92 protein-coding genes and 2 tRNA genes (2 of these 94 only partly in view) are annotated in these 115343 nt (G+C 44.4%); 28 read left to right on the top strand and 66 right to left on the bottom strand.

What is annotated here, in order from left to right; genetic code table 11:
- The 5 genes from A3CY_RS0114105 to A3CY_RS0114085 all read left to right on the top strand — a co-directional run.
- Positions 1 to 37 carry the 3' end of a fumarate reductase/succinate dehydrogenase flavoprotein subunit gene (locus tag A3CY_RS0114105; protein WP_018338577.1) on the top strand. It extends 1904 nt beyond the left edge of the window, so the window shows 37 of its 1941 coding nt (coding positions 1905-1941); its start codon lies beyond the left edge, outside the window; it ends in the stop codon at positions 35 to 37.
- 19 nt (positions 38 to 56) lie between these two features.
- On the top strand, positions 57 to 818 hold the full coding sequence (locus tag A3CY_RS0114100) for a succinate dehydrogenase/fumarate reductase iron-sulfur subunit (protein WP_018338576.1): 762 nt from the start codon (positions 57 to 59) through the stop codon (positions 816 to 818).
- A gap of 124 nt (positions 819 to 942) precedes the next feature.
- A complete protein-coding gene (locus A3CY_RS0114095; RefSeq protein WP_026207684.1) occupies positions 943 to 1431 on the top strand; it encodes an RNA polymerase sigma factor in 489 nt (162 codons plus the stop codon).
- Between the two features lie 11 nt (positions 1432 to 1442).
- On the top strand, positions 1443 to 2027 hold the full coding sequence (locus tag A3CY_RS0114090; protein ID WP_018338574.1) for a hypothetical protein: 585 nt from the start codon (positions 1443 to 1445) through the stop codon (positions 2025 to 2027).
- Between the two features lie 63 nt (positions 2028 to 2090).
- Complete coding sequence (locus tag A3CY_RS0114085) at positions 2091 to 2870, top strand: alpha/beta fold hydrolase (RefSeq protein ID WP_018338573.1); 780 nt, start codon at positions 2091 to 2093, stop codon at positions 2868 to 2870.
- Between the two features lie 205 nt (positions 2871 to 3075).
- On the opposite strand, the gene A3CY_RS0114080 is transcribed toward A3CY_RS0114085, so the two are convergent.
- On the bottom strand, positions 3076 to 4122 hold the full coding sequence (locus A3CY_RS0114080; RefSeq protein ID WP_018338572.1) for a hypothetical protein: 1047 nt from the start codon (positions 4120 to 4122) through the stop codon (positions 3076 to 3078).
- A 127-nt stretch (positions 4123 to 4249) separates the two neighbouring features.
- Here A3CY_RS0114080 and A3CY_RS0114075 point away from each other — a divergent pair, with 127 nt between their 5' ends.
- Together A3CY_RS0114075 and tpx are read left to right on the top strand one after the other, a co-directional pair.
- A complete protein-coding gene (locus A3CY_RS0114075) occupies positions 4250 to 5221 on the top strand; it encodes a type I phosphomannose isomerase catalytic subunit (RefSeq protein WP_018338571.1) in 972 nt (323 codons plus the stop codon).
- A 33-nt stretch (positions 5222 to 5254) separates the two neighbouring features.
- Entirely contained in the window at positions 5255 to 5791 is a 537-nt protein-coding gene (gene tpx, locus A3CY_RS0114070; RefSeq protein ID WP_018338570.1) for a thiol peroxidase, read from the top strand.
- Between the two features lie 32 nt (positions 5792 to 5823).
- Here the strand turns inward: tpx and kdsA are convergent, their stop codons facing one another.
- The 3 genes from kdsA to A3CY_RS0114055 all read right to left on the bottom strand — a co-directional run bounded on the left by kdsA (position 5824) and on the right by A3CY_RS0114055 (position 8326).
- Positions 5824 to 6618: a 3-deoxy-8-phosphooctulonate synthase gene (kdsA, locus tag A3CY_RS0114065; RefSeq protein ID WP_026207682.1), complete on the bottom strand. Its 795-nt coding sequence runs from the start codon at positions 6616 to 6618 to the stop codon at positions 5824 to 5826.
- Positions 6619 to 6635: 17 nt separating this feature from the next.
- Positions 6636 to 7913 (bottom strand): replication-associated recombination protein A, encoded by a 1278-nt coding sequence (locus tag A3CY_RS0114060; RefSeq protein WP_018338568.1) that lies wholly within the window; start codon positions 7911 to 7913, stop codon positions 6636 to 6638.
- Between the two features lie 113 nt (positions 7914 to 8026).
- Positions 8027 to 8326 carry a DUF3276 family protein gene (locus A3CY_RS0114055; protein WP_018338567.1) on the bottom strand — a complete coding sequence of 100 codons (300 nt, stop codon included), beginning with the start codon at positions 8324 to 8326 and terminating at the stop codon, positions 8027 to 8029.
- 237 nt (positions 8327 to 8563) lie between these two features.
- On the opposite strand from A3CY_RS0114055, the gene A3CY_RS0114050 reads away from it, so the two are divergent.
- Complete coding sequence (locus tag A3CY_RS0114050) at positions 8564 to 8782, top strand: hypothetical protein (protein WP_018338566.1); 219 nt, start codon at positions 8564 to 8566, stop codon at positions 8780 to 8782.
- A gap of 103 nt (positions 8783 to 8885) precedes the next feature.
- Here the strand turns inward: A3CY_RS0114050 and A3CY_RS0114045 are convergent, their stop codons facing one another.
- The 7 genes from A3CY_RS0114045 to A3CY_RS0114015 form a co-directional block, all read right to left on the bottom strand.
- Positions 8886 to 10082: an OmpA family protein gene (locus A3CY_RS0114045; RefSeq protein ID WP_018338565.1), complete on the bottom strand. Its 1197-nt coding sequence runs from the start codon at positions 10080 to 10082 to the stop codon at positions 8886 to 8888.
- 33 nt (positions 10083 to 10115) lie between these two features.
- Positions 10116 to 10859, bottom strand: a complete 744-nt coding sequence (locus A3CY_RS0114040; protein WP_026207681.1) for a YjbH domain-containing protein — start codon at positions 10857 to 10859, stop codon at positions 10116 to 10118.
- Between the two features lie 59 nt (positions 10860 to 10918).
- A complete protein-coding gene (locus A3CY_RS0114035; protein WP_169503666.1) occupies positions 10919 to 12235 on the bottom strand; it encodes a peptidase associated/transthyretin-like domain-containing protein in 1317 nt (438 codons plus the stop codon).
- A gap of 121 nt (positions 12236 to 12356) precedes the next feature.
- On the bottom strand, positions 12357 to 13565 hold the full coding sequence (locus A3CY_RS21115; RefSeq protein WP_051082731.1) for a YjbH domain-containing protein: 1209 nt from the start codon (positions 13563 to 13565) through the stop codon (positions 12357 to 12359).
- 268 nt (positions 13566 to 13833) lie between these two features.
- Positions 13834 to 15540, bottom strand: coding sequence for an acyl-CoA dehydrogenase family protein (locus tag A3CY_RS0114025; RefSeq protein ID WP_018338561.1), 1707 nt, complete (start codon positions 15538 to 15540; stop codon positions 13834 to 13836).
- A 101-nt stretch (positions 15541 to 15641) separates the two neighbouring features.
- Positions 15642 to 16661 (bottom strand): electron transfer flavoprotein subunit alpha/FixB family protein, encoded by a 1020-nt coding sequence (locus A3CY_RS0114020; RefSeq protein ID WP_018338560.1) that lies wholly within the window; start codon positions 16659 to 16661, stop codon positions 15642 to 15644.
- 95 nt (positions 16662 to 16756) lie between these two features.
- Positions 16757 to 17629 (bottom strand): electron transfer flavoprotein subunit beta/FixA family protein, encoded by an 873-nt coding sequence (locus tag A3CY_RS0114015; protein ID WP_018338559.1) that lies wholly within the window; start codon positions 17627 to 17629, stop codon positions 16757 to 16759.
- Between the two features lie 480 nt (positions 17630 to 18109).
- On the opposite strand from A3CY_RS0114015, the gene lpdA reads away from it, so the two are divergent.
- From lpdA to A3CY_RS0114000, 3 genes are all read left to right on the top strand, one after another.
- Positions 18110 to 19501 (top strand): dihydrolipoyl dehydrogenase, encoded by a 1392-nt coding sequence (gene lpdA / locus A3CY_RS0114010; RefSeq protein WP_018338558.1) that lies wholly within the window; start codon positions 18110 to 18112, stop codon positions 19499 to 19501.
- 88 nt (positions 19502 to 19589) lie between these two features.
- Positions 19590 to 20969: a C1 family peptidase gene (locus A3CY_RS0114005; RefSeq protein ID WP_026207678.1), complete on the top strand. Its 1380-nt coding sequence runs from the start codon at positions 19590 to 19592 to the stop codon at positions 20967 to 20969.
- A gap of 349 nt (positions 20970 to 21318) precedes the next feature.
- On the top strand, positions 21319 to 22704 hold the full coding sequence (locus A3CY_RS0114000) for a BACON domain-containing protein (RefSeq protein WP_018338556.1): 1386 nt from the start codon (positions 21319 to 21321) through the stop codon (positions 22702 to 22704).
- A gap of 52 nt (positions 22705 to 22756) precedes the next feature.
- Here the strand turns inward: A3CY_RS0114000 and ispF are convergent, their stop codons facing one another.
- Both ispF and A3CY_RS0113990 read right to left on the bottom strand, forming a co-directional pair.
- Positions 22757 to 23236, bottom strand: coding sequence for a 2-C-methyl-D-erythritol 2,4-cyclodiphosphate synthase (gene ispF / locus A3CY_RS0113995; protein ID WP_026207677.1), 480 nt, complete (start codon positions 23234 to 23236; stop codon positions 22757 to 22759).
- 223 nt (positions 23237 to 23459) lie between these two features.
- Positions 23460 to 24485 (bottom strand): helix-turn-helix transcriptional regulator, encoded by a 1026-nt coding sequence (locus A3CY_RS0113990; RefSeq protein ID WP_018338554.1) that lies wholly within the window; start codon positions 24483 to 24485, stop codon positions 23460 to 23462.
- 110 nt (positions 24486 to 24595) lie between these two features.
- On the opposite strand from A3CY_RS0113990, the gene A3CY_RS0113985 reads away from it, so the two are divergent.
- Together A3CY_RS0113985 and A3CY_RS0113980 are read left to right on the top strand one after the other, a co-directional pair.
- Positions 24596 to 26179, top strand: a complete 1584-nt coding sequence (locus tag A3CY_RS0113985; protein WP_169503665.1) for a TROVE domain-containing protein — start codon at positions 24596 to 24598, stop codon at positions 26177 to 26179.
- A gap of 509 nt (positions 26180 to 26688) precedes the next feature.
- Positions 26689 to 28002 carry an RNA-splicing ligase RtcB gene (locus tag A3CY_RS0113980; protein WP_018338552.1) on the top strand — a complete coding sequence of 438 codons (1314 nt, stop codon included), beginning with the start codon at positions 26689 to 26691 and terminating at the stop codon, positions 28000 to 28002.
- Between the two features lie 186 nt (positions 28003 to 28188).
- Here A3CY_RS0113980 and A3CY_RS0113975 read toward each other — a convergent pair.
- The 5 genes from A3CY_RS0113975 to A3CY_RS0113950 form a co-directional block, all read right to left on the bottom strand.
- Positions 28189 to 28261 (bottom strand) — tRNA-Lys (locus A3CY_RS0113975).
- Positions 28262 to 28615: 354 nt separating this feature from the next.
- Positions 28616 to 29215, bottom strand: a complete 600-nt coding sequence (locus A3CY_RS0113965) for an IMPACT family protein (protein WP_018338550.1) — start codon at positions 29213 to 29215, stop codon at positions 28616 to 28618.
- 4 nt (positions 29216 to 29219) lie between these two features.
- On the bottom strand, positions 29220 to 30647 hold the full coding sequence (gene dnaA / locus A3CY_RS0113960; RefSeq protein ID WP_026207675.1) for a chromosomal replication initiator protein DnaA: 1428 nt from the start codon (positions 30645 to 30647) through the stop codon (positions 29220 to 29222).
- Between the two features lie 372 nt (positions 30648 to 31019).
- Positions 31020 to 32207: an MlaD family protein gene (locus A3CY_RS0113955; protein ID WP_018338548.1), complete on the bottom strand. Its 1188-nt coding sequence runs from the start codon at positions 32205 to 32207 to the stop codon at positions 31020 to 31022.
- 17 nt (positions 32208 to 32224) lie between these two features.
- The gene (locus A3CY_RS0113950; RefSeq protein ID WP_018338547.1) at positions 32225 to 33418 is read right to left on the bottom strand and encodes an N-acetylmuramoyl-L-alanine amidase family protein; all 1194 of its coding nucleotides are present in this window, start codon (positions 33416 to 33418) and stop codon (positions 32225 to 32227) included.
- A 116-nt stretch (positions 33419 to 33534) separates the two neighbouring features.
- On the opposite strand from A3CY_RS0113950, the gene A3CY_RS0113945 reads away from it, so the two are divergent.
- Positions 33535 to 36237, top strand: a complete 2703-nt coding sequence (locus tag A3CY_RS0113945) for a putative LPS assembly protein LptD (RefSeq protein WP_155828342.1) — start codon at positions 33535 to 33537, stop codon at positions 36235 to 36237.
- Between the two features lie 8 nt (positions 36238 to 36245).
- Here the strand turns inward: A3CY_RS0113945 and rlmB are convergent, their stop codons facing one another.
- Complete coding sequence (gene rlmB, locus A3CY_RS0113940; protein ID WP_018338545.1) at positions 36246 to 36986, bottom strand: 23S rRNA (guanosine(2251)-2'-O)-methyltransferase RlmB; 741 nt, start codon at positions 36984 to 36986, stop codon at positions 36246 to 36248.
- Between the two features lie 9 nt (positions 36987 to 36995).
- On the bottom strand, positions 36996 to 38936 hold the full coding sequence (locus A3CY_RS0113935) for an ABC-F family ATP-binding cassette domain-containing protein (RefSeq protein ID WP_026207674.1): 1941 nt from the start codon (positions 38934 to 38936) through the stop codon (positions 36996 to 36998).
- A gap of 187 nt (positions 38937 to 39123) precedes the next feature.
- On the opposite strand from A3CY_RS0113935, the gene pruA reads away from it, so the two are divergent.
- The gene (pruA, locus tag A3CY_RS0113930) at positions 39124 to 40755 is read left to right on the top strand and encodes an L-glutamate gamma-semialdehyde dehydrogenase (protein ID WP_018338543.1); all 1632 of its coding nucleotides are present in this window, start codon (positions 39124 to 39126) and stop codon (positions 40753 to 40755) included.
- A 59-nt stretch (positions 40756 to 40814) separates the two neighbouring features.
- Here the strand turns inward: pruA and A3CY_RS0113925 are convergent, their stop codons facing one another.
- Positions 40815 to 41411 (bottom strand): master DNA invertase Mpi family serine-type recombinase, encoded by a 597-nt coding sequence (locus tag A3CY_RS0113925; RefSeq protein WP_040371852.1) that lies wholly within the window; start codon positions 41409 to 41411, stop codon positions 40815 to 40817.
- A gap of 341 nt (positions 41412 to 41752) precedes the next feature.
- On the opposite strand from A3CY_RS0113925, the gene A3CY_RS21110 reads away from it, so the two are divergent.
- Positions 41753 to 42046 carry an HU family DNA-binding protein gene (locus A3CY_RS21110; RefSeq protein ID WP_018338541.1) on the top strand — a complete coding sequence of 98 codons (294 nt, stop codon included), beginning with the start codon at positions 41753 to 41755 and terminating at the stop codon, positions 42044 to 42046.
- A 59-nt stretch (positions 42047 to 42105) separates the two neighbouring features.
- On the opposite strand, the gene pyrI is transcribed toward A3CY_RS21110, so the two are convergent.
- The 5 genes from pyrI to A3CY_RS0113895 form a co-directional block, all read right to left on the bottom strand.
- Positions 42106 to 42564 carry an aspartate carbamoyltransferase regulatory subunit gene (pyrI, locus tag A3CY_RS0113915; RefSeq protein ID WP_026207673.1) on the bottom strand — a complete coding sequence of 153 codons (459 nt, stop codon included), beginning with the start codon at positions 42562 to 42564 and terminating at the stop codon, positions 42106 to 42108.
- Positions 42565 to 42581: 17 nt separating this feature from the next.
- Positions 42582 to 43493 carry an aspartate carbamoyltransferase gene (gene pyrB, locus A3CY_RS0113910; RefSeq protein ID WP_026207672.1) on the bottom strand — a complete coding sequence of 304 codons (912 nt, stop codon included), beginning with the start codon at positions 43491 to 43493 and terminating at the stop codon, positions 42582 to 42584.
- Between the two features lie 249 nt (positions 43494 to 43742).
- Positions 43743 to 44945: a bifunctional phosphopantothenoylcysteine decarboxylase/phosphopantothenate--cysteine ligase CoaBC gene (gene coaBC, locus A3CY_RS0113905; RefSeq protein WP_018338538.1), complete on the bottom strand. Its 1203-nt coding sequence runs from the start codon at positions 44943 to 44945 to the stop codon at positions 43743 to 43745.
- 67 nt (positions 44946 to 45012) lie between these two features.
- Entirely contained in the window at positions 45013 to 45363 is a 351-nt protein-coding gene (locus A3CY_RS0113900) for a DNA-directed RNA polymerase subunit omega (RefSeq protein ID WP_018338537.1), read from the bottom strand.
- A gap of 30 nt (positions 45364 to 45393) precedes the next feature.
- Positions 45394 to 46206, bottom strand: a complete 813-nt coding sequence (locus tag A3CY_RS0113895; RefSeq protein ID WP_018338536.1) for an outer membrane protein assembly factor BamD — start codon at positions 46204 to 46206, stop codon at positions 45394 to 45396.
- A 296-nt stretch (positions 46207 to 46502) separates the two neighbouring features.
- Between A3CY_RS0113895 and A3CY_RS0113890 the strand changes: the two genes are divergently transcribed.
- Positions 46503 to 47753: an aminotransferase class I/II-fold pyridoxal phosphate-dependent enzyme gene (locus tag A3CY_RS0113890; RefSeq protein ID WP_018338535.1), complete on the top strand. Its 1251-nt coding sequence runs from the start codon at positions 46503 to 46505 to the stop codon at positions 47751 to 47753.
- Positions 47754 to 48029: 276 nt separating this feature from the next.
- The gene (locus A3CY_RS0113885) at positions 48030 to 48914 is read left to right on the top strand and encodes an Rpn family recombination-promoting nuclease/putative transposase (protein WP_018338534.1); all 885 of its coding nucleotides are present in this window, start codon (positions 48030 to 48032) and stop codon (positions 48912 to 48914) included.
- 62 nt (positions 48915 to 48976) lie between these two features.
- On the opposite strand, the gene A3CY_RS21105 is transcribed toward A3CY_RS0113885, so the two are convergent.
- From A3CY_RS21105 to A3CY_RS0113790, 19 genes are all read right to left on the bottom strand, one after another.
- Positions 48977 to 49420 carry a LytR/AlgR family response regulator transcription factor gene (locus A3CY_RS21105; RefSeq protein WP_018338533.1) on the bottom strand — a complete coding sequence of 148 codons (444 nt, stop codon included), beginning with the start codon at positions 49418 to 49420 and terminating at the stop codon, positions 48977 to 48979.
- A gap of 178 nt (positions 49421 to 49598) precedes the next feature.
- Positions 49599 to 50720: a TlpA family protein disulfide reductase gene (locus tag A3CY_RS0113875; RefSeq protein WP_169503663.1), complete on the bottom strand. Its 1122-nt coding sequence runs from the start codon at positions 50718 to 50720 to the stop codon at positions 49599 to 49601.
- 18 nt (positions 50721 to 50738) lie between these two features.
- Positions 50739 to 51800 carry a TlpA disulfide reductase family protein gene (locus A3CY_RS23455; protein WP_018338531.1) on the bottom strand — a complete coding sequence of 354 codons (1062 nt, stop codon included), beginning with the start codon at positions 51798 to 51800 and terminating at the stop codon, positions 50739 to 50741.
- Between the two features lie 19 nt (positions 51801 to 51819).
- Positions 51820 to 53790, bottom strand: coding sequence for an FG-GAP repeat domain-containing protein (locus A3CY_RS0113865; RefSeq protein ID WP_018338530.1), 1971 nt, complete (start codon positions 53788 to 53790; stop codon positions 51820 to 51822).
- Positions 53791 to 53795: 5 nt separating this feature from the next.
- Entirely contained in the window at positions 53796 to 55676 is a 1881-nt protein-coding gene (locus tag A3CY_RS0113860; protein ID WP_020518689.1) for an FG-GAP-like repeat-containing protein, read from the bottom strand.
- Positions 55677 to 55701: 25 nt separating this feature from the next.
- Positions 55702 to 56736 (bottom strand): TlpA disulfide reductase family protein, encoded by a 1035-nt coding sequence (locus tag A3CY_RS22130; protein ID WP_018338529.1) that lies wholly within the window; start codon positions 56734 to 56736, stop codon positions 55702 to 55704.
- A gap of 99 nt (positions 56737 to 56835) precedes the next feature.
- Positions 56836 to 58422, bottom strand: coding sequence for a PKD-like family lipoprotein (locus A3CY_RS0113850; RefSeq protein ID WP_018338528.1), 1587 nt, complete (start codon positions 58420 to 58422; stop codon positions 56836 to 56838).
- 12 nt (positions 58423 to 58434) lie between these two features.
- Entirely contained in the window at positions 58435 to 59124 is a 690-nt protein-coding gene (locus A3CY_RS0113845) for a DUF4843 domain-containing protein (protein ID WP_081619469.1), read from the bottom strand.
- A 19-nt stretch (positions 59125 to 59143) separates the two neighbouring features.
- Entirely contained in the window at positions 59144 to 60658 is a 1515-nt protein-coding gene (locus A3CY_RS0113840) for a RagB/SusD family nutrient uptake outer membrane protein (RefSeq protein ID WP_169503660.1), read from the bottom strand.
- Positions 60659 to 60676: 18 nt separating this feature from the next.
- Entirely contained in the window at positions 60677 to 64057 is a 3381-nt protein-coding gene (locus A3CY_RS0113835) for a SusC/RagA family TonB-linked outer membrane protein (protein ID WP_051082730.1), read from the bottom strand.
- Positions 64058 to 64224: 167 nt separating this feature from the next.
- Positions 64225 to 65361, bottom strand: a complete 1137-nt coding sequence (locus A3CY_RS0113830; protein ID WP_018338524.1) for a FecR family protein — start codon at positions 65359 to 65361, stop codon at positions 64225 to 64227.
- A gap of 59 nt (positions 65362 to 65420) precedes the next feature.
- Positions 65421 to 65996, bottom strand: a complete 576-nt coding sequence (locus tag A3CY_RS0113825; RefSeq protein ID WP_018338523.1) for an RNA polymerase sigma factor — start codon at positions 65994 to 65996, stop codon at positions 65421 to 65423.
- A gap of 218 nt (positions 65997 to 66214) precedes the next feature.
- Positions 66215 to 67702, bottom strand: coding sequence for a DUF4998 domain-containing protein (locus A3CY_RS0113820; protein WP_018338522.1), 1488 nt, complete (start codon positions 67700 to 67702; stop codon positions 66215 to 66217).
- A 9-nt stretch (positions 67703 to 67711) separates the two neighbouring features.
- On the bottom strand, positions 67712 to 69058 hold the full coding sequence (locus A3CY_RS0113815; RefSeq protein WP_018338521.1) for a DUF4959 domain-containing protein: 1347 nt from the start codon (positions 69056 to 69058) through the stop codon (positions 67712 to 67714).
- Between the two features lie 20 nt (positions 69059 to 69078).
- Positions 69079 to 71031 (bottom strand): RagB/SusD family nutrient uptake outer membrane protein, encoded by a 1953-nt coding sequence (locus A3CY_RS0113810; RefSeq protein ID WP_026207669.1) that lies wholly within the window; start codon positions 71029 to 71031, stop codon positions 69079 to 69081.
- A gap of 19 nt (positions 71032 to 71050) precedes the next feature.
- Positions 71051 to 74467, bottom strand: coding sequence for a TonB-dependent receptor (locus A3CY_RS0113805; RefSeq protein ID WP_018338519.1), 3417 nt, complete (start codon positions 74465 to 74467; stop codon positions 71051 to 71053).
- A gap of 133 nt (positions 74468 to 74600) precedes the next feature.
- Positions 74601 to 75767: a FecR family protein gene (locus A3CY_RS21090; RefSeq protein ID WP_018338518.1), complete on the bottom strand. Its 1167-nt coding sequence runs from the start codon at positions 75765 to 75767 to the stop codon at positions 74601 to 74603.
- Positions 75768 to 75832: 65 nt separating this feature from the next.
- Positions 75833 to 76366 carry an RNA polymerase sigma factor gene (locus A3CY_RS0113795; RefSeq protein WP_169503658.1) on the bottom strand — a complete coding sequence of 178 codons (534 nt, stop codon included), beginning with the start codon at positions 76364 to 76366 and terminating at the stop codon, positions 75833 to 75835.
- A gap of 43 nt (positions 76367 to 76409) precedes the next feature.
- A complete protein-coding gene (locus A3CY_RS0113790; RefSeq protein ID WP_018338516.1) occupies positions 76410 to 79112 on the bottom strand; it encodes a hypothetical protein in 2703 nt (900 codons plus the stop codon).
- A 98-nt stretch (positions 79113 to 79210) separates the two neighbouring features.
- Here A3CY_RS0113790 and hydE point away from each other — a divergent pair, with 98 nt between their 5' ends.
- Entirely contained in the window at positions 79211 to 80302 is a 1092-nt protein-coding gene (gene hydE / locus A3CY_RS0113785) for a [FeFe] hydrogenase H-cluster radical SAM maturase HydE (RefSeq protein WP_018338515.1), read from the top strand.
- 162 nt (positions 80303 to 80464) lie between these two features.
- Here hydE and A3CY_RS0113780 read toward each other — a convergent pair whose 3' ends face one another.
- The 4 genes from A3CY_RS0113780 to recF form a co-directional block, all read right to left on the bottom strand.
- Positions 80465 to 81124 (bottom strand): LysE family translocator, encoded by a 660-nt coding sequence (locus tag A3CY_RS0113780; protein WP_018338514.1) that lies wholly within the window; start codon positions 81122 to 81124, stop codon positions 80465 to 80467.
- 54 nt (positions 81125 to 81178) lie between these two features.
- Complete coding sequence (locus A3CY_RS0113775; RefSeq protein WP_018338513.1) at positions 81179 to 82972, bottom strand: lysophospholipid acyltransferase family protein; 1794 nt, start codon at positions 82970 to 82972, stop codon at positions 81179 to 81181.
- 25 nt (positions 82973 to 82997) lie between these two features.
- Positions 82998 to 83288, bottom strand: a complete 291-nt coding sequence (locus A3CY_RS0113770; protein WP_155828340.1) for a DUF721 domain-containing protein — start codon at positions 83286 to 83288, stop codon at positions 82998 to 83000.
- 63 nt (positions 83289 to 83351) lie between these two features.
- Positions 83352 to 84458, bottom strand: a complete 1107-nt coding sequence (recF, locus tag A3CY_RS0113765) for a DNA replication/repair protein RecF (RefSeq protein WP_018338511.1) — start codon at positions 84456 to 84458, stop codon at positions 83352 to 83354.
- A gap of 211 nt (positions 84459 to 84669) precedes the next feature.
- Between recF and A3CY_RS0113760 the strand changes: the two genes are divergently transcribed.
- Positions 84670 to 85356 carry a tetratricopeptide repeat protein gene (locus A3CY_RS0113760; RefSeq protein WP_018338510.1) on the top strand — a complete coding sequence of 229 codons (687 nt, stop codon included), beginning with the start codon at positions 84670 to 84672 and terminating at the stop codon, positions 85354 to 85356.
- 20 nt (positions 85357 to 85376) lie between these two features.
- Here the strand turns inward: A3CY_RS0113760 and A3CY_RS0113755 are convergent, their stop codons facing one another.
- The 6 genes from A3CY_RS0113755 to A3CY_RS0113730 form a co-directional block, all read right to left on the bottom strand.
- Positions 85377 to 85565, bottom strand: a complete 189-nt coding sequence (locus tag A3CY_RS0113755; RefSeq protein ID WP_018338509.1) for a hypothetical protein — start codon at positions 85563 to 85565, stop codon at positions 85377 to 85379.
- Positions 85566 to 85652: 87 nt separating this feature from the next.
- Positions 85653 to 87008, bottom strand: a complete 1356-nt coding sequence (tig, locus tag A3CY_RS0113750; protein ID WP_018338508.1) for a trigger factor — start codon at positions 87006 to 87008, stop codon at positions 85653 to 85655.
- A gap of 82 nt (positions 87009 to 87090) precedes the next feature.
- Positions 87091 to 87172 (bottom strand) — tRNA-Leu (locus A3CY_RS0113745).
- 64 nt (positions 87173 to 87236) lie between these two features.
- A complete protein-coding gene (lptB, locus tag A3CY_RS0113740; RefSeq protein ID WP_018338507.1) occupies positions 87237 to 87968 on the bottom strand; it encodes an LPS export ABC transporter ATP-binding protein in 732 nt (243 codons plus the stop codon).
- 69 nt (positions 87969 to 88037) lie between these two features.
- Positions 88038 to 90530 (bottom strand): DUF5686 and carboxypeptidase-like regulatory domain-containing protein, encoded by a 2493-nt coding sequence (locus A3CY_RS0113735; RefSeq protein WP_018338506.1) that lies wholly within the window; start codon positions 90528 to 90530, stop codon positions 88038 to 88040.
- A gap of 98 nt (positions 90531 to 90628) precedes the next feature.
- Positions 90629 to 91594, bottom strand: a complete 966-nt coding sequence (locus tag A3CY_RS0113730) for a KpsF/GutQ family sugar-phosphate isomerase (RefSeq protein ID WP_018338505.1) — start codon at positions 91592 to 91594, stop codon at positions 90629 to 90631.
- A gap of 236 nt (positions 91595 to 91830) precedes the next feature.
- Here A3CY_RS0113730 and recQ point away from each other — a divergent pair, with 236 nt between their 5' ends.
- Entirely contained in the window at positions 91831 to 94005 is a 2175-nt protein-coding gene (gene recQ, locus A3CY_RS0113725) for a DNA helicase RecQ (RefSeq protein ID WP_018338504.1), read from the top strand.
- Positions 94006 to 94035: 30 nt separating this feature from the next.
- On the opposite strand, the gene A3CY_RS0113720 is transcribed toward recQ, so the two are convergent.
- Positions 94036 to 94698 carry an MgtC/SapB family protein gene (locus A3CY_RS0113720; RefSeq protein ID WP_026207666.1) on the bottom strand — a complete coding sequence of 221 codons (663 nt, stop codon included), beginning with the start codon at positions 94696 to 94698 and terminating at the stop codon, positions 94036 to 94038.
- Positions 94699 to 94767: 69 nt separating this feature from the next.
- Here A3CY_RS0113720 and nhaD point away from each other — a divergent pair, with 69 nt between their 5' ends.
- A complete protein-coding gene (gene nhaD / locus A3CY_RS21085; protein ID WP_316928937.1) occupies positions 94768 to 96036 on the top strand; it encodes a sodium:proton antiporter NhaD in 1269 nt (422 codons plus the stop codon).
- Between the two features lie 95 nt (positions 96037 to 96131).
- Here the strand turns inward: nhaD and A3CY_RS0113710 are convergent, their stop codons facing one another.
- The 9 genes from A3CY_RS0113710 to A3CY_RS0113670 form a co-directional block, all read right to left on the bottom strand.
- Positions 96132 to 97403 (bottom strand): adenylosuccinate synthase, encoded by a 1272-nt coding sequence (locus A3CY_RS0113710; RefSeq protein ID WP_018338502.1) that lies wholly within the window; start codon positions 97401 to 97403, stop codon positions 96132 to 96134.
- Positions 97404 to 97494: 91 nt separating this feature from the next.
- The gene (locus tag A3CY_RS0113705; protein ID WP_018338501.1) at positions 97495 to 97947 is read right to left on the bottom strand and encodes a Fur family transcriptional regulator; all 453 of its coding nucleotides are present in this window, start codon (positions 97945 to 97947) and stop codon (positions 97495 to 97497) included.
- Between the two features lie 83 nt (positions 97948 to 98030).
- Complete coding sequence (locus A3CY_RS0113700) at positions 98031 to 100226, bottom strand: RelA/SpoT family protein (RefSeq protein WP_018338500.1); 2196 nt, start codon at positions 100224 to 100226, stop codon at positions 98031 to 98033.
- Between the two features lie 83 nt (positions 100227 to 100309).
- Positions 100310 to 101134, bottom strand: a complete 825-nt coding sequence (gene murI / locus A3CY_RS0113695; RefSeq protein WP_018338499.1) for a glutamate racemase — start codon at positions 101132 to 101134, stop codon at positions 100310 to 100312.
- A 106-nt stretch (positions 101135 to 101240) separates the two neighbouring features.
- The gene (locus tag A3CY_RS0113690; protein ID WP_018338498.1) at positions 101241 to 101759 is read right to left on the bottom strand and encodes an OmpH family outer membrane protein; all 519 of its coding nucleotides are present in this window, start codon (positions 101757 to 101759) and stop codon (positions 101241 to 101243) included.
- A gap of 171 nt (positions 101760 to 101930) precedes the next feature.
- Positions 101931 to 104474 carry a BamA/OMP85 family outer membrane protein gene (locus A3CY_RS0113685; RefSeq protein ID WP_018338497.1) on the bottom strand — a complete coding sequence of 848 codons (2544 nt, stop codon included), beginning with the start codon at positions 104472 to 104474 and terminating at the stop codon, positions 101931 to 101933.
- A 5-nt stretch (positions 104475 to 104479) separates the two neighbouring features.
- The gene (locus A3CY_RS0113680; protein WP_026207665.1) at positions 104480 to 105208 is read right to left on the bottom strand and encodes an isoprenyl transferase; all 729 of its coding nucleotides are present in this window, start codon (positions 105206 to 105208) and stop codon (positions 104480 to 104482) included.
- 148 nt (positions 105209 to 105356) lie between these two features.
- A complete protein-coding gene (locus A3CY_RS0113675; RefSeq protein WP_018338495.1) occupies positions 105357 to 106253 on the bottom strand; it encodes an NAD kinase in 897 nt (298 codons plus the stop codon).
- Between the two features lie 48 nt (positions 106254 to 106301).
- Entirely contained in the window at positions 106302 to 106967 is a 666-nt protein-coding gene (locus tag A3CY_RS0113670) for a CBS domain-containing protein (protein WP_018338494.1), read from the bottom strand.
- Positions 106968 to 107148: 181 nt separating this feature from the next.
- On the opposite strand from A3CY_RS0113670, the gene A3CY_RS0113665 reads away from it, so the two are divergent.
- The 4 genes from A3CY_RS0113665 to A3CY_RS0113650 all read left to right on the top strand — a co-directional run bounded on the left by A3CY_RS0113665 (position 107149) and on the right by A3CY_RS0113650 (position 111031).
- Positions 107149 to 107403, top strand: coding sequence for a hypothetical protein (locus tag A3CY_RS0113665; protein WP_018338493.1), 255 nt, complete (start codon positions 107149 to 107151; stop codon positions 107401 to 107403).
- 174 nt (positions 107404 to 107577) lie between these two features.
- A complete protein-coding gene (locus A3CY_RS0113660) occupies positions 107578 to 109143 on the top strand; it encodes a DUF4301 family protein (RefSeq protein ID WP_018338492.1) in 1566 nt (521 codons plus the stop codon).
- Between the two features lie 120 nt (positions 109144 to 109263).
- The gene (locus A3CY_RS0113655) at positions 109264 to 110193 is read left to right on the top strand and encodes a DUF368 domain-containing protein (protein WP_040371791.1); all 930 of its coding nucleotides are present in this window, start codon (positions 109264 to 109266) and stop codon (positions 110191 to 110193) included.
- A gap of 100 nt (positions 110194 to 110293) precedes the next feature.
- Complete coding sequence (locus tag A3CY_RS0113650) at positions 110294 to 111031, top strand: shikimate dehydrogenase family protein (RefSeq protein WP_018338490.1); 738 nt, start codon at positions 110294 to 110296, stop codon at positions 111029 to 111031.
- A 208-nt stretch (positions 111032 to 111239) separates the two neighbouring features.
- On the opposite strand, the gene A3CY_RS0113645 is transcribed toward A3CY_RS0113650, so the two are convergent.
- Entirely contained in the window at positions 111240 to 113081 is a 1842-nt protein-coding gene (locus A3CY_RS0113645) for a SpoIIE family protein phosphatase (protein ID WP_169503656.1), read from the bottom strand.
- 469 nt (positions 113082 to 113550) lie between these two features.
- Between A3CY_RS0113645 and A3CY_RS0113640 the strand changes: the two genes are divergently transcribed.
- Both A3CY_RS0113640 and A3CY_RS0113635 read left to right on the top strand, forming a co-directional pair.
- Positions 113551 to 115143 (top strand): thiamine pyrophosphate-dependent enzyme, encoded by a 1593-nt coding sequence (locus A3CY_RS0113640; protein WP_018338488.1) that lies wholly within the window; start codon positions 113551 to 113553, stop codon positions 115141 to 115143.
- Positions 115144 to 115261: 118 nt separating this feature from the next.
- Positions 115262 to 115343: the start of an indolepyruvate oxidoreductase subunit beta gene (locus A3CY_RS0113635; RefSeq protein WP_026207664.1), read on the top strand. Its footprint extends 506 nt past the window's final position; only the first 82 of its 588 coding nucleotides appear in the window; it begins with the start codon at positions 115262 to 115264; the stop codon falls past the right edge of the window.

Raw genomic sequence — 115343 nt, 5'->3', positions numbered from 1 at the left:
CGAGAACATTCAGGTAGCTCAACGTTCTTATAAATAATCTTAAATGAAAAATCGTTATGGCAGATAAAATATTAAAAGAACTAACCCTAAAGATCTGGCGTCAAAAAGACGCAAAGTCGAAAGGCGGTTTTGAAACCTACAAGATTCATAATATTTCAACCGGTAGTTCATTCCTCGAAATGTTGGACATTCTGAATGAACAACTGGTAAGCGAGAACAAAGAACCGGTGGCATTCGACCACGATTGCCGCGAAGGTATTTGCGGTACATGTAGTTTGTTTATCGACGGACGTGCACACGGACCGGACGATGACGTGACTACTTGCCAATTACATATGCGTCGTTTCAACGAAGGCGCAACAATCACGATCGAGCCGTGGCGTTGTGGGGCATTCCCGGTAATCAAAGACTTGATCGTAGACCGAGGCGCTTACGAGAAAATTCTGCAAGCCGGAGGTTACGTGTCCGTGAACACGGGTGGTGTACCTGACGGTAACGCAATTCCAATCGCCAAGCCGGCTGCCGACGAGGCTATGGATGCAGCCGCTTGTATCGGTTGTGGAGCTTGTGCCGCTACTTGTAAGAACTCTTCAGCCATGTTGTTTGTGGCAGCAAAAGTATCCCAATTAGCTCTTCTCCCGCAAGGAAAGATCGAGGCAGCCCGCCGTGCAAAAGCAATGGTTGCCAAGATGGACGAATTGGGATTCGGTAACTGCACCAACACGGGAGCCTGCGAATCAGAGTGTCCGAAGAGCATCTCTATCGAGCACATCGCCCGCTTGAACAGAGAGTTCTTGAAAGCTAAATTGAAAGACTAATTCTACTTAGTTCTATATGGAAAGACCGCCCGGAAAGGCGGTCTTTTTTTATTCTACAATTTTTCCGACCTTACCTGTGATTTTCTGTTATACATGGCGACTAATAAGACAAAGAATCCTAAATATGAAAAACATAGAACTAGAAAACGAATTCATAGCACTTATTGAAAATTATCAACGAGTCATCTATAAAGTTTGCTACCTCTATTCGAAAGATAAGGACAATTTGAATGATTTGTACCAAGAGAGCATATTAAATCTATGGCGCAGTTATCCCCGATTTCGCAATGAATGTAAAGCATCGACTTGGATATACAAAATTACACTGAACACCTGCATCTCATTTTTCAGGCGATTTTCGAAATCTCCAAAATTTGTACCTCTATCAGCAACACTAGAAACCATTATTGATAATAACAATGAAATTGCATTAATTCATGAGTTATATAACCTTATCAATCGCCTAGGAAATTTGGAAAAGGCTCTTATCCTTCTCTACCTAGAAGAAAAATCATATCAAGAAATAGCGAATATCACGGGTTTGTCGCTAACTAACGTGGCAACTCGACTCTGTCGAATAAAAGAAAAATTAAAAAGAATGTCTAACGAATAATCTATAATGTTATGGAACTCGAAGAATTAAAACTCAATTGGCAATTATTGAATAAACAACTGGAGAAAAATGAGATATTAAACAGAAAGATTATTCAAGATATGCTTCAAAAACGTACAATCTCGTCATACAATAAACTTTTTTACGTGGAAATCATTTCTCTTGCCATAGGATTCGCCATTATCCCGACTTTCCTAATTCTAATACAACTTGTAAAATATCCGCCATCACTTCCTTGGATTATAACACTTATGGTTCTTTTTTGCTGTATTATTCTTTGGACAAGCATTAAAATTTGGTGGTTAAGAAAATTCAATATGGAAAATAAAAACATCTTTCAATTGTCTAAAATCATATATACTTATCGGTATTGGACACAAAAAGAATATATCGTGAGTATCTTTTTACTAATAATTTTACTTACAACTCGCTTTATTACCGCTCATGCGCAGAATTATCCTTGGTTTGCAATTCTTCTTATATCTATAACTATTTTAATTCCTATTTATATGATAACATTTTATAAACTTTTCTACAAAAAACATTGCAACAACATCCAAAAAAGCCTGGATGAACTCAAAGAATTCAAAGAATAATTTCAAATTAGCATTATTCATTCCCTCTTTGTAAATTTGCAGAAATAAACAGCGTCAACCACCATGAAATTATTTTTTCGCACAACCGGAGAAGGAACTCCTTTATTGATTCTACATGGATTATGGGGAGCCTCTGAAAACTGGCTTCCCATAGCCCATTCGTTAGAAGACCGTTTTCAAGTTATCTTACCGGATATTCGGAATCACGGGCAGTCCCCTCATGCCGACGAAATGAATTACGAGGTCATGAGCGACGATATTATCGAACTAATCGAGGATTTACGCCTTCCCGAGCCTCCGCGTATCGTGGGGCATTCGATGGGTGGCAAAATCGTGATGGCGTTATTGCTAAAAAGACCAGATATCGTGGACAAAGCTATTATCGTGGATATCGCACCCGTATCCTACTCGCAACGGGATGGAGGAAGCCACAATCGGATCATTGATTTTATGGCAAATTTCGATTTTACCCACTTTACCACACGGGAAGAAGTGCGAGAAGCCATACAACAACACTTTAAGACAGAGCGTTCACAACAATTATTCTTGAAAAATATCAAGAAGACTCCTTCCGGCTTTGAATGGAAAATCAACCACCGGGTACTCAGCCAACATTTTGACGAGATCAGCGGTTGCCCCGGGCAACTCACTCATGATAAGTACGAGAAAGAGATTCTATTTATCAAAGGCGAGCAATCCAACCTGATAACAGGTATCGATTGCCTGCAAGAACAATTCCCGGCAGCCCGTATAAAAGAAATCCCGGGATGCGGACATTGGATTCATAGCGAACAACCTGAAAGACTGGCACAAACGATACTGGATTTCTTTTCACTTCCTTAACGAGAGAAACAAGGTGGAAAAAAGCAGAGAAGAGGGAGAGAATAGGCTACAACTCCAGAGTAACACTTACATAACACCGGAATAACAACCGACTCGTGAAGTGTAGATGAATTGTAATTACAACTGTACAAGAAATACAAAGCCTATTCTTTTCCCCTTCTCAGCAAATACACTACGCAAATTCAACAATTACGTAATCGTGTCACTACTTCGTATCAAAGTTTCCCGTAATGTATATAACGGCTTGAACCCTATTTTCTGCTATTGTACTGTTATAGGCGACTCCCGATTCTAACATAATCGCAGTCAAACGAACCTCGTAATCTTTTTTAGCATTAATTTCCTTCAATCTATTGAGCTTTCCATTTGTGTTTTCATCAAGAGGATATTTTCCATCATAAGCAAATAAATAACTCTCGAAATAAATATCAGACACATTATTTTTCGAGTATACTTCTATTTTGTAGTACACATTTTCATCGTTGAGTTTATTCCAAGTATACTCCCATTTATTAGATACCCCCACGGGCTTGGAACATTTAAAATCAATATCCGAACGTCTTACCGGGGCAAAATTCTCATTCGTGATTCGTTCGTCAAACTTCACGTAATTTTTTGACCCAACTCTACAAGAAAAACGTACTCGACGATTCTCGACAGAATTTGCAACCTCTCCCCTCCAAATATTACTATTGTTATTCACTAATTCGATTTGCCCGGACTTGTCATCAGACAACAAAGCGTAAACGTATCCCGCACGCAAACTCGTGTTGCCGGATACCTGGAAACCTAACTTCGTTTTGATTGCCTCTCCTTCAAAATAATTCAACCAAAATGCATCTCCTGTTAAATTCTGGAGGTAAGAGGGTTTGGATTCATATTCTCTCTTCCCCCATTTATTTGTTACGATAAAATCTCTGGAATTACATTCAAGTACCGTCCATTTATCCGTGGTTCCATCCTTCCATTCCACGGCGAGCGTGTTCAGCCCCTCGTCCCTCCAAACTCCGGCAACCGTATCGGCTTGTCCTCGTATATCAAGCCCCCTAATTTCGCCATTTTTATCAAAACGGTTTATATCCAATACATTTTCATCCGTGAACGAAAGACGATTACCACTCGTTCCCCCGTTATAATACCAATCGACACCTGTCATCCGGTTGGTATCCAATTGAAACTCTTTGTCATCATCGCTACACCCACCCAGGAACATTCCTGCCGCGATGATACTTAACATACCTAATTTCTTCATTTCATTCCGTTTTTATAATATTAGCGTAATTCTAACCACAAAATTACATCATAAATCACAAACCCCAACTACAAAATTTCTATCTTTGTTTTCTGTACAATAATTATGCCTAATAAAGAAATAAATCATGTTATACCCGTTAAAATTCCATCCTATTCTCAAAAAAAAGATATGGGGAGGAGAAAGATTAAGTTACAAGAGTGAACAACACGAGGAATCCATCGGTGAAAGCTGGGAAATTTCAGCAGTGCAAGATAACATATCAGTCGTTTCGAACGGAATTCTTGCCGACAACGATTTGCAGGAATTGATAGAGGTGTACATGGGCGATCTTGTCGGTGACAGCGTGTACGAGAAATTCGGTATAGAATTCCCGTTATTAATCAAGTACATCGACGCCAACGATAATCTCTCGATCCAAGTGCATCCAGACGACGAAACCGCCAAGGAACGCCATAACGCCTACGGGAAAACTGAAATGTGGTACATGGTAGATGCAGAGAAAGACGCCTCACTCGTCATGGGATTCAACAAGGAAACCGATAAGGCGGAATACCTGCAAGCCTTACGCTCCAACGAACTGATGAAACTATTAAACACGGAAAAAGTAAAGAAAGGGGATAGTTTCTTCATTCCTGCCGGGCTGGTTCACGCCATCAACAAGGGATGCTTTATCGCCGAGATACAACAAACTTCCGACATTACTTACCGGATATACGATTACGACCGGAAAGACGCCGACGGCAATTTAAGGGAATTGCATACCGACTTGGCAACGGACGTAATCGACTATCATTATCACCCCAAGCATAAAGTGGATTACACGCCACAAGACAATACATCCGTGCAGCTGGTGAAATGCCCTTATTTCACGACCAACCTGCTCGTTTTCGACCGGGATATAGAGAAAGAATACGTGCGATTAGACTCGTTCGTGATTTACATGTGCCTGCAAGGAAAATTCACGATCACCACCGGAGAATGTGAACCCGTGGTAGTGAATAAAGGCGAAACGGTGCTTGTACCCGCTTGCTTTAAAAACCTCACGTTATACCCGGATGATGTAACACAATTACTGGAGATTTACGTAGAAGAATAAACTACAATTAAAAACAATCTCAAACAAAGAATTATGGTATTTACAAATTTTCTAATAAAAGTAATTCTCATCACCACGGTCACGTTAGGTGGTGCCAAAATAACATTGGACGGCACCTTCCCGAAAGTCGGTGATAAAGCTCCGGATTTCACTCTCGTGAACGGGGAATTGAAAGACATCTCGTTAAGCGATTTTAAAGGTAAACGAGTATTATTGAATATCTTTCCCAGCCTTGACACGAAGACCTGTGCCATGTCCGTGAGAGAATTTAACGAAAAGGCTGCCGACATGGAGAACACGGTCGTTCTGGCAATATCCAAAGACCTTCCGTTTGCCCAATCCCGGTTCTGCTCGACAGAGGGAATTAAAAATCTCACCAGCCTATCGGCATTCAGAAACGCTACTTTCGGGAAAGACTACGGGGTTGCCATAAAAGACAGTCCGATGGCAGGATTACTAGCCAGAGCTGTCATTATCATTGACGAGAACGGGAAAATCATTTACACCGAACTTGTACCCGAGCTCAAGCATGAACCAAATTACAAAGCGGCTTTAGCTGCCTTGAAATAAAAGAAAGGGGATCGATTAAATCCCCTTTTCTTTTATAATGCCTTTCTGATTCTCACGAGTTTTTCCAACAACCCGTCAATCAAATCTAATCGTAACATATTTGCCCCGTCGGATTTGGCACAGCGAGGATCGGCATGAGTTTCAATGAAAATACCATCCGCCCCGACAGCAATACCAGCCTTGGCAATGCTCTCGATCAATTCCGGTTGTCCCCCGGTTACCCCGGAAGACTGGTTCGGTTGTTGCAGGGAATGGGTCACGTCCACCACCACGGGGCATTGACAAGCTTGTTGCATCACACGGATACCCCGGAAGTCCACCACTAAATCCTGATAACCGAACGTGGTTCCTCTTTCCGTAACCATCACGTTATTATTCTCGGATTCCCGAACCTTATCGACAGCAAACTTCATGGACTCGGGTGAAAGGAATTGACCTTTCTTGATGTTCACGATCTTTCCGGTCTTGGCGGCAGCGACTAACAAATCCGTCTGACGGCATAGGAACGCCGGGATCTGCAATACATCCACGTACTCGGCTGCCATTTCAGCATCCCGTTCGGTATGAATATCCGTTACCACGGGAATATGCAATTCCTCTCTCACTTTAGCCAGTATCTTCAACGCTTTCTCGTCCCCAATCCCCGTGAAGGAATCCAACCGAGAACGATTCGCCTTTTTAAACGACCCCTTGAACACGTATGGAATCCCCAATCTATCAGTAACTTTCTTCACGTGTTCCGCAATATTCAAAGCCATCTCCTCCCCCTCGATCACACAAGGTCCGGCTAACAAAAAAAACATCTCTTGATTTATCAACTTATCCATATTACAATTTTGCATTTTCAATTATTCCTGTATTTCTTCCACCACGCTTTCAAGCGTTCCAATATCTTTACTTCCTGTGCGTTCTGCTGTGGATGATAGAATTTCTTATTCTTCAACTCTTCCGGTAAATACGGTTGTTCCACGAAATTACCAGGATAGTCATGCGGGTACTTGTAATCCTGCCCGTAGTTCAAATCCTTCATCAATTTCGTTGGGGCATTGCGTAAATGCAAGGGCACGGGCGAATTACCCGTCTGTTTTACCGTAGCCATAGCAGCATCAATAGCTAAATATGCCGAATTACTTTTCGGGGAAGTGGCAAGATAAATGACACATTCGGACAGAGGGATACGAGCCTCCGGCATCCCGATCTTGTGCACGACCTCGAAGCAAGTATTCGCTATCAAGATAGCATTCGGGTTCGCCAATCCGATGTCCTCGGCGGCAGAAATAATCAGACGCCTGGCGATAAACTTCGGATCTTCCCCACCTAACAACATTCGAGCCATCCAGTAAACGGCAGCGTTCGGGTCACCACCCCGGACAGATTTAATCATCGCCGACACCATATCATAATGCTGTTCCCCATCCTTGTCATACATCAGCGGGTTCTCGTGCAATTCCCGGTGTACTGCTTCGTTATCGATAACAATATCTCCTTCTCCCAAGCCATTCACCACGAGTTCCAGAATATTCAACAATTTCCGGGCATCCCCGCCACTGTATGAGATCATTGCCTCTTTCTCCTTCACCGTGATATTCCGTTTGCTGAGATAATAATCCTTAGCCAAAGCACGATCAATCAAATCTTCCAGATCCTTTTTCTCCTGCGATTTCAGCACATACACTTGGCAACGGGAGAGCAAAGGCGATATAACCTCGAAAGAAGGATTCTCGGTAGTTGCACCAATAAGCGTCACAGTCCCTTTCTCTACAGCCGCCAACAACGAATCCTGCTGCGCTTTCGAGAAACGATGAATCTCGTCAATAAACAAGATCGGGTTCGGCGAATTGAAAAAACGCTGGCTTTCCGCTTTCTGAATTACTTCCCTAACATCTTTCACCCCGGAACTCACGGCACTCAGCACGTAAAACGGACGATTCAGTTGTTCGGCAATAATCATCGCCAAAGTGGTCTTCCCCACTCCCGGGGGACCCCACAAGATAAAAGACGATACCACCCCGGAATCTATCATTTTCCGAAGTACCTTTCCCGGTCCTACCAAATGTTGCTGCCCGATATAGTCTTCTAAAGACTTGGGACGCATTCGTTCTGCTAAAGGCTTATTCTCCATTTCTCTCCTTATTCTATCCCCACAAAGATAGGAAAAGTTTAGAAGAAGTCTAAAGTTAAAAAATAAAAGCGGAACGTTATCACGTTCCGCTCCATATGCTAGTTGCAGTTTAGTTACAGATCAGAATTTTTCTCAGGAAGTTCGCCATTGATTGCAGCTTTTACCACTCCAATAGCCTCTTCTAAGCCCTCGACAAACTTGTCAAAGTCTTCTTTATACAAGAACACTTTGTGTTTCTCGTAGCTCGCATTCCCGTCATTGTCAAATTTTTTCTTGCTCTCGGTGATCGTCAAATAATAGTCATTATTGCGTGTCGCCTTCACATCAAAAAAATAAGTTCTTTTCCCTGCTTTCACTGCATTGGAATAGATTTCATCCCGATCCATTCCGTCATTTTGTTCGTATCCTTCCATTGTTATCTCGATTTTATTTGACTTTGCACCCCAAAGGTAGAAAAAACAAAGTAATAAATAGACTTTTTTAATCTTTTTTTTCCTCATGGCACTTTCCCCCACGACAATAAAGTACTTTTAGAACAATCTAAAATTATCCCCGTATACCCATTCATAAAAATAAAGACAAAACCGAACCAGACGCTTGGGGAGTCGAAGTAATAATCGTATTTTTGTTTAAACTAAACGAATAATATTATGCTAGGAACCTATTTTATTATCATACTGGTATTGGTCGGGATAGCTTTCATCGGCTTGGGAATAACAACATTCTTCAGTAAGAAGAAAAAATTCCCGGATACACATATAGGTAAAAACAAAGCTATGCGGGAAAGGGGCATCAGTTGTGCCGCCACTACCGACCGCAAGGAAAGAGAAAACTATAAACCCATCGAGGTTGGTAAACAAGAAAAATAAATAAAGGGGTTGGTAAACCACCCCCTTTATTTATAGCCCACGAGCTTTAGTTTATTTGTATTATTGAATTCACGGACATTTTAAATCTCGCAGACCTTCAATATTATTTTTCTCCAAGAATCATAACTAAACGATTGTAGTTATTCACCTTGAAGGGTTGATCCTGGTCACCCAATCCAATGTAAGACAAACGGTCTGACGAAACCCCGAATTTCTTAACCAACAGATCGTAAACGCTCTTTGCGCGTCTTTCGCTAAGTTTCTGGTTAAAATACTTGCTTCCGGTCTGCTTGTCAGCATATCCCACAACCTTCATCTTTACACTCGGATTTGCAGCCATATAATTAGCAACGGCTTGCAGAACCACCATTTGTTCCGCTTTCACGGCACTCTTGTTGATCGTGAAACCAACGTATTGAGTGAAATCTTGTCTGGCAGCGGCAGCAATAGCTTCAGCTTTCTCAGCCTCGGTCAAGGCAAGTTCCTTTTGAGCCACTTGCTCGGCAACCCTGGCAGCCTCCAGCTGAGATTGCGTGTTTCGCAATTCTGATTCCAGAGCGTTGATCTTGTCGTTCAACTGTTGGCGAACACGCTCGGCTCCACTCTCGTAACGGGTAAACTTTTTGCCCCCGAAGGTGTAAGTCGCACCGATAGATAACGAAAGCAACCCGTCCTGATAGGAACGTCCGGCAATTTCTTCCGAACCCGTATATTTATTGGTATAGAAGAACGTCGGCAACAAATGCGTGCGAGCCTCCAGATCAATAGCCCAATATTTGTTGATATTGTACTTTCCACCCAACCCGAGCGAACCGTTTACAAGGACATCCACTTGCTTGTTGTGGAATTTACCGAAACTCAAGCCCGGACCTATAAAGAAATTCATATCCCATTTGTTCTCAGGGTCATATTGACGCCACAAGTTCGTCAAGTTCAACATGAAGTCCAGGTTCAAATTGATGTACTTACGCTCAAATTTATTGAACACGCCACCATTATTCAAACGGTTGACATCAGTGTACATCTTGGATTGCCATCCGGACACCTGTCCGCGAAGCCCCCAGTAGGGATCCATCCATTTACCCACGGACAGATTCACCAACGGTTCGATTACTTTCCCGAAACCGTGGTCAAAATTATCCTGCGTCAGGTAACCTTGCGCTCCCACACCAATACTGATAAAAATATTATCCTTAAATCTAGGAGACATATATTTTACATCCGTATCGATCGTCTGGGCACTTACCGAATAGGAAGCCCCCACAACGAGCGCAGAGAGTAATAAAGTCTTTATTTTCATTCTATTTTTATTTACAGTTTATCAAATTCCTCGTTATTTACCTTTTAAATAAATCTTGTATGCCAGCCCTCCCGAAAAATATTGCCCGTCCTGCAAAACAACTTGCATAAAAAGATGTTTGAAGAGCAGGTAGTTGGCACCAACAAAGAGACTTTTCGAATCATGCTGTACGATCAGATTCAAGTTCGGAGCAAACGAGGGCTTATAACTAATTCCCCCGGAAAACCCATTCAGGCGATTGGAAGCCCGTCTGTTATACTGATATGCCAAATGTACCCCGATCTGTTCGGTCTTGCTGACGTTCACGTGTTTCGTTACCGCCAGGTAAAACTTGTTGAAGTACTGGTTATTGGACTCTTCTGTCATGAGCCCGCCCCCGTTACTTTGCGTATACAAGTCGTTTGACCCGAAAACCACTGCCGGACGGTATTTCCTTTCCGTCAGCGCCCGTAAACGAACAGAAAAAGCACGATCCTGGTTGACAAACCTTCCTTTCTTCTCCGGCACAAACTTATCGGTAGCCTTGAACAAGGTACACGTGTAAGCGACCTCGAGGAAAGGCAAAAACGTGATATTCAGGAAATAATTGTACGTGTTATACGGAAACCCGTTAGGAGTTATCCGGTCGTGTAAAAAATTACCACCGAGCATCACCATCTTGTCAGGCTGCATATCAGCAGACGGACTGTTCAACAATCCGGTCGTACCCAACGTTAATTGCGCCGAAAGCATGAAAGTGCTCAAGATAAATATACCAGTAAGTAATATCTTTTTCATATTCATATCCATGATATTTTGCTTTCGGCTTCCACTTAACGTTCGATTCGTTTTCTAAATTAATCTCCAATAACCATACCACCGCCGGCACCACCGTGATACACGTGACCACAGCTTCCGTGAGAATGATGAGCTCCACAATAGTCGATTTCCACGAATATAGACACCTTACCAGCTACTTTCACGTTAGCTTTCAACTCTACGGCAGCATTACCCGCTTTTTTGTACACTTTGAACGTGAACACGTAGTAATCCATAGATTGCTCGCCCTTAGACAAAAGATGGTAATCATAAGGTAACGTAATAGGATCTCTCAACGTGAACACCGCGTCAACTGCAGCACCGATAGATGATTTGAATTCCGCCACATTTACTTTTGCCATGATTGCACTTTTCACCAAATCCTCGATTTGTTGCTTATCGGAAGCATTCGTGATGCTATTCCATTCGTTGCCAAAAGTCAACTCGGCACCCTCGAATTTCTTGTAAGGAATTTGAGTAATAGAAGCCGGAGAAACATTATTATTCGTGATAGCCGCAATAGCCGGAAGAGTTTCCGTAACAGCATCCAAAGTCATGTCACTTGCCATATATACCATACGGTATTGAGAGAAGTGAGTCAACGACACGTTATATTTATCATTGTCATAAACGATACCATCCGTCAAAACAGTCCAGTCACCCGCGTTGTTGTTCGCACGGTATTGCAATTGAGTATTCGCCAAATAATAATCAGCCAAAGCATCGTATGCCACGCTCCATTGCACGGGATTCAAGAATTTCGTTCCACTAGGACCGAACTCTCCCAACAAGAATTGAGCGGCAGCTTCTTGCGTTCCGTTTACTTCAACAGCTTGTTTTACATCGTCAAGAACGGTCATCGTGATCTGCGTGTTGGCAGTCAAAGCCCCGGCAGGGATAGACAATTCACCACCGCCATTTGCAACAACTCCTCCTTCAACACCTACTTCACCCGTTCCCGGATTCGAGGTATTCTCGCGATACATCGTCAATTGTACGTTCACGGCAATCAATTGTCCCGTGATCTTATCCCCGGCACTGGGTACAACCACTTTGTAAGAAATAGGATCATATCCCGTCTTACTCAACGATAAAGTGTATGTGTCCGGACTAGCCACCGTAACAATAAAGTTTGCGTCACCCGCAGCAACAACACCATTCTTGTCGCTCGTCACGGTAACCCCTTTCAGAGTTTCCAGATTTCCATTATTATTGGCAACAATCGTCCCTTCGATAATGTACTTGTTAGGAACCTCTTCCGGAATCTGAACAACCGGAATATCTTCCTTCGTGTAACAGCTACTGAAAAGCGTACCGAAGACAACCATTACCATTAGTATAGCTTTTGCGCTCATACCAAAATGTTTTACTTCTTTTCTCATCATTCTTTCATTTATAAAGGTTTACACTTGTTTAACTTATTCTTTCCTGTTTTTGTTTACTATTTTCTTTAATGTTCTCTTTTAAATTAAGTTATTAGTTACTTTGTAATTGTGATTTTATGTAATATGGATTAAAGTTCTCCTCTGCTTTATTCTGCCCGGGTTTCGTTTTATAAGACTTCCCGTTGAAGAATAATCCGGCAGCTTTATATTCAAGATTAAAGTACCTAGCCGGGGTCACTCTCACTCGGTTTCTTTTATATCTCATCGGGGGAATCAATATTGAGAAATGAAACCCTCCGTCCAGGTTATCATAGTCATTTTTCATAACATAAAATCCAATAGAAGCCCGCTTGAAATGACGGGTCATATCAGCCCGAACTCCAATATCCCCGGCAAGAAACTTCTCCACCCTCACCTCACAAAGCACGTTATATTGCGGGTTGTAATAACTCCCGCCGACATTCCAGGTAAACAATTTTGTAGGTCCGTAATGCCAATTCCAATCCACAAAATAAGACGATCCCGTCAACCCGACTCCCCCTTTTACCGCGAAATATTGCAACCAGCCCTTCGTGAAAGGACGGAAAAAACTTAAATCCATACCCCAGCGATTCTGGTTGAAATTCCCCACGGTCGCTTGCAGGAACACGTTTTCAATTCTAAAATCCTGTTGAACGGTAATATAACCGGGACGAACATCATCGTACAATGCCCCGAACTCGTTGAAGACCGGGATAATGACCTGCCCCACGATCTTCGTCCCCCGGAACGGCGTGATCTCCAAAGCCGGTGCGATATTAAACAACACATCGTATATCTTGTGAAATTTCTGGTTCCGCAAAGAGAATTGCGGGTAAAACACCAAATCTGCTTTCCAGCGGGAATTATTAGCGAACTCCCGGTCATGTATCTTTTTCCAAGAATCGCCCAGCTCATAACTAACATTCCACCTCGTACCCGCCGTGCCGTCCGGATGAAGCAATAAAGAAACCTGGGGAATTTTATTCCTCAGGACAACTACCCGCCGTCCCTTGCCCGGGATCAACGGGAATGTTTCTATAATCTTAATGGCTTCACTTATCCCTTCCCCGTTTACCCGCCACAATGAATTCTCGAACAGGATAACTTCTTCCGTTTCCCCCATCTCCCGGCTGACATTCTCGTATCCCGCGTTAACCAGCGCATCCACCACACCGCCCTTCTCTTGGGCACATAAAAAGTCAATCGTGCAGAAAAGTATAAAACATACTCCTGACGTTTTATAAAAAACATTATAAATAGACTTTTTTATCCCATTCATACAATTACAAAATTGATGACCCTGCCCTCTCAGAGCCTTTTTTAACCGAATCAATATATTATAAATCAATGATTTACAAAAACAAAGATAGTGTTTTAATCATATCACCGTGAAAAAAAGAGATATTTTTTTTAGAAAAGGAAACAGTTGTAAAAACTAATTTAAAAAAATAGCCTCCCGAAGGGCGAAGTGGAAGAATGAGAATAAAAAAAGAGATTGCCCCTGTTGGGACAACCTCTTAGACGTATTTTTACAATTCAGGCTAGTACTATTTCTTGTACATTCCCAAATCTTTCAACTCGAAATCATTGATGAAAGCAGCATACCCGGCAACCTTAGCTTGCCCGTATTTCACGAAAATCTCTGCTGATTTCGCGAATCGATCATCACGTTGAGAATCGATCAACAACAAGTAACCGATGATGATATAACCAGCCATTTCCACCAGGCGGCGTGCATGGAAGTCCACGTACTCCGTTTCCCCGACACTGGTTACCTTGGTCACAGCAGCCTCGTAAGCGGCGGTCATGCCTTTCAATATCTCACGCACGAAGTCCTGTTCCGGACAAATCGGAGTCTTCTCGTACTCCTCTCGGATTTGTTTCGCGTATTGCCCCGTGGTCACACCGCGAATGGCAGCCACAACCTGCAACTGAGAAGTTCCCTCATAAATATTCGTGATACGGGCATCACGCACCAGGCGCTCGATGGGGTAGTCTTTCATAAACCCTGAACCGCCGTGGATCTGCAATGCGTCGTAAGCAATCTCGTTAGCGTACTCGCTGGAGAACAATTTCAACAACGGGGTGAACACATCCGCCAACTTTTGATATTTTTTCATCTCCTCGCGTTCCTCTTTATTCAAGGTGCGTTCGTTAGAGATATGCGTGTAAGCCTTGTACATATCCACGAAACGGCTGGTTTCGTACAATATGGAGCGAGCCCCGTGCAATTTGGCTTCCATGTTAGTCAACATCTCGTACACGGCGGGGAACTCGATAATCGCTTTCCCGAACTGCCGTCTTTCGCCCGCGTATTTCAAACCTTCACGATAAGCCGCTTCCGCGATACCTACCGATTGGGCACCGACACCCAAACGGGCACCGTTCATCAACGACATCACGTATTTAATCAACCCGAGTTTACGTTCTCCCACCAATACAGCCGGGGCATCCTTGAATACCAACTCGCAAGTCGGCGATCCCTTGATACCTAATTTATTTTCAATACGACGAACGGTCATTCCCCCGTTTGCCTTGTCATAGATAAACATGGACAAACCGCGTCCGTCATGCGTTCCCTCTTCTGAACGAGCCAGAACCAAAGAGATTTGGGCATCCCCGTTTGTGATAAAACGCTTTACTCCATTCAGGAACCATTTGCCAGACTTATCACAATAGGTCGCTTTCAACTGCACGGATTGCAAATCCGACCCGGCATCCGGTTCGGTCAAGTCCATGGCGTAAGTGTCACCTTTCGCCGCACGAGGCAGATATTCACGTTTCTGCTCTTCACTGGCAAACTCGTGAATCGTTTCGGCGCAGTCCTGCAATCCCCAAATGTTAGCGAACCCGCCATCACCACGTGATACCAACTCGGCAGCCATCACGTAAGGAACCATCGGGAAGTTCAACCCGTCATACTCGCGCGGGAGTGACATCCCGTACAATCCGGCTTGTGTCAACACATCGTGATTCTCTTGTGTCCCGCGGGCGTATTTCACGCGACCGTTTATCACTTCCGGTCCCTCGTGGTCTACCTCCTCGGCATTTTCTGCAATCACGTTACCACAAATATCACCCACGATCTCCAACACTCTGTCATAATTATCCATTGCATCCTCGAAATCACGGGGAGCGATATCACATTTCCCGGCATCCTCGAAATTCCGCTCTTTCAATGCAACGATCTTTTTCATCAAAGGATGTCCCAAGTGGAACTTCAAATCCTCGTTATCTGTATAGAAATTTGCCATACCTTTTAAATTTTAGATTTAGTGATTCATAATTTTAGATACTCTTCCCCAATCCTATTTTTCTCCTATCGTAAATCTTCAATCATAAATCGTAAATAATTTTACTTGCTGTTCTTTTTGTAATACTGGATCATCTTCGGGATTACCACGTTCAAGTCACCCGTGATCACGTAATCAGCAAACTTATTAATCGGGGCATTCGCATCCGTGTTGATAGCGATTACCATGGAAGACTCCTCCATACCGGCAGTATGCTGGATTTGCCCGGAGATACCGCAAGCGATATACAACTTGGGACGAACCGTCGTTCCTGTCTGCCCGATCTGACGTTCATGTTCACAAAAACCGGCATCCACAGCCGCACGAGAAGCACCCACTTCTCCACCCAAAACGGCAGCCAATTCATACAACAAGGCAAAATTCTCTTTGGAACCCACGCCGTATCCACCAGCAACGATGATCGGGGCACCCTTGATGTTCACCTTGGATTTCTCCATGTGGCGTTCGATCACTTTTACCACCATATCCGTGTCGTCCAGGTACTCGTCGACATTCAATTTCTTAATCTCACCTTTATATTGCGGGTCAACAATCTCTTTTTTCATCACACCCTCGCGGACGGTAGCCATCTGCGGACGACATTCCGGGTTCACGATAGTAGCCACGATGTTCCCCCCGAAAGCCGGACGAATCTGGTACAACAAATTCTCGTACTTCTTGCCGCTCTTGGCATCCGTGTATTCCCCGATCTCAAGGCTCGTGCAGTCCGCCGTCAAACCGCTATGCAAAGCGGAAGACACGCGAGGACCCAAATCACGTCCCACGCTGGTAGCACCCATCAAAGCCACCTGAGGCTTCTCGGCTTCAAACAAACGAACCAACATCTTCGTGTGAGGCAACGTCGTGTAAGGAGCCAGACGGGCATCATCACCAATCCATACAACATCCGTCCCGTAAGGAAATACTTGTTTCTCTATATCTTTCAAGTTATGTCCGAGTGCAATAGCTTCCAGTTTCACACCCAATTTTGTTGCAAGGGCACGTCCTTTCGTCAGCAGCTCAAGGCTCACGTCGGCAACTGCACCTTCCTCTATCTCGCAATATACAAATACACTGTTCATATCATTTTAAATTTTAGATTTCAGATTTTAGATTCTGTAAACTCAAATCACATGATCAAAAGATCAATTCAAAATTTACAATTTAAAATCTAAAATTATCCGATTGTATGGTTCGTTATCAACTCTTTCATCATGTCATCGATCTCGCAATCCGTGCAAGAAAGCACTTTTGCCTCTTTTGCCTGGAACACCACGCTCTCGATATTCTTCACCTTGGTAGGCGACCCGCTCAATCCAAGATCTTCCGGGTTACTCTTGATGTCGTTCACGCTCCATTCCGTCAATTTCAAATACGGACGTTCGTTCACGAGCGCAAAATAATCCTCGTTGGCATCCTGAGCCTCCTGGGTTCCTTTCGCGTTCTTGTATTTCATCACGAAACGGGCGTTTCTCGGGCGGCAAACAGCAGCCGATCCGTTCACGGTCACCACGCAGGGAAGCGGACTGGTCACTACCTCGATACCTCTTTCCAAACGACGTTTGATCGTGATCGTCTTCCCGTCACATTTTTGTATTTCCTCTGCATAAGTTACCTGCGGCAATCCCAATTTCTCTGCCACCTGCGGACCTACCTGCGCGGTATCCCCGTCGATAGCCTGGCGACCGCAAATAATCACGTCATATTCCAAATTGCGCAAAGCACAAGATAAGGCATAAGAAGTCGCTAACGTGTCAGAACCGGCAAAAGCCCGATCCGACAACAAATAACCGCCATCGGCACCCCTGTACATCGCTTCCCGGATAATCTCGGCGGCACGCCCCGGTCCCATCGTCAACACGTGGACAGTAGTTCCTTTAATTGTATCTTTTAATCTTAAAGCTTGCTCTAAAGCATTTAAATCCTCCGGATTGAAGATGGCAGGTAAAGCTGCCCTGTTTACAGTTCCGTCCGCTTTCATCGCATCTTTTCCCACATTTCTCGTATCGGGAACCTGCTTAGCAAGAACAACAATTTTTAGTCCTTTCATATTAATATCCAATTTTATGTTTTAAGCGACATGAAATATTCTTTTGATTTTACAACCGGTAGCGCAAATCACGTGATACGGAATACTTCATATACAAGTTATTTTCAATACCATAAAAATTTCAAGCGTGTAAAGATACTATTTCAACTCAGAAATACAAAATTTTAACACTAACTCTTCTTCCTCTACTCTCCGTTCGTTCCGGCAGACAACAATCGGTTACCGATGCCGCAAATACCGATCACCTATCCATCTCGGTAATAAATGATCGATAGATGGCGAATAGGTGATCAATAGATGATTGCCGGAACGGACGGAGATATGTACTAGAATTAACGGACAACGGATTTCCCTGGAAAATTTAAAATCTAAAATTTAAAATCTAAAAATCACTTTTAGTTTTCTATTCTAAACAAATACCCTAATTTTGTCTCCCGATGATTCAGCTAATAATTATTCACATTATAAATGACAAATAAAATGAAATACGACTTAATCGTGATAGGTAGTGGTCCCGGGGGATACGTGGCTGCTATTCGTGCTTCACAACTAGGAATGAACGTGGCTGTAGTAGAACGTGCGGAACTCGGGGGTATCTGCCTGAACTGGGGATGTATCCCGACCAAATCTTTGCTTAAATCGGCACAGGTGTTGGAATACGCCAAACACGCCGCTGATTACGGGGTGAAAATCGAGAACGCCGAACCGGATTTCGAGGCAATCATCGCCCGCAGCCGGGGAGTAGCCGACAAGATGAGCAAAGGTATCCAATACCTTTTCAAGAAAAACAACATCGCCGTGATCGAGGGACACGGCAAACTGACCGCAGACAAGAAAGTCGAGGTGACGAACGCGGCAGGCGAGAAAACGGTTTACGAGGCACAACACATCGTGTTGGCAACAGGGGCACGCTCCCGCCAACTTCCGAACATCCCGCAGGACGGGAAACGCATCATCGGATACCGCCAAGCCCTGACGCTCGACCACAAACCTGAATCCATGATCGTGGTAGGCTCCGGCGCCATCGGTTCCGAATTGGCATTCTTCTACAACGCCATGGGCACCAAAGTATTGCTGGTTGAATTCATGCCGACCATTCTTCCGGTAGAAGACGAGGAAGTTTCCAAACAAGTGGGACGCTCCTTCAAGAAAGCAGGCATCGATGTGATGGTAAAATCATCCGTGGAAAGCGTGGAAGCCGGAGAGAAACTGTTGAAGGTAAACATCAAAAATAAAAAGGGAGAGATAGAAGTACACGAGGCTGAAATCGTGCTTTCTGCCGTGGGCATCTCCCCGAACGTGGAAAACATCGGGTTGGAAGATCTGAACATCGAGATGGAAAAAGGTCGGGTTAAAGTAGACGATTACTACCGCACGAACGTGGAAGGCGTTTACGCGATCGGCGACATCGTGCACGGTCCGGCTCTGGCTCACGTGGCATCGGCAGAAGCCATCTGCTGCGTGGAACACATTGCGGGCGTCCACACGGAAACGATTGATTACACCAACATCCCGGGTTGCACGTACACCACTCCCGAGGTAGCATCCGTGGGTTTGAACGAGGCAAAAGCACTCGAGGCAGGCTATGAACTCAAGATCGGCAAATTCCCCTTCACGGCATCCGGGAAAGCCAGTGCCGCGGGAGCTAACGACGGTTTCATCAAATTGATCTTCAACGCCGCCGACAACACGCTACTGGGAGCGCACATGGTAGGCATGAACGTGACCGAAATGATCGCCGAGATGGTTCTTGCACGCAAGATGAAAGCTACCGGGCACGACCTTATCAAAACGGTACACCCGCACCCGACCATGAGCGAAGCTATCATGGAAGCAGCAGCAGCCGCCTACGACGAAGTGATACACCTGTAAATAATTGAAAATGGAGAATTGAAAATTGAAAATGAATAATCGATTTTCAATTCTTCAATTTAAAATCAAAAAACTAAAATTTAAAACCATGAAATTTTACTCGACACTCGCTTCTTTACTCCTCGTCGGGGGATCGCTATGCGCCCAAACAATCGGGGAAAAAGAACTGAACGACATCAAGGGGAGCTTCCAGAAAGACGCTGCCACCAAAGCCATTCAGAACGTGCTGACAAACGATAAGGACATTCGCTCGAACGCCCTCAACCGGGAAGTTCAGGGCAAAATAGACCACTATTTCAAATACCGGGTAAACGTGAAAGGCATTACCGACCAGAAAAGTTCCGGTCGTTGCTGGATGTTCACGTCCATGAACGTGCTGCGCCCGAGCGTTATGAAAAAATACAATCTCACGGATTTCGACTTCTCGCATAACTACCTTTATTTCTGGGATATATTCGAGAAATCCAACCTCTTCCTCGAAAACATGATTGCCTCCGCCAACAAACCGATGGACGACCGCGACGTGACTTTCATGTTCCAGGCTCCCGTAGGTGACGGAGGAGTGTGGAACCTTTACTACAATATCGGGGAAAAGTACGGGGTTGTGCCGAAGTCTGTCATGCCTGAAACCGCCCACTCGAACAACACGAACGCCATGAGTGCGTTGATTAACGAACGCCTGCGCAAGGGGGGATTCGCTATCCGCGAAATGGCAGCCCAAGGCAAAAAAGCCAAAGACCTGCGTGCAGAGAAAGTCGCAATATTGAAAGACATTTACCGCATTCTGGCACTTTGCCTCGGCGAACCGCCTACCACGTTCACGTGGAGATACAAAGACAAAAACGGGGATATCAAGGAGTTGGCAAACTACACGCCGCAACAATTCTACAAGGAAATCACGCCTGCCGATTACAACCCGAAGAATTACATCATGATCATGAACGATCCCACCCGGGAGTACTACAAGTTATACGATATCCAAAACTACCGCAACACCGTGGAGGGCATCAACTGGGTGTACCTGAACCTGCCCAACGAGGACATCAAGGCTGCCGCCATCGCCTCCATCAAGGGCAATGAAGCCATGTACACCTCTAGTGACGTGGGCAAATATTTCAACCGCGAAACCGGAATTCTCGACCCGGACGGGTACGACTACAACTCGCTCATGGGCGTGGATTTTTCGATGGACAAGAAAACACGCATCCTGACCCGCCAAAGCGGCTCGGCACACGCGATGGCTCTCGTGGCCGTGGACGTGGACGAAAATGGAAACCCCACGAAATGGGAATTCGAGAACAGTTGGGGACCACAAGCAGGACATAACGGTTATCTTACTTTCACGGACAAATGGTTTGACGAATATATCTTCCGGGTAGTGATCCACAAAAAATACCTGGGAGAAAAAGCCTTAAAAGCACTGGATCAGAAACCGATCCTATTACCGATGTGGGATTACATGTTCTAAATTACCGGAAAAGGATGCCCGGCGGCGATAGTGTAATTAATATTACATGAATCCATGACGTGACATCCGATTTTTTTGCATAATTTTGTACACGAATGGGGCTGATCCCCGTTCAAGGCATATTGGATTTTGAAGAAGCGTTATGCTTATCTTTTAGATGAAAACCTGAGAAATTTTCAAATGAGTAAAGATAGCATAGTGGTTCTCACGCATAGGCGTGGACTGCTATTATTACATCTACTCATTAGGTTTTCTCAGGACCTTCATCTAAGATGTGCACTGCAGTTCCACGCTTCCGTGTTTAATAAAGAAAGGTCTTCTAGGAACTGGGAAAACCCAACAGAAACCAATGAAACTAAAATTTTTAACGGTTTGCCTGGCGGCAGTGGTATTCGCCGCCTGCGAAAAAGACAATGACGACCGGGACGATGCCATCATCCTGGCAAACGGGACCTCCACGGAACAAACGGTGTATGCCGACGAAACCTGCAACGAAGGCATTAAATTCACGGCTACCACCTCGTGGACAGCAACCGTGGAAGACGCCACCACCGCACGTGCCGGGAGCAGTAGCGTGTATTGGCTTACCCTGAGCCAATACAGCGGAGAAGCCGGGGAATACACGCTGCCCCTCACGCTGCAAGCGAATCTGACGGGAAGCAATCGCTCGGCAAAAATCATCATCCGGAGTGGCGAAACCGTCATCACTATTCTCGTGGAGCAAAAAGCCACCAAAGAGGACGGCAGCGTGGTGAAGCAAATCAAGCAAGTTGTCTACGAGGAAACATGTAATGCCCGGCTTTACGACACCTATTCAGAAAGCGCAAATTACGACAATTGCACGCGGACATTCAGTTATGACGAGCAAGGACGGGTGGTGCGCATCGAAACGGTATACCCCAATCACGGTCAAAATTGGGAAAAGAGTTCCGAGACATTGACTGCCGATTACCACATCGCCGGGGAAATCACGATAAAGGAAGCCACACGTTATGCGGCAGGCTCTGGCACGGGAGATGACGAGTACGTTGTCAAACTCAACGAACAAGGTTTCGCGAAGAACGTACAATACTATGATGAATGGGAAAATGGTTTCGTGGATTGCGTGCGCTACAAGTACACTCCGGAAAATTACCTGGAACAAGAAGAAAATATCGAAGAGGAATTCAAAAACGACTTCTACTACGAGAACGGCGTTTGGGTAAAATACATATATACGGACGTGTACGACCATGATTCCCATAACTTCGTTTTGGACCCGGCAAAATGTTACCCAAACCGCTACCCCAACAACGGGCAAATCGACATCATGGGCTATATTGGCTGGGACGATAACGACGAAACAAGCACTCTCTTTCATTTAGGTCGACTAGGCCACATGGGGAAATATATGCCGGAAATAATTCCCTACGAAGCAGGATATGACATACCAGCTGAAAGGGTACCCGAATACACCACCCCGGGCGAAATTATCCATAAAACGTATAAATACGTGGTCTACCCGGAGAATCCGGAATGCCCGGTAACGTACAAGTTCGACAAGGATAATTATTTGACGGAAATCACGTTAGAGCAAGAATTTTCGGCTTGGCAATCCGAGTACGACATCGTGGTAAGCAACAAATTGATAGACCCCGAACGCCCGGAAATGGGTTATGAATATACAACCAAAAATCACACCGAGAAGAAAATCAAAGACGATAAAAATACCATGACCTGGAAAATCTCGTATTAAACGATTTCCCGCACAGGATTAACCAAAGGAGGATGTGTTTTGCCACATCCTTCTACAACTTAATAATCAACACCGAGGCATAAGCCGAAACGCCTTCTTCCCTCCCCTCGAATCCGAGTTGTTCCGTGGTCGTTGCCTTTATCGTGAGATCGTCGACATCTATCCCGATGATTTCAGCCAAACACTCCCTCATCTCCAGTGTCCGTAGTTTAATTTTCGGGCGTTGAAGACAAATGACACAATCGATATTCCCAACCGAGAACCCTTTCCGTTCCAGCATATCGACCACCTTTTTCAGTAATATTTTGCTATCGATTCCCTTGTAAGCAGGATCGGTATCCGGGAAATACGTCCCGATATCATCCAACCCGGAAGCCCCCAACAAGGCGTCGCATATCGCGTGTATCAACACGTCACCGTCCGAGTGCGCCACGCAACCTTTCTCGTGTTGCAACTTGATTCCTCCAAGCCAAAAGTCCAGTCCCGGAGCCAACCGATGGACATCTATTCCTAATCCTGTTTTAATTTTCATTTTCTCCTGCATTTAATTATTACGCGATATTAACAAAAAACCGGCATCCCCGACCACTCCCAAACCCTATTTAACATCCCGAAGAATCATTACTCCACCTATACTGCCGTATTCCTCCAAGGGAAGGTATCGATTGGCACGTGAGCACGTGCACAATGACAAGAAACCTCAAGCAAAGGTTATCCACACGATAAGGTCTATTCAAGCCGAACAAATCCTCCCGTCACGAGTTTACCCCGTCATACAATTGGTTTGCCCGCCGAAACCGGGAGGCTATCAGGTCGGCCAAAGAAGGCGGGGACAAAACCTTTATCCCGTCCGCGAAACCGATGATTTCCCGTTGCAGCTCCAGATTGATTATCACGTTTATTTCAAAGACAACACTCCCGTCCTCCCGTCTTTCCACGATCTTTTGCGACTTGTGCAATGGTTTTGTTTCCACGTAGGGAGCGTTTGGAGGGTTTACCATGAAACGGACGTTCTGAACCCTTGAACCGATATTCTTGGTCACACCCACCAAATCGTCAAAGAAAGTCGTGGGGTCAAATACCGTATTTTCACGGTACGACTCCCCCGGGGCGATTTCGAGATGATGAATACGATCGAGCGCCAGATTCACGAGCGGGGAACTCCCCTCGCGTACCCCGAACACGAACCAACGATTCCGGTATTCCTTCAACAGATAAGGATTGAACAAAAATTCGGAAGCGGAACGGGCTTTAAAAGAACGGTATTTCATCCTCAGCACCTGCTTGTTGACAATAGCATGATAAATCTCGTCCAAGTGATCGATACCTTTCAGGCTCTCGTTCTTCTCGAAATCAATGACCGGGGTCGTTTTCAGCCGTGCCGAAGTCACGTGGTCTTCCAGCCGGCTGATAATATCCCCCATGTTCGAGAAATAGGAAAATCCCCGGAACTGCCGCAACACCTCCACCGCCTCGGACATGACCTTCAAATCCTGCTCGGACAAGGGCGTGTTCGTGATACTGTAATCGGCGTCCTCGTACTTGTAATATTTATTGTCGTAGACCACGATCGGGGCATTGTAGCCCAACTTCTCGCTGCGCATCACCTGTATATCCATTTGAATCGTGCGGCGACTGATGCCCTTGTCGATCCCCTCGTACTCGTACAGGGCATCCGAACAAGCGTCTATCAAATCCTCGAGCGTCCATTTCCGGTATGGATTTCGAAGGCATTTATCTATTGTTTTATAACGAATTAAAGCGTTTCGATTCGCGGGCATAAGAATAGAATAAAAATTATTTTTCCAAAAATATGAAATTTATTTTAGCTACGCAAAAAGTTTGCGCACCCGCGTGTGCATCTTTGTCGTGTAAAACGAAAAAAGATACAATGATGAAATTCAATTTTACAAACAAAGGAAAAGATACTACCGTGAATTACATGGGGGCAAAAGCCTACAAAATGACCCCGGAGATGGAATTATACTCCACGGTAGTGACCTGCATGGTCGATGATTCATATTACGAATCAAACGCAGACAGAAAGAGCAGGATCAGCAACCTGATCGCGAAATGCAGTCCCGAGTTTGTGGCCAGACTAGCCGTGTACGCCCGAACCGAGATGAACCTGCGTTCCGTGCCGGTGATACTAGCCGTGGAATTGGCAAAATTGTATTCCGGCAACGAGATCGTGAAACGAACCGTGGCAGGCATCGTGAACCGTGCCGACGAGATCACCGAGATATTGGCATATTACCAAACCGCCAACAAACGGGAAGGCACGAAGAAATTGAACCGCTTGTCCAAACAGGTACAAAAAGGACTGATCGAATCGTTCAACAAATTTGACGAGTACCAATTCGCCAAATACAACAGGGGTTCGGCAGTCAGCTTGCGGGATGCCTTGTTTCTGGTACACCCGAAGGCAAAGGACGAGGCTCAACAGGCGATATTCGACAAGATCGTTTCAGACGACCTGGCAACTCCTTATACCTGGGAAACGGAATTATCCGAACTCGGTAAAAAGCCATTCGAGAACGAGCGTGCCAAGGCGAAAGTCGTGTCTGAAAAATGGCAGGAATTGCTGGCAAGCGGTAAACTCGGGTACATGGCGATATTGCGGAACTTGCGGAATATCGTGACCAAAAGCTCGTCCGAGGCACTGGATATAGCTTTGAACGTGTTGACAGACGAGCAAAGGATAAGGCAATCAAAACAAATGCCTTTCCGCTACCTGTCGGCATTCCTGGAGATCAACAAACTGGCGAAAGAATCCGCGATATTCGAGGAGGAAAAAGCCAAGATCAAAAGGACTTCGGAAGCACTGGAAAAAGCACTGGTCACGAGTTGCGACAACATACCGGCGTGCAAAGGCAAGACCGCCATACTGTCCGATAATTCGGGAAGTATGTACGGTGACCGGGGTGGAAAATCGCTGGTATCCGCCATGAGCGCACGAAAATCGGCAGATATAGCCAATTTGTTCGCCGTGTTGTACTGGAACAAATGTGAAGACACGTACGTCGGGTTGTTTGGCGACCGCTTGATCGATGCCGGTTTAGACCGCAAGGCGAATGTATTCGAAAACTTCGAAACCATCAACCGTGCTGCCAAGAAATGCGGACCGTCCACGGAAAGCGGGATATTCGAGTACATGAAACACCTGATAAAGTCACGAACGATGGTGGACAGGATTGTCATATTCTCCGACTGCCAGGTGGGAACGGGTTGCAAGTGGTACGACAGCAAAGGCAACCGCAGGGATAACTTCAACCGTCTTTTCCAAAAGTACCTGAAGATCAACCCTAGCGTGAAAGTCTACACGGTGGATTTGAGGGGATACGGGAACAGCATGACACAAGACAACGGGAACGTAGTTTTGGTCAGCGGATGGAGCGAGAAAATCTTCGACATGATATACTATATCGAGCAAGGTTCATCCGTCACGGAAGAAATAATGAAAATAAACCTATAAAAATTCTGCCACGCAGAAACATTGCACACCGGATACATATCTTTGTATCGTCAAAAGGAAAGTTCTTTGAAACAATAGCATAAAGCAAGTGCCGTAGACAAGAGTTACTTCGCATGATTACGCCCGGGTCGCGGGTTCGAATCCCGCCACTTCCACGATCGAGAGATGACAAACAGGAAGTGTAGCTCAGTGGATAGAGTAGGAAAAAGTCTTTTGCCGTTTGTCGCCTTGCTTTTTTAAGGTGATAGAACAAGTGCCGTAAAAAAGGGGTACTTCGGTAAAGATTGATTCTGTGTGGGTTCAAATCCCACGCCCCCCTTTTTGCCCATTGCCTTGTTCTAAACCGATAAAACAGGATGTCGTAGAAAAAAGATACTTCGGCAGCCATTCAGGGGAGGAATAGTGAGGTCGTGAAATCGGCGAGACTATCCGGTTCGACTCCGGCAATGCCATGCCCCGCTTCTTCTTTTTTCGCTTGTTACTCCTGTTTTTTATTATAAACTAAAAATATGATAGAGATAAAAGGAAAATACAACCAAGATTGCAAAATCTTCATCGACGACGTCGAGGAAGGAGCTATCGAATTAGTGCAAAACATTTTAAATAATGAAATATCAGCAGGCGTACCCGTGCGCATCATGCCGGATACCCACGCGGGAAAAGGTATTGTCATCGGGTTCACGATGCCGATGAGCCGAATGATTAACCCGAACTATATCGGCGTGGACATCGGTTGTTCCGTTACGACATACAAGTTGAACCGACGAATCGAGGAAGAGCGTTTCCCAACCCTCGACCACGCTATCAGACGTTCCATCCCGACGGGTATGCATATTCGGAAGGAAAAGAACTTCGACGGGTGGTGGGTAGAGCCTTACTTCGAGGCGGTAAATAACAACATGGCGATCTTTCAACAAGAATGGGAGAAACGCTCCGGGGAAACGAAACCCCCAATTCGAGTGGATAAAACATATATCGCCAATTTATGCCGAAAAATAGGTATAAAGGAGGACACGTTCTATTATTCCGTGGGTACACTGGGAGGAGGAAACCATTTTATCGAGTTGGGAGAATCGCCGAAAGACGGTTCACATTACTTGACAATTCATTCCGGATCCCGAAACTTCGGGTTGAAGGTATGTAATTACCATGCCAAAAAAATGCGTAAGACAGACATTCTCCCGGAAACGTATCACGAGGAATTCAAGCAGATCACGGAGAACACGCAACCGACAAGTGATATCCCGAAAAAGCTGGAAGAATTGAACGAGCGATATCACGCGGGTAAAAAGGAATATTTACTGGAAGGTGAAAATATGTACGAATACCTGGTCGATATGGTTATTGCCCAAACCTATGCTCAATTTAACCATCAGGCGATGGCGAAAGCGATTTTCAAAGACCTGGGAGAAGATTACCATGCAGTAGATTTCATCCATTCCATGCATAACTTTATAGACACGACCGACTGGATCATCCGAAAAGGTGCCATCCGTGCATATAAAGGCGAAAGGATGATTATCCCGTTCAATATGCGGGACGGAATATTGATCTGTGAAGGGAAGAGCAACCCGGACTGGAATTACTCCGCCCCTCACGGTGCCGGGAGAGTATTAGCCCGAAACCAAGCTTTCAAAACGCTGGATATAGATGAGTTCAAAAAAGAAATGGAAGGTATCTATTCCACCTCCGTCTGCCAACAAACCCTTGACGAATCGCCCATGGCGTACAAGGATAAAGACGTCATAATGAAGGCAATACAAGATACCGCCGTGATTATAGACACAATCAAACCGATCATGAATATCAAGGCGGTGGAATAACCGTTCCGGCATCTTGTATTAAAAACAACCAGTACCAATTTCATTAGCCATCAACGACCGGAAAGTAAAAAAAATACACCAGTGCTCACCAGGCGATCCATTGAAACTTCAAATTATAAACAGAAGAAATCGTGAAAAAGCATCTAAATAAAAACTCTCTAAAACGTTGTTTTAGAGAGTTTTTCGTGATCCAGCTGGGACTCGAACCCAGGACCCCAACATTAAAAGTGTTGTGCTCTACCGGCTGAGCTACTGAATCCTTCAATTGTGTTTCTCAATTGCGGTTGCAAAGATAGTAATTCTATTTGAAATCCCAAAAAACTCGGGATATTTTTTCAACGCAAATTTCAAAAAAAAATTCAGACAGATTATAATCTGCATCCCAATGGGCATTTAAGTTTTAATACAGAGAACCCACAGTAAACCCAAGGAAGATTAACCCAAAACATTCCCCACTCCCGTTCTCGCTTCGTTTTTGCTATAGACATCCTATAATCTTTAATATAGAAACATTAGAGCAAAAACGACCGCAACACGACAGCGAGAGATTATTATCTCGAATTTCCCTCGGTTCCTCTTTGGTTTTTCAGTATGACAAGTATCTTTTTCCGGGTTAGTCCTCAATAGCGAGAGATTCTATTTTCGACAAGCGCTCTTTCAAACGAGGCATATCTTTCTGCCTGATAGAGAGAGTCATTTCACACTCCATCTCAAAATTGCGGGATAGGATTTCCGGGGCTTCTTCTTTCAGAACTTTCATCACGTCGTTCATCACCACATAAGTAAAACGGATATGAATGATTTCATCCACCGTGCGTTCGACAATCTCGGCATGAAGTATAGCATCGGCAGCAGCATCTTTGTACGCTTGAATTAAACCGGATACCCCCAATTTTATCCCCCCGAAATATCGTATAACCACGATCAGCACGTTAGAAAGATCGTTAGAAACAATTTGTCCCAAGATAGGTTTTCCTGCCGTGGAAGAAGGTTCCCCATCATCATTCGCCCGAAAACGTTCCCGGTTTGCCCCCAGGCAATAAGCATAGCAATGATGGCGGGCATCGTAATACTTAGTTTTTATTTCTGCAAGGATCTCCTTGATCTCTTCCTCGGTCTTCACCGGATAAATAAAAGACATAAAGCGACTGCCTTTCTCTTTGTACAAGCCTTCGGCAATCGCATTTACTGTTCTATATTTATCCTCTTCCATGCAATTAATTTGAGCAATAGAGTTTCTTTTGCAATTCTTCCACCTGAGCCCGGAAAGTTCGATCTGTTTCCATCATATCGGCAACAGCCTTGCAAGCGTACAATACCGTCGTGTGGTCTTTACGCCCGATTTGTTTCCCGATATATGCCAACGAAGCGTTCGTGTAATTCTTGCTGAAATACATCGCTAACTGGCGGGCTTGCACCACTTCCCGTTTACGTGTTTTCTCCTGCAACATTTCAGGTGCCATATTAAAGTGTTGGCACACGACTTCTTGGATATATTCAACGGTCATTTCTTTCTTCTGGTTCTTGACCATCTTACCCAAGATATCCCTTACCACGTCTATCGTGAGATCCTTGTGGTTAAAAGTAGCCTGAGCCAACAAAGAAATCATAGCTCCCTCCAATTCCCGCACGTTATTGCATACATATTTACAAATGTATTCCAATATCTCATCAGAGAAATCGATACCATCTTTACGAGCTTTAAAACGGGCAATTGCCATACGGGTCTCGTAATCCGGCGATTTAATTTCAGCAGACAATCCCCAGCGGAAACGGGAAAGCAAACGTTCTTCTAAACCACTCAATTCAGCCGGGGAACGATCAGAAGTCAATATCAATTGCTTACCGGATTGATGCAAATGATTGAAAATATGGAAGAAAGTATTCTGGGTAGCAGTTTTTCCTGCCAACTCGTGAATATCATCCAAAATCAACACGTCTATCAACTGATAAAAGTGCAAGAAATCATTGATCTCGTTCTTACGCACAGCTTCAGTGAACTGCGTCTGGAACACGTTCGTTGTCAAGTACAACACCACTTTATTCGGGTAATTCTGCTTGACTTCCATCCCGATAGCTTGAGCTAAATGTGTTTTACCTAACCCGGAACCACCGTAAATCAACAAGGGATTAAAGGCTGTTCCCCCGGGATTTTGAGCAATAGCCACGGCTGCAGATTTTGCCAAACGATTACAGCTACCTTCTATATAACTGTCTAGAGTATAAGAAGGATTCAATTGCGGGTCTATTTGCAAAAGATTATTATTACGCTCAAAAGGATTCTTCAAAGCGGCATCACCCGATTTACCATTCAAGTAAACCGTACTCGGCTCAGCTTTCTTCACGTTAGAGGAAGACATTGTCACAGAAATCGGATCTCGGGGATGGCTCTCCTCCACGACAACCGAATATTCCAATTTGGCTTTCGGACCAATTACGGTGCGAATTGCCTTCCGCAAAATCTCCACAAAGTGTTCTTCCAGACACTCGTACACGTATTGACTCGGAACTTGAATCGTCAACACGTCCTCCTGAAAGTTCAAAGCACGTATAGGCAAGAACCACGTTTTAAATGTTCTTGGTGCTACTTGTTCTTTAATTAGGTCGAGACATTCAGACCAAACACTTTTACAATCCCTTTTCATGTATATATTATTTTATTCCCTATTCATCCAAATGAAATGGAATGCTAAATTCGAAAAAAAATTTCTGTAAAAAAAATGAGCCTTTTACTTGTTTTTCACCAAGAATCTCTTACCGTTTAGGTATCAATATTTTAGATTCAATACACTGAAATACATATAATTACACCTCAATCCCCTCGTTCCCATTTCTACCAGAACGCTTTTAAAGTCTTAACATAAACGTAACAATTCACGGGGTCGTTTTTCATGATAAACCTTTAAGTCCTAGGTCTAAAAATTGATACAAAACTTCTATCTTAAATTCTAAATGATCTGCTTTTATGTTAACAAAAACCAAGTTCTAAAATTTATTATTTAGAATAATTCTAATTTTCAAACGAAGTCAATTTTAACTATATAAGCATTTTTATAACGTTTGATGACATCGTCCAGTTTTCGTTGGGCTGCCTTCAATTTCTTAAAACTATCCACAATATAAAGATACTTATCTTTATACTTAACTTCTTTCAATCCAGGATTTTGAATATACAATTCAGAATCCATACTCAAGCGTTCAGATGATTCGTGTATCACGATCCCGTACTCATCCAAGCCTATTTTGCCGGAGGAAAAATCTATTAATGAAAGGTTAATGAATCGACGCGGGTTATACCTGAATTCTACTAACAACCGATTAAGATTTTCACTCACTTGATTCAAGTTATAATAAAGGTCATTATCGTTCACGAGAGCTCCTATCGTACCCTCCCCTTTATTTATTTTAGCGAAGATAGAATCGACCCGTCCCAGTATATTATCAACACTTGTCAACATTTGGTGCAAGTTTGCCTGACGCAAAGAATCACTGATAGACGAGAAATTTCCTAATATATTAGATATTTCTTCATTATTATCCGACAGGTTAGCTGTGATACTATTTATATTCCGCAATATTTCACTCACCCGCGCAGATTCCGTCTGCATCAAGGTATCCAAATTCCCGGAAGCTCCTTCAATATTCCGTAACGTGCGATCGATACTGGCAAAACTATTATTCAAATTTTTTTTAGTTTCCTCGTTAAAAACACCCTGCACAATGACCATCACGGAGTCAAGAGAACCTAACAGTCGTTCGGCTTTCTGTTTCAGAGGCAACATTTGCCGACTCACTTGCTCCATTAACCCTTGTTCTGTTTTAGAAGTCAGCGTATCACCACTAACCGCAAAAACAGGCGAGTCACCCGGGATCAAGTCGATCACCTTAGACCCCATCAAATCGGCACTCTGGATCATCGCCAAACTATTGGAAGGTAATTCCAAGCCTTTATTGACTGAAAATTTCACAAGAACCTTGTCATACCGTTCACCTGTAAACTGAATGGAGATAACCTGCCCTACCTGATAGCCGCGGTACACAACGCCACTGGATACTTTTAATCCTTCCACGCTATTATATACCCCATAAAATATACTTTTGGATTCAAATAACGACGAACCTTTCAAAAAATTGATTCCCCAGATTAAAACAAATACTGCGATAATTGCAGTTAATGCTAGCTTAGCTTCTCTCTTCAGTTTCATGAGTATAATTTTATTCTTTACTTCTTTTGTTCTATTTTTCGTGCCTCGGTAACAGTTATCTGCTTCCCTTTATATATCGCAATAATAAAGCAATCCTTCACCACTTTCCGAATCTCCTTCTGCTTTTCTAACGCTTTTCCATAGGTAGAAGTTTTTCCCACGTAATAACGATAACGATCTACGCCCTTCAATTCTTCTACTTTTTCTTTCAGTTTCAAATACCCGAAATCCTTGATTCTGGTCTTAGACGAGGCGACTTGAACAGCGTAAAATAAGTCATTTTTATTTTGAAGCGCAACAACATTTTCCGTTTTTTTCTTCTCGGGCTCAACCGTTTTCCTCGCTTCATTCTGAGTATCAGTCCTTTTTTCTTCCGCCTTCGCAATCACTTTTTCCTCTCCCGCACCTCCTTTTATCACCACGCTATTCCGCTCTACATTATTTTTATAAGATTGAAAACCTGAAAAAATAGCCTTAGCGAGGTTCGTTTGCCCGGATTCGGAAATCAATATTTTCTGGTCACTCGGGTTCGAGATAAAACCGGTCTCGATCAACACGGCAGGCATCCCCACGTCCATCAGAACAATAAAACCAGCTTGGCGCACTTCTCGATCCGGCATTCGGGTTTTAGCTACCAATTCTTTCTGAACAGGTGCCGCGAACTCCATACTATTCTTCAAATGACTATTTTTCAAGAAATTGAACATGATATAAGATTCCGCTTTCTTGGGATCAAAACCGTCATATTTCACCGTGTAATCTTCCTCGTAATGGATTGCCTCATTCTCTTTCATGGCGACTTGAAAACTTGCTTCCGATTTATGCAACCCCAACACGTATGTCTCTACCCCACGCACCGTAGATTTAGCAAATTTATTCACGTGAATGGATATAAACAATTGTGCTTTAGCTTTATTCGCGATTCGTCCCCGTTCGCGCAAATCTACCGCCACATCCTTCGTGCGCGTATATACCACTTTTATATTGGGATAGGCATCTTTTATCATCTTGCCTAATTTCAAGGCTATTGCCAATGTAATATCCTTTTCTTTCAGACGCCCGCTTATAGCTCCCGGATCTTTTCCCCCGTGCCCCGCGTCGATGCAAATACAAGTAATTTTACCCAATGCGTCTTGTGCTTCGAGAGTTCTTATACCCCCTAACAGAAAGATAACCAACAGAAAACCTATAAACTTGCACTGATTTATCATGTATTTAAAACTTTTTAAAAAGAATCATGACCATTAACAACCATTATTTCTTACATTTGCAAAGCAAAAATGCTATATGCGTCATGCAATATTAGTCACAAAAATAATATATTAAATTGCAAATTAGATTATATACAGGGCTTTTTATTAAGAAATGTATCATTTTAACGGTGATCGCCCTGCCGATAATACTATCATCCAACGGTCTTGCCTCCGAGATTATTTTCGGAGAAAGATATGCTACATCTACCAGTGACACAACTAAACCGTCTTCGGACAGGTTACCGCTCCTCGCTCTCGATACAACGGGACAACCTGGGGATAGCATTCGCATCGTGTATGACTCGACGGGCATGCCTATCGACACGATCCAAAATGATACCACCCGACCGAAACCGTTATTCAGTGATTTAATCACTTACAACGCCGACGATTCTGTCAAATTTTCCATCGGTGGCAAGAAAGTATTCTTGTACGGCAACGGATTTGTGAAATACCTCACGAGCGAGCTCAAGGCAGACTATATCGTGCTGGACATGGAGAAAAAAGAAGCCTATGCCACCGGGGCTCCCGATTCCGTGGGAGAACTAAAAGGCACACCCAAATTCAAGGACGGGGCTCAGGAATTTGAGGGAAAAGAATTGAGGTACAATTTTGACTCCAAGAAAGGACTTATTTCAGAGATCATCACGCAGGAAGGGGAAGGATACGTGCAGGGGCAAACCACGAAAAAGATGAGTGACTCCGTATATTGCGTGGTACATGGTTCATACACCACGTGCGACGACCACGACCACCCTCACTTCCGGTTACGGATGAACCGGGCAAAGATGATTAAAGACAAAAGAATATTCGTGGGATTCACTTACCTCGAGTTAGAAGACGTTCCTTTACCTATATTTATACCGTTCGGCTTCTTCCCGATTTCCAAGAAAGGGACTTCCGGTATTATCATGCCAACGTACGGGGAAGAGCGAATGAGAGGGTTCAACCTGAGAGGGGGGGGGTATTATCTCTACGTCAATGACTATATTGACATGACTTTTACGGGTGATATATACACGAATGGATCATGGGGGTTACAATACTCGACAACATACAGGAAACGATATAAATTCAACGGGCAATTCAGTGCCTCGATGAGTAAAAACCACGTGAGTGAAAAAGGTTTACCCGACTACCAGGAATCTTCCGACTGGGCTGTTCGTTGGACGCACAGCCAAGACGGGAAAGCCAATCCTTATAGTTCTTTCTCTGCTTCTGTGGATATGTCTTCCGCCAGAAACAACTACTACAACGCGAATAATATAAACGATATTGCCAATCAACGAAAGCAATCCAGTATATCCTGGAGCAAAAAATGGCCGGAAAGCCCGTTCAGTTTAAGTGGATCATTCAGCCATAGCCAAAACAGTCAGGATTCATCCATTTCTGTCACGCTTCCAAATCTTAGCCTGCGTATGTCACAAATCTACCCTTTCCGCAAAAAAGACAAGGTAGGGGAAATGAAATGGTACGATAACATCGGTATATCCTACTCGGCAGAATTGCGCAACAACATTCAAACCAAAGAAGATAAATTATTCAAATCATCTTTTGAAAGAGATTGGGACAACGGATTCAAACACAACATCCCGCTCAGTTTATCATTCAAAATTGCACAAGACGTAACCTTTACCCCTTCGTTAAATTATAACGGATACCTTAATACTAAAACGATCGAGAAAATATGGGTACCGGACACCAGCAACGCCGGGGGACAAATAGTCAAAAGAGTTGTACCGGGCATGAACTATTCACACGACTATTCAGCTAGTGCATCCATCGGTTACACGCCGACCATTTACGGTATGTTCCTATTCAAACCGGGTTCCAAAGTGGCGGCAATCCGCCATATGATCCGTCCGTCCATTACGGCATCCTATACTCCAGCATTAAAACCCCTCGGCAAATACACGAAAACGTATTTCAACGGAGAAGAATTTGTAGAATATGCCATCCACGAGGGCTTGCCTTATACTCCGAAAACAACGGTCGGCAAACAATCCGGAAGTATCAGCTTCAGCTTGGATAACAACGTTGAAATGAAAGTCCGGAACGATAACGATACCACGGGAGACGAACAATTCAAGAAAGTCAAACTACTGGAAAGTTTCCGGATAAATGTTTCTTATAATCCTTTCGCGGATAGTATGAGATTCTCCACGATCGGACTGAGTGCCCGTACAAAAGTACTTAACAATAAAGTCGACCTGAACTTTTCCGGTACATTAGACCCTTATGCAGTGGACGGGGAAGGGCGTAAAATCAACAAATACCATGGAGGAATCGGACGTTTGACCAATGCCACGATCTCTAGTAATTTCAGTTTTTCCGGGGGACAAAACGATAAAAATAAAGATAAGAAAAAAGAAGAGGAGGAGGATATGACCGGAGGATATTTTGACGATTACATGGACTTTAATGTTCCTTGGGATTTAAGTATCAGTTATAATCTTAACTACTCGAAGACTTACTCCAAACAAAGCCCAAAAGGGAAAGGAGATATCCGGCAAATATTAAACTTCTCCGGTAATCTTTCACTAACTCCGAAATGGAAAATCGGTTTTCAATCGGGATTCGATTTCAAAGCCAAGGAAGTGACCTCAACGAGTTTCAATATCACGCGGGATCTGCACTGTTGGGAAATGACCTTCAATTGTATGCCGTTCGGTCAGCACCAATCCTTTAACTTCGAGATACACGTGCGTTCCTCCATGTTAAGAGATTTGAAACTGACCAAACGGGAATCCTTCACGGACAGAGTTCGGGGATTCTAATCCTCAATTCATGACCGTTGACGTACAGCTTCATACATTAATATTGCTGCTGCAGCAGAAACATTCAACGATTCGATTTTACCGAATTGAGGTATTTTGATTTGTTCGTCTGCCAAGGCTAACAATTCCTCGTCAATACCGGTATCCTCGGAACCCATGATGAACATACAACCGTCTTTCATATTGACTTGCGTGTAGAACTTCTCGGCTTTCTCCGTGGCAGCGAATAAGGTCAATCCGCGCCGTTTCAATTCCTTGATCGTCTTCTTCAAGTTTTTCTCGCGGCATACAGGTAAATGATATAACGCCCCCGCGGATGTTTTGATCGCATCGGAAGATATTTTAGCTGAATTCTTATTCGGGATCAATATCGCATTCACGCCGGCACATTCGGCAGTACGGGCTATCCCTCCCAAGTTGCGCACATCCGTGATCCGGTCTAATATCAACACGAGCGGATTCTTCCCTTCTGCGACTACTTTATCGATCACCTCATTTATATCCTGGTAAGGAATCGGGGAAATCTCAGCCAGCACCCCTTGGTGATTACGTCCGGCAAACGGTTTAAACACCTCTTCCGGGACATACTGGAACGGGATTTGACGTTCACGCACCACCGCAAATAACTGCTGGAATAACTCACCCTTTATTCCTTGACGGAACATCACTTTATCGATTTCTTTCTCATCCTGTATCGCCTCCATCACGGTACGAATACCGAAAATACATTCTTGTTTAAACTTTGCCATCTTTATAATTTATATTTTAGCTTTTAAATTTTCCAATCGTTCGTTTTCCTCTTCCCACTCCCCCATACACGCTTCCAAGCGCTTCTTCGCATCATCATATGCTTTCAGCAACTCATCATTTATCGTTCCTGTTGCCATTTTCTCCTCGGCATCCGCAATGGTTTGTTCCCAATCGGCAATCTCGGTTTCCAACTTCTCAATCCTCACCTCCGACCGCTTAATTTCCTTATTCCATTGTTTACGCTCCTCGAAAGCAACCTTATTCTCTGAAACGGCTTCTTCTTCCACAGCCTTCTCCTGCTGCACCTTCCGGGGATGCATTTGCTCGTATTCCCGGAAACATTCCAACTTTTTCGCTTCCAGAAAATGAGTCACCCCACCCAAGTACTCCTTTATATTCTTATTGGTAAACTCGTACACTTTATCCGCCAATCCAATCAGGAAGTCACGGTCATGTGAAACGACAATCACTGTCCCCTCGAACTTTTTCAACGCGTCTTTCAATATATCTTTCGTGCGCATATCCAAATGGTTGGTCGGCTCGTCAAGAATCAACACGTTATAAGGCTCCAACAACAAGCGCACCATGGCAAGCCGAGTCCGCTCTCCCCCGGAAAGCACTTTCACTTTCTTATCGACATCCTCCCCGGAGAACAAAAAAGCACCCAGTATATCCCGTATCTTTTTCCGAATCTCCCCAACAGCCACCTGATCCACCGTGTCAAGTACACTCAACGTCGGATCAAGTAAATCCGCCTGATTCTGCGCAAAGTACCCGATATTCACGTTATGTCCGATCTTCAACGCTCCCTCGTAAGGAATCTGATCCATAATCATTTTCACCAGAGTCGTCTTTCCTTCCCCGTTCTTTCCCACGAAAGCCACCTTTTCCCCTCTCAGTACATCCAAATTCACCTCGTGCAGCACCACGTGGTCGCCGTATGCTTTAGTCAAATCACGACCACTCACCACGACATCACCCGATCGCACCGCCGGTTGGAAACGCACGTTAATCCGAGCCGAATCCTCCTGCTCGACCTCTATCCGGTCAATCTTTTCCAACTGCTTGATCCGTGATTGCACTTGCACCGCTTTCGTCGCCTTGTAACGGAAGCGTTCGATAAAATCTTCCGTATCTTTAATCTGCTTTTGCTGGTTCTCGTAGGCACGCAATTGTTGTTCGATGCGCTCCTTCCTCAACTCGATAAATTTCGTGTACGACACCTTATAATCATAAATCTTGCTCAATGAAATCTCCACCGTACGGCTCGTGATATTATCCAAAAAAGCCCTGTCGTGGGAAACAAGCACCACAGCCCCCGGGTATCCCTGCAAGAACGACTCCAACCAGGATATAGACTCAATATCCAAATGGTTCGTGGGCTCATCTAATAAAAACACATCCGGACGAGCCAACAATATCTTCGCCAACTCGATGCGCATACGCCATCCCCCGCTGAACTCCTCGCAACGGCGATCCAAATCCTCTTGACGGAAACCCAACCCCTTCAACACGACCTCAACTTCCCCGTTCATATTATCGGCACCCCGCATACGCAACAATTCGGTCTTTTCGTTCAATCTATCAATCAACGCCATGTAACCGTCCGACTCGTAATCCGTCCGTTCAGCCAACTCTGTGTGCAATCTCTCTACCTCTTGTTGTAATCCCAACACATCATTGAAAGCCGTTTCTGCCTCTTCCCGCACGGTTTTCCCTTCGGCATACACTTTCGTCTGGGGTAAATAACCGATCTTCAAACCGGAAGGCACCGACACGCTTCCCTCGGAAGGTTCCTGCACCCCAGCAAGAATCTTCAACAGAGTGGATTTTCCCGCCCCATTCCGTCCGGTCAAACCAATTCTATCCCTCTTGTTCACCAGAAATGAGATGGAATCCAACAACGCATAATCCCCGAATAAAACACTTACATTATTAACTGAAATCATTACAATAACTTGAAAATTGAAACCTTCCGTATTTAACGGATGCAAATATACGAAACTTATTTTGATTGCACTAAACTACTAAATTTGCATTTAAAATCGAAAAACTAACAAATGTCATGTTTGTTCCATGAAATAATTTTGTATATTTGGAAAATCTTGAAAAATACTAACTACAAAAAAATAAAATATGTCCAAAGGAGTATTCAAATTACCTAACATTACCAATGAACCCATCAAAAGTTATGCTCCGGGTTCGCCGGAAAGAAAAGAATTGAAGTCACAAATCAATGCGTTGCGTGCCACGGTTGTTGACCTTCCCATGATTATCGGAGGAAAAGAAGTCCGCACCGACAAATTAATGGATATACGTCCGCCGCACGACCATCACCACTTGCTGGGACACTACCATCAAGGAGATGCAAGCCACGTGAAAATGGCTATCGACGCTGCGATGAAAGCAAAACCGGAATGGGAAAAAATGAGCTGGGAAAGCCGTGCCGCAATCTTCCTGAAAGCTGCCGACCTTTTGGCTGGTCCATATCGTCAACGGATGAACGCCGTTACCATGTTAGGACAATCTAAAAATGCTTTCCAAGCAGAAATTGACTGTGTCGCCGAGTTAGCAGACTTCTTCCGTTTCAACGTGAAGAATATGTACGAAATATATCATATGCAACCGAATTCAGCCCCGGGCATCTGGAACCGTACGGTTTGGCGCCCATTGGAAGGGTTCGTTTTCGCATTGACTCCATTCAACTTTACCTCTATTGCCGGTAACCTTCCGGGAGCTCCGGCACTAATGGGTAATGTATGCGTGTGGAAGCCTTCAAAAACAGCTGTTTATTCCGCACATCTAATCATGGAAATCTTGAAAGAAGCCGGATTACCTGACGGTGTTATCAATCTGGTGTACTGTTCCGGACCAACGGCTTCCGAGGTAATCTTCTCGCACAGAGAATTTGCAGGTATTCACTTCACCGGTTCCACCCAAGTATTCAATGACATTTGGGCCACCATCGTGAAGAATATCGATAAATACCGGAGTTACCCGAGAATCGTGGGTGAAACCGGAGGTAAAGACTATATCTTCGCCGACCCGACAGCCTGCCCGAAAGAAGTCGCTACCGCTATCGTGCGGGGTGCTTTCGAGTACCAGGGACAAAAATGTTCTGCCGCTTCACGGGCTTACATTCCATCCAACATCTGGCCGGAAGTTGAAAGCTACGTGCAAAAAGACTTGGCAGCTATTAAAGTCGGAGGAGTAGAAGACTTCACGAATTTCGTGAATGCCGTGATCGACGAAGCTTCTTTCGTTAAGTTAGCCAATGCTATCGACGAGGCAAACAAATCTGCAGACGCCGAAGTTATCGCGGGAGGACACTACGACATGAGTGCCGGATATTTCATCCAACCAACCATCATCCAAGCCTTCAAACCAGATTATATCACCATGCGTGAAGAATTATTCGGACCGATCCTTACGGTTTATGTTTATGATCCCGAGAAAGTAGACGAAACTCTGGATATCCTGGACAAAAACTCGACTTACGCTCTCACCGGGGCGATCTTCTCGAAAGACCGTGCCAATATCGAGCGGATGACTGAACGTCTGACACATACAGCCGGGAACTTCTACATCAACGACAAACCCACGGGCGCCGTGGTTGACCAACAACCCTTCGGTGGCGGTCGCGCATCCGGCACAAACGACAAAGCAGGTACCATCTTCAATCTGCTACGCTGGGTATCCCCGCAAGCAATCAAAGAAACATTTGTACCGGCTACGAATTACATGTATCCGAATTTCTTGGAAGAATAATAAAAGTTTACAGTTGTAAAACCAAAAGGGCTGTCCATTGGGCAGTCCTTTTCATTTCCCTAAAATAACGGGTGTTTCCGGTTTACCGTGTAGAAAGTTTCCCGCGACACCTTAAACATCCGGCAAATAGCCGAAATAGAAACACCTTCTTGCAACAGTCGATTGATCTCTTCCTTATTCTCTAATAAAATTTGTTGTTTTCCTCCCCCGAGAGGACGCCCCAATCGAACCCCTTCCGACTTTCGATGCGCCAGAGCTTCCTTCGTCCTCATAGAAATCAAATTATGCTCAATCTCTGCCACCAACGCGAAAGCGAAGGCGAGTACCTTACTGTTTATACTGTTATCAAAGGCATAACCGTCCTTCGTGCTATAAATGACGATTTCCTTCTCTAAACAACGATGCAAAATAGACATGATATTCAACAATGTCCTACTCAACCGCGACAATTCCGTCACGATTAACACATCTCCTTTTTTCAAACTTTTCAATAATTTCCCGAGCTTACGGTCATGCTCATGCTTCTTCCCACTCACCACTTCCGTCACCCACCTATCGATCTTCAAATGTTTCCGAGTTGCGAATCTTTGTATTTCTTCTCTCTGATTTTCGATATGTTGCTTTCCCGTACTGACTCTCAAATAACCTATTACCATAACTATAACATTTACCATACAAATAAGAACCTCCGGACAAAGGATCACAATTTTATAGCCACAAATCACAGTCGTCAAATGCGAAGCCAAACAGCTGTCAACAAAAACGTTCATTTACACAGACAAATATACCAATTTTTGAAAAAACAAAATCAATCGTTAGTAAAAAAGTTAGATAGAAATCGTTAGGTAATTAGAAAGAATAGTTAAAACGCCTGTTACTCACGCTCAAAAGGGTGTCCAATTTAACGAACGTTTATCCTGACAAATAGTTGCCGGAATAACGTTAAATCACTCAAAATAAAAAATTGGAACTCAAACACGTGCATTAGAATTTAATTATGAACAAAAGAGAATTAGCTAAGAAAGTTGCGGAGAAATGTGGTCAAAGTCAAGTGGTTTCCGCTCTTGTCATCAACACGTTTCTCTCCTGCATACTGGAATCTCTGGAAGCGGGAGAAAAAATCACGATTCAGGATTTCGGCACCCTGAGCGTGAAACAACAGAAGAAAAGAGAACGCTTCAATCTGGCTACCCACCAAGTAGAAACCTACTTGCCTTACGAGTATATCAAATTTACAGCCAGTAAATCAGTGAGATTAAAACAAAAGGAAAAAGCTGAAAAAAAAGGATGAAAAAAAATTGGGCTGCCAACTTTAGACAGCCCAATTCAAAATCATCACGAGAATATATCTTAGATAATCACAATATGTTCCTGATCTGTCAGCTTCTCGCAGTAGTGACATTTCAACACGATCGGAGAACTACCAACCACGTCAAATTTCGTGCGCACTTTCTGGTTATTCGTGATACATTTCGGATTCACGCATTTAGCGATACCCTCCACGTGCTTCGGCACCATTACCGCTTTCTTCTCCGCAACTTCAAAGTCTTTTATAATATTAATTTTAGCCGTCGGGGCTACCAACGCTAATTTATTCACCTCGTCATCTTTCAGGAATTTATCCCAAATCTTGATAATCGCCTTCTTACCCAGCTTGCTACTTACCAGATTATACCCGAAAGTAACCGTGTTTTCCAAACTTTGGATTCCCAACACGTTGATCACGTCAAATAACTTATCAGCAGGAATGTGGTCTATTACCGTACCGTTTTCCACGGCGCTCACCTGTAATTCTTTTTTTGCTGCCATATCTTTTTCTCCTTTAATTACCATTTTAAATCTAATGCTTTGAAAATAATTGCCTGACGGGTGTACACACCGTTCAACGCTTGCTGGAAGTAGTATGCCTTCTTGTTATCATCCACATCCTCGTCAATCTCGTTCACGCGAGGTAGCGGGTGGAGGATACGCATTGTATCTTTCGTGCCTGCCAGCATGGAATTCTTGAGGATATACACGTTCTTCACTTTCTCGTACTCCAGCGGGTCCGCGAAACGCTCGCGTTGTACACGGGTCATGTAAAGAATATCGGCATCGTTGATTACATCATCCAACTCCGTATGCTCGTAATAAGGGATATGCAATTCATCCAAGAACAACTTGTAAGCCTGCGGCATTTCCAACTCCTTCGGGGAGATAAAGTGGAATGTCGGGTTGAAGTGGCTCATGGCTTGTAGCAAAGAGTGAACCGTACGACCGTACTTCAAATCCCCTACCATAAAGATATTCAAATTCTCAAGCGTCCCTTGCGTCTTGTAAATGGAATACAAGTCAAGCATCGTCTGCGTCGGGTGTTGGTTCGCCCCATCTCCGGCATTAATCACCGGTACACTGGCAACCTCGCTGGCAAAACGGGCAGCCCCTTCCAGCGGATGGCGCATCACGATCAAGTCGCAGTAGTTATCCACCATCTTGGTTGTATCTTTCAAAGATTCACCTTTTGTCGTACTGGAAGACGAGGCATCGGAGAATCCGACAATACGTCCCCCCATTCTACTAATCGCGGTTTCAAAACTCAATCGCGTACGGGTAGATGGCTCAAAAAACAGTGATGCAACCACCTTCCCTGCCAGCAGGTTGCAATTTGGGTTTTTCTCGAATTCAGAAGCAATCTTCAATACTTCCAAAATTTCCTCTTTCGAGTAGTCGGTAATGGATACTAAGCTACGTTTATTCATATTGCTACATATTAAGTGTTTATGTTCTTTATCATCCATATAAAAAAAAACCAACAATGTCAACTAACGACAATGTTGGTTTTTCTGTATCTCGTAATAACAACGATCATGCTTTTGCCTAAACTGGAGGCAGACTAACAATTTTCGCCGAATATTTTGATGTTCTATCTTCATATCGGAATACAAAATTAGAGATAATTTCTATCCGAACAAAGCGATTTTCATTTATTTTTTTCAAAATATTTTTCTCTACCGGCTAAGTAATTGAATACTATCCACAATATCTTTCGCAACCTCCACCTTCGTCTTCAACTCGTAAATCATCTTCTCTCCTTCCCGGTTCAAGATCGTTACCTTATTAGTATCACCCCCGAAACCGGCACCTTTATCATTTAAACTATTCAGCACGATCATATCCAGATTCTTCCGTTGCATTTTAGATCGGGCATTATTTTCCTCGTCATTCGTTTCCAGGGCAAACCCTACCAGCAACTGCGAATCCTTCTTCATTTGACCTAGTTCCGCCGCAATATCTTTCGTCGGCATCAATTCCAGCATCAAATCCTCCTTCTCCCGCTTGATCTTACGGTCAGCCTTTTCCTTCGGGGTAAAATCAGCAACCGCCGCACTCAGTATCGCCAAGTCACAACCGGGAAATTCCCTCACGGCAACTTCACACATCTGCGACGCCGACTCCACGTCCACCCGATGAATAGCGGGATGATTCGTTTTCAAGTTTACAGGACCACAAATAAGCAGCACTTCCGCCCCGCGTTCCGCCAACTCTTCCGCTAAGGCGATCCCCATCTTACCGGAAGAATAATTCCCGATAAAACGCACAGGATCAATCTTCTCGTAAGTAGGACCGGCAGTAATCAATACTTTTTTTCCTCCGAAATCTTCCTGCTGTTGGAAATGCCTTTTCAAAAATTCGACAATCTTTTCCGGCTCTTCCATTCTCCCCTTCCCGATTAGCCCACTGGCAAGCTCTCCGCTTTCCGGTTCGATAATGATATTCCCGAATGACCGCAATATTTCCAGGTTCCGCTGTGTTGCCGGATGCTTATACATATCCAAATCCATCGCCGGGGCAACCATCACCGGGCATTTCGCCGAGAGATATGTCGTCAGCAACAAATTATCGGCGATCCCGTTCGCCATCTTTCCAATCGTGTTGGCAGAAGCGGGTGCCAGCAGATAGAGGTCTGCCCACAATCCCAAATCGACATGAGAATTCCAATCCCCGTTCTCCGGGTTGTAAAAATCCACCATGATCGGGCTCTTGGACAGCGTAGCCATAGTCAATGGAGTGATAAACTCTTTTGCCAGTGGTGTCATAACCACCTTTACCGTTGCCCCCTCTTTCACGAGCAGGCGAGTCAGTGTTGCCGCCTTATAAGCCGCGATACTACCCGTAACCCCCAGTATTATATGTTTTCCTTTCAGCATCATGCAATCAAAACTAAAAAACCTGAAAGCGTAGCACTCTCAGGTATATTATTCATTCAAAAATTCGGATTTATTCCTCGTCCGTGCTATTTGCATCCTTCTCTTTGGATGAAGTGCGGAAATAAATATCTCCGTCCTCGAATTCCTGGGTAGCAATTAACACTGGCTTGGGCAAACGCTCGTAATACTTGGAAATCTCGATCTGCTCGCGATTTTCAAATATCTCTTCCAAATTATCCGCATAAGAGGCAAACTCTTGAAGCTTCCTGCTTAACTCCTCTTTCATCTCAACCGAAATCTGATTAGCTCTCTTACCGATTACCGCTACAGCCTCGTAAATATTATCAGCTTTACTTGCCAATATAGCCGGATTCCGGGTAATAGTATTATTCGGCGCTTTAACTTTCTTAAAATCTACCATGGTTAATTTGAATATTATTATTTTATCTGGTTAATCATCCTCTTGGTCAACATCATACGTCTTCAAGAACTCGTTGATGTCCTCGTATTTTTTTGCCATCTCCTTGGCATAACGGCTTTCCGGGTACTCTTCCTCGAAATAGTAATACTCCTCTTTTGCCGCATTATAACGTTCATATTTTTTGTCCTCGACACTATTTACAGCCATCTCATACTTGGAGTTGAACAACATATACATGATCTCCTCGCGATATTTCGTACCGGGGTAATCTTTCAAACAGTTCTCCAAACTCACGACAGCTGACTTATATTTTGCCCTAAGGTAATAATTCTTGGCACTTAAATAATCCTTGTAAGACAACTTATCCCGCATCTCGTCCATGTAAGCATTGATTTGCTCTTTTTTGGAACTACTCGGGTAGCGGCTCAAATACAAATTGAAATTCTCTATCGCGTTCATCGTCGTGGTTTGATCCAGACGAGCTTTCGGCGACGCCTTATAATTACAATAACCGATCATATAAAGACACTCCTCTGCATAGGAACTTTCCGGGTACTGAGCCACGAAATTCTTGAACAATTCAGCCGCAATCTCGTAATCTTTCTGGTTAAAACTACAGAATGCGCGATAATAAGCCACGCTTTGCGCCTTAGAAGTCCCGCGGAAAACCTGCCGGATTCCATCGAAAAGATTGGAAGCCTTCGTGTATTCCCCGTTACGATAGTATTCCACGGCTTTTGTATACATCTGTTGGCTATCACCACTTTTCAGAAGTTTCTGGTATTCGCCACAGGAACTCATCAAAATTATAACAAGCAGAAATCCTATAAAATTCTTCATCATAAAGAGCCTTTTTTGCATCACGCAAAGATAAATGAATAAAATCAATCTACAAAATAATTTACGATTTATGATTCGCGATTTATGAATTCCCTGCCCGAAATGCACTTTTGATTTTACCCAATCTTAAATCGTCAATTATAAATTGTAAATTTCAAATTCAGACTAAGTATTTAAGCGTATTTCCTTCCCCTGAACCACAACTTTTTGACAGAACTTATTTGGAATACATTTTTTTAGTTACCTTTGTTTCCATATTTAGAAAAACAAGAATTAAGAATTTCAAAATATTATCGAAAGTGGACATTTTTGAAAGAGTAAGAAATCAAAAGGGAAACATCGGTCAATACGCCAAACAAGCTCATGGCTATTTCTCTTTCCCGAAATTAGAGGGTGAAATTGGCCCTCGTATGAAATTCCGTGGCAAGGAAGTTTTAAACTGGAGTCTAAACAATTATATCGGTCTTGCTAACGATCCGGAAGTACGGAAAGCAGATGCCGAGGCTGCCGCAAAATACGGAATGGCATACCCGATGGGGGCCCGTATGATGAGCGGACAGACTTCCCGCCACGAGTACTTGGAATCTCAGTTAGCTGAGTTCGTGGGTAAACCGGACGCGTTCCTGTTGAACTTCGGTTATCAAGGTATGGTTTCCATCATCGATGCCATGACCAGCCGTCACGATTGCATCGTGTATGATGCAGAAGATCACGCTTGTATCATGGACGGTCTTCGCTTATCTCCGGCAAAAAGATACGTGTATCTACACAACGATATGGAGAGCCTCCGCAAACAACTGGAAAGAGCTACCAAATGGGTAGAAAACACCGGAGGCGGTATCTTGGTCGTAACCGAAGGTCTGTTCGGTATGGCCGGTGACCTCGGAAAATTAGACGAGATCGTTGCCATGAAAAAAGACTTCAATTTCCGTTTACTCGTGGACGACGCTCACGGCTTCGGAACCATGGGACCCCATGGAGCCGGAACAGGCGACCATTTCGGGGTTATGGACGGGATTGACCTTTACTTCGCTACTTTCGCCAAAGCGATGGCAGGTATCGGGGCATTTATCGCCTGCGATGAAGACATCTGTATGTATTTAAGATACAATATGCGTTCCCAGACTTTCGCGAAATCACTCCCGATGCCTATGGTAGAAGGTGCGATCAAACGATTGGAGTTATTGAGAACCAAACCGGAATTACGCGAAAAATTATGGACTATCGTTCGTGCCCTGCAAGCCGGGTTGAAAGTTGACGGATTGAACATCGGTGCAACCAACTCCCCCGTGACTCCTGTTTACCTGTCCGGTAGCGTTGCCGAGGGAACTCAAGTTGCCATGGATTTAAGAGAGAACTACAATCTGTTCTGCTCCATCGTGGTTTATCCGGTGATCCCGAAAGGACAATTACTGCTCCGTTTGATTCCGACCGCCATGCACACGCTGGAAGACGTGGATTACACGGTAAAAGCATTTAAAAACGTGGCTCAAAAATTAGCTAACGGCGAATATAGCAAAGACGTGGTAGTCGATGCCAACGCTCTATAAGGTTTGCCACAAAGCCATTAAAAATAACACTATCAACCCCGGAAATCGTTATCGAACTTCCGGGGTTAATTTCATTATTCATGTTAATCCTCTACCTGTCCCCAGCGAAAAACAAGGATAAAATTTATGCCATCCCCAACTTTATTGGATTTTACATTTTTTTTGACAATTTTCATTTACATGCGGACGACATTTGAATTGCACGCAATACAATTGTAAAACTCGATTTTAATCGTTAATTTTGTGTTGATTGAAAACAAATAAACAAACAATGCCATGAAATACTTGAATCCCAAAGCAGACTTGACATTCAAACGCGTGTTCGGGGAACATCCCGACCTGGTGATGAGTTTACTCAACGCCCTGCTTCCCCTCGCTCCAGGGCAAGAGATCACCGCAATCGAGTATTTACCTGCCGAAATGGTACCCGACAACCCTTGGAAAAAAAACAGCATCGTCGACGTGCGGTGTAAGGATAAACTCGGAAGACAATTCATCGTCGAGATGCAAATGATATGGTCTCCGGAATTCAAGTATAGAGTCTTGTTCAACGCTTCCAAAGCGTACGTCAGACAAATTGGGAACGGGGAAAATTATCATTTGCTACAACCTGTATACTCTCTCAACCTCGTCAACGAGATTTTCGAGCCGGAGATGAAAGACTACTACCATCACTATAAGCTCGTACACGACAAAGATTCCGACAAGATCATCGACGGTTTGCAACTCGTGTTCGTGGAACTTCCCAAGTTCACCCCACACACCTACGCCGAGAAGAAAATGCAAGTGCTTTGGTTACGCTACCTTACCGAAATTGACGAGCACACGATTTCCGTCCCGGAGGAATTACTCTCGAATCCCGAAGTAAACAAGGCTGTCAAAGCCATTGAAGAAGCCGCATTCTCCCCCGCACAACTCCTCGGCTACGAAAAATTCTGGGACATCATCAGTACTGAAAAAACCCTATTTTACAGTGCCGAACAAAGAGGCTTGGCCAGCGGGATGAAAAAAGGAATGGAAGAAGGTTTCAAAGAAGGTATCAAAGAAGGTTTCAAAAAAGGTGAAATAAAAGTTGCCCGTAACATGAAATCATTCGGTATGTCTCCGGAATCCATAGCCCAAATAACCGGGCTGTCCCAGGAAGACATCGAGGCTTTGTAATTTTAGCTTTTTCTTCTCAAAAACCTGCCCGGGAGGTTGTCTCTCGGGACTGTTATACATGTTTATTTATTATTTTTCACGACCTTAGATTTATGCAATCCTTTCACCTTACCTAAAAATCGAAAACGAGAATGTAAGTCTTCCTTGTAAGCAGAACTTACCGAGAAATCCTGCTTGCCGATATAGAGCGTGTTCCCGACCAGACGATCCACAAGTTCCAGACAGACAGCGTAACTACGGTGAACTCGGGCAAATTGTTCGGGGGGAAGCACTTCCAGCACCTTTTTCAACGGGTGAACCACGATGATTTTAGAACCATCTTTAAAATGAATAAAACAATAATCACCATCCGCTTGCAACCAGGCGATTCTCGAGCACAAGACCATCCGGTACGCGTCGTCGTACCAGACGAAAAACCGATCGTTTAGATAACGATCACTTACCACTACGGCATTACCTGCCGGGAGGCTATTTTCCATTTCTTCATCATTTTGTTTCTGTTCCATAATATTTCAATATTATGTCCCGTGAAACAAACCTCTCGGCAGGTATCTAACACATCATTAAAATTCATTCCAATAATTAGCCCTCTCTCTTTATCCCGTCTTTAAGACAAAGGAGAGGGCTTCCGCTGTGTGTTTCCACGAGAGAAACACTTTTTTAAAATAAACTTATCACTCTATCTCATCTCTGGTATGATTCCAATTTTTTTTGTAAACGTTTTACCTCTGACTCGTTTCCATCTTTTTCAGCAGCATTTATCGCCATCTTCAACATATCCAGCCCCCGTTGCCTGTACGCCTCCGCGTATTTTACTCGCAACACACCCAACTTCTCGTAATCGCTATACGATTTCGCTGCCCGGGAACTCATTACTACCCGCATGGCATCCACCCCGTTTTTCAACACGTCCATGTCACTCGAAGAAGAAACGTAAATATAATCAGCGATTTCCCGAGCTATGCCGAGATATTCTTCGTCGGGCACCCAAGACCACACGTCTGCAGGTTTATCCCCCTCGTACTTCTGCTTCAATTTTTCAAAATATGCCACAGCATCCCTGGTATTCGTGATCATCAGACACTTGTAACGAAGAATCGAATTTTCCCTGTTTTCCGGCATCAATTCCAACAAATAAAGCGCCTTCAAGAACTCTCCGTTTTCCATGTACTTTTTCACGTTTTCCACGTCAGCCCGGATTCCCTGCTCGGGGACCGTTTTTAACGCCCAAATGGCCAGGTTTATAGCACTTGCCACTCCCGGCGACCAGGCATCCCAACGTCCCCGGATCATACCCCGGTCATCCACGAGAATCGCCGTCGGGTGCCCCCCGTTCACGGCAGCGCAGCACGCGTCGGCATTTTTTCCTCCCACTGTCGGGTAACCTATCCCCTTCTCCTTCCACCACGCCTCGGCTTTATACCCCTTGTCTGCTAACGTTTCGTTCGCGTCCACCCCGATGACTTGAACCCCCTCGTACACGCCGGGGTCTCGACGCATCATCGTGTCGATATCGCAAGAAAGGATACGACACCCGCCACACCAGGTCGCCCAAAAATTCAACACCACGAATTTACCGCGTAACTTTTTACTATTCAGTTGCCGCGTGAAATAAAACTCCGGCATCGGTTGCCCCAATTGTTCCACCAGTTCCCAACGCTCCGTCCCCGCTACTTGTTGCTGGTAGCCCACTTTCCAATTCTGGCAATATTTTTTCATAAAGCGGTCCAACGCCGCGTAATCCTGTGCCTGGGCTGCCACTATCGAAAGCAGCACGCCCACAACTATCCCGATTGTCTTTTTCATTTCAATCCCTATTTTCATTTACTTTCCACAAATTTCCGCCACTTTGGCACGAAGCGCCTCTCCACGCAAGTTTTTCGCCACGATACGTCCCTCACCATCCACCAAAAGGAGATAAGGGATACCGCTAAAATCATACAGCTTTGTCATCGGCGTGTCCCATCCTTTCAAATCGGACACTTGTCCCCATTCGATCCCGTCATCCTTAATCGCTTTCTTCCAAGCGTCCAATTTATTGTCCAAAGATATACCCAACACGTCAAACCCTTTGTCCTTGTAATCCGCATATATTGCTTTCACGTTTTTACCCTCCGCACGGCACGGTCCGCACCAGGAAGCCCAGAAATCAAGCAACACCAGTTTCTTTCCTTTCACGTATTCGTGCATGGATAACGGTTTGCCCTCCGGCGTGTTCAACGTGAAATCAGGTGCCACCGCTCCCTGTTCCAAGGTCATATAACGTTTCATGGTTTCCCGCAATTTCATCCCCATGACAGACTGCTTCAACTCGGGGGAGATTTTTTCCAACACTTCCTTGGCTTTCTCCAACACACGGGGATAACGATCCGCGAATGAACCATATTTCCACAACGCATACACGGATGCCATATCATGCCGTTCCGCAACCGCCAACAATTTCGCAACCACAAGGGAATCGACCTCGTTTCCCGATACAGAATTCTTCCCAAGAAGAATATCGTTCACCTCCCGCATCACAGCATCCGTGGGATTCCCCGTCACGGAACACTCGATAAAGGTTGTGTTGAACACATTATAGGTTTCGTTCGTCAATTTGACATACGTGTCACAATAATCCAGGTAAAGCAACACGCACTCGGGGCGCCCCTCTTTGCCCAACCGGTAAAGCAGCACCTCCTGGGGTTGAAGCCCACCGAGCGCAAACGAGAATTTTCCATCCTTCACGACAACGGAGTCACAAGGAGTATCGCTCCCCGCCACCAAATACAATTTCTCGCCGTTTCTCCCGGAAGGACACTCCCCCTTTAAAGTCATCCTTTTATCTTGTGCCACTAGGGATAACCCGACACACACCAGCAACACGAATAATCCTATTTTTTTCATCTTTTTCTATTTTATCAAATTAAAAAATAATTTCTACAATCTGTTCCTCTTCCACAGGAGGCAAGCAAATCTGCGAACTGCACGTTTGAAACACGACTTTCACCACCATTTTCGCCTTTTCCGCCTTTGTTCCCTCTTTCACTTTAAAGGTCTGTTTAAAACTGAACGTTTCCGCCCCATTCGCATCCTTCTCCCCCGTATAGGTCACCCGGATGCCCTCCTGCACCTTCGGCTCCCGCAAATCACCCTGTTTCACCAAAAGATTTTCCGGGTACTCGAACGTGATTGACACGGGTACCTGATCGCTATTCACCCGACTATGATTATAAACGTGATAACCGGCAAGCACTTTAAACTTCACTTCCACCTCGAATTCCGTTTTTCCTCTCGGCACCCTTACCGGATATTTCAACACATAATCCACGGGACGATGTGCCGAAACCACGGGTTGGCGCCCCTCCTTTTCTTTCTGCATAAACTGCTTCATCTCTTCTTCGCTTTTGAAATTATAGGTATCGTTCATGTGTTCCTTGTCGAAAAAGAATTCGCGGGTAACCGCTTTTTCCCGTTTGGCAACCGCCTTCTCCGGGTTCTTTTTCCCGTACAGCACGATCGGGTAACCGCGATGGCGCAGCGTGATATACCGCATATCATTCAACTTACCGATAAAATATTCTTTCATGTATGGTTCCTCCATCTTTGCCTTCAAGGTATCCAGGCTACCATAAAATTTCAGTGACGCACCAGCATCTTTACCCGGGAAATTCAATCCCAACTCCCCGAGCCAATTCCAATTCACCTCATTCGCCGCCTGGTATCCTCCCTCGAAAGCCCCTTCCACGGGATTAAACGTGGCAACGGACAACCCTAACAAAATATCCTCCACGCCATCGCCGTTATAATCGGCAACGGTCAGCATCGGTGCGCACCCCGGCAGTGCCTTGCTCCCGTCCTCGCTGGTAAACAACGGCACCGCGTGCTCGAAACGCAAACCGTCGTCCGTCTGCACTCCCCGGAAGAAATAAATCGCCTCGCTGCCTTTGCCGGTATAACCGTCGTGGACAAGCAAATCCAACACCCCATCATGATCCCAATCGTAAGGGGAAATATAGGAGTGACTATCTCCCCCGCACACGCGCGCCGCAACCACGTCCTTCCCCGTTGCCACCACCACTTCCGGATCCCGGCGGATATGCAAAATGGTACCATCCACGTGGAAAAGATACTCGCGCAATCCCAGCACCGGATGCTCCTTGGTTCCCTTATTCAAAGCGACCCGGAATCCGCCGCTCCCGGCAACAAACAAATCCAACAGGCCGTCCCCGTTAAAATCGGCGAAGCGAGCCGTGGTAAAATTCCAATAAGTATTGGATGCAGGCGACCAACTCATGATTCCTTGGTAACATCCTCCCTCCTCGTATCCCTCCTGTTCGATGAACTGCCGGGGGAGAAATCCTTTCGCACTGCCCCGCCACCAGGAAATTTTCCCGGGATTGTACTGCCCGGAAATGATGTCATCATACCCGTCGCCATCGATATCCACCACTTGCGGATGGGTGCCGATGCAACACCATTGATGGCAAGTCAACGTGTCCCCGGCAATATCCGTGGCGTAAAACCACTCCCCGGTATATTTCGGTTTTTGGTTGGTGCCCTTGTTCAGGTACACCTTGATATTCGACTCCTTCTGCCCGGTTTCAAACTCCCCCATGAGCAAATCCAATTTGCCGTCGCCATCCCAATCGAACAACGCGGGATACCCCAACCCGTGCTTTTCCGTGCGGATCTCGTATCTTGTACCGTCAATCCGCTCCGGCTGGCTTAACAGGTTTCCTCCCGGGATAGAAGTGAAAACCAGCTTTTTAAACTCCGGAAACTCCTTCGTGCGCTTCCCGTTCATGCTATAATCCAACTCTCTTTTTTCCTGCGCTAGGCCCATAGAAACGGCACCCAAGAGCGCTATCATAACAAACAATATTTCTCTTTTCATCTCCCTTATTTTTTATCCAAATTCAATTCCACCATTTCTTCCTTCTCGACGACAGGCAGACACGTTTCGTCGCTACAAGTCTGGTAGGTCACCTTCACCTTGACTTCCACTTTGCCCGTCATGCCGGGAGCCGCTTTTACCCGCCGGGTAAAAGTCAGAATCTTCCCGTCATACACTTCATTTGCCCCGTGCAACTTCACCGGGGGCAACTTCATCTCCCCCACCTCGCTCATCCCCTCGGGCAAGGTAATCTCAATGGATACCGGCACTTGATTCGCGTTGATCTTGTTCTTCGTGTACAAGTGGTAAGAACCTATCGTTTCAAAACGAACCGTGATCTCAAAATCTTCCCCGTTATATATCTTCCTGCCCCGCACGAAACAAGACACCGCCTCCTTTTTCTCCACCTCTTGCCTGTACTCTTTTTTCGCAGGTTTGTCATACTCGAATTCCCGCCGCCCGGCTTTCATCGGCACAGCTACCGCCTTTTGCCTGTTCTCCTTACCGGGGAACACGAACACGTATCCCCGGTGCCGTAACGTCAAATATTTCCAATCATCGAGTTTTCCGATAAGTGACTCTTTACGTAACATTCCCTTATCTAATTGTTCTTGCCAAACATTCATATTTTCATAATGCTGCAACGACTCGCCCGTGTCTTTACCGGGAGAAGCCAAATCCAAATCGCCGGTATAACGCCAGTAAAGTTCTGCGGCCCCCTCGAAACCGTTAAGCGTGGGTATCGAGAGTCCCATGAGGACATCCAGCACGCCATCCCCGTTGTAATCGACCACCTGGATGTGCGGCGTGCAACCGGGCAATGCCTTGCTCCCATCCGTTGCCAAAAATAACGGACGGGCATGCTCGAAACGCAAACCGTCATCCGTCATCACGCCCCGCAAGAAATAGATACCCAACTCCCCTTCACGCATGTACTCGTCCGTGGCGATGATATCCAGCACCCCGTCACCGTCCCAGTCCACCGGATTCAAATAACAGTGTGCCGTCATGGAACAAGCATCCTCGGCGTGAAAATCTTTCCCGGTTTCCACCTTTACCTCCGGATTCCGCCGCGTATGCAGGATCGTGCCATCCACGTGATAAAGGAATTCCCGCCGCCCGAAACGCGGTTCCGTCTTCGTCCCCGTGTTTCGTGCCACCCGGTAGCCTCCACAACCACCCACGAACAAATCCAATAAGCCGTCGCCGTCGAAATCAGCCAAACGGGCGGACGAGTAATTCCAATACCACCAGGATTCCACAGACCAAGCCGGCTCGGACATGCCGAACTCCTTCCCGTCCTGATACCCCAATTGCGGGATCGGACGTCCCGGTTCAAAACCTTTCTCGCCGCCGCGCCACCACGTCACCACTCCCGGGTAATATTGCCCGGAAAACAGATCGGGATAACCGTCACCGTCAACATCCACGACTTGCGGGTGGATCCCGATACAACACCACTGGTAATTGGAAATCACGTCACCGTTCACGTCCGTGGCATAAAACCACGTCCCCGTGAATTTCGGTTTCTTTTTCGTCCCGATGTTCAGGTACACTTTAATCCGCGACTGCCCCGTGAGGAACTCCCCGACCAGCAGGTCCGGTTTGCCGTCCCGGTTCCAATCGAACAGCGTGGGGTAAGCCAACCCATGCTCCTCCATGCGGATCTCCCGCATCGTACCATCCACCCGCACCGGCCCGCTCAACACGGGAGCCCCGGGTATCGGAGTAAAATAAAGTTCCTTCATCTCGGGAAAATTCGTTGTCCGCACGTCCAATAACGTGCTGTCATGCGGCAACGGGAGTTTCAAATCCGGCAACTTCTGGGCGGACAACGACAAACCACCCCATGCCAAAACGGCAATGAATAACAATCTCTTTTTCATACAGCAATTTTTTACATCCGACACATCATTCAAACAAACTTTCCACCACCTTGTTCAAATCCCTATGCAGTTCCAAGCTGGTTGCCAATATCTTGCAAGAACCGTCCACCAACACCAAATTAGGAATACCTGAAAAATTATAGAGTTTAGGCATATCCCCTTTCCACCCTTTCAATTCCGACACGTGCACCCACGGGAGTCTATCTTCCTTGATCGCCTTTAGCCATGCCTCTTTATCGTCATCCAAGGATACCCCGAGTACATCAAATCCCTTTTCATGAAATTTATCGTACAGCGCCAACACCACAGGATTCTTTGCACGGCACGGCGCACAAAAAGATGCCCAAAAATCAATCAACACAACCTTTTTCCCTTTCACGTACTCGGAAAGCGACACCGGTTTCCCCTCGGGCGTGTCCAACGTGAAATCCGGAGCGACAGCCCCCTTTGTCAGTGGTAATAGCTTTTCCATCGCGGAGTACATCCGTTTCCCCACGGCACTCTGTTTCACCGCCTCCGGCAAGTTGTTCATGTACCCGTTCAACTCATCGAAGGTCATGAATTCCACGCATACCGGAGCAAATTTCCATAATATGAAAGCAGACGCCAGATCTCCGCGGGAAGCCACCTCCCGACACTTTCTCGTCGTGGTTTCACTCCACACATCCCTTAACGTACTCAACACCGCATCCCACATGGCAGCCCCCACCGGATTTCCTTCTATCCGACAGTTGATCCAGGCGTAATTGCCCGTTTCTTCTACCCCGTCTTCCAATTTCAAATAGGTGTGGCAACTATCCAAATAAACCAGTAATCCCTCATCCTTTCCATTGTTCACTCGCCATAACCTGTATTCATCCGGTTCCAGACCCTCCAAATTAAACTCGAATTTTCCGTTCTTCACCTCAACCGAATCCACCCATTCACCCTTTGCCAAATATAACATCTGTCCTTTCCCTGCAGAAAGCCATTCGCCCGAAAGGGTCATCTCTTTTTCATTTGTTTTACAAGAGAATACAATCCAAAACAAGATGGTCAAAATAAATAATTTCCTAATCATTTTCGTGTAATTTTTAAATAACAACCATCATACCCATAATCGCAAGAATCATGAGAAACAACAATTTATGCACGGGGTGCGTGATGCACCCCGTACATTTTAGTACCCTTTAATCTCTACCTTGTAAATCCGGTCAAAACCTTCATACTTGCCCAATAGTGATTTCACTTTTCCGGAATTCGGCTCCAACTCCAGACTGTACAGTTTCCCTGAACCGGAGGTCCCTCCATACGTCCCGACTACCATCACCACGTTGTTCATGTAATACGTATTACCCCCGGTAGCTTTCGGTTTCAGGATTTTCATCAAGGTAATATCCCCCTCGAATTCAACCTGGGAATTATTCTCAAAAACTAACTCCGCGGGAGTAATTTGATTTCCTTCATCCAGTGCGAAATGATAAACACCCCGGGAAGTGGCATAATATCCCATGTTAATCTGGTTATCCCCAAATGCCCAATCCACCACATTCCCGCTGTTCACGTCTGCGATACGGGACAAATCGTACTTGTACTTAGGGAAAAGCCTCATATTTTCAGCAGTTGGATTCATTTCCGCAATAAAACAGGAACCGTCGCCTTTACTCTTCATCACGGCAACCATCCCGTATTTACCCCCCGTTTCCCAATGAAGCAGATCGGCATCCATCTTACCGGGATTGAACGGGATTTGGATCCCCGGTTCATTCAAATCCATCAATGCAAAACCTGAAAAATTAAAACTCTGACGCACGGAAACGAAACCGTTCTTCACCTTGTCAAACAAAATAGCCTGCCCAATATTTCCTCTCAGATCAAACATTTGAGGCAAAAACTCAAATCCATATTCGTTGCTATTTTCATCGTATTCATATATAGGAACAGCCACCCGGAATTTACTTGCCTGTCTCCAGAATATATCTTTACCATCAAAAATATACAAGTTAGTACTTCCCAATAGGTCTATTCCCATCGGTACTCCCGCATTTAATCCTCCAAGAAACATATCATTCCAGTCTCCTTTCTTCACCATCGTTTTGCTATCCGCTACAGCCGAACCACTTTCTGTCAACGCGACAACAACAATATTTTCCGAAATCGGAGAACCCCAACTCTCCAGGTAAGTTTGATAAAGTCCGGTACCCACGCCGGGGATTTTCTCCTCCCCGTTTTTTGAAGAATAGTAATCCGTCACTGTCGTACACCGGAAATCTGCCGATGGTTTCTGCAATTGGAATTCGGGTGCCTCAATCACGCCAATATCTGAAGCCATTCCGTCACCGTGAAGCACCATCAGCCCGAGCATAGAAGGGGACATCCTCACCGCCACGTCCACCACGTTGGAATAAAAATGGCGTTCATTGCTCAACTGCGTCACATTCAAACGCATCTTGTACGTCTTCTCTTTATTCAACACGGCATCCTCCCACTTGTAATCCAAATCCCGTCCTTGTGCCACGGAAACAAACGGATCATACCACGCGGTATCCATCTGCACCTCCCAGTCATATTGCAAATCGGCATCGGGAATCGAAGTCTTCACCTCCGAAGTCAGCCGCAAAACGTCGCCATACATCAAACTATGCGGACCTTCCTCCTTGATCGCCACCTGCAATTCGTCCAAGTCCCGGTAATCGTAATTTCCTTTGTCATCGTAGCAGCCGCACCACGCCATTGCCACGAGAAATATCCAATATAATTTTTTCATAATCCCCTGTTTTTACTCTGTCCAAAAATCAAACTCGATGACATGTTCATCTTCCTCACGGTATTTGACGTTATTGTCTTTACAATACCTGTTCAATTTGTAAATCAACACTTGGATATCATCATCCCCCCAACGGTATCCGCCGGCATCCAATGTCTCGAAAGCCCCTTCCACTTGCATGATCACCCACATTTTCTTATCGGAATAATATCCCAAATTATATTCTGCTTCCCGATTCCACCAACTAGGTTTAGTCAACTTATTCGAAATAACCAAAGCATTCTGCAAGTTCTCTTCCAATCCCACTTCAAAATCTTCAGATGGACAGATTCTAAACCCGATCGTGTCCGGCGCATTCCCCAAATTCTCGGTCTTGTGCACGGTCACCCGTAACACGCCCGCAGTCTGATTAGCCGGTATCACCGCCGAGATTTCATATCGGGACATCTCATTTCTGCTTCCCAAATCCTCTACCTTCACCACACGCTCGACATTTTCCATCGCACCCGCCATAGAAATGGCGATCTCCACCGTGTGCTCCTCGGTACCCTCCGGCAAAGAATAAAACGAAAATATAGTTGTGTCATTCGCCCCCGTGAACCACACGCGAGGTTTCACGCTCCACGTGTCGATTTCACTCTTTGAACATGCTGCCGCTCCCAACAAGAGCAACACAGCGAAATAGGTTACCTTTTTCATCATACATCATTTTTAATTTAAATTACTCGCGTCCGGCATTGGCCTGTTCCGAATCCGGAATTTCAAACGTGAAGAACTTGGCATCGGTCATATTAGGCGAGAAGTCCATCTTCTGCAAACGCTTGTAGTAATACCACAATTGTCCCTCCCCGATAAACTCTTTCTTGTACTCTTTCCATATCTCCTCGTCCAACTTTTCCCGCGACATCCCGCGATCCAAAGCGTAAGAAATCAACCCGCGATGTGAGCGGACCTGGTCAAGGTACTCCACCCCATCCTTGGGAGTCAACGCACACTCTGCCGCAATGTAATACATCTCGGACAGACGGATCAACGGCAAACGCTCCTGGAAATACCGCCCGCACAGAGAGTGCTGGTAAAACTTGGCTACCAAGAAATTACTACGGTAAGGCGTGAAACCATACTGGTAACGATAATCGGCAGTATAACTCTCGTACAGGCTTAACCGCTCGTCACTCGTGAGTTCTATTACATCATAAGATTGGCTCAACCCGACAGCCCCGTCATAGATATAGGTATCCATCAATTTCTCCAAATCCGTCACATTTAACGCAAAAATATGCTCCGTCGCGAACGTCCTATCCTGTCGATGCCTGGAATACGCGCTCGTGGAAGTAGAAGTTATTCCGGTCAAATCGCTTTGCTGCACCCAAGGGAACGTGCTTTCCTGCGCGGCAATCACCTCCCGCGCACAAGCCAACGCATTGGTTTTATCCCCTTTCCAAAGGTAAACCCGTGCCATCGTGGCAACAACGGCATAATAATTAAAGCGGAAGCGACGGTTATGCCACATGGAAATATTTTTTGCACTGGCAAGATACTCCCCGGAGGGCAAGGAAGCCAGACAAGCCGCCGGGGTAACTCCCAAACGCATGGGATCATTCACCATCAACTCCTTCGCTTGCTTTAATTCCTCCAACATGATCTCGATGATGTCCGCCTGCTTGAACAGGGGCGTCACCACGGGAGCCAACGTTGTCACATAAGGGATGGACTCTTTGTCCTTTCCCGTGACGTATGCCTCGGCAAACAAACGCAACAGGTCGAAGTGCAAATAAGCCCTTAAACCCAACGCCTCGCCCTTGATCAAATTATAGTTATCCCCGGAAAAAACGCCTTGCTTGTCGTCGATCGTGTTCAACAATGAATTCAAATTGGCAATCTGAGCGTAAAGACCGTTCCACATTTTCTCTATATACGGCTTGCAGTAATTCTGCGTATATTCATCTTCCGGATTCTTCGCATAATCATACTGGTACCAGGCAATGTGACTAAACATCTGGATATTATAATATCCTGCCAGCATATCCACGATATTGAACGTCAATTCCCTCCCGTAAAGCGAGCCGTCGCACATCTTGGCGTAAACGCCCGTCAACGCCTCGGCATAACCGAGTTCGGAGTTAAACAACTCGTTGCGGTCCACCTGGTTGGAAGCATCCACGTCCAACCAATCCTCGCAGGCTGTCATCGCAAACAACAGCACCGCCAATCCTAATATTTTTATCTTTTTCATATTCATCCTATTTTTCGATTAAAATGTTGCCTGCAACGAAAACGAGAAATTCCGGGCGAAAGGATAAGAAGTTCCCCGCTCTATATCGACACTGGACACGCGCAACAACTCGTTCATGTAGAAAGAGAGCTTCAACCGTTGCAAAGCCACTTTTTTCAACCATGCCGCCCCGGCGAAATCATACCCCACGTTCACGGTTGATATGTACAGTTCATTGTTCTTCTGCACGAAACGGGAGGTCGGCCTCGTCATCTCCGCCAAATCAGAACTCACGTTATCATTCATAAAATATACCTTTTTATACGGGGCAACATCTCCTGGTTTTTGCCAAGCTTTCCACAAACGGCGATCCAAATTTTCACGACCGGTCACATTTTCTACGCGGGCGATCAATGTTGAATTGTAGAGATCGCCTCCCAACTTGTAGCTGCAAGCCACCGAAAACGTGAAGCCTTTATACCCGGCGTTAATCCCGAACGACCCGCGCAATTTCGGAGTGGTATTGCCTACGACCACCTGCTCGGCAGCACTCCAAGTGAAAGTGCTCTTCCCGTCCTTCGTCAAGAACATTTCGTTCCCCGTAGCGGGATCGACACCCAACGAACGCATCCCCCAGATGGCATCCATGGAAACGCCCTCGTAATAAAGGGTGGCGGGCTTGGTCAGTTTATTGATATACTTTTTAGCAATTTCCGATGTCATCTGCCCATCATTCCAATCATATCCCTCGCCAAGCGAAGCATTTTGCTCCTCGTTGCTATTCTTGAAGATGTCGTATATCTTCTTGATTTTATTTTTGTTGTGCAATGCCGTTGCGGTAAACGTCACGTAAGCCCGCTGGCTGTCATTCCGCCACGGGGTTACGGAAAGCGCCACCTCGTACCCCTTGTTCTCGATAACGCCCAAATTCTCTTTGTAATTGTCAAAACCGGTAGAAGCGGGCAGCGACACGTCCGACAGCAAATTATCCGTCTTCTGGATATAATATTCCGCACGCAACGTCAAGAAATGTTTAATGGCAATATCCGTCCCGAAATTGTAGTCCAACACCCGTTGCCACTTCAACTTGGTATTAGCAAGAGCCACCAACTGGGCACCAATCATGTCGCCATACGAGTAATCGTAATACTCGTACCGGAAACGGGCCTGGGCGGGATCCACGTTCTGCGTTCCCGTGTACCCCACGGAAGCACGCAACTTGAAATTCGTGAGCCAGTCGTTTCCGCTCAGGAAGTTCTCGTGATGGAGGTTCCAACCGATACCCAACGACCAGAAAGTACCCCACCGGTTATCGCTCCCGTAAACGGAAGAGGCACTTTGGCGTATCGAGGCATCAAAAAGATAACGGTCAGCATAAGAATAATTGAACGCCCCGATGATGCCGATTTCCCTTGTTTTGGCACTGCTCCCCGAGGGTTTCCCGGACGTTTCATACTTCGTGGCGAAGAAAATATCATCCATGTTGTCATTACCGAAACCTTCGCCGACAGCCGTGAACGAGCGATTATTATTCGAGGAAAGATTCCAGGTCAGGTTGGCAAAAAGGAAATGCTCGCCAAAAGATTTATTGAAATTCAACCCCGCCTGCACGTCTATTGTTTCAGAGGCGCCGTCCGTCTTGGTATATTGCCCCTTACGGTCACTCATGCCATTTTCATCGTAGTGAACAAATTTCGTGTGGCTTTTCGGGTAATAGACGTCCGAGCCGTTTTCCTGCCGGGTATAAGAAAAAGAACCTCTTAATCGGAAGGCATCGCTAATATTCCAATCCACGGAAAAATTATCGCGAATCTCCGTGTACGCCGATTCGTTCTTCGTGTTCAGCGTGGCATTGTACAAGGGATTGTGCACTTCCGTGTTACCACTACCATCAGATGGTCCGATATGAACGGTAAACACCCGATTGAGATTCCCATCATTGTCGTATGGCGCCCAGTAGGGATTCAAGGAAGTGTACTCGTCAAACGAACCGTAAGGAGAGTTTTTCGACCAGTTGCGGGTAAACTCTATCGTATTCCTGAATAACAAATTCTTGTAGGTATAGGACAACGTGGTATTCGCGTTCAACGTGTTACGTCCCGACTCCTTCATGACCCCGGCGACACTGTTGTAAGATACCCCGAACTGGTAACGCATCCGTTCGTCCCCGCCTTCCAGCGTCAACGAATGCTTGTGACTGAATCCCACGCGCAACGGCTTGGATAACCAATACGTGTCCACCCCTCTCTGTATATCGTCATATACCTTTTTATAAGATTCATACGCCGTAATAAATCCCAGATGCGTATTAGGACTGTACATCCCGATCCCAACCTCGAAGTCCAATTTCTCTTGGGCATCCATCAAGTCGTAACCGGTCAAATCCGGAGCCTCGATGCCAAAATCGCCCGAGTAATACACCCGCAATTCTCCCATCTGCGGACGCACCGTCTCGATGACCACGACCCCGTTTCCGGCTTTGGAACCGTAAATCGCTTTGGCAGCGGCATCTTTCAGCAGCGTAACGCTCGCCACCCGATTCATATCCAAATCGAATACTTTCTCGATGGTCGTTTCAAAACCATCCAAGATAAACAACGGTTGATTCGGGTTCCCCTCGTAATCCCCCCGCACGCTGGAAAAAGAGGTCTGCCCCCGCAATTGCACATCCGGCAAACGGTTAGGATCGCTACCGAATTCCAAATTCTCCATGATCTGGAACGCAGGATCCAAATTCTTCAAACTCTTGATCAGGTTCTGATTGCCGGCACGCAAGATATCTTCCCGTTTAAACGTGGCTGCCGACCCCGTGAAACTTTCTGCCTTACGGGTAAACATACCTGTCACGACAACTTCATCCAAACTCTCGATATCCTCTTCCAACACCACCCGAAGCGTATCGCTCTTCTCCGTGAAGGGCACCGTTTTACCCTTGAATCCCACGAAAGAAAATTCTAAAGCCCCCTCTTTCATGGGCAATGTCATCTGAAAGAATCCCTCATTGTCCGTAATGGTTCCAAGAGTAGTTCCTGCCACCTTGACCGTCACCCCGGGCATCGACACTTTCTTCGTGTCATACACGAATCCTTTCACTCGCACCGATTTTTTCTCCGGCTCGGATTGCCGCACCTTTATCACGATAATTTCTCCCATGAAAGTGTACGTCAACCTCGAATTTTCCAAAATCCGATCCAAAACGTTTTTCACCGTTTCATTTTCCACGTTCACGGATACCAAACCTAATATCTCCGCCTGTTCCCGGTTGACCATAAAATTCAAGTTCGTTTGTTCTTGAATTTTATCCAATACCGTTTTTAACGTCACGTTTTCCAAATTCAGGCTGACTCGCTCCTGCTGCGCTTTCGTGGTCGCCGAAAGCCCGAAAGAAAAAACGCAAATTAGAAGAATGCTCAATTTCATAACACGTTCAAATTTTCGCCAACGAAATCTTCCGACTCGATGGTCTTCTCGTTTTTTTTGCATACTTTTGTTATTAAATAGTTTATAATAGCAACAGGTCCTTGTTGACGCAATACCGGTTGCGATGAATTATGATCGATCGGAAGGTGCTGTCACACCTTCCTTTTTTAATTTACAATGATTCTATTCTTCACGATATCAAATTTTATCCCGGTAGATTCCGTCACCGTGGCTAAAATCTTACGCACATCCTCGTAACGCTTCAGGAAACCCGAGAAATGTAACTCTTTTCCCCGGTCGGAAACGTAAACCACCTCCATGTCATACCAACGGGATAATTCACCCATGATGTCCTCCAGCGTCTTGTCATTAAAATAGAACACACCTTCCCGCCAAGCCGTGTATTGACGTACATCGACCTCCCGCACACGAATCTCCCCGTCCGCCCGGTTATATTCTGCCAACTGCCCCGGTTGTACCCATACCTCCCGGGAAGACGCCAACGACTGCATCCCGATGCTTCCTTCCTCCAGCACGGTCTGCACGGTTTTCATCCCGTGGGTATTCACGTTAAACGAGGTGCCATACACCCGCACCTGGACATTATCCGCCACCACGTAAAATGGAATCTCTTCATTCTTGGCAACCTCGAACCACGCTTCCCCTTTCAAATAAACCCTCCGTTCATCTCCCGCGAAAGCCAAAGGATATCTCAACTCGCTATCAGCATTCAAGTGCACGACGGAGCCATCAGACAACTCTACCCGGAACTCACCTCCCCGGGGCACAAACAAGGTGTTGTACAAATCTTCCCGCTTACCAGAGGTTTCCGCTTCTTCCGGCGTGTAAGCGATCACGCCTCCTTTCACTTCAATCGCCTTATCCTTCTCCTGCAACCGCATAGTGTCCCTTCCGCCCAAAGCCACACGCTCTCCCCCGCTCAATTGCAGGATCACCTGTTGATTTCCACGAACCCCGTAAACAATAGGTATTTGCTCTGCCACCTGTCGTGATTCCCCCCAAAACAACCACACACCACACATCACGAGCAACAAGCTACACGCCACGGCACATACCCGTCCAATCACACGCCTCCGCTTTTTCGCCAGAACCTGGCGGAAAGCCTTATTCCCGTCGTACTTGCCACGCCTCCGAATCTCCTCCTCGAACACACGGGGAGTAGTCAACTCCCGAACAATCCTATCTTCATTTTCTCGCTCTTGCCCCTCGTCCTCCCTTGAAAGCCGATTCGCCATATTCACCACCGTCCGCCGGGCAAGATCATCTATGTCTTTCCAATCCATGGTTTAGATTTTAAATTCACATATAAACGCAAAAATTGAAAAAACGGGTGACAAGATTTTCAAGAAAATTGATTTTTAGGAAAAATCATCGTCAACAAGAAATGTAACTTATTGGCATCAAAATGTTCTCGGATATACTGGTAAGCCCGTTTTTTTTGAGTTTTCACCGAATTTTCACTCACGGAAAGCATCGAGGCAATATCTTGCACTTTATGTCCTTGCAAAGTAAATAATAAAATATCCCGTTGCTGCCCCGGCAACTGATTGAGTATTTCGTAAAAATAAGTAATCACTTCCTCGCGCAAAGCCAAAGCCTGGGCCGCTTCCTCCTCATCCTCAAGTAACCGACTTCCATCTTGCAAACGTTCCAAAGATACCCGTTCCCTCAAAACACTCACGGCTGCATGGTAGACACTCTTGTAAAGCCAAGCGGACAACGCTTTCATGTCAGAAAAAGTCACGCCAGTATTCCACACCTTAATCAAACACTCCTGAACAATATCTTCTGCAATTCCACTATCGTTCAATAATTTTTCGACATAACCGCATAATGAAGCATAGTAATGATCGTAGAGCTTTTTCAAAGCTCTATCATTTTTCTTATTGACCCCCTCAATAAACTCCAATGCATTCATATGCCCACGAACTATTTACACTTGAAATTCGAAACAAAGATAATTTGTTTTCAATAAATACCTATCAGGACGAAATAACTTTGCACAAGTTATCGAAGAAAAATGTGATATTTGTCACAAATAATGGACATAACATGTAATTTCATAAAATAACCAGTCCCGGGAGGAAATTTCCCGGGACCAATTATACTCGTTTATTTACTATTCTCCAATCTCAACTAAAACACCCGTATTTTACCCAGGGATACGGTATGATAATTACCCAAATACACCTGGTCTCTAACAACAAATTTCAAATAACGGCCGTGCAAGGGAGTTGGAAATGTTATGAGCGTACTTTCCCCAACCGTATTTCCCAAAGTATTCTCGATTACATGAGTCGCATCTTTCCAAGTTTCACCATTTTCAGACACTTTAATCTGAATCATCTTGGCTATACATTTCCTGTATGCCGAAACGACAGACGATTTTTGGGTAACCAGCACACCATTCATAAATTGATCCTTTTGCATATCCACAACCATCTCGTAAGTATAAGCATTGGAATGTCGTGTCGGTTGCCATCCACTTGTGGAATTTTCATTAAATATAACCTCAAATCCCAACCCGTATTCTTCATTCGAACAAGAATATGTCCAATTTTCACTACTGAAGAAAGACAAGTCGCCAGGGAGCGTTGGATTAGGCATATCTTCCACAAAAGAAAATTCTCCCGCCGGGAAATAATGATCGTTATAATGCTTCACGTTCAAGTTATTTATCTTACAAGCAACATCTAAAGCGAACGCACTGATATCCCAATCAGTAACTTTACTTGCATCTTTATTCTCGCTCAAATCCTTTTCAGCCAAATAACGATTTTTGCCCAAAAACAATGTTCTCAAATTCGGGAAATTCAAGATATCCTCAAACGAATCTATATCATAATCAATTTCCAATTCCGTTTGGGCATTCACGAACGCTTCCGTGATTTCCGACTGTCCGTATTTTTCCCGCAATACTTTTTTAAATTCGGGTGTATAAACGTGATAATCACGTGCCAATTCGTAAGGATTAAAAACGATCAAATCCGAACATCCGCTTAATCTCCCGCTACGGTCTATCGTCACTTTCGTTCCCGGATCTATCTCATCCGGAACCAAATAGTATTTATTATCAGTAACAAATACGCTATCTAATTCCACGACCTTACGTGCTCCTCCCGAGTAATAATTCAAACTGGCGGTTTCAACATCACTCTGCCATTCACTAAAAACAATTGCCAAACGATTCTTCACGTAGAAATACTTATTAAACATACGCGTGAAAGAAAGTATGCTCTCGTGCTCAAGCGTATAAGGACGTTTAGAATCCAAAACAGGCAACGAACAATTCCCGTCTTTATCCACGCTACGCACGGCAACCTCATACGTCGCATTCTCCAAATTCCGTATATTACACTCCGTGGATCCTTTTTCCAACAAAGAATCTCTCGTGACCCCATCCAAAGTCCAACTCACCTTGATTTTATCGATTGCCGGATCAACATGGTTCGTCCACGTTACAATCAATCGCTGCCAACCGGGGGTAACAGACAAGTTGTCACATTTTCCCAAGTAACGAATCGTCCCTTCTCCGGCATAGTCTTTATACGTATCTTCCAAACTTTCACATCCCCCCAAAATGAACAGGGAAGCAAAAAAACATAAATATCTTTTCAATTTCATAACACGACCTTATTTTGCTGTATAAATTTCCAATTCATGAATAGTCACATGTTTGTTATAATTCGAACCTGCCATGGGATTTTCATACCCTCTCGGGTTAAAAAACACTTCGTTCACCACGAATTTCAAATAACGGTATTTATTCCCGGTAGCCGGACAACTCAATCTCATGTAGCACGGTTCTGCAAAAGAAAGGGCATCCCAACTTAGTATTTCATACTGAGCATCCCCATCATTGCAACGTTTACACCATCTCTTTTCATTATCAACCTTCCGGTCTTGCTCAAAATTCACTATTTCTTCCCACGAAGCATCATCATTCATATCGTTAGAACCATACACGGTTACACTACTTGGCAATTTAGATGCATAACAACTCGTCCAAATTTCCCCGTATTTTGGAGTGTCATAGTAATCATTAGGCCCAAAAGGGAAAGAATATCTCACGAACAACATGGCATAAAGCCTAAATTCAGCGGGAAGCTTCTGTTCCTTCATATCAATAATAAATAATGGCTTGCCAAGGCAATTCGCTTTAGATAAATAAGTACAGAAATTATCAAACCCGTCCCAACCGAAGCACGCTTCCCCTTTCAAATCACCATCAAACAAATACGATTTACCTAACTTGTACTCGGGATCTTCATAAGAAAGATTCTTAGGATCATGAAAATCGAAATCAGCAGGATCCAATTTTTCTATTTTCAAAGGTTCGACATTCGACCAAATTTTCTCTTTCACCATATATCCCCGAAAATCTTCCGTACGCACGACCACATCATAAGAAGGACGAACTTGCTGTGGAGTTATTTGTAAAGAACCTTCCCCTTTAGCCAAAACAAAACTATTGATCAACAACGTATCCGGTTGCTTACTCAGGGGATCTTCCCCGACATAAAACACGTGCGCCATCCCTTTTGACTCCTCTGTAATATTATAGTCAAGGCGAATACTCCCCCAAACAGGATAAACTTCCAAATGATCAAAAAACGATACGGGTCCGGAATCTCTCGTGTCAAAGGTCACTTCCACGGGTTCCGACTCTAAATCGTCATTATTACAAAGTGTAACTTGGGCAGGCACGCCCTTTTGCGCTTCATTAAAACCCAATAAAACCAAAGAATCGCAAGCATAACTCCCGGAGCAAATCATCGACTTGCCGAAAGCATCTTTGTAACGCACGCGAATATAAAGGATATCCCCGTCGGAAGGTAACTTGTAATGCATAACAGATCCCCCCGGGATAGGAGTAAAAGACAAATTTTCAGCCGGCATCGAGATTTCAAAATAAGAGTCATCATCTTGACAACCGTAAAACGCCCAAAGAGCCAACAATATATATATTAACTTTTTCATATTTCTTTATTTTTACACGTTTACCAATTGGGATTCTGTTCGCAACCCGAAATAAGAATCTCCTCGCTACGTATCGGGAAAAGATAATCTCTCGGGGAGATAAATTGCCTCTTGGACCACACGACCACAGGTCCATCGAAATTATTATAGAATTGTCTCGGGGTCTTCCCGGTAACAAGCCAACCGTAAAGATCCGAGTTCAACTCCTCGGCTGCCGTCAACCAACGCCGCAAATTCCAGAAACGCCTGCCTTCAAAAGCAAACTCCACGTTCCACTCCTGCCGAATAATCTGCCGCATTCCTTCCTTTGTCCTTACCTTTCCCGGGTTGGTGGAATAATTCTGCCATGCGTACTCCACGTCAGGAATCCCGGCTCTCTCACGCACGGCATTCAACGGGTCGTACACGTGTTCCTTATCGGGCACATCCAGATACTCGTTCCAAGCTTCCGCTTTCATCAAATACAAGTCTGCCAAACGAATCAACACGCAAGCCTCTTCATTCGAGAATGTATTTTTATAATCTACATTGCTTTGAGTGGAACGAGAACCTTTTTTCATATAATACCCCGTCAAATTCTGAGGTTGCGAATTAGATATTTGCGTGTACAATGTACCGAAACGCTCACCTTGGTAAGCTCTCACAAGATCATTCTTCTCATCTATCGAATTCCCTCTCTGAAAATAACAACGGTCTGCCGCAATATGCGCGTAAAAACGAGGTTCCCGGCGAAGATGCAGGCGTAACACACTATCCGCATCAAGCAAAACGACATTTTTATATTTTGTATCCGTCTCTTTTCCGATTTGATACCGGGAAGTATAATCCCATTCACGGTCTTCATTTATAGGCAATCCGTGTTCCGTGTAATACATCTCGACCATTTTAATACTTGGAGCAATACACCCAAGAAGATCCTCATTATAATCCGTTGTACCACTTCTGAAATAAGGACGAGTCCATCTTGTCCAAGAGGTCAAGGAACGGTCTTCATACTGAATCATAAAAATGGCTTCACTACTTTCAAAATTTCTTGCTAAAGACGACTCCTCAATATCCGACATGATCGTACGTAAATCTCGGGTATCTTCAGCTCCCCCCTCCGTTCTACTCGATACAAGTGTCTTGCCGTTTTCCAAACAAAGCATCAAAGCCGTATCGATAGCCTCTGCCGCCCGTTTCCATCTTTCCCGGTCTGGAGTTTGGTTGAAAAAATTTTCCCCCGTCTTACTCGTGAAATTCGCGAAAGCCGGATTCCCGTTGAACAAAGGGGATGCCGCGTAAAACAACGTCATCGCTTTAAGTGCTGCCGCCGACTCCAAACTGTGATACGCCCAACGGCTTACCGATTTTTGGTTCATCGGGGGCAAATCTTTCATCGCTTCATCCAACAAAGAAACAATCGCTTCAACACAAATATCAAACGGCTTGCGAGGCTGTTTCATCTCGCTAATACCTGCATTTGTAGCTATATTCTCCGGCACCAAAATAATAGGACCATAACGACGGAGCAATTCGAAATAATAATGAGCTTTAAGCGCTTTTATCTCTGCAGCCCACAACACTTTTTCCTGCTCTTCCATATTATACACATCGCCTATTTTCTCCAAAAAAGTATTGCAATAACGAATCGCGTTATAAGCCGCATCCTTTCGCCAAATATTCCCGTAAGGATCCGCCGTCATCTGCAAACCGTCCGCAATGTAAAAACCCGCCCAAGCATACGAAAATTGCTGCCGAAGAAAATTTCCTGCGACCACCTCATCCGCTCCGGTATACGACGGGTCAGAAATAATAGAAGCGGTGTAAGGCATCAAAAAAGTATGGCAAAACTTAAACCAATCTTCCGCTTGATCCCGTTTTTCAAAAATAGTTTCAATCGTTTCTATATCATTATCAGGAACGACATCCAAGTAATTACACCCGGGGAAAAGCAGGGTCAATATCAATAATAACGAACTAAAATGTTTCATAATAATCATAGCATTAAAATTAGAAACTAAAATTCAAGCCGACCGTGTAGGTCTTTTGAATCGGATAATTAAAACCATTTTCACCCAACTCTACATCCCATATTTTGAAATTGGAAATCAAAAACGGATTATTGGCACGCACAAAAAATTTCATATTCTGCAATTTCCAACGTTCCATCAGTTTCCGCGGCATATTGTACGCCAATTCCAGCGAAGTACAACGCAAAAACCGGCATTCCCGCATAAAATAAGTACTCTTGCGCACTTCTGACGCTTTACTATTATACCAATTTTCCTCCGGATTATGCTGTATCAAATTATAAGTCGACAAACGAGGCCAAAATGGCTTTTTAACCATATTATCTTCCGACCAATGGTCTTTATAAATCGCTGTCAACATGGCATGGTCATCGACAAACGGGGACAATTTTTCCGGGTTCATGAAAAACGAGCGTTTACCGGAACCTTGAAACGCAAAACTAAACTCAAAATTCTTATAATTGATAAATCCCTGGAATCCATATATTAACCGGGGAGTTTCCGGAAAGCCTATAAACGTGGCATCATTCACATCAATATATCCATCCCCGTTTATATCCCGATAGCGAATATCCCCAGGCATCACATCACCACTCTGTTTGGGTGAATTATCAATCTCCGCCTGATCTTGAAATACCCCTTCCGCAATATACCCTATCGCTTGGGAAATCTCTTTTCCGACCTTCCTTTGCCAGGCAGGTTTGTCACTGGCTTCTTCGATAGCTTTATATACCACTTTGTTATACGTTAACGTTCCATTCAAAATTATCCAAAAATCAGGACTGAAAGCATGTTGTATCTTTCCCGAAAAATCAATCCCCCGCGAACGGGATTTACCGATATTATCCAATTGGGAAAACTCTATACCCATATTCGCCGGTACATTCGTACGATATCCGATAATATTATGCCGAATCTCCTGATAAGCATCTAATGTAAACTCCACAAGACCTTTGAACAACTTCGTTTCAATACCCAAATTTACTTGTTCCGCAATTTCCCATTTAATTTTCTCGTTAGCATAATACAAAACTTTTCTCGCCACCAACTGGCCACTACCCGTACCGGATTCCGGATCCTTGTATCCCATTTGTCCCACGATATTGGGCAAATAAACAAAACGAGGTGAGGACACGATACCATCATTACCGACCTGCCCGTAAGATGCCCTGAACTTCAAAAAATCCAACCATTTAGAAGTCGATGCCATAAACGGCTCGCTCGTTACAACCCATGCAATTCCTCCCGCGGGGAAAAAACCCATTTGGTTATCCTTGGCAAAACGTTCCGATCCGTTATACCCGAAACTGCCTTCAACGAAATAACGATCCTTGAACCCGTAACTGCCACGCATCGAAAACGTCAAATTACGCTGAGGCATCCCGTCCAACACTTTTTCTATCGGCGTATACGTGTATTCCGAAGCTTGAAAAACTGCCGTTAACGAAGTCTGATGCTCTTTCCAAGCAGCAGTGTGCAACAAACGAGCTTCATACGTCACTCGCGTATTGGTCGTCGAAACCCTTGCATCTGGATCAATCATTAAAGCCCGGTAATCCGTTGTTGATAAATTCTGTAGCGTATGCTTCCCCGTTTCAAAATCGTAATTAAGCAATGAATATTTAGCAGGCATCGTCCTAAAACCTGTCGTGTAATAACCGGACTGCGTCACCGACACACTTGCCCTCGCTTCCAGCCCCTTCACGATACTGCCAAGATTATGAATATACTCCGCCCTGTTGGTGGTAGAATAACGAGTCCTTTCCAAATATCCCCGATGCAATTGCATATAAGGATTTATTTGACTGGATGACTCTGTTGCCCCGAAACGAAGATGAGGCCAATTGTAAGTATCGTCCCCAGGATAAAGCGGGGCAAAATCCACGGGAGATGCGTTAAACGCCAACGAATAGGCTTGTGTCACACTCTCTAACGGGCCATGATACTTATCTATCGTTGTGGATGAATTGATCACCAATTTTATACCAGCCTTCAAATCTATATTTAAATTAGCCCGGAACGAAGTTTGATTATTCGTGATATTACAATCAAAATCATTCAACTTATCAGTTTTCAACATACCCATATCACGATTGTAATTCACAGAAGCATAATATTGAATCACTTTACCACCACCGCGAATATTCACGCCTAAATGATGGTTCGTATTATAATCCTTAAACATGATCTTATACCAATCGTTAGACGGGTATACCCAAGACGGATATTTCCCAGAGGCAGTACGGTTTATTCGTTCCACGCTATATTTCGGGGTCGCTAACGGATCGCGGGCAAGCAAAGCTTGATTATACATCTTCATATAATTAATAGGATCCACGACATCCAGTTCTTTGGTCGGCATCGAAAATACCGCCTCGTAACGGGCCGTGGCATACACGCTTCCCTCCTGTCCTTTTTTCGTGGTCACCAAAATAACCCCATTTGCGCCACGGGCGCCATACATGGCCGTGGCAGAAGCATCCTTCATCACGCTGAAAGATTCGATATCCTCCGGGGCAATACGCGCCAAATCCAACTTGGAAGATTCCACCCCATCCAACAGAATCAACGGGTCTATATTTGCCCCCGTTTGGAAAGACGTGATACCACGAATGTAAAACTTGGTATTCATCTCTTCCTCTGTCAACGCCGCTGGAAGCCCACTGGTTTGCCAACCGATCATTCCGGCAATTTTACCGGCAAAACTTGAAGTCAAGTCACTATTTGAAGATTTCAAATCCATCGGGCGTACCGTCGTGATTGCCGATACCACGCTCTCTTTTTTCTGTGTACCGAACGCCACGACCACCGTTTCCTCCAATTCCTGGCTATCTTCTTTCATGGTAATCCGAAGCGTATCTTTCGCCGTTCTCTCGAAGAAATCAACCGTTTCTCTTTTAAAACCGATAAAAGAAAATTCCAATGTCCCTGTTAGCATCGGCAACTCCAAAGCAAACCACCCATCCTCGTTCGTCGAGGTACCCAGCGCAAGACCAGACACTTTCACCGTCACTCCCGGCAAAGGTTGCTTCTTCGTGTCATGCACGAATCCCTTCAACCGAATCGTTTTCTTCTCCGGTTCTTCAGTCTTTGTTTGCAATGTCTTTATCAACACGACACCATCTTCCAATCTCCAGGTCAAACCCGTACCATGCAACAATTGATCCATTACTTCTTTCACCCCTGCGTCTTTCACCTTCAAATCCCGCTTTCCACACTTTTCCAGATCCTCCCCTCTATACAAAAAACGATAATCAAAAGTCTTACGTAACTCTTGAATAATCTCCAACATCGAACGCTGTTTCAAATCCAAGGTTACTTTAGTATTCTGAGAAAACCCATTGGCATTCGCAACAAACATCGTTAGTAACAACAAATAGATACTCAATCTCATCATCTTACAAATTTTTAACACGCACCTTCCTCGAAGGCATGCATACATTCGCTTTTTTTTCATAGTTTTGTTCATTGAATTTATAATATGGACTAAATGTTCATTAGACGGAAAGGGGTAGGAGCCTTTCCGTTTTTTATTTAGCCCCGATAGTTACACATTTACCTTTAATATCTATTTTTACTCCCGCAACTTCTTCGAGCATTTTCACAATCTTCTCGAAACTGTCATATTTTTTCAAATCACCCGAGAATCGATAGTTTCTCACCTCTTCGCCAGAATAAAATACATCCATCTCGTACCAGCGTTTCAATTGTTCCATAATTTGCTCCAACCGCTGGTCTTCAAAAATAAAAAGACCATTCTTCCACGCGGAATAAATAGATGCATCCACTTCACGAAGCAGGCATGAATTCTCTTCTTTATTGAACACCAATTGTTCGTCAGGAGAAATCCTTACACGTTCATTCGGAAGAATCACCTCTACACTGCCCTCCGCCAAAGTAGTGGTCACGTCAACATCATTCTCGTAAGCCGATACATTGAATTTTGTTCCCAACACCTTAATATCCACATTTACAAAAGTTTTTACAATAAAAGGCTTCTCCGAATCGGAAGCGACCTCGAAATATCCTTCACCTTTCAGATAAACAACCCGCAGCCCTCCTGCAAATTGTACCGGATAGCGCAACTCACTTAACGCATTCAACCATACTTTTGTCCCGTCAGCTAATTCAACCTTAAACTCTCCGGCACGGGGAACAACAAGCGTGTTATACACTTGTTCCTGCACAGGTTTATTCTCTTCCCGGTAAGAAATCGTTTGCCCAGACACCTGAATGTCTGCGGAAGATTCTCCGCACACAGTTTGTAAAGTATCAACCAACGCTATTCTCTCGCCTGTTGATAAAACCAACATGGCATTTCCTTGAGCTATTTCAATCGGAACAAGAGATTGTTTCCTTCCCTCACCATCCATTTGCCAACGGAGTATCCCAGCAACACTAAACAATAATACCGCAACTGCCACATAACGCCACCAAACACCTAGTACACGGGCAGTCTTTTTCGTCCGGTACTTATGAAATATTGCCAACTGTTGCTCCACCTGCTTCTCGGAATAAAGCCATTCCCTTTTTCCTTTCGTGAATTTTTCCTTTATCTCCCGATAAATCACTCGATTTTCATCCGCCTCTCGAAGCCACGCATCCAATTCCCGACGTCCCGAATCATCCAGACTCCCGGTCAAATCCGCAGCAACCAAACGAGAAATTTTAAATGTACCTATTAAATCGTCTTTCATGTAATATGATTTTACAACTAAAGACGTAACCTCCCTAAAAACGGGTGAATAAAAAAACTATTTTTTTAAAATTCTCCCAACAAAATCAATAACAAGATCAAATAGTCTTTGGATAAAATCTCCCGAAGTGCCGCATAACCATTCTTTTTCAATGTTTTAACCGTATTAATCGACACCCCTAGCGCCTTACTCACTTCTTGATTAGAATTCCCATCCAATCCCAATAAAATCACTTGACGGGTCTGTTCTGGCAAACGGTCTATAGCAGAATAAAGAATTCGAAACGTTTCCTGCCTCATCACTTCCTGTAAAAAGACCGAAGTTTTAAATTCATTCTCCTGAAGATAACGGGAAACATAATTACTCTCCGCTTGTTTCCGTCTTAAACGATCAAAACAAAGATTACGAGCCGAAATAAACAAAAAGGCTTTCGCATTCTCCTCGGAATCAAATTCTTTCCACCGTTCGAATACCTTCAAAAAAACATCCTGAGCCAAATCGGTAACATCCTCTGCCCCTCCCATGACTCGCTCGATAAACGAGCAAATCGGATTAAAAAAGGACTTGAAAAAAGCATCAAAATTATTACCTCCGCTCATGGACATCATTAACATTCGTAAAACCGAGACAAATATATGATTTTTATTGTTGCACTCGATATTTTATAATGTGATTTCCGTCACTTCCGGCAAACAGATAAAAACCAGACGTATTTCCTTGATCGAAGAAAGCGATCGAGAAAGGCGAATTTCCCCGAATAGGGAAACCCTTCGACACCTCTTGTAACCCAAGCAAAAACAAATGTTCGCCCTTTTCATCCAGCATCCCGATACGGGTATCCCGGGCAGAAAAACGATACGTGTACGGGTAACCTAACCCGGCATGATCCCATTGGCGCTCAGAGAGCAATTTCCCTTGACCATCATATACCTGCAAGGTATTTTCCAACGTGTACACGAACTCGTCCCGTCCGTCACTATTGACATCCCCGACATTCAACCATCCGCCGCCGATCATCTTTTCCCCTTTCACCCGTTGCAGATTTCCCCGGAGGTCAACCAAGAGAATCTCCCCGTTCGCATCCGTGAAAGCAATCCGGGGTGTCCCGTTCTGTCTCGTCAAATACAACATGGTATTCCCCGCCAGATTCAACAAAGTAGATACCTTCACACGTTCCTTTCCCCGCCGGTCAAGAATATACAGGCGGTAGCGGTCGGCATACACGATATAATCTTTCCCGTCCACCCGGAAATAGTAAATTTTGGAAACAATATCATTATCGCTCTTCGGCGTCGACCAGCCTTTCACGAAATTACCCGACAACTCGTAAAGATAGAGGTTATGGTCTGCCGCCGGGGCAAAAATCCGGTAGTTCTTGTTATTCTCGTAATCGCATAACGTAATGCCCTGCTCGCAAGGCGACTTGAATGCCAAGGGATAGCGGGGCAGATAATTCCCGTTCCGGTCGATCAGGTAAAGATGAGTCGGCGTGGAGAAAAGATATTGCAATTTGCCATTCTTGAACATATCCACTTGATAGACTTCGCTGTTGATCTTCCCTTCTATCGGCAATTTCCAAAGGATACGCCCGACATCGTTGATCAAATAAATCGTATTGCTTTCATCTTGCACGAAAAGTTCCCGTTCCTTCGTGTTATGATTCGTCACGATAGCAGGCTTCATCGTCAATTTCCCATCCAGTTTTGTCTGCCACATCACTTGAGCGGGCTTCTGTTCCACCTCTTCCGTACTCAGGAACAGCGTGTGATACAACATACTACCCTCGCACCCCCACTGCAACGCGAAAGAAGAAAACACTTCCACGTTCGCCTTGTTGCGTTCCAGCAAATCATGTAATATCCCTCTCGTGATATTCTCGTAATAGGGCAACATCGAAGGCATCTCGGACAAATACATCCAGTTGAACTTCGCGGACAACTTATCCCTCAATTTTTTGTACCATTCTTGGTCCCGCACGCTCAACCGACGCATATAATCTTTAGCAAAAGCCTGTATCCCTTGCTCGGAAGATGCAAAAACAACATAGTTATCTTCCACCATCACGTAATTGGTGGCAATATCGTCAAACATATAGCCCCACAGTACTCCGGCAAAATCCGGTACCGGCATTTTATAATAAGCGATCGTTTTATCTTTATCCAGCGGGAAAGTACGACGCGCATCAGGCTTCAACATCTTATCCAGCAATTCTTTCGCGAGGCTACCGGCTTTCACGTGTACCACGATCACCCCGTCGTCCTTTTTCCGGGAAGCATCATACGCGAGTACCCCTTTTCCCCATTCTCCTTTCAAGAGATTCTGCCATTCCGCCTCATTTTTTTCACCGAAAAGACGGGCAAATTCTTGTTTACGTTTCCTTACCCGTTCAGCCTTACCTGCCCCATAACGATAGGTTTCCAACGCATCCAGATAGATTTTCACGTCACTCAATGACAGGAGGCTGACACTCCGCACGTCGGCAGGCAACACGCCATCCAAATGCGATGTTCTGGGTGTCTGGTCTTTCAACACTGCCGGGTAAGAAGCCCGCAAACCGTTACAGTGCATGAAACCGTTGAAACTAACGCCATCCTGTCGCACATCGCCGTCCAACGCCCCCCATTGGAACCATTTGGACACATCCGTCTGCTTCGATATAAAATCTTTCTGCAACAACAGGGGCAATAAATCAGAGAACGCTGACGAATTTAAAAATACATTCAATCCCGCCCCTGCCGAGAAATAACGATTCACATTCTTGTAACGGGGAGTTTCGTCTTTCTTCCCCTCGTCCTTGTCGTTCAACTGCTTCACGGCATCCTCCACGTACAACTCGGAATCCGCTACCAGCACCATCCCGCCGATCACAGCATAACATACTTTTTCTTTTCCCCGCTTCACCGAGTACAACACCCGGTTGTCATATTTCCGTTCCTGTATTTCATCCGCAGAAAACATCTTCGACAACAAAGTGACCACTTCACCCCGGGCGAATACCCCGCTTCGGCTCAACACGTAAAGGCTCCGGAACGATTGTTTGCCTTCCACCCGGAATGCCAATATATAAGATGCCGTGTCTACCAAGCGTTGATTTATCAAAGTATCCACAACCCGCCGTAACAATCCCTCCCTGTACGCCTTGATCTCCTTCCCGAGAGCTGCCTCGAGCTTGGGTGACACTTTCGCGTTAGCATTTACATTAACCACTACTGCCGAATTATAAGGGATAAACGATTCTTTCGGAACATCCGTATCCCGTTCCCGCTCGTTTACCCACCATAACGCGACCAAAATTCCCCCCAAGAGAACAACTCCCAATATGATTAACGCGATTCTTTTCACCATGATAATGAGTTTATAATTACGACTCTTTTTCTAGAGAACAAATTTAGTAAAATCAAGCCTTTTTCCTATTTTTGTCAAAAGGAAAATCAGATTTTAGCATGGAAGGAAGAAACACGATAGAAGAATTGGAAAAAATGTTGATTTGCGAGGGGGAGGAAGAAAACCAACTTTATCGCAAAGCGAAAGAAATAAAAAACCGAACGATAGGCAACAAAGTGTACTTGCGGGGATTAATCGAAATCTCCAATATCTGCACGAAGGACTGCTTTTATTGCGGGATACGGAAGTCAAACACGGAAACTGCCCGCTACGCCTTGAGTGACGAGGAAATTCTGGATGCGGCAGATTTCGCGTACACGCATCGGTTCGGTTCCATCGTGCTTCAAGGGGGGGAACGTTCCGACCGGGAATTTACAGAACGTATCACCCGTTTATTAAAGGAGATCAAGAAAAACAGCCGCAACGAATTGGGAATCACGCTCTCCCTCGGGGAACAAACGGGAGATACCTACAAACGTTGGTTTGAAGCGGGAGCACACCGTTATTTATTGCGCATCGAAACATCCAACCCGGAACTGTACGCGAAAATCCATCCGAACAACGCATTACATTCCCACGCCACACGCTTGAAGTGCCTGGAGATGCTACAACGCTGTGGCTACCAAACGGGAACGGGAGTAATGATCGGTTTACCCTTCCAGACCATTACCGACCTGGCAAACGATCTGTTATTCCTGCAATCCATGGACATCGACATGGTAGGCATGGGTCCCTATTTGGAACACCACGCCACGCCGTTGTATCAATACCGCCATCTGTTGCTCCCGCTAAAAGAACGCCTGCGCTTGTCAATCCACATGGTGGCAGCCTTACGTATTCTGATGCCGGACATCAATATCGCGGCGACCACCGCTTTGCAAGCTATTGAAGAGAATGGACGGGAGAAAGCTTTGGAGATCGGAGCCAACGTCGTTATGCCCAACATTACCCCCACCTCCAACCGCACCCTCTATAAACTCTACGAAAATAAACCGGGCACACACGAGGGAGCAGCAGAATCCATGCGCAAACTGGAGGAAAGTATTCTCAAAAGCGGCTGCGAAGTAGCCTACGGCGCATGGGGCGACTCACGACATTTTCAAATAAAAGCAAATAATACCTCTAGTTCTCCTTTCCAGCCCCTTGCTTAACCTTTCCTCTACCACAAAAACCATACATAATCGAATCATAAACGTAACATGAACGATGTTTTACGTTTATGCTACGTTTATGGTTCGATTATGACTCGTTCATAAGAGCACGCAAAGGTAGACTATCCATTAACTAATGATAATACAAGAAGTAAACAAAAATCACTGAATTACCAGATTCTTGAACGGGGCAAAGGCTGAGAGAATAACCAAAGCTCCCAATACTGTAATCACCATCCCGGACACTCGATTGATTGTGATTAATACGCGCAAACGGAATTTCTTCCGGAAAATATTTACCAACGTGGAAAGCGTGTACCACCACACCCCCCCCCCCAGCAATACTCCGGCAACAACCAGCACTTCTCCCAACAAGGAGGAAGATTCTCCAAAGACCGACATTCCGGCAAACACAGCCATAAAGACCACTACCGTGATCGGGTTGGACACCGTAAGAAAGAAAAGCGAGAGGTAATCACCTAAAAGCCCGGTCTTACTCACACGTCCCTGTCGACGTTGCCGGATCTGCCGGATCGGGTTGTCAAAATAGATTTTCAATCCTATCACGATCAGAAATATTCCCCCGATAATTTGCAACAATAACTCATGAGCCTGCACGATATTAATCACGAACCCTAACCCGAAAGCGGCTACCGCGGCATAAAAAAGGTCTGCCGAAGCGGCACCCATACCGGCGATAAAACCCGACAACGCTCCTTTATGCAACGTTTTTTGGATAATCAAGACCCCCATAGGACCTAAAGGAATAGATACCATCAGTCCAACCAGCATTCCCTTGAATAGATACAAAATATCGTACATCCCATTCTAATTTTAGATTTAGCAATTTTCAATCACTGAATCCATTCATTCAATCTATAATTCCACGTTATCCGAAGAGAAACGGCTAAGTATCGTGTCATCGTTAATTTCCTTTGACAACGACTCTATCGTCTTCATCGGCACGTCAAAAATATCTAAAATAAGCAAACCATCCAAACACATATTAAACTTCGGATCTATATTAAAACCGATAATCTTAGCGTTCAAAGAGATATATTTTTTCAATAATACTGGCAATTTATCACTCGACGGCTCAATATCCCCGATCATTTTATCCAACGCTGCAATATCCCGCGCCGCATCCAACATCACCTGCACACCCGGTTCCTCGGAATGTACCTGGTATTTCGAACGCGGTAGAACGTATTTCGCCAACTCGTAATTATAATGATTTGCCTGAATAAATTTCATAATCAACTCCTTGGAAGCCTCGGTATATTTCCCACTGATAGTAACAGGTCCTATCAGATAGCGATATTCCGGATTTTTCAACAAGAAATACAGGATTCCTTTCCAAAGCATAAACAAGGGGAGCGGCTTCCGTTGATATTCCTCCGTGATAAAAGAACGTCCCAACTCGATAGACTCGTACAATACCGGGAGCATCTCTTTCCGCATTTTAAACAAGGTATGGATATAGAAACCTTTTATGCCGTAACGATCGATGATCTCCTTCCCTTTCCCCACGCGGTAAGCCCCTACGATCTTCTCTTCTTCCTTATCCCAAATAAAAAGATGGTAATAATATAAATCGAACTCGTCCAAATCGATGCTCCGGTTCGTCCCCTCGCCGACAGCACGGAACGTGAGCTCGCGCAACCGTCCGATCTCGTTCAGCACGTTTGGAATTTTCACCGAAGGAGAGCAATAGACATCATAGTTTTTCATATTAAACAACAAATAGTCATCCGCGATACCCGCAATCTCCTTCTTCAACACCGCACATTCCGTTTCCGCAGCGACAGGTTCCGCTTTAGGCATAGCTTTTTGTGATTTAATGAAAAACTTCTTTACTTCCAACGCCGAACCGAGCAAATAGGTCTTGGCACGCAAAAACTTCCCGTATTGGGAAATATCGTGAAACGTATCCTGTGACTCTATGCCAATAGGATTTCCGATTCTCAATTTCACGACCCGATTCTTTTTATTCAATAATTCGGAAGGCAACTTCATGTTCCGCAACATGGGATGAATCAAACCCAACAAGTAAAATAACAAGCTATTCGACCCCTTGAAATAGATCGGGATAACCGGCACTCTTGCCATCTTAACCAGCTTTAGCACGGAGGTATCCCACTCTTTATCTTCCACGTGATTCGAATCCGCCTGATAGGAAGAAGCCTCTCCTGCCGGGAATATCCCCAGCGGCTTTCCTTCTACCACGTGGCGCACGGCTTCTTTGATGACACGGGTATTCGTGTTCCTCCGGCGGGAAGACGGTTCCAGTCCCAACACGTAATCCTGTATCGGAATGATCTTCTTTAACAGGAAATTAGCCATCACCTTGTAATCCGGACGTATCTTGCACAAGATTTTAATCAGAATAATACCATCCAATCCCCCGAACGGGTGGTTGGACACCGTGATAAACGCCCCCTTCTTCGGAATCTTCTCCAAATCCTCCTCCTTGATCTCCACGGTAACCCCTAATGCCTCCATCAAACTATCGATCACCTGCTCGGGATCGTTGCAATCCACCTTCGTGCTCAGCTTATCCAATTTGTTCAAGCGCAATAAATACATGACCAACTTGGAAACCAGACTTCCTCTGAAACGATCCAATCCCCACGAGGCATTCAATAAATCATTAGCGTCAATTAATCTCATTTGTCCAGTTCATTAAATGTTCCTTTCAGAACACTATAATATCTTTTACTACATCACTTCCAACCCTGTCATTCAAGGCTTTAATTAACCCTTCCTTCACCATCAATATCTCGTTTTTCACGACCGAAGAAGTGAAACTCACGAAAACTTTCCCGTCCGAAATCCGCATACTCTTTGTCCGGGAAGCGATCATTCCCCCCACGACATCCGCCCAGACTTGGCAAACCTCTCTCTCCTTGAACTGACGGCTTAACCCCATCTCTTCCAAGTACAATTCTACCAATTCGTCCATTGTCAAAGTCTTCCCCTGCTTCACAATCTATTCTTTTTATTGTTATCCTACAAAAATACTACTTTCTATTCAAATAATACCTAAACCCTAGAAATTAAAGTCGGATATCATGCCTTCATCCACTTTAAAGATTTTATAATCAATCGCGTGCAAACGCAAGATTTCATCAATATGCCCACGATTAGTATCCGTGATAAAGACCTGCCCGAAACTCTCTTCCGACACGATCTGGATAATCTGGCTCACCCGGTCGGCATCCAACTTATCGAAAATATCATCCAGCAACAACAAAGGTTCTACGCCTTTCTCACGTGCCAGATAAGCGAATTGAGCAAATTTCAAGGCGGTTAGAAAACTCTTTTTCTGTCCCTGCGATCCCAACCGCTTCACCGGATAACCTTCCAGACTTAACGTGAGGTCATCCCGGTGGATACCCACCGTGGTGTAAGTCAATATTCTATCCCGGTCAAAACTACCTCGTAACGATTGCAGGTAGTCATTTTCTTTTATCGTGGTAGAGTACTCCAAGGTTACCTTTTCCCTTCCCAACGCCACCCGCTCGTAATACGCCTGGAAGACATCCGCCAGTTCCGCGATAAACGCCCGGCGCCGTTCCAGAATCACCCGACCGTTCTCTGCCAATTGCTCGTCCCACACGGACAACATATCGGCGTCTATCGGCATTCCGGCGTACTCTTTCAGGAAACTGTTCCGTTGCATCAACACCCGGTTGTACCGTATCAATACCTGCAAATACTCCTTGTCACACTGGCTGATTACCCCGTCGATAAAACGGCGGCGTTCCTCGCTCGCCCCGTCGATCAAAATCACGTCGGCAGGCGAAATCATCACCAGAGGCAGCAACCCGATATGATCCGAGAGCTTTTCATACGATTTCTTATTCTTCTTGAATACTTTTTTCACACCCTTCTTCACCCCACAATATACGTCAATCTCTTCCCCGTCCCGCTCGTACATTCCTTCCAGCACGAAAAAAGCCTCCCCGTGCCGAATATTTTGGGCATCGGGCAGGTTGAAATAACTCTTGCACATGGAGAGATGATACACCGCATCCAAAATATTCGTCTTCCCCACCCCGTTATTCCCGATAAAGCAATTGAACCGGGGGCAACAAGCGATGCTTGCCTCGGCGATATTCTTGTAATTGACAATATTCAAATCCTTTAAAATCATACCAATCAAGGGTTACAGGTTACAAACGCTGCAAGTTTAACCTGCAAACGGTCTTCAAAAGTAAAGAAAAGTAACTTAGATTCCGCCGATTGTATAATTTTTTGCATAAAATTTCGCCGTCCTACTCCTGTTATCAAAAAAAAAACTAATTTTGCACGTTGACGGTAGATGCGTCGTAGGAATATAAAGTAAATAACAAAAACATATAACAATGTCAAAAGAGAAACAGAAACGTGCGGACGGTTTCCAACAGATTGAGGAAGCCACGATCTCAACCGAACAATTTATCGAGAAAAATTCAAAATTACTGGTTAGAGGTCTTCTTGTTGTAATTATTGTAATTGCTGCGATCTTTGGGTATCACAGGTTTTACAAAATGCCACTCGAACAAGAAGCGCTGAAACAAATGTTCGTGGCAGAAACTTTATTTGAAAAAGATTCTTTCAATTTGGCGCTTAACGGGAATGGCAACAATCTCGGTTTCCTCGAAATCGTGGATCAATACGGCTCTACCCCGAGTGGCAATTTAGCAAAATATTATGCCGGCTTATGCTATTTATATTTGGGTGATAACCAAAATGCAATTAAATATCTTGAAAAATTCTCCACCAAAGATATGATTTTCTCCACGTTGGCAAAAGCGAACATCGGGGACGCTTATATGCAATTGGGAGAATACAAGAAAGCAGCCGGATATTATCAGAAAGCAGGTAGTGACAACACCAATATGTTGACCACTCCTTCCATCCTGATGAAAGCCGGGCTCGCATTTGAAAAAGCCAACGACTACAAGAACGCATTAGCCATGTACGAGAAAATAGAAAAAGAATTTCCGGCATCATTGGAATCCAGAGATATCGAAAAATATATCACTCGTGCCCAATCAAACGTAAAATAAACTCTCATCAATATGCTTATTTAGAAGGCGTGCATGGCACGCCTTTTTTTATTACATTGCTTTCCACATTTTTTGTCAGGAGAAAAGAATTTAAGAGTTCCTGTCAACTTTCCAACCTTGCCAGCAAGAGAAACCTGGTCGGTAGAACGAGGAAACAATGCCTTTTTCACGTAATACTCTGAAATTAAAGACAGATCAAAAACGTTCATCCAACTACCCTTTTCCCCTTCCTGCTCCCCCCTGAAAAAACAAACCCCGCCTGAAAAGGCGGGGTTCTATGATAAAAAAGATTCAATCTATTTCTTCTCGAACAATTTACCAAAATCATCCATAGAGATCTCTTGTTCTTCCAGTTTCACGCTCTCTTTGATCGTGTTGATTATTTTGTTCTCCAAAGCACGGTCATAAAGGCTAGAACGTTGTTTCTCGTTCTCCAACAAGCGAACGGCGAAACCGTCTAATTGCTCGTCAGACAAACCGTACAAACCGTATTGTTGTAATTGAGCGGCAGCCACTTCACGAGCGACAGCTTTCATATCTTCGTCCTCCACGCGAAGGTCATTATCCTTCACCATGTCACCCTTAATCAACTGCCATTTGAACTCATCGCGATAAGCGTTGAAATCCTGCTCTACGGCTTCAGGAGTCATTTCTTTATTGGTAGCTAACATCCAACGCTTCAGGAATGCTTCCGGAAGAGCGATTTCCTCGTTCTTCTTCAACATCTTGTCACGAGCATCTACCGTCAAGCGGTACTCGCTATGAGATTTGAATTGTTTTGCCAGGTCTTCTTTCACTTTCGCACGGAATTCTTCTACGCTCTTCACGTTTCCTTCACCGTACACTTTATCAAATAAAGCTTGATTTACTTCCGCATCGATATAACGTTTGATCTCGCTGATGATGAAACAGAAATCAGAAACAATATGTTCTGCTTCCTCTTTATTTACTTGCAAGAGAGCGGCGTAATCGGTCTTGTTAGGATAAGCTCTTGAAGGATTGAAGATCACCTCATTTCCGGCTTTTTTACCCTCGAAAAGTTTCACCTGTTCCTCGTCTTTCATGTGAGCCAATGACAAGGAAGCGTCTTCCACATGAATACCGCCTTCTTTCGGTTTACCGTCCTCCCCCAATTCGATCAATTCACCTTTCACGTATTCTGATCCTTCAATCGTGTCAACGGGGGTCAATTCGCCATTATTCTTGCAGATGCTTTCAATTTGTTTGTCTATCATCTCATCATCTACCTTGATGATGTAATAAGGTACTTTCTCCCGTTTACTCAACTTCACGTTCATGACGGGAGCCATAGCGATATCGTAAACGAACTCGAAGCTTTCCTCGTCCAGATTCAGCTCTTTCTGCTCTGTTTCGTTCGGAAGCGGCTCTCCCAAGATATGCAAATCGTTCTCCTGGATAAAATTAGACAAACTCTCTCCGATCAACTTGTTGATCTCCTCAATCAAAACGGCTCTACCATACATTTTTTTGATAATCCCGAAAGGAGTTTTTCCCTTACGAAAACCGTCGATCACCGCTTTTTTCTGGTATTCTTTCAACGCGTCGCTCACGCGGGTTGCGTAATCATCCTTATCCAATTGAATCTTAATGGTTGCATTAAGATCATCGATTTGGTTCTTCGTTACATTCATACTTCTCTATGTATAAAACTATTTATGATAAAACAAACAAAACAAAAAAGACCACCTTGTTTAAGGCGGCCCCTTCTTCAAGTGCGGGCGAAGGGACTCGAACCCCCACGCCTTGCGGCACTAGATCCTAAGTCTAGTGCGTCTACCAATTTCGCCACGCCCGCTTGCTATTTTGACGGTGCAAATATATTGCTTTTTCGTGAAAAGCAAAACGATTTGCACGTTTTTTTATTTCTTTCTTCTCAACTCGAAATTTTTCCCGAGGTAAACCCGTCTAACTTCCGGATCATTAGCCAAATCCTCCGCTGTACCCGACTGTAAAATACGACCGTCATACAACAAATAAGCCCGGTCGGTAATACACAAGGTTTCTTGCACGTTATGGTCGGTAATTAAAATCCCGATATTTTTATCCTTCAATTTCTGCACGATGCTCTGGATATCCTCCACGGCAATAGGGTCAACCCCGGCAAAAGGTTCATCCAAAAGAATAAATTTCGGGGCAATTGACAAAGCCCGGGCAATCTCCGTACGCCGACGCTCCCCTCCTGACAATTGGATTCCCTTGCTCTTCCGGATATGTTGCAAACCGAACTCGTCGAGCATTTCTTCCAAGCGATCACGTTGATACTCTTTCGAGAAAGTACTCATCTCTAACACCGCCTTGATATTATCCTCCACGCTCAATTGCCGGAAAACAGAAGCTTCCTGAGCCAAGTATCCCACACCCAACTGAGCCCGGCGATACACCGGTTCTTTCGTGATCTCCCGGTCATCCAAGAATATACGCCCGCCGTTCGGTTTAATCAACCCCACGATCATGTAAAACGAAGTTGTCTTTCCCGCCCCGTTCGGTCCCAACAGACCGACAATCTCCCCTTGCTCCACGTTCACGGAAACACCCTTAACCACAGTTCGGCTTTTGTATTTCTTTACCAAGTCCTCGGCTCTTAATTTCATATCTTTCAGTTTTATCGCGCTAAGATAGTCTTTTACAATTGAAATTTGAAAAATGAAAAATGAAAATTATTAGAAATTTAGATGTATGGAAAAATTAATTGCGAAATTATCCACTTTCTGACCGGAACGATCGCCCCGGTGTGTCAATCGCCAAATGGCATCTACCCGGATCAAGCGCAAAATATTCTCCACGCCGACACCCGCCTCGATATAAGGCTTGGACACGGACGACATCCCGTCCGGGAAAAGCAATACTGCATCGGTATTCGGCAAACTTCCGTTATTTTTATCTGACAACCTTCCCCACAAAGCCTTCACCGTGGCGACTTCACGCCATTTCAACCGTTTCATCAAAGGTATCTTACTCAGGAAAAATCCCCTGAAATGATGTTCCCAGAATACCGCTCCCCACAGATCTGAAGCGAACTCGTAGAAGTTCATGCACGAGAAAGCATACGGGTCATAGAAATAGGTCGCATTTCCCTCGTGCAACTTCAACAAGGGATACGGGACTTTCCCGAATATTTTCCCTCCAGTAAGCATAAAATCGCTATAACCGATAGGAGCAATTTGTACATCATGCTGTATGGACAGCTGTGCCCGGTAATACTCGTAATCACTGTTCAACACACCTTTCAATCCTGCCACGAGGTCGATACTCACGATCGGAAAATCCGACCCCATGGAAACTTTATCAAAATCCTGCCGCACCACAATCTCGTTCTTTGACAAGCGTGTTCCCAAGCGAAATTGCGTCGTGTGAATTTGATTCAGTTCCTTCCCGTCCGGACGAACAAAATCGACGTATTTCGTCGGGTACATCTGGCGATATTCGAGAGCAAAACTATTGGAAAAACCTTGCCTCCATTCTTTCTCGTAACGGAAATCAAACTCATTAATCATAGTCAATTTCTCGTTATTTCCCCGGGAAAATATGGAACTCAAGATGTTACCCGTGGAAAAAGCATTCTCGCTCGCCCCCAGCTGCAACACGTCATGTTTCCCGCTGACTGTCAATTTTGAAGTAGGTTGATTGTTGAACATATACTCCACGGTTCCACCGCCCTTGAATTCCCCGTCCTTCGTGCTATACGCGCCATAACCCGAAAGCCGTATCCGTTTACTGAAATCACTGGTTGTTTTCGCTCCCAACTGGAAGCGGCTTCCTTCAAGTTTATTAAAACTAAACAGCTTGTAATAAGGTCCGAATCCCACGTATTTCGTGTTATAGTACCCTAGGAAAATGGTCTGTATCATATCATATATATTCTGGTAGAGCGGAACATTTTTAATTGAATCTACCATATTATATATATTCTGTTCTTTTTCCGATAACTGGTAAGGACGCACCGTCTGCCAATAGTTCTCGTCATTTTGGAGAACATTTTTATTTATAATGACCTCGTTATCCAGTTTCAATATATCCGCCGGAATAGCTTCATTTACTTTCACGTTGGAATAATCAATTTGCCGATGTCCCATGAAAGAAATCAATTTGGAAGAATCTCGCATTTGCACGGTAAAGTCAGCCAAGATTTTATCCTGTTTTAGAAACCAAATCGAATCGTTGATCAATTCATTGGTAGTCTCGACCGCCAAATCTTTAATCCAGTTCACGTTCAAATCCTTTGTCATACGCATCTGCGCGGACTCCAACGCCCAAGTCGTGGAATCGATATTCACCTCGCCATCAAACACGGGCGTTGATTTTCCTTTAGGATGAAAACGAATCTTATATATCTTTCTGCCGTCCTTCTGCACGCTATCGACCAGAAAATACTTGTAGTACAACAAACCGTGGTCACACAGGGGACTGACAAAATTTACCTCAAAAATATTGATGTAGTTGTCATACAAATTCACGTTCACGTGTAAATGCCCCGTAAACTGCGCGAGGCTGTAATCCTCTTCAATACCGGAAATCCTGCTCGCTTTCACGACTTCCCGTGACAACCGGGGAGAACGTCGATAATAATAATCCGCCGAAGCCTCGGAGATCATAACCGGCAAATAAGCCTTCCCCGTGATAGCGGAAGTATCCATGTACTGGAAAATAAAACCGAAGTTCTTCTGCAATTTTTTATTCCGAAACTGCGGTTTCAGATTGGCTACATCCAATTCCATCTTCGTGTACGTGGTGTAGCTATACGATTCCTTCTCCGCCGGATTGTTCTTTTTCTTGTTCTTCGAGATATTACGCAATATGGCATGAGCTGGATTCTCACCCGGCGTCACGCTCACTTCATCCAAATCCGTGACAATGGGCACCAACTTGAAATCTATCGTGTTAAAAGCTCCTTTTTTAATCGGCACGGTCTGTTTTTCATACGAAACATAAGCAGCCATTATTTCGCTCACGTTCTCCCGAGTTTCGATATAATAATTCCCGTCGAAATCTGTTGTCACCCCGATAGTCGTTCCCACGAAAATAATACTCACCAAGGGCAACGGTTCTCCCGTTTCCGCATCGGTTACAGTCCCCCTCACCTTCGTAGTCTGAGCATTCAACACAGAAACCCACGCCGCCAAAATGAATACTAAACACAACTTTATATGTACCATATTTTTAAATTTACAATTCTGAGATTTATGATTTCATGATTATCACCCCTACACCATGATATATACAATCACTCAATCGCAAATCACTGAATCAAAAATCATACCACTCCTTCGCGCAATATGTCATGTATGTGTACCATTCCTTTATAGTGATTCTCCCGGTCGACCACGACCAATTGCGTGATACTATTCTGTTCCATCATCCGGTAAGCGTTATAAGCCAACTCTTCTTCCGAGATAGTTTTAGGAGATTTCGACATAATATCTTTTGCCGTCAATCCGTCCACGTCCTCGTATTTCTCCATCATCCGCCGCAAGTCCCCGTCCGTGATAATTCCTAGCAAATGCTCTTCATCATCCACGATCGCCACAGCTCCCAAACGTCCTTTCGACATCGCGAGAATTACCGGGCGAATTCCGGCATCCATTCGGATATTCGGGCGATTGTCACAATCATAAACATCTGCAACCCGCGTATAAAGCCGTTTTCCAAGAGTTCCTCCCGGATGATATTTGGCAAAATCCCTACTTGAGAAACTTCTACATTCAATCAAACACATCGCTAGTGCATCTCCCAGCACTAACTGTGCCGTAGTTGAATTTGTGGGAGCTAAATTTAAAGGACAAGCCTCTTTTTCCACTTTTGCCTTTAATATATAAAGTGCATTTTTAGCCAGAAATGAATCTGTATTGGACACCATCGCCACGATATTTTTATTTCCGTTATTGCGGATCAAAGGTATCAATACTTTTATTTCCGGCGTATTTCCACTCTTGGACACGCAAATCACCACGTCTTCCTCACGGATCATTCCCAAATCTCCGTGAATGGCATCCGCCGCATGCATAAAAACAGCCGGAGTACCCGTAGAATTCATCGTGGCGACCATTTTTGTCGCTATAATGGCACTTTTCCCTATCCCGGTGACGATGACACGCCCCTTGCTTTCGTATATTAATTTAACAACTGCTTCAAAATCCTCGTCGATATAATTTGTTAGATTTCGAATGGCTTCTGCCTCATCCTGAATTACTTTTATTGCAACTGCCTTAATATCTACCATGCTTCCAGATTCTATTTATTTATTTCAAAATTATGAGCCGAGCAAAAAAAACAAAAAACTATTGCACTTATCATTTTTTGCTATAACTTTACTAGGGACAAAAGTATCATTTTTTATGATAGCTTAAAAACGAGTGGTGATAGATTTATTATTGAATATTTTGTTTGGAAAAACAAATTAAATTATAAATTTGCGCACCCGTCTAAAAACAGGGTGTGTGAAAATTAAAAAAAACAATGGGATTGCAGATAGATTTACATGCTAAATTAAAAGAGTATTTCGGCTTTGATAATTTCAAAGGAAACCAGGAAGAGATCATAAAGAATGTACTTGCCGGGAACAACACGTTTGTTCTGATGCCAACGGGTGGGGGCAAATCTTTATGTTATCAATTGCCTGCACTAATACTCGACGGAACCGCTATTGTGATATCTCCTTTGATTGCTCTTATGAAAAATCAGGTAGATGCCATGCGTTCCTTCAGTGCATCAGAGGGGGTTGCCCACTTCATGAATTCTTCACTCAGCAAAAGTGATATTTTAAATGTAAAAGAGGATGTACTAAACGGAAAGACCAAGTTGTTATATGTGGCGCCGGAATCCTTGACCAAGGAAAGTAATATCGAATTTCTACGTAAAGTCAAGATTTCTTTCTTTGCCGTCGACGAGGCTCACTGTATTTCGGAATGGGGACACGACTTCCGCACGGAATACCGGAAGATCAGACCGATCGTGGAGCAAATCGGGAAAGCCCCAATCATTGCCTTGACGGCAACGGCTACCCCGAAAGTACAACATGACATCCAGAAGAATCTGGATATGCTTGATGCTCGGGTATTCAAATCTTCTTTCAATCGTTCAAACCTCTATTATGAAGTTCGTCCGAAAATAGACCCGACAAAAGATATTATCAAGTTTATCAAAAACAACGAGGGGAAATCCGGTATCATCTATTGCCTCAGCCGTAAAAAAGTGGAAGAGCTCACGGAAATGCTTTGCGTGAACGGTATCAAAGCCGCCAGCTATCATGCCGGGATGGATGCTGCCGCCCGTAGTGCCAATCAAGACAAATTCTTGATGGAAGAAGTAAACGTGATTGTTGCCACCATCGCTTTCGGAATGGGGATTGACAAACCGGACGTACGTTTCGTCATTCACTATGATATTCCCAAGAGTTTGGAAGGGTATTACCAGGAAACAGGACGTGCAGGACGTGACGGGGGTGAAGGCTATTGCCTGACTTTTTACAGTTACAAGGATATTCAGAAACTAGAAAAATTCATGCAAGGGAAACCCATCGCCGAACAGGAGATCGGGAAACAACTTTTGATGGAAACCGTTTCTTACGCCGAGACATCTTTATGCCGGAGAAAAGTGTTATTGCACTATTTCGGGGAAAATTATGATGAAGAGAATTGCGGTGCTTGTGACAACTGCTTGTTCCCGAAAAAAGAATTCGAGGGCAAGGAATTCTTGATCGATGCGCTTAATACCATCCTCGAGGTCAAAGAAAAGTTCAAGGTAGATTACTTGGTAAAAATTCTACTTGGGGAAACCGATTCTATCATAAAATCGTATCATCATGACGAGCTGGAATCTTTTGGTGTCGGCTCCGACAAAAACGCTCAATTCTGGAACATGGTTTTCAGACGGGCATTGATTAGTAATTATATAGAAAAAGATATTGAACAATACGGGGTCATTAAACTCACGGAAGATGGACTCGCATTTTTAAAGGAACCTAAAGACTTTATGCTGATGGAAGATCATAATTTTGAAGAATCTGAGGAGAAACTTCAGGAAAAGGGAGGAGTATCAGCACTTGACAACACCTTGTTTGCCATACTGAAAGACTTACGGAAAAAGATTGCCAAGAAAAACAATTTGCCGCCATACGTGATATTCCAAGACCCTTCACTGGAAGATATGTGTACCAACTACCCCATCACGTTGGAAGAGTTGGCAAACATCCAGGGGGTTGGTTCCGGCAAAGCACAGAAATACGGGCAAGAATTCGTCGAGGTTATCAAACAATACGTGGAAGACAACGAGATCGAAAGAGCCCAAGACCTGGTGGTAAAAACTGTTGCCAACAAATCGAAATTCAAAGTATATATCATACAGAATATCGACCGCCAGATTGACCTTGAAGACATCGCTTCTGCCGAGGGATTAACCTTTGAAGAACTCATCAAGGAAATGGAAGCCATCGTGTTCTCGGGCACCAAACTGAATATTGACTATTACATCAATAAGATTTTGGATGACGAGCAACAGCAAGAGATCATGGATTATTTCATGGAAGCCAAAAGCGACAACATCGGGGATGCGTACGATGAATTCGAAGGCGATTATTCAGAAGAAGACCTTCGCCTAATGCGACTGAAATTACATTCCAAACACGGAAACTAATAAAAAAAGCGACCAGAAGGTCGCTTTTTTTTATTCCATCCGATCAATGATGACATCCGGAAGATGCTGAATAAACTGGAATAGTAAAGTTTCATCCCCCGTTTTATGGGTACGAATGACCATGGTCACCCGGTAGGTTGTCAAATCACCCAACTTGGAAGACTCCGTGGAATAAGAACTAATCGAATGTTTTTTCCGTTTTATTTCATCCGTAACTTCTTTTATAACCTCTTGGCTTGTTGTAGTGAACACCAATAATACATTTCGCTGGCTGATTTTCTGGAACACGTACCCGAGTCCTTCCAGCCCCAACAATGTCAGCAACATGGCACATACTCCCAACCAATATTGCCCGGCTCCCACTGCCAACCCAATGGCGGATGTTGCCCATATCCCGGCAGCCGTGGTCAATCCCCGGACAAACAATTTCTGAATAATAATCGTACCCGCTCCCAGGAAACCTATACCGCTCACTACCTGCGCCGCAATACGACTCGGGTCAAGCCCAATTCCCGTTTCTCCTAAAATATCACTGAACCCGTATTTGGATACAATCATAAACAAGGCGCTTCCCAAAGCAACTAAAAAATGTGTCCGAAACCCGGCTTCCTTTGCCCGGTATTCCCGATCCAATCCAATAATAGCCCCCAATACCCCGGCAACCAGTAGCCGAAAGAAAAAATCCCATGTCATCATATCGTATCACATTTACTTTAACCTCATGTTCACCACAAAGATAAACCAATCTACGCAAAATTACGTATGAAAGATACAATTCAGTCCAAAAAGTTCATAACCATGATACCACCCATCATCATCACATTCATCTTGGGATACGTTTTTATAGCACTAGAAAAACAACTCGAAATCAACAAAACCGCCATGGCACTCGTACTGGGAATCATCCTATGGGTTTTCTCTTTACACCAGACGACCTTGAACATAAACACCCAGATTATCGACCATCTCGGGAATACGGCTGAAATCCTATTCTACCTGCTCGGGGCTATGACCGTGGTCGAGTGGGTCGATACCCACGAGGGGTTTGCATTACTCACCCGGAAAATCACGACCCAAGATAAAAGAAAACTCCTTTGGATCATCGCGTTTCTTACTTTCATTCTGTCCTCTATTTTGGATAACCTGACAACTGCTATTGTCATGGTAATGCTCCTGCGGCGTCTGATCCCGGAGCAACGGGAACGTTGGATATTCGGGAGTATCATCATCATTGCCGCCAATGCCGGGGGAGCCTGGACGCCCATCGGGGATGTAACGACCATCATGCTTTGGATTCATGATAATATCACTTCCATGAACGTTATCCGGCATTTATTCCTCCCCAGTTTCACATCCCTGCTAATTCCATTGGTAATCACCACGTTCCAAATAAAAGGAACGACACAATCCCAACCGACAAACGATTCGGCAACACCGTTAGCCATAACACGCAAAGAGCAAATCACGATTCTCGCCCTAGGTATCGGTAGCCTCCTTTTCGTTCCAATATTTAAGGAACTCACGAATCTTCCCCCTTTCATGGGCATCATGTTAGCTTTAGGGGGTATATGGATATACACGGAAATCCTCTATAACCGGAAAAAGGATATATCCCCGGACAAAGTACATCGCATCCCTTCTATCCTCGCAAAGATCGACTATCCCACCTTACTCTTTTTCCTGGGAATATTGATGGCTGTTGCCGCCCTGCAAGTCGTCGGGGTACTAGATCAGATGGCAAGTTTCTTAAATGATAAACTGCACAACGTGTACTTCATTAATATCATCATTGGTTTCTTGTCTTCTATTATAGACAACGTCCCGCTCGTTGCTGCTGCTATGGGTATGTACCCACTCGTTCACACAGGCGGAGTACCTCTCTCCGGCTATATGATGAACTTCACCACGGACGGTGCTTTCTGGGAACTACTGGCATATTGCGCCGGTACGGGCGGTAGCATTCTGATTATCGGTTCTGCCGCCGGAGTCGTCGTGATGGGTATGGAACAATCAATTTTATGTGGTACCTGAAACACATCACTTGGATGACGATCTTAGGATATATCGCAGGAATAAGCGTGTATTACATTATATAAAATAAAGAAAGCTGCTTTCGCAGCTTTCTTTTATTCTTCTGTATAGCGAATGATCGTCTGATCCCGATCCGGACCCACGGATACAATCTTCACCGGAACCCCGGTCTCTTCTTCCAGGAAGGCGAGATAGTTATTGAATTCCTCCGGGAATTCATCCTCCGAAGTCATCTTGGTCATATCGCATTTCCATCCCGGCAGTTCAGCATATACTGGCTTCACACCTTCCGTAATATCATACGGGAAATAATCGACTTCCTCTCCGTTCAACTCGTAAGCCACGCAAGCCTGTATCGTGTCGAAAGTATCCAGCACGTCGCTTTTCATCATAATTAATTGAGTCACCCCGTTTATCATGATCGCGTATTTCAAAGCCACTAAGTCTACCCAACCGCAACGACGTCTGCGTCCTGTCACTGAACCGAACTCGTGTCCCAGATCACACAACTTCTCTCCCGTTTCGTTATTCAATTCCGTAGGGAAAGGGCCGCTCCCGACACGGGTACAGTAAGCCTTGAATATCCCGTACACTTCACCGATACGACGAGGAGCAACCCCTAGTCCAGTACAAGCTCCGGCACATACCGTGTTGGAAGAAGTCACAAAAGGATAAGAACCGAAATCAATATCCAGCATCGTGCCTTGTGCCCCCTCTGCCAGAATAGATTTTTCGTTATCCAGGTATTGATTTATTTCATGCTCACTATCGATAAGTTTGAATTGCTTCAGGTATTCGATACCCTCCATCCATTCCTTTTCGACCTCCGTCAAATCATAAGAAAAATTCAAACTTTTCAATATTTCCTCGTGACGAACTTTTGCTTTAGCATATTTATTTTCAAAGTCATGCAGGATATCCCCGACACGTACTCCATTCCGGCTAACCTTATCCGTGTATGTCGGTCCAATCCCTTTTCCTGTAGTTCCTACCTTTGCATCCCCTTTAGCCGCTTCATAAGCCGCATCCAGGAAACGATGAGTAGGCAGGATCAAATGTGCTTTCTTGGATATATGAAGTTTCTTTTTAAGATCATGTCCGGACGCGGATAGAGCTTCTGCCTCTGCTTTAAATAAAGCGGGATCGAGCACCACGCCGTTTCCGATAATATTCACTTTATCACCTTGAAATATTCCGGAAGGGATAGAACGAAGAACATATTTTTGTCCTTCAAATTCAAGTGTATGACCGGCATTAGGTCCTCCTTGAAAACGAGCCACGACATCATACCTCGGGGTCAACACGTCGACCACCTTCCCTTTTCCTTCATCTCCCCATTGCAGTCCCAACAAAACATCTACTTTCATCTGATACATTTTTAGATTGATTGCCACACAAGACCGCGACAACCAGCAAATTAAAAAAACTCCTTAAAAAACAAACGTACAAAAATAATATTTATTTCTTTCCCGCCAACTTGCAGTTGTGACAAATACCATAAATATAAAGCATATGATGGTGCACAGAGAAATCATACTTCTCCTCCACGTGTTCCACGATCTCTTCCAAACGGGAATCTGAAAATTCCTCTACCTTCCCACATATTTTACACACGATGTGCTCATGCTTCTTATTATTGTAAGCCCGCTCGAATTGAGCGATATTATTCCCGAATTGATGTTTGATAACCAGCTTGCATTCCAACAACAAATCTATCGTGTTATACAAAGTGGCACGGCTCACCCTGTAATTCTTGTTTTTCATAAACACATACAGGGATTCTATATCAAAATGACCGGCATGGGAATAAATCTCATCCAAAATGGCATATCTCTCGGGCGTCTTACGATGTCCTTTCTGTTGCAGGTAAGTAGTAAAAATCTCTTTTACTGTCTCCTTTATTTTTTCCATCGAGTCCAAAGCTAATTCAATTTACAACATGGCTAAGTTACAACTTTTATCTGAAGAAAACTCACTATTTAGACGAAATTTAATTAGGCGTCCAAATTCTCTACTCTCGAAACGTTCTCAACACCCTTTAGAGATGATATTTTCATCATTAAATTATTCAAGTCAGCCGTGTTATGCACGTAAAGATGGATCATACCTTCAAAGATTCCGTCCTTCGTTTCAAAATGCACGGTACGCATATTCACGTTACTCTCTTTTGAAATAATCATCGTAATATCGCTGACTATTCCGATACTATCGATCCCGTTCAATTTAATCACCGCGAGAAAGGACATGATCTTGTGGCTCACCCACTTCACCGGGACTATTTTATCCCCGTAACTGGACATCAAGCGAATAGCTTCCGGGCATTTACGCTTGTGCACGGTAATCTTATCGCCCTCGATCTTCATACCCACCACGTCATCGCCCGGAATCGGGTTACAACAAGGAGCAACAATAAAATCCGAGGCATCCTCCGTCATATCGTTTATCACTTTCCCCTCCTCCTTCTCTACCGGCACCTTTTCTTTATCACTTTTGAAGAACTGCAATTTCCAGTACTTCACGAATTTATTCTCGGACTTTTTCTTCAGCGCCTTCCGTACCTCCTCAATATTCAGATTTCCCTTTGCCAAACTGATATAGAGATCATCTTTACAATCCAATTTCAAATGCAACAAAGCCTTATTCAGGTTCTCCGTGCCAAAGGGCAATTTCATATCTTCCAACAAATTCTCGAACATCATCGTCCCTATCTTCACTTGCTCCTTCCTCTCCCGCCGGAATATCATCAGTATATTATTTCTTGCCTTAGCCGTCACGATAAAATCCAACCAATCACTCTGCGGCTTTTGCTTATCGCTCGTCAACACTTCCACTTGGTCGCCACTCAGCAACACGTGGCTCATCGGCACCAATTTATGGTTCACCTTTCCCCCGATACACGAACTCCCGATTTCCGTGTGAATGTCATAAGCGAAGTCCAACACGGTAGCCCCTTTAGGCAAGGTGCGCATATCTCCTTTGGGCGTAAACACGCGAATCTCTTTGGCAAACAGATTCAGCTTGAACTCGTCCAGAAATTCCAAAGCATCCGTACCGGGTTGCTCCAACATCTCCTTAATTCCCGCCAACCACTTATCCACCTCGTTACTCGCCTCGGCATTATCGCCTTTATATTTCCAATGGGCGGCAAGTCCTTTTTCTGCAATCTCATCCATTCTCCGGGAACGGATTTGCACCTCAATCCACTTACCGCCGGGTCCCATGACGGTCAGATGCAATGCCTCGTAACCGTTCGCCTTGGGAACACTCACCCAATCCCGAATCCTTTCCGGCTTCGGGCTATACATATCCGTGATTAAAGAATAGATATTCCAACACTGCCATTTTTCCGGTTGGTTGTCCTTCGGCTCAAACACGATCCTCACTGCAAGCAAGTCATAAATCTCCTCGAAAGAAATATGCCTGCGCTGCATCTTCGACCACACCGAATACACGCTTTTTGTCCGGGCAGTAATTTCATACTGGTAGCCGCTCTCTGTCAAACGCTCCCGGATAGGGGCGATAAACCGCTGGTACAACCCGGTATTCTCGTCCCGGTAAGCATGAATCCTCTTTTCCAATTCCTGGTATTCAAGCGGATTCTCATACTTCAAACTCAAATCCTCCAACTCCGTCTTGATCGCATGCAATCCCATGCGATGAGCCAAAGGGGCATATATATACAAGGTTTCACTGGCAATCTTCACCTGCTTGTGTTCTGGCATCGCATCCAAAGTACGCATATTATGCAAACGGTCAGCAATCTTAATCAGAATAACACGCACGTCATCCGCCAGCGTCAAGATCATCTTTCGAAAACTCTCCGCCTGCTTCGTGGTGTCACTTCCCATCGCTTCACTGATCTTGGTCAACCCGTCCACGAGGGAAGCAATCTTTGCCCCGAACAAGTTTGCGATATCTTCCACCGTGTAATCCGTATCTTCCACGACATCATGCAACAAAGCCGCAATAACCGACTTCGTCCCCAACCCGATCTCTGTTGCCGCCACCTTAGCGACCGCTATCGGATGTAATATATAAGGTTCACCGGACTTCCGCTTTACCCCTTGATGTGCTTCCCGGGCAAATTCAAAAGCCGTACGAATCATTTTTTTACTCTCTTCTGTCGTTCCCTTTCGCAAGGATTGCAATAAATCCTCGAAAGCCGCGTTAATCATTTCCTGCTCGTTCATAACCGTCTTCAATTTTAGATTTATTGATTTCAAATTTTAGATTCCTGCCCACTTCCCATGCCTTGAATCGTAAATCATAAATCTTATATTTCTATATGCCTGGACACCACATCCGCCTGCATAAATAAAGTTGCCATCTTATCAAACATTCCTCCTTTTTCCGTGGTGAAGAATTCCACTTGCCTCCCTCGTGAAAGCATTCGCTCCATCTCGGAATGACGACATAAATAATCTTTCAAACTCCGCGCCACGATCTCTCCCTGCTGAATCACCGCAACCCCTTGAGGTACAAAACGGTCAATGACCCCTCGTAAAAGAGGGTAATGCGTGCACGCCAACACGATCGTGTCGATCTTCGGGTCGTTCTGCATCAATATATCTATATATTTTTGCACAAAAAAAGCCGCCCCCGGAGAATCGATCTCGTTGTTTTCAACGAGAGGTACCCACATCGGACAAGCTAGTTGTGACACTTGAAATCCTTTCTCCGAATGAATTTTCGCAATTTCCAACAGATAGGACTCGGAGGCAACCGTACCCGAGGTCGCCAGCACTCCGATATGCCCGTTACGTGTAAAATCGGCAACTGCTTCCACGCTAGGTCGAATAACCCCTAGCACTCTCCTCTGGGCATCTATCCGGGGCAAATCCACCTGTTGTATCGTCCTCAACGCTTTCGCCGAAGCCGTATTGCAAGCGAGGATCACCAAACGGCATCCCATATCGAATAATTTCAACACCGCCTCCCGCGTATATTTATACACCACGTCAAAAGAACGCATCCCGTAAGGCGTACGGGCATTATCACCCAAGTAGATATAATCGTATTCCGGCATTTCCTTCACAATATCTTTCAATATTGTCAATCCCCCGTAACCTGAATCAAACACCCCTATCGGACAAGACATATATCTAAATTTTATCGTTTAATAGCTGCTAATATACCTTTTATTCCTAACTAATCAAAAAAAAAGCCGCCTTTTCGGGCGACTTTATTTTTCTTAATATATCGTATTATTGAAGACCTAATTTTTTCTTCATCAAAGGTAATACATCCTCGCTATTATCGGCTGCAAACAATAAAGCGTTCATCGTGAAGATATAAGTAAAGCCATTCTCCTTACCTACCTCCTGAGCTGCTTTCTGGATTTTCTCCATGATTTCACCCATCAATTTATTGTAAGTTTCTTGCAATTGTTGATCTGCCAACTCCCGGAAATTTTGGATTCTCTCACCCAAACTTCTAATTTCTTGTTCCTTGTTGGCACGTACTAAATCCGTATATGTTTTCTCGTTTGCCTGATACTCCTGAAGTAACTTTTGATAAGTTTCAGTCATAGAAGCCATTTCTTTTTGAATTTCCGTTTGTTTAGCTTGCAACGTTTCATCTGCTTTTTTAGATTCAGGCATTACCGACATTAACTTTTGCACGTCGAGATGACCCAATTTGATCGGTTTTGCCGTTTGAGCGGAAGCAGCAAATGCTACAAATATAAACGCCACCAAGGCAAATAATTTTACTGTATTCTTCATAATGTTTGTCTTTAAATATGATCTACAAAAGTAATAAAATTAATTTTCCATTCCTAGTCAACATACATAATGTATGCAAATAAGCCCAAATTTATTCTGTGATTTTATGATTCTCGATTCTGTGATTCCATTTTAATCACGAAATCACAGGATCAACCAATCACAAAATCCTTAAAATTCTTGTCCCAACACGAAGTGGAATTGTGAACCACCCGCACCTGAACGTCCCGGTACATCGTCAAATCCATATCCCCAGTCGATACCGAGCAATCCGAACATCGGCAAGAATACACGCAAACCAACTCCCGCGGAACGATACAAATTGAACGGTTCGAAATCCTTCAACTCGTACCATGAATTACCGGCTTCCATGAATCCCAAGGCGTATATCGTAGCCGACTGAGCCAAAGAAATCGGGTAACGCAATTCCAACGTGAATTTAGAATACATACTTGCATCAGATCCTTGCGGAGCCATGAAGCTGGAACCCGCATTTGTCAATGATCCGTTCTCGTAACCGCGCAATCCCACGTATTCACGCCCATACAAACTATATCCGGACATTCCGTCACCACCCATCTCGAATCCTTCGAACGGAGATTTCCGGTTTTTATCATAGTATCCCAAGTACCCGTATTGTGCCGAAGCGTAAAGCACCAACGGACGTTTCTCGCTATGTGTCAGAGGAGTGAAAATCTTTCCACTGAATTTCCATTTATGATACTCGATCCATCTGTACCGAACCTCATCTTTCTCTGCCTCGAAATGGCGGTTAGAGAATAAAGAATAAGGAGGTGTCAACGTCAAAGAGAACGTGAACTCACTACCTCTCTTCGTGAACAAGGGATTATCTATAGAACTCCGCTTAATCACGGTCGCAATAGACAAGTTATTGGAATTACCATTCTGTATCAAGTAATAAGGCCAATTCTTCAATTGATAACGTTGGAATGAAATCTCGTTATACATCGTGAACCAGTCATCCGGCCATTTCACACGCCGCCCCAATCCCACGCTAAACCCGTAAGTAAGCATCAATTGGCGAGTATCGTAATACTGCGAAGCATTTGCACTTTGCGCGTAATAGGAATTACGGTAACTGCTAGAGAATCCTGTCTGACGAGAAAAATACAAAGAAACACTTAATGAATTCGGTTTCTTTCCTCCCAGCCAAGGTTCGCGGAAAGACAAGCTGAACGAAGTATAATACTTACCATTTGTTTGAGCCTTCAAGCTGAATGTCTGCCCGTCTCCTTGCGGAAGAGGACGATAAGTATCCCAGTTAAATATGTTACGGATAGAGAAGTTCGTGAAGGTCAACCCTAACGAACCGATAATCATACCGGCACCCCAACCTCCGGAAAGCTCGATCTTATCGTTTGCTTTCTCAACCAGGTCAAACACGACATCCGCGGTACCCGCCTCTTGATTGACATTCAACAAGTCCGGCTTGATCTGTTCCGGGTCAAAGTGCCCCATATTAGCCAATTCACGGGCACTTCGTATAATATCTTCCCGACTAAACAACTCACCCGGGTACACGTACAATTCCCGGCGGATCACGTGCTCGTGCGTCCGGTTATTTCCCCGAATAAGTACCTTATTAATAGTAGCCTGAGAACCTTCAGAAACACGGACTTCCAGATTAATAGAATCCTCTCCCACGATCGTCTCTATCGGCATCAGTCGAGAGAACAAGTACCCGTTATTCTGGTAAATATTAGATACGGCATCTTCATCAGAAGAAATACGTTCGTTCAAATACTTACTATTATATACATCTCCTTTTTTGATATTCAACAAACGGCTCAACGTTTCTGAATCATATATGGTATTACCAACCCAAGAGATATTATTGAAGTAATATTTATTTCCTTCCTGTACATCTATATAAATCTTCACCCGTTTCGGGGAAACCTGAACAACGCTATCGGAAATAATCACCGCATCACGGAAACCTTTCTCGTTATATTTGTCAACAAGGTTATATTTATCCTCGTCATAATTCTTTTCGATATATTTCGCAGACTTAAAGAAATTAATAAACGATTTCTCTTTCGTCTTTTTCATGGCGGCTTTCAGACGACCGTCTTTCATCTGCTTGTTTCCGTTAATAATAATCTCGTCGATCTTTATCTTATTGTGCTTCTCCACGATGACATCCAGAACGACGTAATTCTTCTCTTTCGGATCATCCCGTTCGATGATTTTAATATTGGTATTATAATACCCTTTTTCCTTTAGATATTTCTCAACTTGAATCTTCAAGTTTGATTTCATGAAATCCGTCACCTGTGATCCCAACGACAAATTCATCTTTTCCTTGATCTTATTCTCCTCGGATTTCTTCAAGCCGATATAATTGATTCTCGAAAGCTTATGCCTTTCCTGAACATACATAATCAGGTATATCTTGTCCCCTTCAATCCGATCGACAGCGATAGAAATATTAGAGAACAAATTTTGATCGTAAAGCCTCTTGATCGCCTTAGTGATAGCCTCACCCGGTACTTGAATGGACATTCCGTCCGTTAACCCGGCGATGGATGCCAGCCCGTCATAATCTCCGCCGACGACCTTCACTCCACCCAACTCATAAGTTTTCGGAGTCGAATAATAGATATCAACTTGTTGTCCTGTCGTATCTGCGACCTGGGCTTTTGCCCCACAAACACACAATATAAATATTAATAAAAGCGTTATTTTTCCTGTCATCTGAGTCACTTTTTTAATTGCTCTCCGGTCATACCGAATCGTCTCTCTCTTTTTTGAAAATTACGAACTGCCAAATATAAGTCTTCTTTTTCAAAATCAGGCCAAAATTTATCAAGAAAATATAGTTCAGTGTACGCTAACTGCCATAAAAGGAAATTACTCAGCCTGCATTCGCCACTTGTGCGGATTAACAAATCAGGATCGGGGATCCCCGCGGTAGTCAAATACCCAGAGAAGTCCATCTCCGTAACAGACTCAATATCTTTCACTTTCCCCGACTGGCAATCTTTCATCAATTGTTTTGCGGCATTCAAGATTTCCCATCTTGCTCCGTAACTCAAAGCGATCACTACTGTCAGATTCTGATTCGAGGCAGTTTTTTCAATCAACCCGTTTAATTTTTGATACACCTTGTCCGGCAGATCGGTCAAATTACCGATAGCCCTAACCCGAATCCCCTCTTTCATCAAATTATCCGTTTCGGCAACAATAGCATCTACCATCAATCCCATCAAAACATCCACTTCCTTCTTGGGTCGATTCCAATTCTCCATCGAAAAAGCATACAACGTCAAATACTTTATCCCCGCGTGCCCGGCGGCATCAATCACTCTCCTCACGGCCTCCACGCCTTCTTTGTGTCCTTCCCATCTTTCCAAGCCCCTTTGCTTTGCCCAGCGACCATTCCCGTCCATAATAATCGCCACATGCTCTGGTATATTCTCCTTCATCATAATAATTGAAAATTGAAAATTGAAAATTGAAAATGAATTACACATTTTCGTTCCTCAACTCATTATTAATAACATTTCCCTTATTTATATACTTGTTTTTCTTTAATCACAGAATCACCTAATCATCAATCACAAAATCAATTATCTTTTAACTCTTATTCCTCTTGTCTTCCCCCCAGTTCAACTTATTCCTCAAGGTTTCATAATAACTATGCCCCGGCATCTTCACCACGTTTATTTTAAAATCACCGGACGATATGAACAATTCATGACGATCCGACACGGTGCGTATCCGGGAATCGGCACTCACCATAAAATCTCCCGAACGGCTCTCTACTTTCAAACGAATCTTCACGTCACCGGGCAATATCAACGGACGCATATTCAAATTGTGCGGGCTCACCGGGGTAATAATCAAATTATCGGAACTGGGGGAAACAATAGGTCCGCCACAGCTCAACGAATAAGCGGTAGAACCCGTGGGAGTCGCAACAATCAACCCGTCCGCCCAATAGGTCGTGAGATATTCCCCCCCGATATAAGCGTGGACTTTCAACAAAGACGACCGTTCCGTTTTCTGCACGCTAATCTCATTCAAAGAATAATTAAAATTAGAGAACGGATTATCCTCCATCTCCAATTTCACCAAAGCTCTTTGTTCCTCTTCATATTTCCCGGCACACAACCATTGTATCGCCTGGGGAATCTCTTCTTGCGCGATATTCGCCAAAAATCCCAACCTACCGCTATTTATACCCAGAATCGGCACCCCGCAATTCTTCACCCGAACGGCAGAATCCAAGAAAGTGCCATCCCCACCCACGCTAAACAAGATATCTGCATCCGCTTCCAAATCAGCATTATAGAGAGATTGAAAATAAGCCTTTACGTCCCACTTCTCGCTCAAAAATTCAAAGAACGGTCTATAACAAGACAGTTTCACGCCACGCTCTACCAAATCACGCAACATTTGTTTAAAATAAGGATAAAACTCCTCGTGAATCACCCGTCCATATATCGCTACTTTATTTATCTTCAGACACATCTATTCGATTTTAGCTTCTAACTCTAAATTTTAAACTCTAAACTCCCCTTACATTTCCATGAACCGCATTAACTGCCCGTACCGGTCACGCAATTCATCATTCACGTCTTCTCCCAGCACGAAAGTACTTTTTATCACGTAACGGTAACGGACAAAAGTATCCAGAATCGGCTCAATCCTCGGCGTGTTCACCTTAATTGTAATATCTACTTTATTTGAGTCCGGGGTACAAGTCACAAAACAACTTAACACCTTAGCTTCATTATATTCCACGATCTGTGCCACCTCTGCCAATGAATAATCGATCTTATTCACCTCCAGCACGATAATCCCACCGGGATCATCCACGCACAATATCTTATCCACGTTATGCAAGATATCCGCTAACAAAATAGCCCCCTGGTACCCCCCTTTTCGGTTTAAAACAGGAACGATAGACAGACCTCTGGTAGACGCAACCTCTATCACGTGATACATATGCATATCCTCGTACACGAATGTCGATTCCCTCGGGATCTCCAGGCTACCAATCGGATCGTTCAAACACCCGTGAGCGTACATGATCTCATCCGACAACAAGCCCGCATAAGTATTCCCTTCTACCACCGGCAAATGAGATACCCTAAACAAATCCATCCACCCCAAAGCCTGAGCGCATGTATCGTCCTTCTTCAATACCGGAACCACATTTGATAATAATTCTGCTGCTATCATATCTATTATCATTTCCTCGTCTCTCCAATCCTCCTACCAAGAAATCATTAAATCAATTTCTCGCCCTAAAGATACATTTTTTTCTTCATTCGAATCCCTCATTAAAATAATTTTCAATTTTCAATTATCAATTTTCAATTATTCCTATATTTGCCGCGTAATTTAAAAAACAGTAAACATCATGTTGCCAAAATTTCTAATTGCTGATAATTCCCAAGAAGCACCGGATCTAGTATACGTGGTGCACACGGAAAAGCCTCAATGCATCATCCAATGTGACATAGATGGTTTTTATAGCAACCAGAAAATATACTGGATTGACGAAGAACCCATTTGCACGGACGACATAGAGACTCTACTTGAAGAAGCGGAAGACTTTTTTGAAGCAGAGCTAGAAAATCAAGAAGAACTATATGACGACGAAGACGACAACTAATTGTCGTCTTCGTCATGTTACAAGTTACAAGTTCCAAAAAACGGCAAATACAAACCTGCAACCTGCAGAGCCGAAGGCTCAACTTGTAATCTCTAACACAAAAAGCAAATTTTGCTTTTTGTCTAATTATTCGTAACTTGCCCGATTATTACATAACCTACAAACCCAAAATGTATGTACACGAAAAGTGATCTCAAACAATTCAAGCGCAGAGGGATTAAGCCAGAACAAATTGACAATCAACTTGAAAACTTCAAGCAGGGTTTCAATTTCGTTCAAATCCGGGATGCGGCGACAATCGGTAACGGGATCCATAGTCTGAATGACGAACAGGCTGATGAATTCATCCGCATCTTTGAGGAGAAAAGAAACACGTTGAAAATCATGAAAATGGTTCCGGCATCCGGTTCCGCTTCACGTATGTTCAAAACATTAAACGCGTTTTTCAACACCTACACGGGAAGTGACGAAGATTACCTGAATCTTCGATTAAACAAAGAACCGGGAACCATATTCTCGTTCTTCGAAAAATTAAAAGAATTCCCCTTTTATTCACACCTAAGAGAGGCTCTTTACAAAGACCGCTTCGATTTGGACAAGCTTCTCTGGAAGAACGAATTTATCACGATATTGGAATATATCTTGACAGAAAAAGGGTTAAACTACAATGCCACCCCCAAGGGATTGATCGACTTCCATATATATAAAGATCATATCCGTACCGCGGTGGAGGAACATTTGGTGGAAGCCGCCCTTTACGCCAACGATGGCAAAATGGCGCACATCCATTTCACGGTATCCGAGGAACACATGGGCAAATTCAAACCCCTCTTAAAACAGATTCTCAAGGATTACCAAAAAGAGTTCAATATCAAGTACGACATCACCTTCTCCATCCAGTCACCCGCGACCGATACGGTCAGCCTGGACTCCGAAGGCGAACTGTTGCGGGATAGCGACGGAAACATCGTCTTCCGCCCTGGAGGTCATGGCGCCCTGATTCACAATTTGAACGACTTGAAAGAAGATTTAATCTTTATCAAGAACATTGACAACGTCACGCCTGATCGTAACAAGGCAGACACCGTGAAATACAAAAAGATACTTGCCGGAGTATTGCTCAAAACGCAAGCAAGAATCTTCAATTACATGAAGATCCTGAACAAAAAAAGTAGCCTCACGGAAGAAAACCTAAACGAAATAGAGCAATTTATTTACGACAACCTCGGGTACAAACCCCAGGAAGGTCTAGTTCACAACAACCTGAAAGATAGGGTTAAATACTTGAAAAACCTGCTCGACCGTCCTTTGCGGGTGTGCGGAATGGTCAAGAACGAGGGAGAACCCGGTGGAGGTCCTTTCTGGGTAGAAAACTCCGGGAACGGGCAACGCCTAATGATCGTGGAAAGTGCCCAAGTAAACCAGAAAGACAAGGGGCAGAAAAAAATATTCACCCAATCCACTCACTTTAACCCGGTAGATATCGTATGTAGCACGTACAATTACAAGGGTAAAAAGTACGATCTGAAAGACTTCATCGATACCACGCAGGGATTCATTACCAGTAAATCTTTCGAGGGAAAAGACATCCAGGTTCAAGAACTTCCCGGCTTGTGGAACGGTGCTATGGCAAACTGGAACACCGTGTTTGTCGAAGTCCCCTTGACTACTTTTACCCCGGTAAAAACCGTCTTTGACCTGTTGCGTTTCGAACATCGCAACGTGTTCAAGAGCGAATAAAAAATTTATGATTTATGATTTACGATTTCAGATTTAAGTTTTGAATGAAAATTAAAATCTGAATTCGTAAATCTAAAATCACTGAATCTAAAATCATTAAATCACAGAATCAATTCATTCATGGAGAAGAAAACAAACTACCTATTATTAGTACTAAGAGGATGTGCGATGGGTGCCGCCGATGTTATTCCCGGCGTGTCTGGAGGAACAATAGCATTTATTACCGGAATTTACGAGGAATTGATCGAATCCATTCGGTCTATTAACTTACACGCTTTACGTCTGCTGGTAAGTTTCAAATTCAAAGAATTCTGGAAACATATCAACGGGAACTTTTTAATAGCCGTGGTCGCAGGTATCGCCATTTCCATTTTCTCGCTGGCGAAACTCATGAAATATTTGCTTGAAACCCATCCCCTGTACATTTGGTCGTTTTTCTTCGGTCTTATCATCGCCTCGGCGCTTCTTGTTTCCAAAGAAGTGAAAAAATGGGATTTATTCTCCATCACCTCGCTCGTCGTCGGTGCCGTTGTTGGTTACACGATCACAATCCTGACTCCGACCAGCACCCCGGAAACTTGGTGGTTTATCCTGTTGTCCGGTGCGATCGCCATTTGTGCCATGATTCTCCCGGGGATATCGGGAGCATTCATACTATTATTATTAGGCAAGTATGAATATATCATCACGGCAGTGAGCGAATTTAATATCGGAATATTACTTATATTCCTAGTTGGAGCGGTTGCCGGAATCATTTCATTCTCTCACCTGCTTTCTTGGTTATTGAAAAATTACCACGGTCTAACCGTTGCCCTGTTAACCGGGTTCATGGTCGGCTCGTTAAATAAAATCTGGCCATGGAAACTCACCGACACGGAATTAATCAACGGCAGTCCCTTCGAGATTGAAAGAAACGTACTCCCGGGCGCTTTCGAGCAGGCAGGCAATGACCCGCTCACGTGGCAAGTACTCCTGATGTGCCTCATCGGTTTCCTGCTGATCTGGGGAATTGAAAGATTAGCCGAAACATTACAACCTAAAACAAAATAATTTATGATTTCAGATTTACGATTTTAGATGGAAGCGTTTGTACGCAACTTGTTAAATGCCATCTAAAATCATAAATCATAAATCACAAATCACAAATTTCATGCTTCTCTTCGGCTTACTCGGCTTTCCATTGGGACATTCTTTTTCCAAATCCTACTTCACGGAGAAATTCACGGCAGAAAATATAGACGCAGAATTTCTGAATTTTGAATTGAACGACATCACCCGAATGCCCCTCGTTATCCGGGAAACTCCCGAATTGAAAGGCTTTGCCGTTACCATTCCTTACAAGGAAAAAATCATGCCTTTTCTTGATTACATCAGCGAGGAAGCCCAAGCTATCGGGGCTGTCAACTCGGTAAAAGTGGAGCGTACTCCTTCCGGTTTCGTGCTTTCCGGCTACAATACGGATATGCCCGGTTTCCGGGATTCACTGCTCCGCTTTATGCCGCATCTCCCGAAACAGGCATTAATTCTAGGCACAGGAGGTGCCGCAAAAGCAGTAAAATACGCCCTGACCTCTCTGGGGATTTCCGTCACTTCCGTCAGCCGTACCCCCTCGTCAGAAGAAATCGGTTACCCGGAACTCATGCATCAACTGAATAAATACCCCCTAATCATCAACGCCACTCCCCTCGGTACATCACCTCACACGGAAGGTTGTCCACCTATCCCCTACGAGCAACTCACTCCCGACCACTACCTTTTCGACCTGGTCTATAACCCGGCCGTCACAACATTCATGCAACGAGGAATGCAACATGGCGCCAATGTCCGCAACGGACTGGAAATGCTACACCTCCAAGCCGATTATTCCTGGAAAATATGGAACTCCTGATACCAGAATCCTAAAGTTATCCCAACGTGATTCCAAAGTAAAACTACCTTTACATCGTTACAAGCTACTTTCAAGCCACTAACAACCCCGCTGGCAAACGGTGCTGTAACCGTGTTAAAAGTATTTTGTAAGTAAGTTGAGGTAGTATTACCTCGAAAATACCTTGGGTTCTCTATGGAATTAATATGAATTGAACTGCCCCCTTTTATTATCTTCGGACATCACAACGCAGACTCATAACCGTCAAGTCATCCGATTGCTCAGCGTTCCCGGCATAAGCATCCACATTCGCAATAATGCCTTCCACCATAGCCCTGGACGACAAATTCTTGTTCTTTTCTATAAATTGAAGCAAACGTTCCATTTTATAAAATTTGGCATTCTCGTTCTGTGCTTCAGTGACACCATCGGAATAAAGCACCAATTGCGTGCCCGGGGCAAAATAACAGGATTGCTCCTTGTACTCATAATCGGAAGAAACTCCCAAAGGCAAGTTATCCTCGGTCTTAAACACTTGCACGGAACCATCCGCCTTAATCATGACAGGATAAGGATGCCCCGCGTTACAGAAGCGCAATTGCCGAGTATTCAAGTTCAGGACTCCGGCAAAGAAAGTGACAAACATACTCGTGTTACCATTCCGGATGAGACTACGGTTAATCACGTTAATAATATAATTCAAGGAAGTATCCAACATTGCCACGGAACGCATTTGGCTGATCGTCGTAGACATAAGCAAAGCTGCCGGAACACCCTTCCCGGAAACATCCCCAATAGCAAACCCAAACTCGTCCTCGTTCAGCATAAAATAATCATACAAGTCCCCGCCGACCTGCTTCGCCGGACGCAATATAGCATGAATATCAATGAACTCGCTCCCCACGGACGGAGTGAACTTCTCCGGCACCATTCCTAACTGTATATCATGGGCAATACGCAATTCACTTTCGATCTTCTCGTTGGCAGTTGTTGTACTCCGCAAGCGTTCTATATACTCGGTTAATTGTTTCTGCATAAACTGGAAAGAATCATACAATTCCCCTAACTCATCCTTGGAACGAATCGTCGGCAGAGAAGTATTGAAATCACCACCCGCAATAGCCCTTGCCGACTCGGAGAAACGTGTCAAAGGTTTTGTAATTCGCCGCACGGCAAGGAAACATACCCCATAAATGAACAACAGCAATAACAAAAAACCAAGTAACATATACATATTAAACTGGTTCAGTTTCCCGAAGACCTGGTCGTAAGGACAGACAACTGCCATATACCAATCCGTGGCAAAGATGCCCGTGTAATACACGTACGACAATGTCTTTCCATCCTTCACGATCATACTCCCACTATTCCCCGCAGCCATTTCATTAACCAACCGGGCTACACCAGGATCCGGTGATTCCTCAGCTGTCCGAAACATATTCATACCGATAGTATCCTCCCCTTCCTTACGCATGATATACCGTCCCTGTTTATCAATAATCACCGTGTAGCTTCCCTCATAAGGTTTCATTGAATTTGCCAGATTCCTCAACCATTTATTGGTCAGGTCGACCGACAATATTGCGATAAGTTCCCCTTTTTTACCATGAATCGGCACTGCATAGGAAGTAGTTATCACATCGGGATCCCCCGCGTCGCGGTAAGGTTTACTCCAATACCTCGTTTGACGGGCACCCTTATACCAACCTTTTTCAAAATAATTATAATCCTCACTCCCCACCTGCATGGTCTTCACCGTATCACCGCTCATAAAAGAATAAGGTGCAAAATAATGTCCCTTCTGCGGGAAATAATAAGGCTCGAAAGCGATGGCACAACCGAAAATCTCCGCGTTCTCCTTTACTATCCGGCGGGTAATAGAAAACAATGAATCCGGATTCTTCACGTACTCCACGATCATCCATCCCAAGTTATCTGGAATTTTTTCCACCTTACTAAGCAAAGAACTCACATTTAAGTTCGCAAGCTCCGCCATCGTCTGAATTTTATCCTCCGCCTCTTTCGATAACGTTTTCGTGGAATAATGATAAAATATCCCAAACAGTATCACGGATAATACTGTAATAAACGAAATTACGTAAAAACTTAATTTTGCAGAAAACGATTTATTATATCGGTCAAACATAATACTTAATCAGTTGGTAAAAATATCCGTCAACTCCAATTCAAGGGCACTAATATACAAAAAAACATAAAACAAACATAAGAAAACTTTTATTCCATACTGCAAAAGTAGGAAAAATAATTTATCCGGACTTCCGTTTAAAAAATTTGCTCTTGTTAAATATTAATACTAACTTCGTCGCAAATTAAAATCGAAAACGTTTTAAAAATTAGCGTGATGTACGATCCATCGGAGTATTATTTCGTTCTGGCCTACATCGTGGGTGTTTTAAAATTATTCGGGGGACTATAAAAAATCGCCCGGGAATCGTTATTTCCGACAAATTATTTCTGCAACGCACGGTTGCATTTGACGAGAAGAAAACAAATAACTTAAAATCAATAATCTTTTTACTATGCAAAAACAACTATTACTAGGTGTTGAAGCTATTGCACAAGGTGCCATAGACGGAGGTATATCCGGCGTGTTCGCGTACCCGGGAACCCCTTCAACAGAGATCACGGAATACATTCAAGAATCGAAACAGGCTATCGCCCGCAACGTTCACAGAATGTGGTCAGCCAATGAAAAAACGGCTATGGAAACCGCACTAGGTATGTCTTATGCTGGCAAAAGAGCCTTAGTATGTATGAAACACGTGGGAATGAACGTGGCTGCCGACTGTTTCATGAATGCCGCTATCACCGGGGCCAACGGGGGTATGGTAGTTATCGCTGCCGACGACCCATCCATGCACTCTTCTCAAAACGAGCAAGATTCCCGCATGTACGGTAAATTTGCTTTAATTCCAATCCTAGAACCTTCCAACCAACAAGAAGCATACGACATGACTCGTTATGGTTTCGATTTGTCGGAGAAGTTGGGCACCCCGGTATTATTAAGAATCACAACCCGTTTGGCTCACTCCCGCGCCGGAGTTGAACCTCGTGAGGCACAGGCTGAAAACGAGATGCGCTTGCCGGAAGACAAACGCCAATTCGTGCTTCTTCCCGCTATCGCTAGAAAGAGATACAAATTACTGTTAGACAAACAAATCGCATTCGAAGAAGAGTCTGACAATTCAGCTTATAACAAATATATCGACGGCGCTGACAAATCCACGGGAATCATCGCTTGCGGAATCGGTTACAACTACCTGATGGAAGTATTCGGAGGTAATTGCCCCTACCCGGTAGTGAAAGTAAGCCAATACCCGCTCCCGAGAAAAATGATTACCAAGTTAGCCGAAAGCACAGAGAAATTGCTTGTACTCGAGGAAGGCTATCCTATTATCGAGGAAGCGTTGAAAGGTTACCTGGAAAAAGAATGCGTACACGGACGTTTGGACGGAACACTCCCGAGAGATGGAGAATTGAATCCCGACCATGTGGCAAAAGCATTTGGGCTTTCGTCTGTTGAAGGCGCCCCGGTTCCTGAAATCGTAGCTCCTCGCCCACCAGCCCTTTGCGTGGGATGTAGCCACAGGGATGTGTATGCAGCTTTGAACGCTGTCGTTGCCGAATACCCGAACGCTCGCGTGTTCTCTGACATCGGTTGCTACACGTTAGGTGCACTTCCTCCATTCCAGGCTATCAACTCTTGCGTTGACATGGGAGCTTCCATCACGATGGCGAAGGGTGCTGCTGACGCAGGGTTGTTCCCAGCCGTTTCAGTGATCGGCGACTCAACATTTACTCATTCCGGTATGACCGGTCTGTTGGATGCCGTGAACGAGAAAGCAAATATCACCATCATCATTTCGGACAACGAATCCATCTCCATGACCGGAGGACAAGAGTCATCCGCTCTCGGACACTTGGAAGCAATCTGTAAAGGTATCGGTGTTGAGCCGGAACACATCCGTGTACTGCTTCCCGTACCGAAGAACCATGACGAATTGTGCAAGATCATCCGTGACGAAATCGAGTACAAGGGGGTATCTGTCATCATCCCGAGAAGGGTATGTGTCCAAAAAGCCTCCAGAGACGCCAAGAAAAAGAAAAAATAAATTGATCTAAACATTCAGTGATTTAATGATTTATGATTCAGAGATTACTATTATAAATATGAATCACGGAATCGGAAATCACCTAATCACAGAATTATTAAATTTAAAATTCAAAATTATGAAGACAGATATGATATTAGCGGGTGTAGGCGGACAAGGTATCCTTTCCATTGCTGCAGCACTGGGGTCTGCCGCCCTCA

The organism is Butyricimonas synergistica DSM 23225 (assembly GCF_000379665.1).
Taxonomy (GTDB): domain Bacteria; phylum Bacteroidota; class Bacteroidia; order Bacteroidales; family Marinifilaceae; genus Butyricimonas; species Butyricimonas synergistica.
This window is presented reverse-complemented; position numbering and strand designations above follow the sequence as displayed.

What these genes read in the sequence shown, in the direction of transcription:
- A3CY_RS0113680 (WP_026207665.1), bottom strand. Translation starts at nt 105,208, where the DNA reads ATGATGAAGGAGAATATACCAGAGCATGTGGCGATTATTATGGACGGG.
- A3CY_RS0113690 (WP_018338498.1), bottom strand. Translation starts at nt 101,759, where the DNA reads ATGAAGAATACAGTAAAATTATTTGCCTTGGTGGCGTTTATATTTGTA.
- A3CY_RS0114100 (WP_018338576.1), top strand. Translation starts at nt 57, where the DNA reads ATGGCAGATAAAATATTAAAAGAACTAACCCTAAAGATCTGGCGTCAA.
- A3CY_RS0113720 (WP_026207666.1), bottom strand. Translation starts at nt 94,698, where the DNA reads ATGACATGGGATTTTTTCTTTCGGCTACTGGTTGCCGGGGTATTGGGG.
- A3CY_RS0114050 (WP_018338566.1), top strand. Translation starts at nt 8,564, where the DNA reads ATGCTAGGAACCTATTTTATTATCATACTGGTATTGGTCGGGATAGCT.
- A3CY_RS0113675 (WP_018338495.1), bottom strand. Translation starts at nt 106,253, where the DNA reads ATGTGTCTGAAGATAAATAAAGTAGCGATATATGGACGGGTGATTCAC.
- A3CY_RS0113850 (WP_018338528.1), bottom strand. Translation starts at nt 58,422, where the DNA reads ATGAAAAAATTATATTGGATATTTCTCGTGGCAATGGCGTGGTGCGGC.
- A3CY_RS21115 (WP_051082731.1), bottom strand. Translation starts at nt 13,565, where the DNA reads ATGAATGGGATAAAAAAGTCTATTTATAATGTTTTTTATAAAACGTCA.
- murI (WP_018338499.1), bottom strand. Translation starts at nt 101,134, where the DNA reads ATGTCTTGTCCGATAGGGGTGTTTGATTCAGGTTACGGGGGATTGACA.
- A3CY_RS0113980 (WP_018338552.1), top strand. Translation starts at nt 26,689, where the DNA reads ATGATAGAGATAAAAGGAAAATACAACCAAGATTGCAAAATCTTCATC.
- A3CY_RS0113805 (WP_018338519.1), bottom strand. Translation starts at nt 74,467, where the DNA reads ATGATGAGATTGAGTATCTATTTGTTGTTACTAACGATGTTTGTTGCG.
- coaBC (WP_018338538.1), bottom strand. Translation starts at nt 44,945, where the DNA reads ATGATGCTGAAAGGAAAACATATAATACTGGGGGTTACGGGTAGTATC.
- A3CY_RS0114075 (WP_018338571.1), top strand. Translation starts at nt 4,250, where the DNA reads ATGTTATACCCGTTAAAATTCCATCCTATTCTCAAAAAAAAGATATGG.
- A3CY_RS0114090 (WP_018338574.1), top strand. Translation starts at nt 1,443, where the DNA reads ATGGAACTCGAAGAATTAAAACTCAATTGGCAATTATTGAATAAACAA.
- A3CY_RS0113925 (WP_040371852.1), bottom strand. Translation starts at nt 41,411, where the DNA reads ATGGTAATAGGTTATTTGAGAGTCAGTACGGGAAAGCAACATATCGAA.
- A3CY_RS0113895 (WP_018338536.1), bottom strand. Translation starts at nt 46,206, where the DNA reads ATGATGAAGAATTTTATAGGATTTCTGCTTGTTATAATTTTGATGAGT.
- A3CY_RS0113735 (WP_018338506.1), bottom strand. Translation starts at nt 90,530, where the DNA reads ATGGTACATATAAAGTTGTGTTTAGTATTCATTTTGGCGGCGTGGGTT.
- A3CY_RS0113860 (WP_020518689.1), bottom strand. Translation starts at nt 55,676, where the DNA reads ATGAAAAAGAGATTGTTATTCATTGCCGTTTTGGCATGGGGTGGTTTG.
- A3CY_RS0113685 (WP_018338497.1), bottom strand. Translation starts at nt 104,474, where the DNA reads ATGACAGGAAAAATAACGCTTTTATTAATATTTATATTGTGTGTTTGT.
- A3CY_RS0113655 (WP_040371791.1), top strand. Translation starts at nt 109,264, where the DNA reads ATGGAGAAGAAAACAAACTACCTATTATTAGTACTAAGAGGATGTGCG.
- A3CY_RS0113815 (WP_018338521.1), bottom strand. Translation starts at nt 69,058, where the DNA reads ATGAAAAAGTTAATATATATATTGTTGGCTCTTTGGGCGTTTTACGGT.
- nhaD (WP_316928937.1), top strand. Translation starts at nt 94,768, where the DNA reads ATGAAAGATACAATTCAGTCCAAAAAGTTCATAACCATGATACCACCC.
- A3CY_RS0113885 (WP_018338534.1), top strand. Translation starts at nt 48,030, where the DNA reads ATGAAATACTTGAATCCCAAAGCAGACTTGACATTCAAACGCGTGTTC.
- A3CY_RS0113990 (WP_018338554.1), bottom strand. Translation starts at nt 24,485, where the DNA reads ATGCCCGCGAATCGAAACGCTTTAATTCGTTATAAAACAATAGATAAA.
- A3CY_RS0113760 (WP_018338510.1), top strand. Translation starts at nt 84,670, where the DNA reads ATGTCAAAAGAGAAACAGAAACGTGCGGACGGTTTCCAACAGATTGAG.
- A3CY_RS0114085 (WP_018338573.1), top strand. Translation starts at nt 2,091, where the DNA reads ATGAAATTATTTTTTCGCACAACCGGAGAAGGAACTCCTTTATTGATT.
- A3CY_RS0113755 (WP_018338509.1), bottom strand. Translation starts at nt 85,565, where the DNA reads ATGAACGTTTTTGATCTGTCTTTAATTTCAGAGTATTACGTGAAAAAG.
- A3CY_RS0114055 (WP_018338567.1), bottom strand. Translation starts at nt 8,326, where the DNA reads ATGGAAGGATACGAACAAAATGACGGAATGGATCGGGATGAAATCTAT.
- A3CY_RS0114020 (WP_018338560.1), bottom strand. Translation starts at nt 16,661, where the DNA reads ATGAACAGTGTATTTGTATATTGCGAGATAGAGGAAGGTGCAGTTGCC.
- A3CY_RS21090 (WP_018338518.1), bottom strand. Translation starts at nt 75,767, where the DNA reads ATGAAAGACGATTTAATAGGTACATTTAAAATTTCTCGTTTGGTTGCT.
- A3CY_RS23455 (WP_018338531.1), bottom strand. Translation starts at nt 51,800, where the DNA reads ATGAAAAAAATAGGATTATTCGTGTTGCTGGTGTGTGTCGGGTTATCC.
- A3CY_RS21110 (WP_018338541.1), top strand. Translation starts at nt 41,753, where the DNA reads ATGAACAAAAGAGAATTAGCTAAGAAAGTTGCGGAGAAATGTGGTCAA.
- A3CY_RS0113865 (WP_018338530.1), bottom strand. Translation starts at nt 53,790, where the DNA reads ATGAAAAGAGAAATATTGTTTGTTATGATAGCGCTCTTGGGTGCCGTT.
- A3CY_RS0114095 (WP_026207684.1), top strand. Translation starts at nt 943, where the DNA reads ATGAAAAACATAGAACTAGAAAACGAATTCATAGCACTTATTGAAAAT.
- pruA (WP_018338543.1), top strand. Translation starts at nt 39,124, where the DNA reads ATGTCCAAAGGAGTATTCAAATTACCTAACATTACCAATGAACCCATC.
- A3CY_RS0113795 (WP_169503658.1), bottom strand. Translation starts at nt 76,366, where the DNA reads ATGAGCGGAGGTAATAATTTTGATGCTTTTTTCAAGTCCTTTTTTAAT.
- A3CY_RS0113955 (WP_018338548.1), bottom strand. Translation starts at nt 32,207, where the DNA reads ATGAAACTGAAGAGAGAAGCTAAGCTAGCATTAACTGCAATTATCGCA.
- A3CY_RS0113830 (WP_018338524.1), bottom strand. Translation starts at nt 65,361, where the DNA reads ATGGATTGGAAAGACATAGATGATCTTGCCCGGCGGACGGTGGTGAAT.
- rlmB (WP_018338545.1), bottom strand. Translation starts at nt 36,986, where the DNA reads ATGGCAAAGTTTAAACAAGAATGTATTTTCGGTATTCGTACCGTGATG.
- A3CY_RS0113900 (WP_018338537.1), bottom strand. Translation starts at nt 45,363, where the DNA reads ATGGTAGATTTTAAGAAAGTTAAAGCGCCGAATAATACTATTACCCGG.
- A3CY_RS0113670 (WP_018338494.1), bottom strand. Translation starts at nt 106,967, where the DNA reads ATGATAGCAGCAGAATTATTATCAAATGTGGTTCCGGTATTGAAGAAG.
- pyrB (WP_026207672.1), bottom strand. Translation starts at nt 43,493, where the DNA reads ATGAATAAACGTAGCTTAGTATCCATTACCGACTACTCGAAAGAGGAA.
- A3CY_RS0113835 (WP_051082730.1), bottom strand. Translation starts at nt 64,057, where the DNA reads ATGAAATTGAGCATTCTTCTAATTTGCGTTTTTTCTTTCGGGCTTTCG.
- A3CY_RS0113710 (WP_018338502.1), bottom strand. Translation starts at nt 97,403, where the DNA reads ATGAAAGTAGATGTTTTGTTGGGACTGCAATGGGGAGATGAAGGAAAA.
- A3CY_RS0113965 (WP_018338550.1), bottom strand. Translation starts at nt 29,215, where the DNA reads ATGGAAGAGGATAAATATAGAACAGTAAATGCGATTGCCGAAGGCTTG.
- A3CY_RS0113660 (WP_018338492.1), top strand. Translation starts at nt 107,578, where the DNA reads ATGTACACGAAAAGTGATCTCAAACAATTCAAGCGCAGAGGGATTAAG.
- dnaA (WP_026207675.1), bottom strand. Translation starts at nt 30,647, where the DNA reads ATGAAAAGGGATTGTAAAAGTGTTTGGTCTGAATGTCTCGACCTAATT.
- A3CY_RS0114060 (WP_018338568.1), bottom strand. Translation starts at nt 7,913, where the DNA reads ATGGAGAATAAGCCTTTAGCAGAACGAATGCGTCCCAAGTCTTTAGAA.
- A3CY_RS0113665 (WP_018338493.1), top strand. Translation starts at nt 107,149, where the DNA reads ATGTTGCCAAAATTTCTAATTGCTGATAATTCCCAAGAAGCACCGGAT.
- A3CY_RS0113820 (WP_018338522.1), bottom strand. Translation starts at nt 67,702, where the DNA reads ATGAAATTGAAAAGATATTTATGTTTTTTTGCTTCCCTGTTCATTTTG.
- recQ (WP_018338504.1), top strand. Translation starts at nt 91,831, where the DNA reads ATGGGATTGCAGATAGATTTACATGCTAAATTAAAAGAGTATTTCGGC.
- lptB (WP_018338507.1), bottom strand. Translation starts at nt 87,968, where the DNA reads ATGAAATTAAGAGCCGAGGACTTGGTAAAGAAATACAAAAGCCGAACT.
- A3CY_RS0113705 (WP_018338501.1), bottom strand. Translation starts at nt 97,947, where the DNA reads ATGGAAAAAATAAAGGAGACAGTAAAAGAGATTTTTACTACTTACCTG.
- recF (WP_018338511.1), bottom strand. Translation starts at nt 84,458, where the DNA reads ATGATTTTAAAGGATTTGAATATTGTCAATTACAAGAATATCGCCGAG.
- A3CY_RS0113790 (WP_018338516.1), bottom strand. Translation starts at nt 79,112, where the DNA reads ATGGTGAAAAGAATCGCGTTAATCATATTGGGAGTTGTTCTCTTGGGG.
- A3CY_RS0113825 (WP_018338523.1), bottom strand. Translation starts at nt 65,996, where the DNA reads ATGAATGCATTGGAGTTTATTGAGGGGGTCAATAAGAAAAATGATAGA.
- A3CY_RS0113700 (WP_018338500.1), bottom strand. Translation starts at nt 100,226, where the DNA reads ATGAACGAGCAGGAAATGATTAACGCGGCTTTCGAGGATTTATTGCAA.
- ispF (WP_026207677.1), bottom strand. Translation starts at nt 23,236, where the DNA reads ATGAAAATTAAAACAGGATTAGGAATAGATGTCCATCGGTTGGCTCCG.
- A3CY_RS0113985 (WP_169503665.1), top strand. Translation starts at nt 24,596, where the DNA reads ATGATGAAATTCAATTTTACAAACAAAGGAAAAGATACTACCGTGAAT.
- pyrI (WP_026207673.1), bottom strand. Translation starts at nt 42,564, where the DNA reads ATGGCAGCAAAAAAAGAATTACAGGTGAGCGCCGTGGAAAACGGTACG.
- A3CY_RS0114035 (WP_169503666.1), bottom strand. Translation starts at nt 12,235, where the DNA reads ATGAGCGCAAAAGCTATACTAATGGTAATGGTTGTCTTCGGTACGCTT.
- A3CY_RS0113810 (WP_026207669.1), bottom strand. Translation starts at nt 71,031, where the DNA reads ATGAAACATTTTAGTTCGTTATTATTGATATTGACCCTGCTTTTCCCC.
- tig (WP_018338508.1), bottom strand. Translation starts at nt 87,008, where the DNA reads ATGAATGTAACGAAGAACCAAATCGATGATCTTAATGCAACCATTAAG.
- A3CY_RS0114045 (WP_018338565.1), bottom strand. Translation starts at nt 10,082, where the DNA reads ATGAAAATAAAGACTTTATTACTCTCTGCGCTCGTTGTGGGGGCTTCC.
- A3CY_RS0114080 (WP_018338572.1), bottom strand. Translation starts at nt 4,122, where the DNA reads ATGAAGAAATTAGGTATGTTAAGTATCATCGCGGCAGGAATGTTCCTG.
- A3CY_RS0113640 (WP_018338488.1), top strand. Translation starts at nt 113,551, where the DNA reads ATGCAAAAACAACTATTACTAGGTGTTGAAGCTATTGCACAAGGTGCC.
- A3CY_RS0113875 (WP_169503663.1), bottom strand. Translation starts at nt 50,720, where the DNA reads ATGAAAAAGACAATCGGGATAGTTGTGGGCGTGCTGCTTTCGATAGTG.
- A3CY_RS0113950 (WP_018338547.1), bottom strand. Translation starts at nt 33,418, where the DNA reads ATGATAAATCAGTGCAAGTTTATAGGTTTTCTGTTGGTTATCTTTCTG.
- A3CY_RS0114005 (WP_026207678.1), top strand. Translation starts at nt 19,590, where the DNA reads ATGAAATTTTACTCGACACTCGCTTCTTTACTCCTCGTCGGGGGATCG.
- A3CY_RS0113845 (WP_081619469.1), bottom strand. Translation starts at nt 59,124, where the DNA reads ATGATGAAAAAGGTAACCTATTTCGCTGTGTTGCTCTTGTTGGGAGCG.
- A3CY_RS0113935 (WP_026207674.1), bottom strand. Translation starts at nt 38,936, where the DNA reads ATGATTTCAGTTAATAATGTAAGTGTTTTATTCGGGGATTATGCGTTG.
- A3CY_RS0113730 (WP_018338505.1), bottom strand. Translation starts at nt 91,594, where the DNA reads ATGGTAGATATTAAGGCAGTTGCAATAAAAGTAATTCAGGATGAGGCA.
- A3CY_RS0114000 (WP_018338556.1), top strand. Translation starts at nt 21,319, where the DNA reads ATGAAACTAAAATTTTTAACGGTTTGCCTGGCGGCAGTGGTATTCGCC.
- A3CY_RS0113775 (WP_018338513.1), bottom strand. Translation starts at nt 82,972, where the DNA reads ATGAGATTAATTGACGCTAATGATTTATTGAATGCCTCGTGGGGATTG.
- kdsA (WP_026207682.1), bottom strand. Translation starts at nt 6,618, where the DNA reads ATGGATAAGTTGATAAATCAAGAGATGTTTTTTTTGTTAGCCGGACCT.
- hydE (WP_018338515.1), top strand. Translation starts at nt 79,211, where the DNA reads ATGGAAGGAAGAAACACGATAGAAGAATTGGAAAAAATGTTGATTTGC.
- A3CY_RS0114040 (WP_026207681.1), bottom strand. Translation starts at nt 10,859, where the DNA reads ATGAAAAAGATATTACTTACTGGTATATTTATCTTGAGCACTTTCATG.
- A3CY_RS0113650 (WP_018338490.1), top strand. Translation starts at nt 110,294, where the DNA reads ATGCTTCTCTTCGGCTTACTCGGCTTTCCATTGGGACATTCTTTTTCC.
- A3CY_RS22130 (WP_018338529.1), bottom strand. Translation starts at nt 56,736, where the DNA reads ATGATTAGGAAATTATTTATTTTGACCATCTTGTTTTGGATTGTATTC.
- A3CY_RS0113780 (WP_018338514.1), bottom strand. Translation starts at nt 81,124, where the DNA reads ATGTACGATATTTTGTATCTATTCAAGGGAATGCTGGTTGGACTGATG.
- tpx (WP_018338570.1), top strand. Translation starts at nt 5,255, where the DNA reads ATGGTATTTACAAATTTTCTAATAAAAGTAATTCTCATCACCACGGTC.
- lpdA (WP_018338558.1), top strand. Translation starts at nt 18,110, where the DNA reads ATGAAATACGACTTAATCGTGATAGGTAGTGGTCCCGGGGGATACGTG.
- A3CY_RS21105 (WP_018338533.1), bottom strand. Translation starts at nt 49,420, where the DNA reads ATGGAACAGAAACAAAATGATGAAGAAATGGAAAATAGCCTCCCGGCA.
- A3CY_RS0114025 (WP_018338561.1), bottom strand. Translation starts at nt 15,540, where the DNA reads ATGGCAAATTTCTATACAGATAACGAGGATTTGAAGTTCCACTTGGGA.
- A3CY_RS0114015 (WP_018338559.1), bottom strand. Translation starts at nt 17,629, where the DNA reads ATGAAAGGACTAAAAATTGTTGTTCTTGCTAAGCAGGTTCCCGATACG.
- A3CY_RS0113840 (WP_169503660.1), bottom strand. Translation starts at nt 60,658, where the DNA reads ATGAAAAAGATAAAAATATTAGGATTGGCGGTGCTGTTGTTTGCGATG.